Origin of the sequence: Tardiphaga sp. P9-11 (assembly GCF_008329525.1) — a bacterium.
Taxonomy (GTDB): domain Bacteria; phylum Pseudomonadota; class Alphaproteobacteria; order Rhizobiales; family Xanthobacteraceae; genus Tardiphaga.
This window is the reverse complement of record NZ_NPKQ01000006.1, coordinates 114,329-226,375: the sequence shown is the minus strand read 5'-3', so window position 1 is coordinate 226,375 and position 112,047 is coordinate 114,329. Positions and strand designations below refer to the sequence as shown.

General features: G+C 61.9%; 110 protein-coding genes (2 of these 110 only partly in view). 72 read left to right on the top strand and 38 right to left on the bottom strand.

The window, feature by feature from the left end; genetic code table 11:
- On the bottom strand, positions 1 to 535 hold the 5' portion of the coding sequence (ppk2, locus tag CIW50_RS20575) for a polyphosphate kinase 2 (protein WP_149533048.1). Its footprint begins 392 nt before the window's first position; 535 of the gene's 927 nt are visible here — the first part of the coding sequence; the start codon lies at positions 533 to 535; the stop codon falls past the left edge of the window.
- 239 nt (positions 536 to 774) lie between these two features.
- Between ppk2 and CIW50_RS20570 the strand changes: the two genes are divergently transcribed.
- Complete coding sequence (locus tag CIW50_RS20570; RefSeq protein WP_149533047.1) at positions 775 to 1,041, top strand: hypothetical protein; 267 nt, start codon at positions 775 to 777, stop codon at positions 1,039 to 1,041.
- Between the two features lie 99 nt (positions 1,042 to 1,140).
- On the opposite strand, the gene CIW50_RS20565 is transcribed toward CIW50_RS20570, so the two are convergent.
- Positions 1,141 to 2,892, bottom strand: coding sequence for a methyl-accepting chemotaxis protein (locus CIW50_RS20565; RefSeq protein WP_149533046.1), 1,752 nt, complete (start codon positions 2,890 to 2,892; stop codon positions 1,141 to 1,143).
- Positions 2,893 to 3,078: 186 nt separating this feature from the next.
- Here CIW50_RS20565 and CIW50_RS20560 point away from each other — a divergent pair, with 186 nt between their 5' ends.
- The 7 genes from CIW50_RS20560 to CIW50_RS20530 all read left to right on the top strand — a co-directional run bounded on the left by CIW50_RS20560 (position 3,079) and on the right by CIW50_RS20530 (position 8,171).
- Positions 3,079 to 3,825: a YebC/PmpR family DNA-binding transcriptional regulator gene (locus CIW50_RS20560; RefSeq protein WP_149533045.1), complete on the top strand. Its 747-nt coding sequence runs from the start codon at positions 3,079 to 3,081 to the stop codon at positions 3,823 to 3,825.
- A gap of 85 nt (positions 3,826 to 3,910) precedes the next feature.
- Positions 3,911 to 4,438, top strand: a complete 528-nt coding sequence (gene ruvC / locus CIW50_RS20555) for a crossover junction endodeoxyribonuclease RuvC (protein ID WP_149533044.1) — start codon at positions 3,911 to 3,913, stop codon at positions 4,436 to 4,438.
- A complete protein-coding gene (gene ruvA / locus CIW50_RS20550) occupies positions 4,435 to 5,052 on the top strand; it encodes a Holliday junction branch migration protein RuvA (RefSeq protein WP_149533043.1) in 618 nt (205 codons plus the stop codon). Before ruvC ends, ruvA begins: the two co-directional genes overlap by 4 nt.
- Positions 5,049 to 5,549, top strand: coding sequence for a hypothetical protein (locus tag CIW50_RS20545; protein WP_246664375.1), 501 nt, complete (start codon positions 5,049 to 5,051; stop codon positions 5,547 to 5,549). The genes ruvA and CIW50_RS20545 overlap by 4 nt, the downstream gene beginning before the upstream one ends.
- The gene (ruvB, locus tag CIW50_RS20540; RefSeq protein WP_149533041.1) at positions 5,546 to 6,595 is read left to right on the top strand and encodes a Holliday junction branch migration DNA helicase RuvB; all 1,050 of its coding nucleotides are present in this window, start codon (positions 5,546 to 5,548) and stop codon (positions 6,593 to 6,595) included. Before CIW50_RS20545 ends, ruvB begins: the two co-directional genes overlap by 4 nt.
- 6 nt (positions 6,596 to 6,601) lie before the next feature.
- Positions 6,602 to 7,012, top strand: a complete 411-nt coding sequence (locus CIW50_RS20535) for an NUDIX hydrolase (RefSeq protein ID WP_149533040.1) — start codon at positions 6,602 to 6,604, stop codon at positions 7,010 to 7,012.
- Positions 7,013 to 7,370: 358 nt separating this feature from the next.
- Positions 7,371 to 8,171: an AMP nucleosidase gene (locus CIW50_RS20530; RefSeq protein ID WP_149533039.1), complete on the top strand. Its 801-nt coding sequence runs from the start codon at positions 7,371 to 7,373 to the stop codon at positions 8,169 to 8,171.
- Between the two features lie 101 nt (positions 8,172 to 8,272).
- Here the strand turns inward: CIW50_RS20530 and CIW50_RS20525 are convergent, their stop codons facing one another.
- Both CIW50_RS20525 and CIW50_RS20520 read right to left on the bottom strand, forming a co-directional pair.
- The gene (locus CIW50_RS20525; RefSeq protein ID WP_172980401.1) at positions 8,273 to 8,743 is read right to left on the bottom strand and encodes an aminoacyl-tRNA deacylase; all 471 of its coding nucleotides are present in this window, start codon (positions 8,741 to 8,743) and stop codon (positions 8,273 to 8,275) included.
- Positions 8,744 to 9,051: 308 nt separating this feature from the next.
- Positions 9,052 to 9,966 carry a DUF2189 domain-containing protein gene (locus CIW50_RS20520; protein ID WP_149533038.1) on the bottom strand — a complete coding sequence of 305 codons (915 nt, stop codon included), beginning with the start codon at positions 9,964 to 9,966 and terminating at the stop codon, positions 9,052 to 9,054.
- A 546-nt stretch (positions 9,967 to 10,512) separates the two neighbouring features.
- Between CIW50_RS20520 and coxB the strand changes: the two genes are divergently transcribed.
- The 8 genes from coxB to CIW50_RS20480 all read left to right on the top strand — a co-directional run bounded on the left by coxB (position 10,513) and on the right by CIW50_RS20480 (position 16,068).
- Positions 10,513 to 11,346, top strand: coding sequence for a cytochrome c oxidase subunit II (gene coxB, locus CIW50_RS20515; protein WP_149533037.1), 834 nt, complete (start codon positions 10,513 to 10,515; stop codon positions 11,344 to 11,346).
- 80 nt (positions 11,347 to 11,426) lie between these two features.
- Positions 11,427 to 13,202 (top strand): cbb3-type cytochrome c oxidase subunit I, encoded by a 1,776-nt coding sequence (locus CIW50_RS20510; protein WP_149533036.1) that lies wholly within the window; start codon positions 11,427 to 11,429, stop codon positions 13,200 to 13,202.
- Positions 13,199 to 13,903: a cytochrome c oxidase subunit 3 gene (locus CIW50_RS20505; protein ID WP_149533035.1), complete on the top strand. Its 705-nt coding sequence runs from the start codon at positions 13,199 to 13,201 to the stop codon at positions 13,901 to 13,903. Before CIW50_RS20510 ends, CIW50_RS20505 begins: the two co-directional genes overlap by 4 nt.
- Positions 13,904 to 13,919: 16 nt before the next feature.
- Entirely contained in the window at positions 13,920 to 14,642 is a 723-nt protein-coding gene (locus CIW50_RS20500; RefSeq protein WP_149533034.1) for a heme-copper oxidase subunit III family protein, read from the top strand.
- A gap of 8 nt (positions 14,643 to 14,650) precedes the next feature.
- Positions 14,651 to 15,016: a cytochrome C oxidase subunit IV family protein gene (locus CIW50_RS20495; RefSeq protein WP_149533033.1), complete on the top strand. Its 366-nt coding sequence runs from the start codon at positions 14,651 to 14,653 to the stop codon at positions 15,014 to 15,016.
- 36 nt (positions 15,017 to 15,052) lie between these two features.
- On the top strand, positions 15,053 to 15,346 hold the full coding sequence (locus tag CIW50_RS20490; RefSeq protein ID WP_149533032.1) for a GYD domain-containing protein: 294 nt from the start codon (positions 15,053 to 15,055) through the stop codon (positions 15,344 to 15,346).
- A 71-nt stretch (positions 15,347 to 15,417) separates the two neighbouring features.
- On the top strand, positions 15,418 to 15,825 hold the full coding sequence (locus CIW50_RS20485) for a c-type cytochrome (protein WP_149533031.1): 408 nt from the start codon (positions 15,418 to 15,420) through the stop codon (positions 15,823 to 15,825).
- 39 nt (positions 15,826 to 15,864) lie between these two features.
- Entirely contained in the window at positions 15,865 to 16,068 is a 204-nt protein-coding gene (locus tag CIW50_RS20480) for a hypothetical protein (protein ID WP_116662567.1), read from the top strand.
- 169 nt (positions 16,069 to 16,237) lie between these two features.
- Here CIW50_RS20480 and nadC read toward each other — a convergent pair whose 3' ends face one another.
- The 4 genes from nadC to CIW50_RS20460 are packed head-to-tail and all read right to left on the bottom strand — an operon-like array spanning position 16,238 to position 20,676.
- On the bottom strand, positions 16,238 to 17,104 hold the full coding sequence (gene nadC, locus CIW50_RS20475) for a carboxylating nicotinate-nucleotide diphosphorylase (protein ID WP_149533030.1): 867 nt from the start codon (positions 17,102 to 17,104) through the stop codon (positions 16,238 to 16,240).
- Positions 17,105 to 17,118: 14 nt separating this feature from the next.
- On the bottom strand, positions 17,119 to 18,648 hold the full coding sequence (locus CIW50_RS20470; RefSeq protein ID WP_149533109.1) for an L-aspartate oxidase: 1,530 nt from the start codon (positions 18,646 to 18,648) through the stop codon (positions 17,119 to 17,121).
- The gene (nadA, locus tag CIW50_RS20465) at positions 18,645 to 19,628 is read right to left on the bottom strand and encodes a quinolinate synthase NadA (protein ID WP_172980400.1); all 984 of its coding nucleotides are present in this window, start codon (positions 19,626 to 19,628) and stop codon (positions 18,645 to 18,647) included. The genes CIW50_RS20470 and nadA overlap by 4 nt, the downstream gene beginning before the upstream one ends.
- Before the next feature lie 52 nt (positions 19,629 to 19,680).
- Complete coding sequence (locus CIW50_RS20460; protein ID WP_149533028.1) at positions 19,681 to 20,676, bottom strand: NUDIX hydrolase; 996 nt, start codon at positions 20,674 to 20,676, stop codon at positions 19,681 to 19,683.
- Between the two features lie 527 nt (positions 20,677 to 21,203).
- On the opposite strand from CIW50_RS20460, the gene ybgC reads away from it, so the two are divergent.
- A complete protein-coding gene (gene ybgC, locus CIW50_RS20450; RefSeq protein WP_149533027.1) occupies positions 21,204 to 21,650 on the top strand; it encodes a tol-pal system-associated acyl-CoA thioesterase in 447 nt (148 codons plus the stop codon).
- Between the two features lie 81 nt (positions 21,651 to 21,731).
- The gene (locus CIW50_RS20445) at positions 21,732 to 22,199 is read left to right on the top strand and encodes a nuclear transport factor 2 family protein (RefSeq protein WP_149533026.1); all 468 of its coding nucleotides are present in this window, start codon (positions 21,732 to 21,734) and stop codon (positions 22,197 to 22,199) included.
- A gap of 45 nt (positions 22,200 to 22,244) precedes the next feature.
- Here CIW50_RS20445 and phnF read toward each other — a convergent pair whose 3' ends face one another.
- Positions 22,245 to 22,979 carry a phosphonate metabolism transcriptional regulator PhnF gene (gene phnF / locus CIW50_RS20440; protein ID WP_149533025.1) on the bottom strand — a complete coding sequence of 245 codons (735 nt, stop codon included), beginning with the start codon at positions 22,977 to 22,979 and terminating at the stop codon, positions 22,245 to 22,247.
- A 125-nt stretch (positions 22,980 to 23,104) separates the two neighbouring features.
- Here phnF and phnG point away from each other — a divergent pair, with 125 nt between their 5' ends.
- The 10 genes from phnG to CIW50_RS20390 all read left to right on the top strand — a co-directional run bounded on the left by phnG (position 23,105) and on the right by CIW50_RS20390 (position 30,639).
- Entirely contained in the window at positions 23,105 to 23,566 is a 462-nt protein-coding gene (gene phnG / locus CIW50_RS20435) for a phosphonate C-P lyase system protein PhnG (RefSeq protein ID WP_149533024.1), read from the top strand.
- A 2-nt stretch (positions 23,567 to 23,568) separates the two neighbouring features.
- Positions 23,569 to 24,177 carry a phosphonate C-P lyase system protein PhnH gene (phnH, locus tag CIW50_RS20430; protein ID WP_149533023.1) on the top strand — a complete coding sequence of 203 codons (609 nt, stop codon included), beginning with the start codon at positions 23,569 to 23,571 and terminating at the stop codon, positions 24,175 to 24,177.
- Between the two features lie 2 nt (positions 24,178 to 24,179).
- Positions 24,180 to 25,289 (top strand): carbon-phosphorus lyase complex subunit, encoded by a 1,110-nt coding sequence (locus CIW50_RS20425; RefSeq protein WP_149533022.1) that lies wholly within the window; start codon positions 24,180 to 24,182, stop codon positions 25,287 to 25,289.
- Entirely contained in the window at positions 25,286 to 26,170 is an 885-nt protein-coding gene (locus tag CIW50_RS20420; protein WP_149533021.1) for an alpha-D-ribose 1-methylphosphonate 5-phosphate C-P-lyase PhnJ, read from the top strand. The genes CIW50_RS20425 and CIW50_RS20420 overlap by 4 nt, the downstream gene beginning before the upstream one ends.
- On the top strand, positions 26,163 to 26,993 hold the full coding sequence (gene phnK, locus CIW50_RS20415) for a phosphonate C-P lyase system protein PhnK (RefSeq protein ID WP_149533020.1): 831 nt from the start codon (positions 26,163 to 26,165) through the stop codon (positions 26,991 to 26,993). Before CIW50_RS20420 ends, phnK begins: the two co-directional genes overlap by 8 nt.
- Positions 26,994 to 27,000: 7 nt before the next feature.
- Complete coding sequence (gene phnL, locus CIW50_RS20410) at positions 27,001 to 27,702, top strand: phosphonate C-P lyase system protein PhnL (protein ID WP_149533019.1); 702 nt, start codon at positions 27,001 to 27,003, stop codon at positions 27,700 to 27,702.
- A gap of 11 nt (positions 27,703 to 27,713) precedes the next feature.
- Entirely contained in the window at positions 27,714 to 28,868 is a 1,155-nt protein-coding gene (locus CIW50_RS20405) for an alpha-D-ribose 1-methylphosphonate 5-triphosphate diphosphatase (RefSeq protein ID WP_149533018.1), read from the top strand.
- Positions 28,865 to 29,443 carry a phosphonate metabolism protein/1,5-bisphosphokinase (PRPP-forming) PhnN gene (gene phnN / locus CIW50_RS20400; protein WP_149533017.1) on the top strand — a complete coding sequence of 193 codons (579 nt, stop codon included), beginning with the start codon at positions 28,865 to 28,867 and terminating at the stop codon, positions 29,441 to 29,443. The genes CIW50_RS20405 and phnN overlap by 4 nt, the downstream gene beginning before the upstream one ends.
- Before the next feature lie 23 nt (positions 29,444 to 29,466).
- Positions 29,467 to 30,087: a pyridoxamine 5'-phosphate oxidase family protein gene (locus CIW50_RS20395; protein ID WP_149533016.1), complete on the top strand. Its 621-nt coding sequence runs from the start codon at positions 29,467 to 29,469 to the stop codon at positions 30,085 to 30,087.
- Between the two features lie 252 nt (positions 30,088 to 30,339).
- Complete coding sequence (locus tag CIW50_RS20390; protein ID WP_068735221.1) at positions 30,340 to 30,639, top strand: HU family DNA-binding protein; 300 nt, start codon at positions 30,340 to 30,342, stop codon at positions 30,637 to 30,639.
- Positions 30,640 to 30,759: 120 nt separating this feature from the next.
- On the opposite strand, the gene CIW50_RS20385 is transcribed toward CIW50_RS20390, so the two are convergent.
- From CIW50_RS20385 to CIW50_RS20375, 3 genes are read right to left on the bottom strand one after another with little or no spacing between them, the layout of a single operon-like run.
- On the bottom strand, positions 30,760 to 31,107 hold the full coding sequence (locus CIW50_RS20385; RefSeq protein ID WP_149533015.1) for a 5-carboxymethyl-2-hydroxymuconate Delta-isomerase: 348 nt from the start codon (positions 31,105 to 31,107) through the stop codon (positions 30,760 to 30,762).
- A gap of 19 nt (positions 31,108 to 31,126) precedes the next feature.
- Complete coding sequence (locus CIW50_RS20380; protein WP_149533014.1) at positions 31,127 to 31,912, bottom strand: IclR family transcriptional regulator domain-containing protein; 786 nt, start codon at positions 31,910 to 31,912, stop codon at positions 31,127 to 31,129.
- Positions 31,913 to 31,928: 16 nt separating this feature from the next.
- Positions 31,929 to 33,149 carry an NAD(P)/FAD-dependent oxidoreductase gene (locus CIW50_RS20375; RefSeq protein WP_149533013.1) on the bottom strand — a complete coding sequence of 407 codons (1,221 nt, stop codon included), beginning with the start codon at positions 33,147 to 33,149 and terminating at the stop codon, positions 31,929 to 31,931.
- 243 nt (positions 33,150 to 33,392) lie between these two features.
- Between CIW50_RS20375 and CIW50_RS20370 the strand changes: the two genes are divergently transcribed.
- From CIW50_RS20370 to CIW50_RS20330, 9 genes are all read left to right on the top strand, one after another.
- Positions 33,393 to 35,093: an amidohydrolase gene (locus CIW50_RS20370; RefSeq protein ID WP_149533012.1), complete on the top strand. Its 1,701-nt coding sequence runs from the start codon at positions 33,393 to 33,395 to the stop codon at positions 35,091 to 35,093.
- Between the two features lie 36 nt (positions 35,094 to 35,129).
- Positions 35,130 to 36,497 carry an aromatic ring-hydroxylating dioxygenase subunit alpha gene (locus tag CIW50_RS20365; RefSeq protein ID WP_149533011.1) on the top strand — a complete coding sequence of 456 codons (1,368 nt, stop codon included), beginning with the start codon at positions 35,130 to 35,132 and terminating at the stop codon, positions 36,495 to 36,497.
- 31 nt (positions 36,498 to 36,528) lie between these two features.
- The gene (locus CIW50_RS20360) at positions 36,529 to 37,965 is read left to right on the top strand and encodes a glutamine synthetase family protein (protein ID WP_149533010.1); all 1,437 of its coding nucleotides are present in this window, start codon (positions 36,529 to 36,531) and stop codon (positions 37,963 to 37,965) included.
- A gap of 122 nt (positions 37,966 to 38,087) precedes the next feature.
- The gene (locus tag CIW50_RS20355; RefSeq protein ID WP_149533009.1) at positions 38,088 to 39,263 is read left to right on the top strand and encodes an ABC transporter substrate-binding protein; all 1,176 of its coding nucleotides are present in this window, start codon (positions 38,088 to 38,090) and stop codon (positions 39,261 to 39,263) included.
- A 79-nt stretch (positions 39,264 to 39,342) separates the two neighbouring features.
- Positions 39,343 to 40,977 carry an amidohydrolase gene (locus CIW50_RS20350; RefSeq protein ID WP_149533008.1) on the top strand — a complete coding sequence of 545 codons (1,635 nt, stop codon included), beginning with the start codon at positions 39,343 to 39,345 and terminating at the stop codon, positions 40,975 to 40,977.
- An 8-nt stretch (positions 40,978 to 40,985) separates the two neighbouring features.
- Positions 40,986 to 41,855 carry a branched-chain amino acid ABC transporter permease gene (locus CIW50_RS20345; RefSeq protein ID WP_149533007.1) on the top strand — a complete coding sequence of 290 codons (870 nt, stop codon included), beginning with the start codon at positions 40,986 to 40,988 and terminating at the stop codon, positions 41,853 to 41,855.
- Positions 41,852 to 42,853, top strand: a complete 1,002-nt coding sequence (locus CIW50_RS20340; RefSeq protein ID WP_149533006.1) for a branched-chain amino acid ABC transporter permease — start codon at positions 41,852 to 41,854, stop codon at positions 42,851 to 42,853. Before CIW50_RS20345 ends, CIW50_RS20340 begins: the two co-directional genes overlap by 4 nt.
- A complete protein-coding gene (locus tag CIW50_RS20335; protein WP_149533005.1) occupies positions 42,850 to 43,614 on the top strand; it encodes an ABC transporter ATP-binding protein in 765 nt (254 codons plus the stop codon). Before CIW50_RS20340 ends, CIW50_RS20335 begins: the two co-directional genes overlap by 4 nt.
- Positions 43,595 to 44,308 carry an ABC transporter ATP-binding protein gene (locus CIW50_RS20330; protein WP_149533004.1) on the top strand — a complete coding sequence of 238 codons (714 nt, stop codon included), beginning with the start codon at positions 43,595 to 43,597 and terminating at the stop codon, positions 44,306 to 44,308. The genes CIW50_RS20335 and CIW50_RS20330 overlap by 20 nt, the downstream gene beginning before the upstream one ends.
- A 27-nt stretch (positions 44,309 to 44,335) precedes the next feature.
- Here CIW50_RS20330 and CIW50_RS20325 read toward each other — a convergent pair whose 3' ends face one another.
- The gene (locus CIW50_RS20325) at positions 44,336 to 44,509 is read right to left on the bottom strand and encodes a DUF1328 domain-containing protein (protein ID WP_149533003.1); all 174 of its coding nucleotides are present in this window, start codon (positions 44,507 to 44,509) and stop codon (positions 44,336 to 44,338) included.
- Between the two features lie 324 nt (positions 44,510 to 44,833).
- Between CIW50_RS20325 and CIW50_RS20320 the strand changes: the two genes are divergently transcribed.
- From CIW50_RS20320 to CIW50_RS20300, 5 genes are all read left to right on the top strand, one after another.
- The gene (locus CIW50_RS20320; RefSeq protein ID WP_149533002.1) at positions 44,834 to 47,119 is read left to right on the top strand and encodes a GumC family protein; all 2,286 of its coding nucleotides are present in this window, start codon (positions 44,834 to 44,836) and stop codon (positions 47,117 to 47,119) included.
- On the top strand, positions 47,119 to 48,273 hold the full coding sequence (locus CIW50_RS20315; RefSeq protein WP_172980399.1) for a glycosyltransferase family 4 protein: 1,155 nt from the start codon (positions 47,119 to 47,121) through the stop codon (positions 48,271 to 48,273). Before CIW50_RS20320 ends, CIW50_RS20315 begins: the two co-directional genes overlap by 1 nt.
- Positions 48,274 to 48,343: 70 nt before the next feature.
- Complete coding sequence (locus CIW50_RS20310) at positions 48,344 to 49,843, top strand: lipid II flippase MurJ (RefSeq protein WP_149533000.1); 1,500 nt, start codon at positions 48,344 to 48,346, stop codon at positions 49,841 to 49,843.
- A 54-nt stretch (positions 49,844 to 49,897) separates the two neighbouring features.
- Complete coding sequence (locus CIW50_RS20305) at positions 49,898 to 50,920, top strand: polysaccharide deacetylase family protein (protein WP_149532999.1); 1,023 nt, start codon at positions 49,898 to 49,900, stop codon at positions 50,918 to 50,920.
- Positions 50,913 to 52,064, top strand: coding sequence for a glycosyltransferase family 4 protein (locus CIW50_RS20300; protein ID WP_149532998.1), 1,152 nt, complete (start codon positions 50,913 to 50,915; stop codon positions 52,062 to 52,064). The genes CIW50_RS20305 and CIW50_RS20300 overlap by 8 nt, the downstream gene beginning before the upstream one ends.
- A gap of 31 nt (positions 52,065 to 52,095) precedes the next feature.
- Here CIW50_RS20300 and CIW50_RS20295 read toward each other — a convergent pair whose 3' ends face one another.
- Together CIW50_RS20295 and CIW50_RS20290 are read right to left on the bottom strand one after the other, a co-directional pair.
- Positions 52,096 to 53,274, bottom strand: coding sequence for a glycosyltransferase family 4 protein (locus tag CIW50_RS20295; RefSeq protein WP_149532997.1), 1,179 nt, complete (start codon positions 53,272 to 53,274; stop codon positions 52,096 to 52,098).
- A 452-nt stretch (positions 53,275 to 53,726) separates the two neighbouring features.
- Entirely contained in the window at positions 53,727 to 54,650 is a 924-nt protein-coding gene (locus CIW50_RS20290) for a helix-turn-helix transcriptional regulator (RefSeq protein WP_149532996.1), read from the bottom strand.
- Between the two features lie 149 nt (positions 54,651 to 54,799).
- On the opposite strand from CIW50_RS20290, the gene CIW50_RS20285 reads away from it, so the two are divergent.
- Genes CIW50_RS20285 through CIW50_RS20260 form a run of 6 tightly spaced genes read left to right on the top strand, consistent with a single transcriptional unit; the run spans position 54,800 to position 60,810 of the window.
- Positions 54,800 to 56,026: an amino acid ABC transporter substrate-binding protein gene (locus CIW50_RS20285; RefSeq protein WP_149532995.1), complete on the top strand. Its 1,227-nt coding sequence runs from the start codon at positions 54,800 to 54,802 to the stop codon at positions 56,024 to 56,026.
- Between the two features lie 30 nt (positions 56,027 to 56,056).
- Positions 56,057 to 56,926 carry a branched-chain amino acid ABC transporter permease gene (locus CIW50_RS20280; RefSeq protein WP_149532994.1) on the top strand — a complete coding sequence of 290 codons (870 nt, stop codon included), beginning with the start codon at positions 56,057 to 56,059 and terminating at the stop codon, positions 56,924 to 56,926.
- Entirely contained in the window at positions 56,923 to 57,870 is a 948-nt protein-coding gene (locus CIW50_RS20275) for a branched-chain amino acid ABC transporter permease (protein ID WP_149532993.1), read from the top strand. Before CIW50_RS20280 ends, CIW50_RS20275 begins: the two co-directional genes overlap by 4 nt.
- Positions 57,867 to 58,610, top strand: a complete 744-nt coding sequence (locus tag CIW50_RS20270) for an ABC transporter ATP-binding protein (RefSeq protein WP_149532992.1) — start codon at positions 57,867 to 57,869, stop codon at positions 58,608 to 58,610. Before CIW50_RS20275 ends, CIW50_RS20270 begins: the two co-directional genes overlap by 4 nt.
- Positions 58,603 to 59,325: an ABC transporter ATP-binding protein gene (locus CIW50_RS20265; protein WP_149532991.1), complete on the top strand. Its 723-nt coding sequence runs from the start codon at positions 58,603 to 58,605 to the stop codon at positions 59,323 to 59,325. Before CIW50_RS20270 ends, CIW50_RS20265 begins: the two co-directional genes overlap by 8 nt.
- A 33-nt stretch (positions 59,326 to 59,358) precedes the next feature.
- Positions 59,359 to 60,810 carry an aldehyde dehydrogenase gene (locus tag CIW50_RS20260; protein WP_149532990.1) on the top strand — a complete coding sequence of 484 codons (1,452 nt, stop codon included), beginning with the start codon at positions 59,359 to 59,361 and terminating at the stop codon, positions 60,808 to 60,810.
- A 22-nt stretch (positions 60,811 to 60,832) separates the two neighbouring features.
- On the opposite strand, the gene CIW50_RS20255 is transcribed toward CIW50_RS20260, so the two are convergent.
- The gene (locus tag CIW50_RS20255) at positions 60,833 to 61,639 is read right to left on the bottom strand and encodes an IclR family transcriptional regulator (RefSeq protein ID WP_170849559.1); all 807 of its coding nucleotides are present in this window, start codon (positions 61,637 to 61,639) and stop codon (positions 60,833 to 60,835) included.
- Between the two features lie 141 nt (positions 61,640 to 61,780).
- Between CIW50_RS20255 and CIW50_RS20250 the strand changes: the two genes are divergently transcribed.
- From CIW50_RS20250 to CIW50_RS20220, 7 genes are read left to right on the top strand one after another with little or no spacing between them, the layout of a single operon-like run.
- A complete protein-coding gene (locus CIW50_RS20250; protein WP_149532989.1) occupies positions 61,781 to 62,659 on the top strand; it encodes an FAD binding domain-containing protein in 879 nt (292 codons plus the stop codon).
- Entirely contained in the window at positions 62,656 to 63,153 is a 498-nt protein-coding gene (locus tag CIW50_RS20245) for a (2Fe-2S)-binding protein (RefSeq protein ID WP_149532988.1), read from the top strand. Before CIW50_RS20250 ends, CIW50_RS20245 begins: the two co-directional genes overlap by 4 nt.
- On the top strand, positions 63,150 to 65,444 hold the full coding sequence (locus tag CIW50_RS20240) for a xanthine dehydrogenase family protein molybdopterin-binding subunit (RefSeq protein WP_149532987.1): 2,295 nt from the start codon (positions 63,150 to 63,152) through the stop codon (positions 65,442 to 65,444). Before CIW50_RS20245 ends, CIW50_RS20240 begins: the two co-directional genes overlap by 4 nt.
- Before the next feature lie 9 nt (positions 65,445 to 65,453).
- Complete coding sequence (locus tag CIW50_RS20235; protein ID WP_172980398.1) at positions 65,454 to 66,458, top strand: amidohydrolase family protein; 1,005 nt, start codon at positions 65,454 to 65,456, stop codon at positions 66,456 to 66,458.
- Between the two features lie 52 nt (positions 66,459 to 66,510).
- Positions 66,511 to 67,539, top strand: a complete 1,029-nt coding sequence (locus CIW50_RS20230; protein WP_149532985.1) for an ABC transporter substrate-binding protein — start codon at positions 66,511 to 66,513, stop codon at positions 67,537 to 67,539.
- A 34-nt stretch (positions 67,540 to 67,573) separates the two neighbouring features.
- Entirely contained in the window at positions 67,574 to 68,392 is an 819-nt protein-coding gene (locus tag CIW50_RS20225; protein ID WP_149532984.1) for an ABC transporter ATP-binding protein, read from the top strand.
- Positions 68,389 to 69,162 (top strand): ABC transporter permease, encoded by a 774-nt coding sequence (locus CIW50_RS20220; RefSeq protein WP_149532983.1) that lies wholly within the window; start codon positions 68,389 to 68,391, stop codon positions 69,160 to 69,162. The genes CIW50_RS20225 and CIW50_RS20220 overlap by 4 nt, the downstream gene beginning before the upstream one ends.
- Here the strand turns inward: CIW50_RS20220 and CIW50_RS20215 are convergent.
- The 7 genes from CIW50_RS20215 to hemP all read right to left on the bottom strand — a co-directional run bounded on the left by CIW50_RS20215 (position 69,159) and on the right by hemP (position 75,563).
- Positions 69,159 to 70,517, bottom strand: a complete 1,359-nt coding sequence (locus tag CIW50_RS20215; protein WP_149532982.1) for an FAD/NAD(P)-binding protein — start codon at positions 70,515 to 70,517, stop codon at positions 69,159 to 69,161. The genes CIW50_RS20220 and CIW50_RS20215 overlap by 4 nt on opposite strands.
- Positions 70,518 to 70,553: 36 nt before the next feature.
- Positions 70,554 to 71,843 carry an amidohydrolase family protein gene (locus CIW50_RS20210; RefSeq protein ID WP_149532981.1) on the bottom strand — a complete coding sequence of 430 codons (1,290 nt, stop codon included), beginning with the start codon at positions 71,841 to 71,843 and terminating at the stop codon, positions 70,554 to 70,556.
- Between the two features lie 113 nt (positions 71,844 to 71,956).
- Complete coding sequence (locus tag CIW50_RS20205) at positions 71,957 to 72,322, bottom strand: response regulator (RefSeq protein ID WP_149532980.1); 366 nt, start codon at positions 72,320 to 72,322, stop codon at positions 71,957 to 71,959.
- Positions 72,323 to 72,465: 143 nt separating this feature from the next.
- Positions 72,466 to 73,287: a heme ABC transporter ATP-binding protein gene (locus CIW50_RS20200; protein ID WP_149532979.1), complete on the bottom strand. Its 822-nt coding sequence runs from the start codon at positions 73,285 to 73,287 to the stop codon at positions 72,466 to 72,468.
- A gap of 5 nt (positions 73,288 to 73,292) precedes the next feature.
- On the bottom strand, positions 73,293 to 74,390 hold the full coding sequence (locus tag CIW50_RS20195; protein WP_149532978.1) for a FecCD family ABC transporter permease: 1,098 nt from the start codon (positions 74,388 to 74,390) through the stop codon (positions 73,293 to 73,295).
- Between the two features lies 1 nt (position 74,391).
- Complete coding sequence (locus CIW50_RS20190; RefSeq protein WP_149532977.1) at positions 74,392 to 75,372, bottom strand: heme/hemin ABC transporter substrate-binding protein; 981 nt, start codon at positions 75,370 to 75,372, stop codon at positions 74,392 to 74,394.
- Entirely contained in the window at positions 75,369 to 75,563 is a 195-nt protein-coding gene (hemP, locus tag CIW50_RS20185) for a hemin uptake protein HemP (protein ID WP_116662520.1), read from the bottom strand. The genes CIW50_RS20190 and hemP overlap by 4 nt, the downstream gene beginning before the upstream one ends.
- Positions 75,564 to 75,818: 255 nt before the next feature.
- Between hemP and CIW50_RS20180 the strand changes: the two genes are divergently transcribed.
- From CIW50_RS20180 to hutX, 3 genes are all read left to right on the top strand, one after another.
- A complete protein-coding gene (locus CIW50_RS20180; protein WP_149532976.1) occupies positions 75,819 to 78,200 on the top strand; it encodes a TonB-dependent hemoglobin/transferrin/lactoferrin family receptor in 2,382 nt (793 codons plus the stop codon).
- Positions 78,201 to 78,298: 98 nt separating this feature from the next.
- Positions 78,299 to 78,637 carry a heme-degrading protein HmuQ gene (hmuQ, locus tag CIW50_RS20175; protein ID WP_068735293.1) on the top strand — a complete coding sequence of 113 codons (339 nt, stop codon included), beginning with the start codon at positions 78,299 to 78,301 and terminating at the stop codon, positions 78,635 to 78,637.
- Positions 78,638 to 78,684: 47 nt separating this feature from the next.
- Positions 78,685 to 79,191, top strand: coding sequence for a heme utilization cystosolic carrier protein HutX (gene hutX, locus CIW50_RS20170; RefSeq protein WP_149532975.1), 507 nt, complete (start codon positions 78,685 to 78,687; stop codon positions 79,189 to 79,191).
- A 7-nt stretch (positions 79,192 to 79,198) separates the two neighbouring features.
- Here the strand turns inward: hutX and CIW50_RS20165 are convergent, their stop codons facing one another.
- Positions 79,199 to 80,104 (bottom strand): LysR family transcriptional regulator, encoded by a 906-nt coding sequence (locus CIW50_RS20165; protein ID WP_149532974.1) that lies wholly within the window; start codon positions 80,102 to 80,104, stop codon positions 79,199 to 79,201.
- A 157-nt stretch (positions 80,105 to 80,261) separates the two neighbouring features.
- On the opposite strand from CIW50_RS20165, the gene CIW50_RS20160 reads away from it, so the two are divergent.
- The 6 genes from CIW50_RS20160 to cnbZ are packed head-to-tail and all read left to right on the top strand — an operon-like array spanning position 80,262 to position 85,582.
- The gene (locus CIW50_RS20160) at positions 80,262 to 81,479 is read left to right on the top strand and encodes an amino acid ABC transporter substrate-binding protein (protein ID WP_149532973.1); all 1,218 of its coding nucleotides are present in this window, start codon (positions 80,262 to 80,264) and stop codon (positions 81,477 to 81,479) included.
- A gap of 29 nt (positions 81,480 to 81,508) precedes the next feature.
- Positions 81,509 to 82,375, top strand: a complete 867-nt coding sequence (locus CIW50_RS20155; RefSeq protein ID WP_149532972.1) for a branched-chain amino acid ABC transporter permease — start codon at positions 81,509 to 81,511, stop codon at positions 82,373 to 82,375.
- Positions 82,372 to 83,322 (top strand): branched-chain amino acid ABC transporter permease, encoded by a 951-nt coding sequence (locus CIW50_RS20150; RefSeq protein ID WP_149532971.1) that lies wholly within the window; start codon positions 82,372 to 82,374, stop codon positions 83,320 to 83,322. The genes CIW50_RS20155 and CIW50_RS20150 overlap by 4 nt, the downstream gene beginning before the upstream one ends.
- Complete coding sequence (locus CIW50_RS20145; protein WP_149532970.1) at positions 83,315 to 84,076, top strand: ABC transporter ATP-binding protein; 762 nt, start codon at positions 83,315 to 83,317, stop codon at positions 84,074 to 84,076. The genes CIW50_RS20150 and CIW50_RS20145 overlap by 8 nt, the downstream gene beginning before the upstream one ends.
- 7 nt (positions 84,077 to 84,083) lie before the next feature.
- Complete coding sequence (locus CIW50_RS20140) at positions 84,084 to 84,800, top strand: ABC transporter ATP-binding protein (RefSeq protein ID WP_172980405.1); 717 nt, start codon at positions 84,084 to 84,086, stop codon at positions 84,798 to 84,800.
- 26 nt (positions 84,801 to 84,826) lie between these two features.
- On the top strand, positions 84,827 to 85,582 hold the full coding sequence (gene cnbZ, locus CIW50_RS20135; RefSeq protein ID WP_149532968.1) for a 2-amino-5-chloromuconate deaminase CnbZ: 756 nt from the start codon (positions 84,827 to 84,829) through the stop codon (positions 85,580 to 85,582).
- A gap of 5 nt (positions 85,583 to 85,587) precedes the next feature.
- Here cnbZ and CIW50_RS20130 read toward each other — a convergent pair whose 3' ends face one another.
- From CIW50_RS20130 to CIW50_RS20105, 6 genes are all read right to left on the bottom strand, one after another.
- The gene (locus tag CIW50_RS20130; RefSeq protein WP_149532967.1) at positions 85,588 to 87,801 is read right to left on the bottom strand and encodes an SLC26A/SulP transporter family protein; all 2,214 of its coding nucleotides are present in this window, start codon (positions 87,799 to 87,801) and stop codon (positions 85,588 to 85,590) included.
- Positions 87,802 to 87,930: 129 nt separating this feature from the next.
- Positions 87,931 to 89,352 carry a glycogen synthase GlgA gene (gene glgA, locus CIW50_RS20125; RefSeq protein ID WP_149532966.1) on the bottom strand — a complete coding sequence of 474 codons (1,422 nt, stop codon included), beginning with the start codon at positions 89,350 to 89,352 and terminating at the stop codon, positions 87,931 to 87,933.
- A 198-nt stretch (positions 89,353 to 89,550) separates the two neighbouring features.
- Positions 89,551 to 90,942 (bottom strand): MFS transporter, encoded by a 1,392-nt coding sequence (locus CIW50_RS20120; protein WP_149532965.1) that lies wholly within the window; start codon positions 90,940 to 90,942, stop codon positions 89,551 to 89,553.
- Between the two features lie 198 nt (positions 90,943 to 91,140).
- The gene (locus CIW50_RS20115) at positions 91,141 to 92,547 is read right to left on the bottom strand and encodes an MATE family efflux transporter (RefSeq protein WP_149532964.1); all 1,407 of its coding nucleotides are present in this window, start codon (positions 92,545 to 92,547) and stop codon (positions 91,141 to 91,143) included.
- Complete coding sequence (locus CIW50_RS20110; protein WP_149532963.1) at positions 92,544 to 93,047, bottom strand: helix-turn-helix transcriptional regulator; 504 nt, start codon at positions 93,045 to 93,047, stop codon at positions 92,544 to 92,546. Before CIW50_RS20110 ends, CIW50_RS20115 begins: the two co-directional genes overlap by 4 nt.
- Positions 93,048 to 93,158: 111 nt before the next feature.
- A complete protein-coding gene (locus tag CIW50_RS20105; protein WP_149532962.1) occupies positions 93,159 to 94,721 on the bottom strand; it encodes an AMP-binding protein in 1,563 nt (520 codons plus the stop codon).
- Between the two features lie 188 nt (positions 94,722 to 94,909).
- On the opposite strand from CIW50_RS20105, the gene CIW50_RS20100 reads away from it, so the two are divergent.
- From CIW50_RS20100 to CIW50_RS20090, 3 genes are read left to right on the top strand one after another with little or no spacing between them, the layout of a single operon-like run.
- On the top strand, positions 94,910 to 95,518 hold the full coding sequence (locus CIW50_RS20100; RefSeq protein ID WP_089265314.1) for a LemA family protein: 609 nt from the start codon (positions 94,910 to 94,912) through the stop codon (positions 95,516 to 95,518).
- A 22-nt stretch (positions 95,519 to 95,540) separates the two neighbouring features.
- Complete coding sequence (locus CIW50_RS20095; RefSeq protein WP_149532961.1) at positions 95,541 to 96,422, top strand: TPM domain-containing protein; 882 nt, start codon at positions 95,541 to 95,543, stop codon at positions 96,420 to 96,422.
- On the top strand, positions 96,422 to 96,919 hold the full coding sequence (locus tag CIW50_RS20090) for a TPM domain-containing protein (RefSeq protein ID WP_149532960.1): 498 nt from the start codon (positions 96,422 to 96,424) through the stop codon (positions 96,917 to 96,919). Before CIW50_RS20095 ends, CIW50_RS20090 begins: the two co-directional genes overlap by 1 nt.
- Positions 96,920 to 96,922: 3 nt before the next feature.
- On the opposite strand, the gene CIW50_RS20085 is transcribed toward CIW50_RS20090, so the two are convergent.
- Positions 96,923 to 97,534, bottom strand: a complete 612-nt coding sequence (locus tag CIW50_RS20085) for a glutathione S-transferase family protein (protein ID WP_149532959.1) — start codon at positions 97,532 to 97,534, stop codon at positions 96,923 to 96,925.
- A gap of 173 nt (positions 97,535 to 97,707) precedes the next feature.
- Between CIW50_RS20085 and CIW50_RS20080 the strand changes: the two genes are divergently transcribed.
- From CIW50_RS20080 to CIW50_RS29135, 3 genes are all read left to right on the top strand, one after another.
- Positions 97,708 to 98,688 (top strand): hypothetical protein, encoded by a 981-nt coding sequence (locus CIW50_RS20080; RefSeq protein WP_149532958.1) that lies wholly within the window; start codon positions 97,708 to 97,710, stop codon positions 98,686 to 98,688.
- Between the two features lie 94 nt (positions 98,689 to 98,782).
- Positions 98,783 to 100,285 carry a hypothetical protein gene (locus tag CIW50_RS20075; RefSeq protein ID WP_149532957.1) on the top strand — a complete coding sequence of 501 codons (1,503 nt, stop codon included), beginning with the start codon at positions 98,783 to 98,785 and terminating at the stop codon, positions 100,283 to 100,285.
- Positions 100,286 to 100,297: 12 nt separating this feature from the next.
- Positions 100,298 to 100,456, top strand: coding sequence for a hypothetical protein (locus CIW50_RS29135; RefSeq protein WP_172980397.1), 159 nt, complete (start codon positions 100,298 to 100,300; stop codon positions 100,454 to 100,456).
- A gap of 69 nt (positions 100,457 to 100,525) precedes the next feature.
- On the opposite strand, the gene CIW50_RS20070 is transcribed toward CIW50_RS29135, so the two are convergent.
- The 3 genes from CIW50_RS20070 to putA form a co-directional block, all read right to left on the bottom strand.
- Complete coding sequence (locus CIW50_RS20070) at positions 100,526 to 101,092, bottom strand: fasciclin domain-containing protein (protein WP_149532956.1); 567 nt, start codon at positions 101,090 to 101,092, stop codon at positions 100,526 to 100,528.
- 218 nt (positions 101,093 to 101,310) lie between these two features.
- Positions 101,311 to 102,516: a CaiB/BaiF CoA transferase family protein gene (locus CIW50_RS20065; protein ID WP_149532955.1), complete on the bottom strand. Its 1,206-nt coding sequence runs from the start codon at positions 102,514 to 102,516 to the stop codon at positions 101,311 to 101,313.
- A 134-nt stretch (positions 102,517 to 102,650) separates the two neighbouring features.
- Positions 102,651 to 105,641, bottom strand: a complete 2,991-nt coding sequence (putA, locus tag CIW50_RS20060) for a bifunctional proline dehydrogenase/L-glutamate gamma-semialdehyde dehydrogenase PutA (protein ID WP_502707512.1) — start codon at positions 105,639 to 105,641, stop codon at positions 102,651 to 102,653.
- 139 nt (positions 105,642 to 105,780) lie between these two features.
- Between putA and CIW50_RS20055 the strand changes: the two genes are divergently transcribed.
- Entirely contained in the window at positions 105,781 to 106,392 is a 612-nt protein-coding gene (locus CIW50_RS20055) for a hypothetical protein (RefSeq protein ID WP_149533108.1), read from the top strand.
- A gap of 281 nt (positions 106,393 to 106,673) precedes the next feature.
- Here the strand turns inward: CIW50_RS20055 and CIW50_RS20050 are convergent, their stop codons facing one another.
- The 3 genes from CIW50_RS20050 to CIW50_RS20040 all read right to left on the bottom strand — a co-directional run bounded on the left by CIW50_RS20050 (position 106,674) and on the right by CIW50_RS20040 (position 109,369).
- On the bottom strand, positions 106,674 to 106,874 hold the full coding sequence (locus tag CIW50_RS20050; protein WP_068734210.1) for a cold-shock protein: 201 nt from the start codon (positions 106,872 to 106,874) through the stop codon (positions 106,674 to 106,676).
- Positions 106,875 to 107,196: 322 nt separating this feature from the next.
- Positions 107,197 to 107,442, bottom strand: a complete 246-nt coding sequence (locus tag CIW50_RS20045) for a hypothetical protein (RefSeq protein WP_149532953.1) — start codon at positions 107,440 to 107,442, stop codon at positions 107,197 to 107,199.
- 166 nt (positions 107,443 to 107,608) lie between these two features.
- Positions 107,609 to 109,369, bottom strand: a complete 1,761-nt coding sequence (locus CIW50_RS20040) for an adenylate/guanylate cyclase domain-containing protein (RefSeq protein ID WP_149532952.1) — start codon at positions 109,367 to 109,369, stop codon at positions 107,609 to 107,611.
- Between the two features lie 119 nt (positions 109,370 to 109,488).
- Here CIW50_RS20040 and CIW50_RS20035 point away from each other — a divergent pair, with 119 nt between their 5' ends.
- On the top strand, positions 109,489 to 111,081 hold the full coding sequence (locus tag CIW50_RS20035) for a glycosyltransferase family 39 protein (RefSeq protein ID WP_149532951.1): 1,593 nt from the start codon (positions 109,489 to 109,491) through the stop codon (positions 111,079 to 111,081).
- Between the two features lie 89 nt (positions 111,082 to 111,170).
- Here CIW50_RS20035 and CIW50_RS20030 read toward each other — a convergent pair whose 3' ends face one another.
- A protein-coding gene (locus tag CIW50_RS20030) for a YcjF family protein (RefSeq protein WP_149532950.1) crosses the window boundary here: on the bottom strand, positions 111,171 to 112,047 show its 3' portion. 152 nt of this gene lie beyond the right edge of the window; only the last 877 of its 1,029 coding nucleotides appear in the window; the start codon falls outside the window, past its right edge — the gene reads right to left on this strand; it ends in the stop codon at positions 111,171 to 111,173.

Below are 112,047 nucleotides of genomic sequence, written 5' to 3'. Positions count from 1 at the left end.
GTTCGAATTCCGGCACGGAGCGGAAGAATTCCTCCACATCATCCTCGGTGCAGAAACCCATCACGCGCTCGACGCCGGCGCGATTGTACCAGCTACGATCGAACAGTACGATCTCGCCGCCGGCGGGGAGATGCGAGACGTAACGCTGGAAGTACCACTGGGTGCGCTCGCGCTCGTTTGGTGCGGGGAGTGCGGCAACGCGGCAGATGCGCGGATTGAGCCGCTGGGTGATCCGCTTGATGACGCCGCCCTTGCCAGCGGAATCACGACCCTCGAAAATCACCACGACCTTGAGCTTGTTCTGCTGTACCCAGCTCTGCAGCTTCACCAATTCGCCCTGCAGGCGGAACAGCTCCTTGAAATAGTGCCGCCGCTCGATGGTTTCCGCCGGGCTGTGGCCGGACATTTCGTTGGTCAGCGCGTCGAGACGATCGTCGTCGATCTCGAGTTCGAGTTCTTCGTCGAACCCGTCCAACATTTCTGCGCGAATGCGGTCGTGGATCGCTTGCGCGTCTTCGAGGGAATGTTCGGTCATGGCAGCTCCGCTGGTATCGAATGGGTCCACGGTTATGGACCGATGCAAATGTCAGCGGTGTGACACTGCCTCCCAGGCCCCGGGGCGAATGGGGAAATGGCCCCGATGGGTCTCGCCGCCGCTGTCCATGCAGGACGGGGTACCGCAAGCCGAAATTCAACTACGCGTGATTGGCGCTACCTTGAGAGCCAAGCGTGCGCATCTGAGGTCGCGGGGCTCATTGACCAAGGAAAAATGTGATGAATAAATTCATTCTGTTGGGCGCCGCTTTACTGATCGCCGGCACTGCGAGCTGGACCGCGCAGGCCAAAGACGGGCATAGCGCTGCCAGCAAGCATCGACGGATCATGTCCTCCCACGCGCGGTATGAGGGAAGCGATCCCGGAATGGCCTATCGCGGATTTGGTGCCGGCCCTGGTTCATATGGATACAGCGCGCCTTATGGATATGGCGGCGGTTCATACGGCGGAGATGACAATGCGGAAGGCCGAACGAGCGGCGGCTAGGTGGGCTTGGCAGTTTTGGCTGCTAACCCACTCGCAGACGGAATATGCGGCGCTGCGCTAGGTCTCAGGTGGCAGCGTAGCGCCGTGTGCAAACCCAACTTATAATTTGTACGCCGTGCGGAACCCGCCCCAATGGCGTCCCTGAACGCGCACGGGCACGTCGATCTCCCGCATCATCACGGTTTGGCCGTTGCCCATATCGCGGGCATAGCTCTGGATCAGGTAGGAACGGGTGTTGCGACCGGCGGCCAATCCAGCCGGGTCGTTGAAGATGCGGCGGTTGCGGCAGTTGGCGGTATTCCAGGCGATGTCGCCCGGGCGCTGTGGCTTCGAATAGATGCTGTTGTGTACCGGAAGATAGCCGTTGCGGTCGATCATGACGCAGAACGCCATGCGCGTATCCTTGGCCAGGAACGTGTCCTGGAATTCGGGCAGAGCGCGGTCGGCCCAGCCAAGAATCTTCGTTCGGTACTGTACCGGATTGGAGCCGGGGATTTCGACATAGGTCTCGTCGAACATGTCGTCGATGCTGATAGCGCCGGATGCAATACCGTCGGCAAAGATCTTGTTGAGCACGGCGCCGGCATCGATGGCGCGGGTGACGAATTCGGTGTTCTCGTCATGAATCGCCCACAGCCGGTCTTCGATCCCGCTGATAAGATGGTTGTCGGGCGCGACGAACAATGCCTGTGCGCCGGCGGGCGAATGTTCGGCAATGCGCAGGCGGCAGGGGCCGACCTCGCTGAGTTCGGCAGCAACGATGTCGTGCAACGGAAGCCGGTTCGCGTCTGGTCCGCCGATCAGGATGCCGTCCATCGAGATTTCATAGACCGGCGCATTGATCCGGCCGCCGCGGGCCTGAAGATCGACATTGAGGTGACATGGCAGTTTTTCACGTCGTCGCTCGTCCTCGCGCTCGCTCTGTTTGAGCAACACCGCACAACGCGACTTTAGCCGCGAGGCAAACATCGTCACGGCTTGGCCGGCCTGCGCGACATGTTCGCCATGTGCAGCCGCTTCCTTCGCAGCGCTGTCGATTTCCGCGGCACTGTCGCCGACCGAGACGATGAATTGCGAGGCGGTGGTGGCGTTGTGCGACATCTCGCTGGTCGTCGCGTTCTGCTCGGCGACCGCGCCGTTGACATTGGCAAAGACCGGGCGGATCGCGTCGATGGCAGTGGAGATGCGATGCACCGCATCGACCGAACTCGCAGCATCGCGCTGCAGGGTGTCGATCTTCTTCCTGATCTCCTCCGTGGCATTCTGAGTCTGCACCGCTAGCGCCTTGACCTCGATGGCGACGACCGAGAAACCGCGGCCTGCGGCGCCGGCGCGCGCCGCCTCGATTGTGGCGTTGAGAGCCAGCATCGTCGTCTGCCGGGCGATTTGCGCGATCAATTCCAGCACATTGCTGATCGCGGCGGAGGAGTCGCGCAGCCGGTCCACATTGGCGCTGGCTTCATTGGCGGCGGCGCCGGCCTCGTCCGCTAGCCGGCTCGCATCGCGCACCTGGGCGCCGATGCCCTCGCCCGAATGGGTGAATTTGTCGGCGGCCTGCGCAAAGGTGGAGGCCGTGGATTGCGCGGCGCTGCTGCGGTCGGCCAGCACATCGGTGCGGGCGCGGATGGCGGAGAGGGTGGTGGCGGTCGATTCGGCGCCGCCGGCGACGGACGTTGCCGCCCGCTCCAACTGGCGGATCAGGGCGCCGAGCTCGAGTTCCAGCAACTCCAGGATGTCGCTCGCAGAATCGGTCTCGGGCGCCTTCGGAGGCCCGGCGGGCGCCATGTTTGCAGGCACAACGATCGCGGCAGCCGTTTCGGGCTGCCGTTTGCGAAACAGGCCAAACGCCATCACCAACTCCAGAGAATGCAATCTATGCGGGTATCCTTGCACCTGAGTGTGAAGTGAGCGTTAAAGATAAACAGGGTGGTGGTATTCGCCTGCCGGACTTGAGGCGTATTTTTGATTTTACCGATCTCGCGGCCTATAACCCCGCGCCGCAGCCCTTAAGACACCAGACGATTCAAGAGAGACCGCATGGCCGGACATTCCCAATTCAAGAACATCATGCACCGCAAGGGCCGGCAGGATGCCCAGAAGTCCAAGCTGTTCAGCAAGCTGGCGCGCGAAATCACGGTCGCTGCCAAAATGGGCACGCCGGATCCGTCGATGAACGCGCGGCTGCGCGCTGCCGTGATCGCCGCCCGCCAGGAGAATATGCCGCGCGACAACATTGAGCGCGCCATCAAAAAGGCGATCGGGACGGACGGCGAGAACTATGACGAAATCCGTTACGAGGGCTACGGTCCTGGCGGCGTCGCCGTGATCGTCGAGGCGCTGACCGACAACCGCAATCGTGCGGCCTCCGACATCCGTTCTTATTTCACCAAATCCGGCGGTAATCTCGGCGAAACCGGATCGGTGTCCTTCATGTTCGACCATGTCGGCGTGATTGAATATGACGCCGACAAGGCGTCGGCCGATGACATGCTCGAAGCCGCCATCGAAGCCGGCGCCGATGACGTCGTGTCAAACGAAGGCGGTCATGAGGTCTACGCGTCGCAGGAGACCTTCCGCGAGGTCGCCAAAGGGTTGGAGGCCAAATTCGGCGAAGCCCGCAAGGCTGCGGTGATCTGGAAGCCGCAGAATACACTGACGGTCGACGACGAGACCGGCGAGAAGCTGATCAAGCTGATGGACCTGTTGAACGAGCATGACGATGTCCAGCACGTCTATGCCAACTTTGAGGTGTCCGACGCGCTGATGGCCAAGATGGGCGCCTGAGCACGGGCTTGGCTTCCCCTCCTTTCCTTTGGGACGGCCCCGCGTTTCTATTTCGTTCCCCGCCGTCCGGCGTTATTCCTGTGGGATGACAAACCCTCCGATTCGCCTTCCTGTCCGCATCATCGGCATCGATCCGGGCCTGCGCCGCACCGGCTGGGGTGTGATCGAGATCGACGGCAACCGGCTGACCTATATCGGCTGCGGGTCGGTGGAACCGCCGGACAGTCTGCCGCTGGCGAGCCGGCTGCTCGGCATTCATGAGGGGCTCGCCAAGGTGCTCGGCGATTTCCAGCCGGCCGAAGCTGCGGTGGAACAGACTTTCGTCAATAAGGACGGCGTCGCGACGCTGAAGCTCGGCCAGGCACGTGGCATCGCCATGATGACGCCGGCGATGTTCGGGATCGCGGTCGCCGAATACGCGCCCAATCAGGTCAAGAAGACCGTGGTTGGCGCCGGGCACGCCGACAAGAACCAGATCCAGGTGATGCTGAAAATCCTGCTTCCGAAGGCCGAGCCTAAATCGGCCGACGCTGCCGACGCGTTGGCGATCGCCATTACGCATGCACATCATCGCCAGAGCACGATGCTGCGCCTCAAGGTCGTCGGCGCGTGATCGGCAAGCTCAAAGGCCTGATCGACAGCTATGGCGAGGACTACGTGATCCTCGACGTGCAGGGCGTCGGCTATCAGGTGCATTGTTCAGCGCGGACGCTGCAGGCATTGCCGCAGGCGGGCGAGGGTGCCGTGCTCTCGATCGAAACTTATGTGCGCGAAGACCAGATCAAATTGTTCGGTTTCCGCAGCGATATGGAGCGTGAGTGGTTTCGCTTGCTACAGACCGTGCAGGGCGTTGGCGCCAAGGTCGCGCTTGCCGTGCTCAGTACGCTGCCGCCGGCCGACCTCGCCAATGCCATCGCGCTGCGTGACAAGACGGCCGTGGCGCGCACGCCGGGCGTCGGTCCGAAAGTGGCAGAGCGCATCGTCAGCGAATTGAAGGACAAGGCGCCGGCCTTTGCGTCGATCGATCCGGTGGTGGCATCACTCGCTGGTTTGATCGATGACAGGAATGCGCCGCGTCCCGTCACCGATGCGATTTCGGCGCTGGTCAATCTAGGCTATGGCCAGCCACAGGCTGCGGCTGCCGTCGCAGCAGCGTCGCGCAGCGCAGGCGAGAGTGCGGAAACGGCGCAACTCATCAAGCTCGGGCTGAAGGAATTGGCGAAGTGAGCCTTGCCAGGATCGCCCGTGTGATTGGCATTATCGCGATCTTCGGTGTTGTCGGCTCGCTATCGGTAGCCGCACTCGTGTCTTTGCTCGTGGTTGGTCTGGGTGCATCGATCCTTCAACTGATTTTCTCCGTCGCTGATCTCGATGGCTTCAGGTCGCTACTCTCCATTGCACTGTGGCTGTTGGCATTCGTGGCTGCAATGGCCGCGCTGCTGCCGTCGCTCGGTGCCGGTCTCGTCTTCGCGCTGTGTGCCGTCTATGCCGGCTTGAATACGATCTGGATGGCATGGCTCGCTGCGGCAGTCGGCATTGCCGGCTTCATCTCCCTTGGAACGTTCATTCAACCGTCGGAGTCTTCGGCAGTGTTTCTGCCCGACGTTCGATCGCTCACGCAGGCGCTGTCGATGTCCGCATTGCTCGCGGGCATTGCCGTAATTCCGGCCAGCCTGTGCTGGTGGTTCGCGCGACCGTTGCACCGTGGTAACGTCGCATCATGAATACGCCACCCGATCGCATTATTACGCCCGAGCGCCGATCCGATGATGTCGGTGACACCACGCTGCGTCCGCAGTCGCTGTCCGATTTCGTCGGCCAGGCCCAGGCGCGCGCCAATCTGCAGATATTCATCGATGCTGCCCGCAAGCGCGGCGAGGCGCTGGATCACACGCTGTTCGTCGGGCCGCCTGGCCTCGGCAAGACCACGCTGGCGCAAATCGTCGCGCGCGAACTCGGCGTCGGGTTTCGCGCGACGTCGGGGCCGGTCATCGCCAAGGCCGGCGATCTCGCTGCATTGCTGACCAATCTCGAAGAGCGCGATGTTCTGTTCATCGATGAAATTCATCGTCTCAGCCCGGCGGTGGAGGAAGTGCTCTATCCCGCGATGGAGGATTTCCAGCTCGACCTCATCATCGGCGAAGGACCCGCTGCACGTTCGGTGAAGATCGAGCTGTCGAAATTCACGCTGGTCGGCGCCACCACACGCGCAGGCCTGCTCACCAATCCGCTGCGCGACCGCTTCGGCATTCCGCTGCGGCTGAATTTCTACACGATTGATGAACTCGAAAAGATCGTCACCCGCGGCGCCCGCGTGCTGGAGATCGGCATGACCGCCGAAGGCGCCAACGAGATCGCGCGCCGCGCCCGCGGCACGCCGCGCATCGCCGGGCGTCTGTTGCGCCGCGTGCGTGATTTCGCGTCTGCTGCGGATGCATCTGCGATCGACCGCAAGATCGCCGACCACGCGCTGTCCGCGTTGGAAGTTGACAGCGCCGGTCTCGACGCGATGGATCGCCGTTATCTCACCACCATCGCCATGAACTACGCCGGTGGTCCCGTTGGTGTGGAGACCATGGCAGCTGCGCTGTCCGAACCGCGTGATGCCATCGAAGATATTATCGAGCCCTATCTGATCCAATGCGGTTATCTGCAACGTACGCCGCGCGGGCGATTGCTGACCTCACATGCGTTCAAGCATCTGGGTCTGCAAGAGCCAAAGCGCGATGCGAGCCAGATCGGTTTTTTTGGATCGAACGACGAGGAATAATCCGCGATGAGCGACAAGATCATTGGGGTGGTTGCTGCGCTGATCCGCGATGACGCAGGGCGCATGCTGGTGGTGCGCAAGCGTGGCACCGAGGCCTTCATGCAGCCGGGAGGTAAGCGCGACGCCGGCGAGGACGATTTGACCGCGCTGGAGCGCGAGATCAGCGAAGAGTTGGGATGTCGAATGGTGCCCGGTTCTGCGCAAGCGCTCGGACAGTTCGATAGCGTCGCCGCGAATGAGCCGGGATGGCGGGTGCAGGCCTGTGTTTACGCGGTCAAGGTGGATGGCGCGATCGCGCCCCAGGCCGAGATCGCCGAAGCGATTTGGATCAATCCAACTGCACCTGAGGCTATCGTCTTGGCTCCATTGACACGTGATCATGTGCTGCCCCTCGCAGCTCACGGCTTTTCGTTGTGACGGGTTCTAGACCTCCCATCCGCCAGCGGGATTGCGCACTGGTGCTTTGCGGCCGATGCTGCAGCCACTTAATCTGATCTGAACTATTTACGGCCCGTCCTTACGCTGGCTCTGTCAGCTGGTTGGTTGGCAAGGAGATTCTGGCTGAGCGTTTCAAAAATGAGTAAGCGCCTTTCGCGGTTGGGCACCGCGGACATAGAAATCAAACTCTGTGCGGCCAAAGTTTGAACCGGCACTGGGTTGCAAACGGATTCGCGGAATCCGGCTAATCTGGCAGTGTGGCATTGGCCAGGGAACGGTCCTATCTGACAGGTTGATTGGCTGTGTGGTCATGCGCCTCCGGACGAGATCAAAGGGAATGAAAGAGAAGAAAGACATCGTAGAAAACTGGCTGCCGCGTTACACTGGCACGCCGCTTGCTGAATTCGGAGAATATGTTCTCCTGACCAACTTCGACAACTACGTCGAATGGTTCGCTACGGCGTATGGCGGATTGGTAAAGGGCGTAGATCGACCGATGCCCAACGCGACTGTCGATGGAATCACCCTGATCAACTTCGGCATGGGAAGCCCGAATGCCGCGACCGTGATGGATCTGTTAAGCGCCATCGCGCCGAAAGCCGCTTTGTTTCTCGGAAAATGCGGCGGGTTGAAACGTAAAAATCAGATCGGTGACTTGATTCTACCGATTGCGGCCATTCGGGGCGAAGGTACCTCGAACGACTACCTGCCACCTGAGGTTCCTGCGTTGCCAGCGTTCCAGTTGCAGCGCGCGGTGTCGACGATGATCCGCGATCTCGGTCACGACTATTGGACCGGCACTGTGTACACGACCAATCGTCGCGTCTGGGAACACGACGATCGCTTCAGAGATCAGTTGCGTGGTACACGAAGTATGGCGATCGACATGGAGACTGCAACAATCTTTGCTGCAGGATTTGCCAACCACATTTCGACTGGCGCGCTGCTCCTTGTGTCTGATCAGCCAATGATCCCTGAGGGGGTTAAGACCGAAGCGTCGGATCAGATGGTAACCGCGAACTATGTCGAAAAGCACATCAGGATCGGTGTAGAGGCCTTGAAGCTCGTGCGGCGCCGTGGCCGCAGTGTCAAGCATTTGCGTTTCGAGGATGACTTCGATTCAGGGCATGAAGCATAGGGAGGCATCGCACCGCCGCATAGGCCGTTAAGTAGCGGTGCAATCTTCCCATGCGCAACCGCGACGGTCGCCACAGATCGTCGGATGCAATCGATAAACCCTCAGTCGTGCGCGCTAAAACGACCGTGCGGTACGTTGGCCGTCAGGCGCGCAAACTGCGCGTGACCCATATGAAGCAGCGTCTCATGATCGCCAGCTTCCATATAAATATCCGGCTGTGCCTGGATGCTGTCGTCGACGATGATATCCAGCCCGTAGCATTTGCCGAGGGCAGGAACCGCACCGTATGCACAGTCGCGGAACAGCAGATTGATCTCGGTTTCATCGGCCATGTGGACACTGTTACCGAGTTTTGTTTTCAGCTCCGGCAGGAGCAGGTGATGCGATGCGGGCAAGACGGCCAGCACATATTCGCCGTCGCGCCGCAACACGATGCCCTTGGCGAGGCGATCGCTGGAGATATGGCATGCCTCGGCCGTGCGAGCGGACGTCATGCTGCGTTCGTGTGGAATCACCTCGTATTGGATGTTTTCAGCGGCGAGGTATTTCTGGAGTGTGGGAGCAATGGACATGATGTGACCTCCGGTGCAAATGCACACCATCCACCGTGAGGTCTTCCCTGCAGACCCTCGCTGTACGATGGGCGGCTGCTTAGTTATAAGCCCAAGATAGTCCTCCCGTCCGCAAGCTGCAATTTGTTGGCGTTGATCAGCTCCATCGCGAAGTAGTCCGAAAAGCAGAAAAAGCAGCGGGTGAACCTTCGCGGCAGCACGCTGTCCCGGTTGTTGGGACCGCCAATGCGTACCCAAATCTTCCGATTGTCATCCCGATTATCTTCGGCAAAAAATCAGCGGCGCGATCCCGGCTTTCCGTTCCGCTGCTATGGCAAGCGCTCGCGACTCCACGGGAAGAGAGAGGCCGGGAAGTCTGCCGCATAGCGGCGTCCTTTTGGCGGGCGGGGTTGTTCTTGCGGTGGATTCGGATCCGGCTCCACCACTTTCCGATAAAGATGCCAGGTGGCATGACCGAGCACCGGCAGAACGACAGCGAGACCGACGAAGAATGGTAGCGAACCGATCACCAGCAGCATCGCGACAATCAGCCCCCATACGGCCATGGGTATTGGATTTTCCTTCACGGACCGCAGCGACGTCCGGATTGCATCTATCGCGGTCGTATGCCGGTCGAGCATCAACGGAAACGCCACAACACTGACGCACAGGGTCACAACGGCAAACAGGAAGCCGACGCCGCAGCCGATGATGATGAGCGACCATCCTTCAGGCGTCGTCAACACGCGTGTTGCGAAATCAGGAATGCTTGCAGCCGGGGCGTGGCCGAAGGTTGCAATGTAGATCGCGTTCGCGGCGGCGATCCAGGTCACAAACAGAATGAGCAGGAGTGCGCCGAGTTCGAGCATGGCGCCTAAAGATGGCGTGTGCAGTACGTTGATCGCATGCCATGCAGCGGCTTCCTCGCCGCGCTCGCGGCGGCGACTAAGTTCGTAGAGACCGAGAGCGGCAAAAGGACCAATCAACGTAAATCCGGCGGCCAGCGGAAACAGCAGCGGTAGCACCGAATAGCCAAGGACCATCCTGAACAGAACAAGGCCGAGAACGGGATAAATGACGCACAGGATAATGGCGTGACTTGGTACGGCCTTGAAATCTTCAAAGCCGAGACGCAGCGCGTCGCTCAAGTCGGAAAGGACGATTTTGCGAACGACAAATCGGGCGGCGATTCCGAACGGGTGGGGTGCAGGTTTTGCGATGTTGTCGGAATACTGTATGGCCATGGCCCAGTCTCCCTTGCTCGTGGTCGCTACGGTGAAAACGACGCCGTCCTCAAGCCGTGCGTATCCGTCCTCATATGCGAAGGTCGCGATCGGGTCGGGTACGGCAACCACGTGTAACGAAAGAGAGCTTTGCCGGACGAGCCTGTTGCGACCGGTCGAGCAAGCTTAGCGCGATCGAAGTAAAATAGCACTCACTGTTGGGTGACTGTGCAACTGCACAAATTGTTTGTTGCGTTGTGTCACCGAATGGCAGTTGCTCGCCGGTTTGCAGCGCTGGGGATCGCGCGCCATATCAGCGCCGGGCATATGCCTCTACTGAGCTATTGACGCCGGAGCCAACGGGTACCATCTTAAAATCAAGATGTCCCGGCACCAATATGATTGGCGCTCGTGACGTGCAGTCGGTGTGATGTGTTACCGCGACCGTTTGAATGGGCGAGGCACAAGAGACACGGCGATGGCGATGTGAAGCCAACCATCGGAACAGACGCAAGCTCCGCCCTTTAAATTATATCCGTAGCCGTTAACGGCAAGGGTGAATGAGGGATGGCTGTAGCACTCATACTGCTTTTGATCGCGGTCGGCTCGGTGCTGTTTCACCTCTTGAGCCCATGGTGGTGGACGCCGATCGCCTCGAACTGGCGCTACATCGACGACACGATCACCATGACGTTCTGGATTACCGGAGCGGTTTTCTTCGCTGTCGTCGCGTTCATGGCCTATTGCGTTCTTCGCTTTCATCACAAGGAAGGCAGGCAGGCGGCCTACGAGCCTGAGAACAAGCGGCTCGAATGGTGGCTCACCATAGGAACGGCGGTTGGTGTCGGAGCGATGTTGGCGCCCGGTTTGGTTGTCTGGCATCAGTTCGTTACGGTGCCGGAGGACGCGACCGAGATCGAGGTCATGGGTCAGCAGTGGCGCTGGAGCTACCGGCTGCCCGGAAAAGACGGCCGGCTTGGTAGGACAGATGCCCGCAACGTCAGTGCCGAGAATCCATTGGGCTTGAATCCGAACGATCCTGCCGGCCAGGACGACGTCGTGATTGAGAACGACGATTTGCATCTCCCAATCGGGAAGCCGGTCAAGGTGTTGCTCCGTTCAATCGACGTTCTACACGACTTCTATGTGCCTGAGTTCCGGGCGAAGATGGATATGGTGCCGGGCTCAGTCACCTATTTCTGGTTCACTCCCACGCGCACAGGAACATTCGAGGTTCTCTGCGCGGAATTGTGCGGTGTCGCGCATGCGCAAATGCGGAGCAACGTCATCGTTCAGGAAGAGAGTGAATATCATGCATGGCTGGAGAAGCAGCAGACATTCGCAACGTTATCTGGTCAGCGCAATCTGATGAAGGCGACTTACAAGATAGGTGACAAATAGCAAGACCGACGCGGAGGCGTTGTATGTCGTGACGCTCACGCTTCGCGATGATCAGAGGCCAAATCCGGGAGGACATTCTAATGGTTGATGTCCCGTCTGACGTATTCGCAGGGATCCCGCCGGCTGAAGTGGGTGAGGTCGATCTCTACCACCCGAGAAGCTGGTGGACCCGATACGTCTTCTCGCAAGATGCCAAGGTCATCGCGGTCCAGTATGCAATTACAGCGATGGCCATCGGCATGGTGGCGCTGGTATTGTCATGGCTGATGCGGCTGCAACTCGGCTTCCCCGGAACGTTTTCGTTTATCGATCCGAGTCAGTATCTCCAGTTCATCACCATGCATGGCATGATCATGGTGGTCTACCTTCTCACAGCGCTGTTTCTCGGAGGCTTCGGGAATTACCTCATCCCGCTGATGGTCGGCGCTCGCGATATGGTTTTCCCCTACGCGAACATGCTGAGCTACTGGATTTACCTGCTTGCCGTGCTGGTGCTGGCTTCGACCTTCTTTGTGCCGGGCGGTCCAACAGGTGCGGGATGGACGCTCTATCCGCCGCAGGCCATTCTCTCTGGAAGCCCCGGGCAGGAAGCAGGCATCGTCATGATGCTGGTGTCGCTGATCCTGTTCATTATCGGTTTCACCATGGGCGGATTGAATTACGTCGTGACGGTGCTCCAGGGGCGCACGCGCGGAATGACGCTAATGCGGTTGCCTCTGACGGTATGGGGCATTTTCACAGCGACCGTGATGGCATTGCTCGCATTTCCAGCCTTGTTCGTCGCCTCGGTGATGATGCTGTTCGATCGGCTCCTCGGGACCAGCTTCTTCATGCCAATGCTCGTGGAGATGGGGCAGCAGACGAAGTACGGCGGTGGCAGTCCATTGCTGTTCCAGCACCTGTTCTGGTTTTTCGGCCATCCCGAAGTCTACATCGTCGCGTTGCCTGCTTTCGGCATTGTCTCTGATCTCATCAGCACTCATGCGCGAAAGAACATTTTCGGCTATCGCATGATGGTGTGGGCCATTGTCGGGATCGGAGCGATGAGCTTCGTGGTGTGGGCGCACCATATGTATGTCAGCGGTATGAATCCGCAGTTCGGCTTTTTCTTCGCGACAACGACTCTCATCATCGCGATCCCCACGGCGATCAAGGTTTACAACTGGATCCTCACCCTGTGGCGCGGCAACATTCACCTCACCATTCCGATGCTGTTCGCGCTCGCGTTCATCATCACGTTCGTCAACGGCGGCCTGACCGGCCTGTTCCTCGGCAACGTTGTCGTGGACGTTCCGTTGTCCGACACCATGTTCGTGGTCGCACATTTTCATATGGTAATGGGTGTCGCGCCGATCATGGTCGTCTTTGGTGCGATCTATCACTGGTATCCGAAAGTGACGGGACGGATGCTGAACGAGACGCTGGGGCGATTCCATTTCTGGGTCACGTTCCTTGGAGCTTACGCGATTTTCTTCCCCATGCACTATCTCGGCCTGCTGGGGGTGCCGCGCCGCTATCACGACATCGGTCAGACGGCGTTCGTTCCGGCGTCGGCCCACGACCTGAATGCATTCATGAGTATAGCCGCGCTTGTCGTTGGCTTTGCCCAGCTCGTATTCGTGTTCAACATGATCTGGAGCTTATTCAAGGGCAAGGAGGCTGGCGGCAATCCGTGGAACGCAACCACGCTTGAATGGCAGACGCCGCAGACCCCGCCGGCGCATGGCAACTGGGGCAGGGAGCTCCCGGTCGTCTATCGCTGGGCTTACGACTATAGCGTGCCCGGCGCTGCACGGGATTTCATCCCGCAGAATGAACCGCCAGCCAGATCCGCGCCGCAAGGAATTCATCCATGAGCGCCATTGTCCTGTTTATGGCTGGAATAGCGGCCATCGCGGGATGGTGGCTCTCGCAGCAACGGCTTGCAGCAAAGCCTTGGCTAGAGGAGGGAGCGGCTGGCGATTTCCCCGGCGGAAGCTCGATGTCATTGCCGGCAGCAAAAATTGGCTTAGGTGTGTTTCTCGCGGTCGTCGGGTCGTTGTTTGCGCTCTTCATCAGCGCTTACTCCATGCGCATGCAACTGATCGACTGGCGGTCGCTGCCTGTGCCCGCGTTGCTGTGGTTCAATACCGGTGTTCTGATCGTCAGTAGCGGCGCGCTGCAATGGGCGCAGTTTGCCGCACATCGCGACGACAGCGAGGATGTGCTGACCGGTCTGCTTGCAGGTGGCGTTTCCGCTGTTGTTTTTCTGATAGGTCAGTTGCTGGTGTGGCAGCAGCTCAACACCGCGGGCTATTTCTTGGCGGCTAATCCGGCCAACGCCTTCTTCTATCTAATCACCGCGGTCCATGGACTGCACTTGCTCGGCGGTCTCGTTGCTCTGGGCAGAACCATCGTCAAGGCATGGCGGGGTGCTGAAATCTTGCGACTGCGTTTGAGTGTGGAATTGTGCACGATGTATTGGCACTTCCTGCTCCTGGTCTGGTTGATCCTGCTTGCTCTGCTGACAGGTTGGGCAGACGATTTCGCCATCTTCTGTCGCCAGTTGCTGACATAGGGAAGGCATCGACGCGATGGCAGAGATTGTGCTGACAAACATCGACAAGCGCCGAACGCCAGCCGGAGGCTGGCGAGGCATTGCCGCCGACTGGTCCTCGGATCAACGAGCATTCAAGAATGTCTCGTGGGGAAAGGCCATGATGTGGATCTTTCTCCTCAGCGATACCTTCATCTTCGGTTGCTTCCTGTTGTCGTACATGACAGCGCGCATGTCCACGACGGTGCCCTGGCCCAACCCGAGTGAAGTCTTCGCTCTCACGATTGCAGGACAGCACATCCCGCTCATTCTGATCGCCATCATGACCTTTGTGCTGATCAGCAGCAGCGGGACCATGGCCATGGCCGTCAACTTTGGCTACCGCCGCGATTGGCGTAAAACGGCAGTGCTGATGCTGGTAACCGCTGCGTTCGGCGCGACATTTGTAGGAATGCAGGCTTTCGAGTGGACCAAGCTGATCATGGAGGGGGTCCGGCCTTGGGGAAATCCGTGGGGTGCGGAGCAGTTCGGCTCGTGTTTTTTTATGATCACAGGCTTCCACGGCACGCACGTCACGATTGGCGTGATCTTCCTGATCATCATTGCGCGAAAGGTTTGGCGCGGAGATTTCGAGACTGAACGCCGGGGATTTTTCACTAGCAGGAAGGGGAACTACGAGATCGTCGAAATCACCGGCCTATACTGGCACTTCGTCGATCTCGTGTGGGTGTTTATCTTTGCCTTTTTCTATCTTTGGTGAGGGAAAACATGGCTGAAGTCACGCTAAATGCAACACTCCCTACAGCCGCCACGGCACATGCCGAGGGGCATCAGCACCCGATCAAACTTTATCTTGTGGTCTGGGGATGGCTATTCGTCCTGAGTACATGCTCTTACCTCGTCGACTATTTCAACCTGCAGGGACATTTGAGATGGTCACTCATCGTGCTCTTCATGATGTTGAAGGCGGGCTTGATTGTTGCGGTCTTCATGCACATGGCGTGGGAACGTCTGGCTTTGGCCTATGCCATTTTGCTCCCGCCGCTGCTGTTGCTGGTCTTTGTCGGGATCATGGCGTTTGAGTCGGACTACACGCTGTTGAGCCGGATCGTGTTCTTCAAGGCGGGGGTGTAAAGATCAGCGGGGGCCTCGTGTGCAAGGAGGACTTTCATGACGACATATATCATGCTTGCAACCTGGACCGATCAGGGAGTGCAACACGTCAAGGACTCGCCGCGTCGTCTCGATCTGGCGAAGAAAGCTCTCAAAGATATGGATGGAGAGTTCAAATCGTTTTTCCTGACCATGGGCGATTATGACATCGTCGCGGTTTACGAAGCGCCGGACGATGCCGTCGCTGCACGGTTCAACTTACAGCTGGGTATGCTGGGAAGCATTCGAACGCACACGTTGAAGGCGTTTCCCGAAGCAGCTTACCGGGAGATCATCGCGTCGCTGGACTGACCAGCGAATCGCGCGCTCGTTTCTGTTTCGATTTTTCAAGCCGTCCTGTTTGTTAGCCAAGGAGCGGTCGCATGCGCATTTTTACTCTTGTGATCGGGGCGGGAATCCTTTCGCCCATTTCAGCCTACGCCCAGGATGTTGCCGCAGGAGAAAAGGTTTTCGTCCAATGCCGAGCGTGTCATCAGATCGGAGCGAGCGCAAAGAACGCGGTCGGCCCAATTCTTAACGGGCTTTTTGGACGCAAGTCAGGAACGATCGAGGGTTACAGCTACTCTTCCGCGAACAAGAATTCAGGCATCACCTGGGATGAGACGGCCTTCCGGGAATACATCAAGGATCCGAAGGCGAAGATACCCGGCACCAAAATGACATTTCCGGGTCTCAAGGATCCGAAGCAGATTGACGATGTCGTCGCTTATCTCAAACAGTTCGACGCGACGGGAAAGAAGGCCGAGATGGCGCCCGCTGGAGGAAAGTAGGCGGGGGGCACAATTGCAGTGAAGACGAGGTATGCGCAGATGCAATTTACCGTTGGATTCAAGTTAAAGGGTAAGGCGGGCCATGTCGTCGTGGATGCCGAGGACGCCCTTGTCGCTGCTCTGAAGGTCAAGACGGAGCTCCCGGATGCGATGACGATGTACGTGCGCCCACAAAACCGGAGGGGCGACGCACGTCATCCGTCACATGTGCCTGCCGACAAGGGTGCCGAGGATACTCATTGATGGTAAATTGGGGTGATGAGCAAGCCGGTGCAAGTCATGGCTCTTTGCCTGAGCAGCTCAACCGGATCGCGTGCGATGAAATCAATGACATTCGCTTGCAACAGAATTTTGTAACCTTAAGCTGAATACCGTGTGCCACCAACATTAGGTGGCTGCTCAAGCCGCTGCTTCACATCTTCGAATCATCTCGCTTGAAATCGAGTCCGATGTCGAGAACGCCGACGCTATGGGTGAGCCAGCCGATTGAAATCAGATCGACGCCGGTCGCAGCGATTTGTGGCGCCGTAGTGGGCGTAATGCGGCCGGAGGCTTCGGTTACTGCCCGGCCTGCGACCATCGCGACCGCTTCCGTGAGCATAGCTGGATCCATATTGTCGAGAAGCACGGCATCGACACCGTGATCGAGCGCCTCGCGCAGCTGATCGAGCGTATCGACCTCGAGTTCGATCTTGACCAGATGGCCGACACTATTTTTCGCCCGTTTCAACGCCTCGGTTACGCTGCCCGCGATGGTAACATGATTGTCCTTGATGAGTACGGCATCGTCGAGGCCGAACCGGTGATTGCTGCCACCGCCAACACGAATTGCATATTTTTCTATGGCGCGCAGCCCTGGCGTTGTCTTGCGCGTGCAGACGATTTTCGTCTTGTAGTCCTGGATCGCTGTAACCACGGACGACGTTGCCGTGGCAATTCCGCTCAGGCGACACAGGAAATTCAACGCAACCCGTTCCGCAGTCAAAATACCTCGCGCAGGGCCGGTGATCGTGGCGATCACGTCGCCGGGCGTGAGGACTGCGCCGTCGTTACGCTCGATATGCATCTCGATCGTTGGATCGATCAATTGAAAGGCGAGTCGAGCGAGCTCGAGCCCGGCGACCACGCCGGGCTGCCGCGCAACAAGAAGTGTTGTGGTGCGTCGGCCGGCTGGCACGATCGCGTCGGTCGTGAGATCTCCCGCTCGTCCGAGATCTTCAAGCAACGCCATGCGAACCAATGGCTCGATCATGACATGGGGTAGTGGCGAGGGTGTCATAGCGATCCTTTGAGTTAGACAACGAGTTCCGGGATGTCGTCTCGCGCGGTTTGAAGCGCGTCATCGAGGCGCAGCGTCGAACGCTTCGCCAGGCTCGTGTGTTTCGGGAAGTCGATGCGTGCATGCGCGCCACGGCTTTCCTGGCGGCGCAAGGCAGCGATTACGATCATAAGGCCGACAATTGCGGGATCGCTTGCAGCTTGCTGCGAGGTCGCGAGGGGATAGAGGGCGCGGGCGGCGGCACGCAGGCCTTCGCCATCGCGCAATACGCCTGCGGCACGCGACAGAATAGGGCGCACCAAACCTGGGTCGCTGTCTGTTACGCCAGCGGGCAACATTGTCTGACGCCGCCGGGTGGAGGCCGCTCCGGCAATATCCTGGGCAACCCAGCCGCCACACACGGCCGCCTCGAGGAGTGAATTACTTGCAAGCCGGTTTGCACCATGCAGGCCTGTGCAGGCGGCTTCGCCGGAGGCCCACAGACCGTCGATGGAAGTCCGCCCGGTCCGGTCAACCAGTATCCCGCCCATGTGGTAGTGCGCAGCGGGACGGACGGGGATCGGCTGCGTAAGAGGATCGATTCCTGCGTCGCGACACAGCGCCGTGATGGCCGGGAAACGCCGCGTAAAGTCGATTCCTTTCATATCTCTCGCGTCAAGAAAAACCCGATGTCCCGCCGCCATGTGCCGCCAGACCGCACGTGCGACGATATCGCGGGGGGCAAGCTCGGCGCCGGAGGTATCAGCCATGAAGCGATCGCCATTCCCATCGACGAGGATCGCGCCTTCTCCACGCACGGCCTCACTGATGAGTTTCAGTGGAGAGGACTTGCTGTCGAGCGCCGTCGGATGGAATTGGATAAATTCAAGATCGGTCATGGTTGCGCCGGCGCGTGCCGCGAGTGCGAGGCCCTGGCCCCAGGACCTGGCCGGATTCGTCCCATGCACAAACAGGCCGCCGATGCCGCCGGTTGCGATCACGATACGGTCGGTGGCAAAAAGCACGGGTCCTCGGTCGGCATGGCCGAGAAGACCCGCCACCGCGTTGTCTTCAACCACCAGGCGCTGTGCTGTGGTTGCCTCGATCACCGTGATTGAAGGCGTCTCGCGGACCTTGCGGACCAAGGCTCGAATGACGTCCCGGCCTGTGGCGTCACCCCCGGCATGGACGATCCGGCGGCGCGAATGTGCGGCCTCAAGGCCGAGAACGATCTTGTCGTTGGCATCCCGATCGAAAACGACGCCGAGCCGCGCTAGCTGCTCGATCGCGGCGGGCGCTGCAGCGAGGATTGAGGCTGCGATGGCTTCATCGCACAAGCCGTCACCGGCGGCGAGTGTGTCCGCCAGATGCAGCGAAACGTCATCATCTGCTCCGATACTGGCCGCGATGCCGCCTTGTGCAAGCACGCTCGACGATTCCAAGCCCAGCGGCGCGCCGGTCAGGAGCAGCACCGGTTGCGGCGCGAGCGCCAGGGCGGTCATCAGGCCGGCGAGGCCGCCGCCGATGATGACGGGAGCGCCGTCCGTATCGTACAACGCTGTCATGTGACGGCGAGCATTCGCTCGACAGCGAGACGCGCGCGCGCCGCGACGGGCTCGCCGATCGTGACCTGGTGCTGCATTGTCTCCAACGCATGACGGATATTGCCGAGCGTGATCGTCTTCATGTGTGGACAGAGATTGCACGGACGAATGAATTCGAGGTCCGGGTACTGGATGGCGACATTGTCGCTCATCGAGCATTCCGTTAGAAGCACCACCCGCGGCGGTCGTTTGGTTGCGACATAGGATGACATGGCCGCCGTCGAACCGGCGAAATCGGCCTCCGCCAGGACGTCCGGCGGGCATTCCGGATGCGCCAGCACGACGACACCGGGGTGGTTCTCGCGCAATTGCCGCACTTCTTCGGCGCTGAAGCGCTCGTGCACCTCGCAATGACCAGTCCAGGTAATCACCTTCACCTTGGTCTCGGCAGCGATGTTCCTGGCTAGATATTCGTCCGGCAGCATGATCACGCGATCAACGCCGAGCGACTCGATGACCGCCTTGGCATTGCCTGAGGTGCAGCAGATATCCGACTCTGCCTTCACCGCTGCCGAGGTGTTCACATAAGTCACGATCGGGACGCCGGGATAAGTTTGCCGCAGCAGCCTCACGTCCTCGGGCGTGATGGAATCGGCGAGCGAGCAGCCGGCGCCGCGATCGGGAATCAGTACGGTCTTTGACGGATTGAGTAACTTGGCCGTCTCGGCCATGAAGTGAACGCCGGCGAGAACGATGACATCGGCCTCCACGTGCATCGCTTCGCGGGCCAGAGCAAGGCTGTCGCCGACAATGTCCGCGACGCAATGGAAGATTTCCGGTGTCTGATAATTGTGGGCAAGGATGACCGCGTTGCGGCTCTTCTTCAACGCGATGATCGCGTCGATATCTTTTGACAGCATCGACCATTCGATCGCGGGGATCGCGTGGCGCACTTTCGCATAGAGATGTTCCGAGGGACGCAGTTCGGGTATCGACAGCATGACATATACTCTCGTTGAGCACATGTTATACTGTAATCGAGTATAAGTCTTGTCAAGCCCCCGAGATAGGAAGTTTGGTTCCGGCGATGGCGCGTTCCGCAAATACGGTACGGCGGAAACGGAACAGTTTTGCGGGACGTCCGCCGGTGTCCTGACTGGTTTCGCCAGTTTCCTCAACGAGTTCCTGCTGCTCGATCAGGCGGCGGAAATTCGGCTTGTGCACTTGCCGTCCCGCCAACGCCTCAACACAGCGTTGCAATTGCAGCAGCGTGAATGTGTCCGGCATCAGTTCAAATACCACCGGATGGTATTTGATCTTGGCCCTGAGCCTTGCAATTCCGGTGGCCAGAATCCGGCGATGATCGAGGATCATGGGGTGACCGAGCGTGTCCAATAAAACCGCATTGGCCGATATGGGTGTAGGGGCGTTTCCGCGTGTCGCCTCCGGGATCAGTCTCGCCTCATATAATAGTTCGTACCGCTGCAGAACCAGTTCTTCGTTCCAGCTGTGCTCGTCGAGGCCGAACAGTATCTCGGCGCGCTGCCGACGAGCGCGCTGCGCCGCCCGATCGGGCGCTACGGAAATCCAGGCCTTGAGCCCCGGCCGCAAAGTTTGCTCCATCAGCGGCGGTGGGCCGACGCGATGATCTTCCCAGGGGAAATAATCGTACCAGCCGCGCCATCTGGCTTCATGTTCGCCGAATGCCGGTTGTTCTCGTGTCAGGCCAAGATAGCTGATCGAGATGGCATGCTGCGCGGCGGTACCAGCGCGGTCGCGGTCGGCGAAGGTGTAGAGCTGTTCGACATAACCGAGCGGCAACCGCGTCTGCCGTTCGACCCAGGCACGTAGCCCCGATTGCAGCGAACGATGGGCGAGCTCGAAGGGCCCGGAGGGCAGGGCGCGCTGATCCTGGATCGTGAGAACACGAGGCTCCCCCGAGGTAACGGCTACCAGCACTGCAACAAGATCAGCCGCAATTCCTTGCGGTGATGCACGCGTTGTCAGACGCGCATTTGGCCTGGAACTGGGGCTATCAAGCGGGTCCATGAGCTAGTCTGCTTAAGTGTTCATAGGGGCAGGGTGAAAGGCTGCATCGCGAATCCACGCCGATATCCTTAACATGAAGCTGCAACGCGACGCGCACGGCAATAGCGGTCATCCAGACTTGAATGGGGCGCTTCCACGCACTTTTCCGACGTGACATCCCGGTCATCCTTCGTGCCCTTGAGGCTCAAGAGAAGGGATGTCTCGTAAGTCCGTACACCCCAGGTAGGATTGAAATGTTCATCGGGCACAGCGGTACCCGGCAGATATAAAACGGCAATATGCCCTCGGCCGGCGACGCCATTGACGAATTCCGCGCTATTCTACGACGGACCGAAGGGGACCCGGAAGGGACCCTTGCCAAATGGGATATCCACGACCCGCACGATTTGCTTTGCCACTTCCGCCGGATTGGCGTCGGCGGGTGTGCATTTCAAGCAAGGTTCAGCCTAGAGCGATTGGCGCTTGCTGAGGAAGGTACCTCTGTGCAAGACGATTACTCCCCGAAGTGTGATAAGAGGAATCCCCCTGTGACAGCCTCTCTCGATGGCGAAATTCGCGACGGTCGTCATCATATGCGGGTCCGCGTTTATTTCGAAGATACTGACGCCGGCCAGATTGTTTATCACGCGAATTTTTTGCGCTTCATGGAACGCGGCAGAACGAATTACTTGCGTTTACTCGGAACGAGTCAACAAGAGCTGCTGAACGAAGCGCGGAAGGATGCGCCGGGCTTTGCCTTCGTTGTTCGGTCGATGAAAATTGATTTTCTAAAACCGGCAGTCCTGGACGACCTGCTTGACGTCGTCACGATTCCACAAGAGGTGAGGGGTGCCTCGATCATGCTGGATCAGGAAGTACGCCGCGGCGATGAGTTGCTGCTTGAGGCCAAGGTCAAGGTGGCCTTTGTCTCCGGCGGCCGGGCCAAGCCGATCCCGAAAGCGCTGCGGATTGCCATGAAGGCCGATCAGATTTAGCAATCGTGCGATAGGCGGAACGGCATCGACTCCGCGTGCGGCAACGCTACAATCCCGGCACATAGCAAAGCCGAGGACCCCATGTCGCGTCCACCGTTTCCGCCCTTCACCCGAGAAACCGCCGCCCAGAAGGCCCGCATGGCCGAAGACGGCTGGAATTCACGCGATCCGGTGAAAGTGTCACTCGCCTATACCGAGGATTCGACTTGGCGCAATCGCGGCGAGTTCTTTCAGGGGCGCTCGGCGATTGTCGAATTTCTCACCCGCAAATGGGAGAAGGAACACGAATATCGGCTGATCAAGGATCTGTGGGCGTTCGACGGCAATCACATTGCCGTGCGCTTTCAATATGAATGGCACGACGACGGCGGCAACTGGCATCGCTCCTATGGCAACGAGCAGTGGGAGTTCGATGACGCCGGCCTGATGCGCCGCCGCGAGGCCAGCATCAATGACGTTGCGATTGCCGAGAAGGACCGCCGTTTCCTGTGGCCGGCGCCCGGACCCCGTCCGGCGGATGTACCGGGTCTCGGCGCCGATCCGTTCTGATCCCATCCGTTGGGATCGGGTCCGACAGGATCTCATCCGGCAGGATCAAAGAGAACCGCTGTCGACCACGAATTCGACGCGCTCGGCGACGAAACGTGAATGCGTGACGCTCAGCGGCGTGCCGTCGGCATCCACATCGATGGAATCGACAATCAAGATCGGACGCCCGAGCGCAACACCAAGCCGTGTTGCATCGGTGGCGTCGATGATTCCGGCGGTGACCTTGGTCGAGGCGCGGCGATAATCCTTGATGCCGTAATGCGCCAGCGCCTTGGTCATCGAGCGCACGCGCTCGTAGACCTTGCCGAAATCGGGAAAGTGTTCAGCCGACAGCCAGTTGGTGCCGACGCAGATCGGCGTCTTGTCAGCGAGGCGCAGCGCCTCGATGCGGATCAGCGGAGCGCCGGCTTTGAGGCCAAGTTGCCTGGCGAGATCGCGTGTTGCCACATCGTCCCAGGCCCCGATCAACTGCGCCTGCGGCTCGCGTCCGCCGGCACCGGCAATTTCCGAGAAGCGCGTGCGTGACCGCAGGGGATATGCCAGCTTTGGCGATTCCACATAGGTGCCGCTGCCGCGCTCGGCGCGAACCAGGCCGCGTTCGGCCAGGGTCGCGAGCGCGCGGCGCACGGTGTGGCGATTGACGCGATAGATGTCAGCCAGTTCGGTCTCGCCGGGCAGCTTTTCGCCAGCGCCATAGCGGCCATCGGCGATGCCGCGCTCAATGCCGTCGGCGACGTGCCGCCACAATGCAACGCCTGTTGGCTTGTCCTGAATGGTCACAAAACCGGTCCCGAAATGATGTCGACCACGCATTAGCGAAAAATCGTGCCGCTGTCACGAAACGGTCATTGCCTCCGCCTATAAAGTTGTCTAGTAAATCATACAACTTGTTGAGCGACGGTGACATGACTTCATCCTCTCTGAACCACCAGCAAGCCCGGCGCCGTGAGGCAATGGGGGTGCTCGGACACTCCGTCACGGCGGATATCGCCGGATATCTCGATGCTCTGGCCGTTCCCTCCCATGAACAGTTGCGTCAGCCGGAGAATGGCCTGGTAATGCTGCGCGGCCGGATCGGTGGCGATGGCGCGCCGTTCAATCTCGGCGAAGCGACCGTGTCGCGCGCTGCTATACGGCTTGCCAGCGGTGAGGTCGGCTTCGGCTACACGCTGGGGCGTGACGGCGTGAAGGCGCACCTGATCGCGCTCTGCGACGCACTCATCCAGACCGTTGAATTTTCAGATGCTGTCGAGACCAAGGTGCTCACGCCGCTGCGTGCGCGCGTCGTCGCCGATAGCAAGCGCAAGGCTGCGGAGACCGCGGCGACCAAAGTCGATTTCTACACGCTCGTGCGCGGGGAGGGCTGATCATGACAACAGTTGCGGAAATGCCGGCCGGTTTCGCGGACAAGGTGCTTGCAGCGCAATCGACCTTCCGTTCGGTAATGGATGCGATGGCGCGTCCCGGCACCGTGCAGCGGATTCAGGCTGTTTCGGGCGTACCAGCGCCAATGATGCGTGGCGCAGCAGCGATCGCGCTGACGCTGTTCGATCAGGACACGCCGGTTTGGCTCGATACCAGGCTTGCAGCGACGATGGATGTTGCCAAGTGGATCAAGTTTCACACCAGTGCGCCTGTGATCGCCGACCCTGCGGTGTGTGCTTTTGCAGTGGTCGCCGATCCCGCCGCGTTACCGTCCTTCGAGCACTTCGCATTCGGCTCGGGCGAATATCCGGATCGCTCCACCACCATCATTCTGCAGGTGGCCGGCCTGACCGAAGGCCCGGCCTATGAGTTGCGCGGTCCGGGTATTGACGGCGCCACGATCCTGCGTGCGGCGATCGGCGTGCCGGATCTGCTGGATCGCCTCGCACTGAATGCCTCGCTGTTTCCCCGCGGCATCGATCTCGTGTTGGTCTCCGGCGAATCCATCGTCGCGCTGCCGCGTACTACGCGTCTCGTCGCGAAGGAGGGCTGAGCATGTATGTCGCCGTCAAGGGTGGCGAACGCGCCATCGAGAATGCGCATCGTCTGCTGGCTCATGAACGCCGCGGCGATCGCGACGTGCCGGAAGTGTCGCTGGCCCAAATCTCCAACCAGCTCGGCCTCGCCGTCGACCGTGTCATGACCGAAGGCTCGCTCTATGATCGCGAGCTCGCTGCGCTGGCCATCAAACAGGCGCGGGGCGACATGATCGAGGCGATCTTCCTGCTGCGTGCCTTCCGCGCGACGCTGCCGCGGTTCGGTTCGAGTGAGCCCGTCGATACGTCGCAGATGCAGGTGCGCCGCCGCGTGTCCTCGACCTTCAAGGACATGCCGGGTGGCCAGGTGCTTGGTCCGACCTTCGACTACACGCATCGTCTGCTCGATCCCGTACTCACCGGCGAATCCTCGCCGGAGCAGCCAGCCGTGGTTACTGGCGCCGAGCCCGGCATCATGCCGCGTGTGACCGATATTCTCGGCCGCGATGGTCTGATCGAGGCTTCGCCTGCTGAAGATCCCGAGAAGCCGGTTGGCGATCTCACCCGCGACGCGCTGAGCTTCCCGGCCGATCGCGATCTGCGTCTGCAGAATCTCGCGCGCGCAGACGAAGGCTTCCTTCTCTCGCTCGGCTATTCGTCGCAGCGCGGCTATGGCCGTAACCATCCCTTCGCCGGCGAAATCCGCCTGGGCGAAGTCGAGGTTGAATTCATGGCTGAGGATGTTGGCTTTGCCGTGCCGCTGGGATCGATCACCCTGACGGAGTGTCAGATGGTCAACCAGTTCAAGGGCTCGGATACCGAGGCACCATGCTTCACCCGCGGTTATGGGCTCGCTTTCGGCCAGTCTGAACGCAAGGTGATGTCGATGGCGCTGGTCGACCGCACGCTGCGCGCGCGCGAACTCGGCGAAGATATCAAGGCCCCGGCTCAGGACGAGGAATTCGTCATGTCGCATTCGGACAATGTGCAGGCGACCGGCTTTGTCGAACATCTGAAGCTGCCGCATTATGTCGACTTCCAGTCCGAGCTCGGCTTGCTCCGCAAGCTGCGCAAGGAGTTCGCCGACGCCAACGAGACGCCAGTTGCTCTTCAGGAGGCCGCGGAATGAACGCGCCGACATATAACTTCGCCTATCTCGACGAGCAGACCAAGCGGATGATCCGCCGCGCCATTCTCAAGGCGATCGCGATCCCCGGCTATCAGGTGCCGTTCGCGAGCCGCGAAATGCCGATGCCCTATGGCTGGGGCACCGGCGGCGTGCAGGTCACGGCGGCGATCCTCGGTCCCGTCGACAAGCTCAAGGTCATCGACCAGGGCTCCGACGACACCACGAACGCGATCTCGATCCGCAAATTCTTCGAGAAGACCGCAGGCGTGGCCGTGACCACAAGCACCGGCGAGGCGACTGTGATCCAGACCCGGCATCGCATTCCCGAAGCGACGCTGCAGGCGCATCAGGTGCTGGTCTATCAGGTGCCGATCCCGGAGCCGCTGCGTTTCCTGGAGCCGCGCGAGACCGAAACGCGTCGCATGCATGCGCTCGGCGAATACGGGCTGATCCATGTGAAGCTCTATGAAGACATCGCGCGCTTCGGCCATATCGCGACGGCCTATGCCTATCCGGTCAAGGTCAATGCGCGTTACGTGATGGATCCATCGCCGACGCCGAAGTTCGATAATCCAAAGATGAACAACAGTGCGGCGTTGCAACTGTTCGGCGCCGGCCGCGAGAAGCGCATCTATGCGATCCCGCCTTACACGTCGGTGGTGTCGCTGGATTTCGAAGACCATCCGTTCGAGCCCTACAAGCACAAGGCCTGCTGCGCGCTGTGCAACGCCGAGGATAGCTATCTCGACGAGATCGTCACAGACAACAAGGGCAGCCGGATGTTCGTCTGCTCCGACACCGATTATTGCGAAACGCGGCAATCAGACGGACATCGCGGTAGCGAGAATGCTGCGCCCTATGCGGAGAGCGCAAATGCTTGATGTGACAGCGAATTCAACTGCACCGGGCGCGGGCGCGGGCGCGGCTGCGAGTGACGAGCCGTTGCTTGTTGCGGCAAACTTGGGAAAATCTTATGGCCGTCTTGCGGCATGCCGCGACGTGTCGTTCGAACTCTATTCCGGCGAAGTGCTGGCCATTGTCGGTGAGTCCGGCTCGGGCAAATCGACGCTGCTGCAGATTCTCTCCGGACAGTTGACGCCGAACACCGGTAGCGTGTCCTACCGGATGCGCGATGGCGTCACGCGCGACCTCGCCACCATGGACGAGGCTGAGCGGCGTTTTCTGTTTCGCACAGATTGGGGCTTCGTGCATCAGGACCCCGCCATGGGATTGCGCATGGCGGTGTCGGCCGGCGCCAATGTCGGCGAGCGACTGATGGCCGTCGGTCACAATCATTACGGCAAGATTCGCGACACCGCGACGTCCTGGCTGGAGCGGGTCGAAATTTCGCCGGAGCGCATCGATGATGCGCCGCGGACCTATTCCGGCGGCATGCGTCAGCGGTTGCAGATCGCGCGCAACCTCGTCACCGAGCCGCGTCTCGTCTTCATGGACGAACCGACTGGTGGTCTAGATGTCTCCGTGCAGGCGCGTTTGTTGGACATGATGCGCACGCTGGTCAGCGAGCTTGGCCTCTCGGCCATCGTCGTGACCCATGATCTCGCGGTGGCGCGGTTGCTGTCGCATCGGGTGATGGTGATGCAGGGTGGGCGTGTGATCGAAACGGGCCTGACCGATCAGGTGCTTGACGACCCCCGCGAACCCTATACGCAACTGCTTGTTTCCTCAATTTTGCCGGCGTGAGGTCAACATGATTCCGATGATCGATATCCGCAACGCCGAGAAGACCTTTGTGATGCATCTGCAGGATGGCATCCGCCTGCCTGTCGTGCGCAATGTCTCGTTCCATGTCGCGCCCGGCGAATGCGTCGTGCTGTCCGGTCCTTCGGGGGCGGGCAAGTCGTCGATCCTGAAGATGATCTTCGGCAACTATCGCTGCGACGGCGGCACCATCGGTGTGCGCCACAACGGCGACGTCGTAGATATCGCGACCGCCGAGCCGCGCGAGATCCTGGGTGTGCGCCGTGACACCATCGGTTATGTCAGCCAGTTCCTGCGCGCCGTGCCGCGCGTCGCTGCGATCGATGTGGTTGCCGAGCCACTGCTCGCTGCTGGCGTAACGCGCGAGGAGGCCCGTGCGCGTGCTGGTGCATTGCTCAAGCGACTCAACATTCCCGAGCGGCTGTGGAAGCTGCCGCCTTCGACCTTCTCCGGCGGCGAGCAGCAGCGCGTCAATATCGCGCGTGGCTTCATCTCCGATCTGCCGATCCTGTTGCTGGACGAACCGACCGCGTCGCTCGATGCTGCCAATCGCGCGGTGGTCGTCGAACTGGTTGCCGAGAAAAAACGTGCGGGTGTTGCCATGGTCGCCATTGTACATGACGACGAAGTGCGGCACCTGATTGCCGACCGGCTGGTGGACGTTGCCTCGTTCGCCGCCGCTGCTGCCTGAGAAAGAGAACCATGACCGCATCATCGACCGAAACCGTCATTGGCAATGCGAGGATCGTTCTGGCCGATCGCGTGATCGACAAAGGCTGGATCGCTTTCGCGAATGGACGCATCGCTGAATTCGGCGAGGGCGATGCGCCACGCGGTAGCGACGACGCGTGCGGCGACCTGATCATGCCTGGGCTGATCGAATTGCACACCGATCATCTCGAAGCGCATTTCATGCCGCGGCCGAAGGTGTTCTGGGATCCCATCGCTGCCGTCGTCTCCTATGACGGTCAACTTGCCACTTCCGGCATTACCACGGTGCTGGACTCGGTACGGGTCGGCTGCGAGGACTCAAGCCAGGGGATCGACAGCTACGCCGCTCTGCTGGTGGATTCCATTGCCTCTGCTGGCGAAGCCAGTCTCCTGCGGGTCGATCACTTCCTGCATCTGCGCTGCGAGATTCCGATGCCGACCGTGGTCGAGGAAGCGAAGGCGCTCTTGGAAAAGCCGAACGTCCGGCTGATGTCGCTGATGGATCACACGCCAGGCCAGCGTCAGTTTCGCGACGAGGAGAAGCTGCGCACCTATTATCGCGGCAAGGGCGGCAAGTCCGATGCCGAGCTCGATGTAATGTTCGCCCAACGCCTGGCCTGTCAGCAGCAATATGCGGCCGGCAATATGCGCGCGATCGTGGCGCTGGCGCACGGGCGAAACATTCCGCTGGCGAGCCATGACGACACCACGGAAGACAACGTGACCGAAGCCGTGGGAGACAAGGTCTCGGTGGCCGAATTCCCGACCACGCTGGAAGCGGCCCAAGGACTGCACAAGGCCGGCATCGGCATTCTGATGGGCGCGCCGAATGTCGTCCGCAACGGTTCGCATTCCGGCAATATCGCGGCGATCGATCTCGCACGTGAAGGCATGCTGGACATCCTGTCGTCGGACTATGTGCCGTCGAGCCTTCTGATGGGAGCCCTGCAGCTCTCGAGCAAGGTACCTTCGATCGATCTGGCTAGGGCGATTCGCACTGTGACCAAACGGCCTGCGGAAGCCGTCGGGCTCGTGGACCGCGGTGAGATCGCGGTTGGTAAGCGCGCCGACGTGATCCGCGTGCATGTGGCGCATGAGGTACCGGTGGTGCGCAATGTCTGGCGCGAAGGGCATCGGGTGGCATGACCGACACCGCGGCGATATCCGAAGCGCAAGCAGGCCGGATCGGCCCCGGCCGATTGGTGCTGGTGGTCGGCCCGTCGGGTGCCGGCAAGGATACGCTGATCGGTCTGGCGCAGGCGGCCTGCGCAGATGACGACAATGTGGTGTTCACGCGCCGCGTGGTGACGCGCGAGGCGTCGGAATTCGAGAATAATGCGCAGGTCACGCCGCAGGCGTTCCGTCAGGCACAGGCCAGCGGCGCCTTCGCCGTCCACTGGGAAGCGCATGGTCTTTGTTATGCACTTCCGCGCTCGATCGATGATGCGCTTCGCGCCGGCCGCAATGTCGTGGCCAATATCTCACGGACGGTTATCCCGGCATTACGTGCCGCCTATGAAGATGTCGTCGTCGTGTCGATCACGGCGCCGCCGGACGTGCTTGCGGCGCGACTTGCGGCGCGGGGACGCTCAAGCGATGGCCCGATCGGCGATCGGCTCAAGCGCAGCGTCGAGACATCAGGCGCCGACGTCACGATCAACAATATCGGTGTCGCGGAAGATCATGCCGATGTCCTGATACGGGTCATCAGGGGTCAATAAATACGGCGGAGAGGAGTACAGCGATGTCGGTGATCGAAACCATCGAGCAGCTCGAAGCGATCTACGGCCGGTTCGATGATATCGGCGAAGCCTCCACTGCCAAGGTTGCGGATCGCGTGACGGCGCAATATCGCCGGCTGATCGAGGTGTCGCCCTTCGCGGCGCTGGCGACATCGGGACCCGAGGGGCTGGATTGCTCGCCACGCGGCGACCTGCCGGGCTTCGTCCGTATCTATGACGAGAAGACCCTGATGATGCCGGATCGCCGCGGAAACAACCGTATCGATAGCCTGCGCAACATCGTGCGAGACCCGCGGATCGCGCTGCTGTTCCTGATCCCGGGCTCCGGAACGACGCTGCGCATCAACGGTGAGGCCCATCTGTCGGCCGATCCTGCACTGCTGGAGTCCTTCGCGGTCACGGAGAAGGCGCCGCGCACAGTCGTCGTGATGACGGTCGGCGAGATCTATTTCCAGTGCGCCCGCGCTATTGTCCGTTCGGACCTGTGGAACCCCGACAAGCGGATCGATCCCAAGACCTTGCCAACGCCCGGCGAGATCCTGGCCGAGATGAGCGAGCGCCGGGTCGGGGGTCTCGACTATGATCGCGCCTGGCCGGAAAGGGCGCGGCAGACCATGTGGTGAGGGGGCGAATCTGGGGGTGATTTTTGCAGTGCGTTTCTGTCGCCTGCCGCGACTCCGTAGGCCCCTTGTTTCAAGTATTTTGCGCTTGCGAGGGTCCCGAAACCCTGCCGTACAAGTCGAATCGGGGTTTGGTGGTCAAAAAACACCATTTTTCCCGGCAAAATCTGTGAAAATTTCATTGAACACGGGTTTTTTCCCGTGATTCCTCATAGTGTCTGTCTCACCGAATCACGGCAAACCAAAAGGTGCAAAATGGCAGACCAAATGACGAAGTCGCAGCTCATCGAGAAAATCGCTGAGACCACTGAGCTCTCGAAGAAGGACGTCAAGGGCGTCATCGAGACGATGGCGACCCTCGGCTACAAAGAGCTGAAGAAGAGCGGCGTGTTCCTCGTCCCCGGCTTCGCCAAGTTCGTCGTCATCAAGAAGCCCGCCACCAAGGCACGCAAGGGCACCAACCCCTTCACCGGCGAAGCAATGACCTTCAAGGCCAAGCCGGCCCGCAAGATCGTGCGCGCTCGCCCGGTCAAGGCTGCGAAGGACGCGGTCTAAGCGGACCCCCGGCGCGGTCGCCCACGCGGTGACCGCAGCCGACCTGAATTGAGAACGGCGCGGCATTCCCAGGGGATGCCGTGCCGTTTTCGTTTTGGGGGTGGAAGCAAGCGATGGCTCCTAGTCCAGCACTCGCTTCTTGTAGGCGACCGCGTCCATATCCCTGATATCGACGCTAAGGCTTTTGGTGTGCGGCAGCAGCAAAACCATTGCCGCGCGCAAAGCCTCGCTCACGGCGACTTTTTGCTCGGGTGTGCGGCCCTCCAGCATGGAGACCGACAGGTGGCAGAAGCCTTCGGCCCGGCCGGCCATCAGGTGATGCGCATACGGGATCGCGCGCACCTTGATGTCGGCGGCCTTCATTACCCCGGTGGCGGCGCCGGCATTGTGCAACGCCTGCATCAGGCTGGCGATGTCGAGCGCGTCGCCATGGCCGTCGGTGGAATGTTCGATGACGATATGGGGCATGAAAGCATTTCCAGTTGGATCAAAGGAGGAGCGGCTTCACCGAGTCGGCAGCGTCGCGCAGCAACGGCAGGAAACGGTCGATCATTTCGCCGGTGGACACGCGGTCGACATGGGCGCCCATATTGATGGCGGCGACGATCGCGCCATCGTAGCGGCGCACCGGTACGGAGATCGAGCGGAAGCCCGGCTCGGCTTCGCGGTCGACCAGCGAATAGCCTTTCTCGCGATCGGTGATGATGGTGGCCTTCAGCAGTTCCTTGTCGACAACCGTGAAAGGGGTCATTGCCACGAGATCCATCGCATCCAGCGTCGCGGTGAGGTCGTCGTTGGAAAATTTCCCGAGCATGGCGCGGCCCACCGACGAACAGAACGCTGGCAGCCGGTAGCCGAGATCGATGCCGGCGGAGAACACGCGCGCCGGGCTGGCGCGGGCGACGAAGATCACCTCATGGCCCTCGAGCACGGCGAGCGACGAAATTTCCTGTGCGTCACTGGAGATGCTGTCGAGCACCGGCTGCAGGATGGTGACGACCTGATTGGAGGTCATATACGAGCCGGCCAGCGCCAGGACGCGCGGCGAGAGCGCGAACAGCTTACCATCACTGGTCACATAACCCTTGCGCTCCAGCGTGAACAGGATGCGCCGCGCAGTGGCGCGCGGCAGATCGGCTGCCTTGGCGACGTCGCTCAGCGTCATCGGGCGCGAATGTGCGCCGAACAGTTCGAATACCCGCAAGCCCCGATCGAGGCTCTCGATGAAGTCGGTATTGCCGCGTTCGTCGTCGGGGCGCTTGATCTTGGGCATGAGCCGCGGGTCCGCCCTATTTGCCTGCTTCGAATTTTTTCAGATCGAATGAGAGATCGGCGGCCTGTTCCGGCGTCGGCGATAATGACGCAGTGATCAGGCGGCGCGCAATCATCTGGTCGCCCGGGCGATTGATGCTGTCGACGGCAGTGAGCTTGCCGTCGCGGTAGTAGAAGACCGAGAACTTACCGTCGTCCATCGAACCGCGGATCACTGCGCTGTCGGTCGGCGCCGAGAGGCCGACGATCTGCAGCTTGGCGTCATATTGATCCGACCAGAAGCGCGGCACCGCGTCATAGGCTTCCGGTCTGCTGGCGATCATCGCGCCCGCGGCCTTGCCCTGATCGGTGGCGTTCTGTACGGCTTCCAGCCGCACGCGGCGGCCGGCGAATGAGTTGTGGTGGTTGCTGACATCACCGGCCGCATAGATGTTGGGCGCGCTGGTGAGACCGTGGGCATCGACATCGATGCCATTGGCGCAGGCGATGCCGGCCTCCGCGGCCAGTTCGTCATTGGCGATGCCTCCGATGCCGGCGACGATCAGGTCGGCGCGTACGCGCAGCCCACTGGAGCAGACCACCTCATGCACCGCGCTGTTGCCCTCGATGGCGACGACGGATTCGTTGAAGCGGATGTCGAGGCCGTGGGAGCGATGTGCGTCGAGCAGGAATTGCGAGATCAGCGGCGACACGGCGCGCTCCAGCAGGCGCGACTGCGCTTCGATCAGCGTCACTTTCTTGCCGGCCTTGGCAGCGGTCGATGCCACTTCGAGACCGATGAAGCCACCGCCGACGATGACGACATCGTTTGCGGCTTCTAGTCGGGGCTTGAGATGCTGCGCGTCATCGAGGGTGCGCAGATAGACGATGCCGTCGCGCTCATGGCCCGGCACGCTGAGGCGCCGCGCGCGCGAGCCGGTGGCGATGACAAGCTGATCGAAGGGCAGGCTGTCGCCGCCGTCCAGCGCGATCCGGCCGGCTGCACGATCGAGCCCGATGGCGCGATGACCCAACACCAGTTCGATGCCCTGGGTCTTGAAATAGTCCTCGCCGCGGAGGAAAAGGCTGTTGTGCGCCACATCGCCGGACAGGAATGCCTTTGACAACGGCGGGCGCTGATACGGCAGATGGATTTCATCGGCAACGATGCGGATCGGCGCCTGATAGCCCTTCTCGCGCGCGCTGATGCCGGCCTGGACGCCGGCGTAAGAGGCGCCGATGATCACGAGGCCGCTCACGAGCGCGCTCCCTGGGTCCGATCCGTACGCGAATTCAAAGTCTTCGACATCATCAGCTCCTGAATTGCGTCCGTATATTGAACAAGTGTTCGTTCTGCGCAAGGTGATGCTTTGGGCGCGAATTGCTGCATTTGCTCAGTGACGCGGCAAATCCTGCTGCAAAATTCTGCTTGCCTGGAATTAGTCTAACGATAATATTCGCACATTCGTTCGTCTATTGAACATTGTTGATGGAGCGGCGAGATGCATCTGGGTGCGAAATGTCTGATTGCAGGAGCCATTGCAATTGGCGCCTCCGTCTTGCCGGCGGTGGCGCAGCAATCTGACCCGAACGCGCCCCAGGTCGTCCTGACGGGCGGCAAGATCCTCACCCTCGACGGCCAATCGACGATCGCGCAAGCGCTGGCCATCCGCGACGGCAAGATCCTCGCGGTCGGCAGTGACGCCGCGATCAAGCCGCTGGCCGGTCCGCAGACCCGGGTCATCGATCTCGCCGGCAAGTCGGTTGTCCCCGGCCTGATCGACACCCACGCGCATTTCAAGGCGGCCGGGCTCGGCGACTATGTGGTCAATCTCGGCGGCGCCAAGGACGTGGCCGGCGCGCTCGATCTCATTCGGGCGTTCGTTGCGAAGAAGCAGCCCGGCGCGTGGATCACGACCGGCGGCTGGCATCCGCCGTCGCAGCTGGCGGAAAAGCGCTACCTGACCCGCCAGGAACTCGACAGCGTGTCCCCCAACAATCCGGTCTATCTGCGGACCGTCGGTCATTTTTCGATGGCCAATTCGCTGGCGTTGCAGAAGGCGGGCATCAGCAAGAGCACGCCGGATCCAGCCGGCGGCGCGTTCGAGCGGGACGCGAGCGGCGACATCAATGGCGTGCTCGTCGAGACGGCGATCCCGCTGGTCGAGAACATCGTGCCGCCCTACACCGAAGACGAGGAGTTGCGGCAATATCGTCTCGCCGAGGCCGCGCTCAACCGCCTCGGTATCACCAGCGTCGTCGAGGGGGCGACAAGCGCGCGCGACACGCAGATTCTGCAGAAGCTCGCTCTGGCCGGCGATGCGACGGTGCGGATCGGAACCATGTTTCGACCGGAGCCGCCCGCAGATTCGGTCGGGTGGGACGCCATCATGAGCGGCAACGGCGCCACTTCGGGTTTCGGCGACGATTGGTTGAAGCTCGGCGGCATCAAGATCTTCTACGACGGCGGCATGACCCTGAAGACGGCCATGATGCGCGACGCCTATCCAGACTCGCATGACGATTATCATGGAATCGCGCAGGTTACGCCCGAACGGCTGAAGCAGCTGGTATCGATCGCCAACCTTCGCGGCTGGCGGGTCGGCGTTCACGTCGTTGGCGACCTCGGCGTCGATCAGGTGCTGGATGCGTTCGAAGCCGCCGACAAGGAAAAGTCGATCAAGGATCGCCGCTTCGTTTTGATCCATGCCAGCCTGATCCGCCCCGAACAGATGGAGCGGGCACGCCGCGTCGGGGCGCGGATCGATTTCCAGAACGCCTTCATGTGGGACAAGGCGGCGACGGTCGCGCGTTTCCTCGGCAGGCCGACCGCGGATCGTGCGGTCCCGACGCGCACTTTGATCGAGAAAATGGGACTGGAGAATCTCGGCGCCGGCACCGATTTCCCGGTCAATCCGCTGAACCCGTTCCTCACGATGTATATCATGGTGACGCGGAAGGACCCGGCCGGCCAGGTCTACGGCGCATCCGAAGCGATCGGGCGCGAACAGGCGCTTCGCCTCTATACTAGCGCGGCATCGCGCTACATGTTTGAGGAAACGCGGAAGGGGACGCTGGAGGCCGGCAAGCTGGCCGACCTCGTGGTGCTCTCCGCCGACTTCATGACGGTGCCGGACGACCAGATCAAGGACATCACCGCCGATATGACGATGGTCGGCGGCAAGATTGTATTTCAGAGATAAGCGACGCATCGCCAGAGTTATAAAGGACATTTTGCCATGATGAGCCAAGAGCAGAACGATCTGATCACTCGCATCGGGCCCAAGGCGCCGGCGGGCAAGCTGATGCGCCAGTACTGGCAGCCGGCTGCGCTGGTCGATGAGCTTGAAGGGGATCGTCCGATCCGTCCGGTCAAATTGCTCGGCGAGAACTTCGTGCTGTTCCGCGATGAGCAGGGTCGCTACGGCCTGCTGGATCGTGATTGTCCGCATCGCGGTGCCGACCTGGCTTTCGGCCGGCTCGAAGGCGGCGGCGTGCGCTGCGCGTTTCATGGCTGGCTGTTCGACGTCGAGGGCAAGTGCCTGGAAACGCCGGCCGAACCGAAGACCTCGAAGCTTTGCGCCGGCATCAAGCAGCGCGCATATCCCGTGGTCGAGAAGGGCGGCATCCTCTGGGCCTATCTGGGCGAAGGCGAGCCGCCGGCATTCCCGGAAATCGACTGCTTCGCCGCACCCGGCCAGTACACCTTCGCCTTCAAGGGCCTGTTCGAATGCAACTGGCTGCAGGCGCTGGAAGTCGGCATCGACCCCGCGCATGCGTCGTTCCTGCATCGCTTCTTTGAGGACGAGGACGTCAAAGCCTCCTACGGCAAGCAGTTCCGCGGCGCATCCGCGGGCACCGAACTGCCGATGACCAAGATCCTGCGCGAATATGATCGCCCGATCATCAATGTCGAAAGCACCGAATACGGCCTGCGCCTGATCGCGCTGCGCGAGCTCGACGACGAGCGCACCCATGTGCGCGTTACCAACCAGCTGTTCCCGCATGGCTTCGTCATCCCCATGAGCACGGAGATGACGATCACCCAGTGGCACGTGCCGGTCGATGACGAGAACTGCTATTGGTATGCGATCTTCACCAGCTACACCCAGCCGGTCGACAAGAAGAAGATGACCGACCAGCGGCTCGAACTTTACGAGCTGCCGAACTACACCTCGCGCAAGAACAAAACCAACGACTACGGCTTCAATCCGCACGAGCAGAAGCACGAGACCTATACGGGCATGGGCGCCGACATCAATGTCCATGATCAGTGGGCAGTGGAGTCGATGGGCAAGATCCAGGATCGCACCCGCGAGCATCTTGGCTCCAGCGACAAGGCGATCATCGCCTATCGCAAGTTGTTGCGTGCGGAGATCGAGAAGGTCGCCGGCGGCCAGAAGCCAATGATGTCCCTCGATGCGGATACCGCGCGCAGCATTCAGGGCCCGGGCACCATGGACGGCATCGGGCCGACCAAAGGCTGGGAAACCTACTGGATGGAAGTCGACGTCGCCCGTCGCCGCGGTGCGCCATGGATGGCAGCCGCTCCGGCTGATCAGACCGAGCCGGGGTCCAATGTCATCCACCTGCCGGCGGCAGAGTGAAGATCGATCAGAACAGCCGCGGGAGAGTGCGTTGAGTTTCGTTGAACGTCACGGTTTGTGGTCCGCGGAGCAAAAGGAAGCAGCCGTCCGGCTGCGCAGCATGGTCGAAGAGCACAAGCTCGAAGTGATCCGGCTGTCGTTTCCGGATCAGCACGGCATCCTGCGCGGCAAGACGCTGATCGCCGGCGAGGCGTTGCGCTGTCTCGAAAGCGGCTGCTCGATCACCACGACGATGTTTGCCAAGGACACGTCGCACAAGACGGTGTTTCCGGTGTTCACCGCCGGCGGCGGCTTCGGCATTCCGGAAATGCAGGGCGCGGCCGACGTGTTGATGATCCCGGATCCGACGACGTTCCGTGTGTTGCCCTGGGCGCCCGAGACCGGATGGGTTCTCTGCGACGTGCATTTCGCCGACGGCCGTCCGGTGCCGTTCGCGACGCGCAATCTCTACAAGAAGGTGCTCGGCGATCTCGGCGCGCGTGGCTACGATTTCGTCGCAGGTCTTGAAGTTGAATTCCATATCTTCAACGTCGAGAACAACCGCATGAAGCCGGAGGATGCCGGCCAGCCCGGCAATCCGCCGGAGGTCAGCCTGCTATCGCACGGCTACAACTATCTCACCGAGCAGCGCTACGACCAGATGGAGCCGGTGCTCGAAATCATCCGGCGCGATGTGATGGCGCTGGGTCTTCCATTGCGTTCGGTGGAAGTCGAATACGGCCCGAGCCAGTGCGAATTCACGTTCGCACCGACGGTCGGCCTGACGCCCGCCGACAGCATGGTGCTGTTCCGCAGCGCTGTGAAGCAGATCGCGCATCGCCACGGTTACCACGCCACCTTCATGTGCCGGCCGAAGATTCCGAATGTCGTGTCGTCCGGCTGGCATCTGCATCAGTCGATCGTCTCGCGTGCCACTGGCGCAAACGCGTTCATGCCGACCGAAGGCACGCAGCCGCTGTCGTCGTTCGGGCAAGGTTATCTCGCGGGACTTCTGGCGCATGCGCGCGCTGCGACGGTGTTCACGACACCGACCATCAATGGCTACAAGCGCTATCGCTCCTATTCTCTGGCGCCGGATCGTGCGATCTGGGGCCGCGACAATCGTGGCGCAATGCTGCGCGTGCTCGGCGGTTTGGGCGACAGCGCGACGCGCATCGAGAACCGCGTCGGCGAGCCCGCAGCGAACCCATATCTCTACATGTCCTCGCAGATCCTCTCGGGTCTCGACGGCGTCGACCGCAGGCTCGATCCCGGGCCATCAGCCGATACGCCTTACGAGACCAATGCCGATCTGCTACCGAAGTCGCTGCGCGAGGCGACCTTCGCGCTCAAGGAAGATCCGTTCTTCCGCGAGAAGATGGGCGCGACCATGGTTGACTATTACACCCACATCAAGAATGCCGAGATCGATCGCTTCCAGGCGGAAGTCTCTGACTGGGAGCAGCGCGAATATTTCGAGATGTTCTGACGCTGCAATCTGTCGCGTCTTGTTGAAAACGAACGCACCAGTTCGGCACGTTTATTGAATACGAATCTGCTGAACAAGGTTTGCCGAATAGCTTTCCAACTTTTGTAACGGGGACTACTGCAATGAATAAAGGCGCTCAATCGATCCTGGCTCTGGCCATTCTCGGCTTGATGACCGGTACTGCATCCGCCGACGTCATCAAGGTTGGTGTCATCGGCACGTTTTCCGGCCCGTATGCGCTGTTCGGCAAGAACTTCAAGATGGGCATCGACGCTTGGGTTGCGCAGAACGGCAACAAAATAGGCAATAATACAGTCGAGTTTGTTTATAAGGACGAGGAAGGCCCGAACCCCGCCAAGTCGAAGGCGCTAGCGCAGGAGCTGCTGGTCAGGGACAAGGTGCAGTATCTCGCCGGCATCTATTTCACGCCGAACGCCCTGGCGGTTGCGCCGCTGCTCGAAGAATCCAAGACGCCGCTGATCGTGATGAATGCGGCGACCTCGGCCATCGTTGAGAAGAGCCCCTATATCGTCCGCACCTCCTTCACCATGTGGCAGAACACGGTGCCGGCGGCAAAGGTCGCGTTCAAGAACGGCGCCAAGAAAGTCGCAATCGCGGTCAGCGATTACGGTCCGGGCATCGATGCCGAAGCGGCGTTCAAGAAGACCTTTGAAGGTGAGGGCGGCGCCGTCGTTGAGGCAGTTCGCATTCCGCTCGCTACCACCGACTTCAGCCCGATCATGCAGCGTATCAAGGACTCCGGCGCTGACACGATTTTCACCTTCCTGCCGTCGGGGCCGCCGACCCTTGGTTTCGTGAAGGCCTATCTCGACAACGGTCTCAAGGCTGGCGGCGTCAAGCTGATGTCGACGGGCGACGTGGTGACCGAGCCGGATCTGCCGAATATCGGCGATCCCGGCATCGGCATCCTGTCGACGTATCACTATTCGGTGTCGCATGACTCGAAGGAAAACGCGGCGTTCCTTGCGGAGCTCAAGAAGGGCGGCGCCAGCCTGGACGAGGTTACCATGACCTCGGTCGCGGCTTATGATGGTGCACGTCTGATCTACAAGATGATCGAGGCCACCGACGGCAAGCGCGATCCGGCCAAGGCGGTAGACGCGGTCAAGGACATGAAGTGGGTGAGCCCGCGCGGTCCGGTGTCGATCGATCCAACCACGCGTCACATTCGCCAGAACGTCTATTTGCGCAGCGTGGAGAAGGTGGACGGCAAGCTGATCAACAAGGAAAGCCAGATCTTCGCCGATCAGCCGGACTGGGCGTTGAGCACGAAGTAGCCAATGCCGGGGATTCCGCATCGTTGCGGAATCCCCCTCTTTCTGCGACATCGTCGCGCGACATGAGATTTCCTTCGACATGACCAGCTGCGCGCGCTCGCTTCGACTGACCAACGCCCGCATCTACCGTTCTGCCTGGGATGAAGCCCCCGCGGACAGCATTGTCGTCAGCGATGGCAAGGTGACCTGGATTGGTGCGGCGGATGTGGCGCCATCCGCCGACGAGACGATCGATCTCGCGGGCGCCACCGTCATTCCCGGCCTCACCGACGCGCATATCCATCTGTTCGCCATCGCCCATGCGCGGCTGCAGGTGCCGGTGACGCCGCGCGATGCGCTGGCGATATCCAGTGTGCTTGATTTGCTGGTTGCGCGTGCGCGCGCCATTCCTCGTGATAAATGGGTTTACGGCGCGGGTCTCGATGAGAACGGGCTGGCGGAGCATCGGCTGCCGACACGGGCGGAGATCGACGTCGTCATTCCCGATCATCCGGTGCTGATCCGACGCTTTTGCGGTCATGTCGCCGTCGTCAACAGTGCCGCGTTGCGACTGCTGGGCATCGACGATGCTGCCGCTGATCCGGAAGGCGGCACGTTCGGGCGCTCCGAGGATGGCCGACTGGATGGCAGCGCGAAAGAAAGCGCGGCCGAACTGATTTTCCGTGCTGCACCGCCAATGGATCGCAATGAGCTCGTCGCGGCTCTGCGCGCGACAATTGCCGACAGCGCCAGGTTCGGTCTTGTTGCTGCCGTAGAAGCCGCGGTCGGATTCACCGTCGGTTTCGATGATGAATTCGCGATCTGGAACGAGATCCGCGCGAATGGTGATGTGCTGCCAATGCGGCTCGGCTTCATGAACCAGCTCGACCCCGCCGAAGCGGCGACGCGTGGGTTGGCGCCGAAGCGAGACGCCGACTGGCAGTCCATGACGCTGAAATATTTCGCCGATGGCATCGTCGGCGCGCGAACTTCGGCGGTGAGCGAGGATTTCTTCGATACGCCATCCCGCGGGATGTTCATGCGCGATAAAGCCGAACTCCAGCGCGTGATCGCCGAAGCCCATGCGGACGACTGGCAGGTTGCCGTTCACTGTACCGGCGATCGCGGTATCGACTGCATCATCGAAGCCTATGAGAAGGCGCAGGCCGGGCACCACCGTGCGGATGCCCGGCATCGCATCGAACATTATTTCGTGCCGCCCGCCGGTGGACTGGCGCGGATGAAGGCATTGGGCGCGCTCGTCGTCACCCAGCCGAGTTTCCTCACCCGGATGCGCCGCTCGATTGCCGGCGCCTTCGGCCCGCGCGCCGATCGTTGCTATCCCGGCCGCTCGGTGATCGACGCTGGTGTCACTTACATCGCCAGCTCTGATGCGCCGACCGGGGCGTGGTCTCCGTGGGATGGCATCGCCGATGCGGTGAGCCGCGCCTCGGACAGCGGTGCGCCGATCGGGAGGAGTGAAGCCATCAGCGTCCGTGAAGCCATTCACAGCTATACGGTCGGTGGCGCCATCGCGATGAAGCAGGAAGACTGGCGCGGCACGTTGATGCCGGGCATGGCGGCCGATCTGATTGCCCTTGATCGCGATCCGTTCGCCGCCGAGTGCCTCCCTCTGAAAGAGACGAAGGTGTTGCTCACCATGGTGCGCGGCGCTGTCGTCCATGACGCCATGCCGCAGTTTCCGGAATGGCGCTCGGGCGCTGCTTCGGCATAGGATCAATCATGCGCACCATCTTCAGCATCATGACCGACGCCGTTGCCTACGGGATGGTGCTGTTCATCATTTCCATCGGCCTGTCCATCATGATGGGGCTGATGCGCGTCGTGAATCTCGCCCATGGCGCTTTCGCCATGATTGGCGGCTATCTGGCCTCCTATGCGATCCGTGACCTCCATGTGCATTACAGCGTCGCGATCCTGATGGCAGTGATCGGTACCATCATCGTTTCGATCCCGTTCGAGATTCTGCTGTACCGTCGAATCTACCGGAAGTCCGATCCGCTGATTCAGGTGCTGATGACCATCGGCATCACGTTCTTCATCATCGGGATCGTCAATTTCATCTTCGGCCCGTCGCTGAAATCGATTCCGCTGCCACAGACCCTCAGTGGTCCGCTCGATATCGGCTTCCGGATGCTGCCGACCCATCGCATCTTTGTCATCGCCTGCGGCGTGGTTACGGCGCTGGCGTTGTGGCTGCTGATCGAGAAGACGGAGTTCGGAATCAAGCTGCGTGCCTCGGTCGATCACAGTGGTATGGCGGACGCCTTGGGCATCCGCACCGAAATCATCTATGCGGTGACCTTCGCGCTAGCGATCGGGCTCGGCGCATTCGGTGGCGTGGTCGGCGCGGAGATCCTGCCGATCGAACCGTTCTATGCGCTGCGCTATATGGTGACGTTCCTCGTCGTCGTCTCTGTCGGCGGCGCAGGCTCGATTCTTGGCGCTTTGTCGGCGTCGCTCCTGCTCGGCCTCGCCGACACCACGGGCAAATATCTCGCGCCGGAGTTCGGCGACTTTTTCTTCTATCTGTCGGTGATCTTCATCGTGTTCCTGTTTCCGCATGGCCTGTTCGGCAGGTCGCACGCATGAGCGAGATCGTCGTGACTCGGGTTCCGCACAAGCGCAGCATTCCCTTCGGTCAGGAGGCGGCAGGCGCGCTGAGTATCATCGCGCTCGGTGCCATCGGCTACTTTCTGTATCCGGACGATCTGGCGTTCCTGACGCGGCTGATCGGCATCGCATTCCTGGTGCTGTCGCTCGATCTGGTCACCGGCTATTGCGGCGTCGCCACCCTCGGCCATGCCGCGCAATTCGGCGTCGGCGCCTATGCCGCCGGCATTGCTTGCGTGCGCGGCATTGCAGATCCCGTCGCGTTGCTGGCGGTCGGCGTGTTTGCGGGCACGATCATGGGGCTGATCTCCGGCGCGCTGATCACACGGTTTCGCGGGCTGCCGCAGCTAGTGCTGTCGATTGCCGTGGGGCAATTGGTCGCCGCACTTGCCAACAAGCTGTCGTGGCTGACCGGCGGCAGCGACGGCCTGTCCGGTATCACACCGGGCAAGGTGTTTGGCATCTTCAATTTCGACATGTACAGCCGCACGGCATTCTTGTTCTCGCTGGGCGTGCTGGTCATTGTCTTCGTGCTGCTGCAGCGTTTCGTGCGTTCGCCATTCGGTCTGATGTGCCGTGGCATCAAGGACGACGACCTGCGCGCCAGGATGATCGGCGTCTCGATCTATCCGCGTCTCGTGCTGATGTATGGCGTGGCTGGCGCTGTGGCTGGCGTCGGTGGAGCGCTGACGGCGATCAGCACCGGAGTGGTGGGCCTCGATAGTGTGAGCTTCGAGCGCTCGGCCGAAGTGCTGGTAATGCTGGTGCTCGGTGGCGCCGGTCATTTGTGGGGCGCGCTGGCGGGGACGATCATCTTCATGATCTTCGAGCACATCGTTGCGGCTGCCAATCCGTTCCACTGGATGACGCTGGTCGGGTTGCTGCTGATCCTGATCGTGATATTCGCACCGCGCGGTCTGATCGAGCCGGTACTGGCACTCTTCGCGAGGCTCAAGCGGAAGGGGAGCGCGGCATGAGCGATCTCCTCGAAGCCCGTGCTGTCTCGCGCTCGTTTGGCGGGTTGCAGGTCACCTGCGACGTAAATTTCAAGCTCGCTGCGGGTGACCGCGTCGCACTGATCGGGCCCAACGGTGCCGGTAAAACCACGCTGGTCAACCTGATCACAGGTGACATTGCGCCGAGTGAAGGCCAGTTCTTCATGGGCGGTGATGAGATCACCGACATCAGCATTCCCGATCGCGTACGTCGCGGATTGGTTCGGACATTCCAGACTACGCGGCTGTTTGCCAATCTCACCGTCGCCGACAATGTCGCGCTGGCGATCATGCAGCGCAAGCGGATCACGCGCAGGTTTTTCTCGAGCGCGACGGAGCTGCCGGAAGTGCGTGCCGAGTGGAGCGAGATCCTTAGCCACCTCGGCCTCGACCGGCTTGCTTATCGCAAGGTGATCGAACTCGCCTACGGCCAGCAGCGTCTGATCGAACTCGCCATCGGCCTCGCGCTTCGTCCGAAGGTGCTGCTGCTCGACGAGCCCGCCGCCGGCGTGCCGCATGATGAGGCGCCGAAGATCCTGGAAGCGATCAATCGTCTGCCGGCGGATATCGCCGTGCTGATGATAGAGCATGACATGGATCTGGTGTTCAAATTTGCCAGGCGCGTGCTGGTGCTGGCAGCCGGGCGGCTGATCTTCGAGGGATCGCCTGACGACGTTACTGCCGACCACGAAGTGCGCCGCGCGTATTTGGGGAGCTATGCCGATGCCCGCCGCGCCACTTGATATCCGGAACCTGAGCGCCGGCTACGGCCCGACGCGGATCATCGAGGGCATTTCGTTCTCGGTGAAGGCCGGTGATCGTCTCGCCGTGCTCGGCCGCAACGGGATGGGCAAGACCACGCTGCTGGCGACGCTGATGGGCCTGACGACGCGCCATGGTGGCGAGATCAGGATCGGCGACCAGGACGTCACGGCCAAGCGGACCTCGGCGCGCGCCGATCTCGGTATCGGCTATGTGCCGCAGACCCGTGATATCTTTGCCTCGCTGACGGTGGAGGAGAATCTGCGTACCGGGCTGAAGGGCCGGCCGGCTTCGGCGCTCGACGAGGCCTATGCGATGTTTCCGCGGCTGCGCGAGCGCCGCGGCAACTACGGCAAGCAGCTGTCAGGTGGCGAGCAGCAGATGCTGTCGATGGCTCGGACACTGCTGGGCAAGCCCTCGATCCTGTTGCTGGATGAACCGTTGGAAGGTCTGGCGCCGGTGATCTGCGACGAGCTGATGGCCTTGCTGGCGAAGCTGGCGGCCACCAACGAAGTCACCATCATTCTGGTCGAGCAGCAAATCGAGCGTGCGCTGGATTTCGCCAGCAGTGTCATGGTGATGGAGCGTGGCCGCACCAGTTGGAGCGGAGCGCCGGATGTGTTGACCGCCGATCGCGCGCTGGTCGATCGGCTGGTCGGCGTCGGTATTCACTAGACTCGGACTGGCGCACCTCCTGGCGCGTCAGGCCCGAAAGATCGTGATACCCAGTATGAGCAGCACGATGCAGATCACCAGGACGATGTAGAACAGCACGCGCGCCACATCCGCCGTTGCAGCGGAGATGCCGGTGAAGCCGAACAGGCCGGCGGCGACGGAAATCAGAAAGAAGATCAGGGCCCATTTCAGGAGGCTCATGATGGAACTCCAGTTGCAGCAACTCGGGAACGCCGCGCTGCGACATTTGGTTCCGGCTGGTGATGCGGTCTCCGCCGCGAGGGCGCGCGTAACAGCCTACTAATTAGGCAGCGCACAAGTATTGGTTGGTATTTTAAACCCGTCCTTAACCAAAACATCCCTAATGAATGGATAGTAGACCTGCTCCCCGCAGTGGATTCGTGGTTCGGGGGACAAAGGGTTCAGTATGTGTGTCGTGGTCGTTCGTGGGTGGTTGCGCAGGGTGAGCATCGTTGCGGCGCAGGGATGTGCGGTGCCAGCGCCCCATAGTAAAGTCTGACACCCATGTTCACCCGACGCGCCATCGTTACGAATACGGAAGCTGCCGATGGAGCAGCGGGCGAGAGCCCGCTGCTCAAGGTTTGGCGCAGTCGTAGCCTGTTCGGCGCTGTCTTTCTCGGCGTGATGATTCTGACAGTCATCGCGCTGGTCGTGCTGCCGGTGCGCTATCTCGCCACTGGTTCGGTGATCGTCGCCGAGCAGGAGCCCAGCAACAGTAACGCCTCCGCCGCCTGGGCGCAGAAAATCGGCGATCCCGCCGACGTCGAGAGCCAGCTCTTGATTGCACGCTCGCCGCGGGTCATGCGGCTCGCCATGCAGCAGCCGGGGATTACAGAAGCCGCCATTGAAGAATGTCAGAGCAAGGGTAACGCCGCGACCTGCGAAAAGATGAAGACCGACACGGCGGCGCTGATCGACTACGTGTCGGGCAATTTCTCGATCGGTGCTGTCGGACGTTCGCGCGTCATCAATATCTCCTACACGTCGTCGATGCCCGAAGTCGCGCAGAAGATGGCGAACGCGCTGACCAATGCGTTTCTCGATGAGCAGCGGACGTCTGGCGCGAACAGCCGCGAGATTGCTGCGTCCTATCTCTGGAAGGAAGCCAAGCAGCTGGATATCGAGTTGCGCGATGCCGATGCCAAGATCCAGGCATTTCGCCGCAATAAGGGCCTGATGCGCGGATCGCTGGCACCGATCAGTTCGGAGCGGCTCACTAGCATCAGCCAGCAATTGTCCACTGCGGAAACCGCGCGCGCCGATGCGCTCGCTCGCTTGCAGGAAATCAAGGCCAATCAGGCTCGCGCTGTTGATTCCCCTTCGGTGCTGTCGAACCGCTCGATCGCCGATCTCAAGCAGCAGCTCACAGTCGTCACCGCGCAGTTCGCCAGCCAGGCCAATGTCCTTGGGCCGCGGCACCCGTCGCTGCGTGCGCTGGAGCAGGAGCAGTCCGCGATCAAGGAGCGCATGGCCACGGAAGTGGCCAGCATCGCGGCCAGCGCGCAGAAGGCCTATGATGCCAATGATGCGCTGGTGAATTCGCTGAAGAAGCAGATGGATGCCGTGAAGGCTGAAGTCGGCTCGGCGACATCGGACGAAGCCTCGATCGAGAGCATGGTGCGCAGCACTGAGATCAAACGCCAGCAATATGCCGATCTCTACAAGCGCGCCAGCGAACTCGAAACCGAGCGCCGCGTGCTGATCGGCAATACACGACTGGTCAGCCTTGCTGAACTGCCGGCCAAGCCGTTCTTCCCGAAGAAAATTCCGTTCCTGGCCGCCGGCGGCACGTTAGGCCTGCTGCTCGCACTCGTTGCAGCCTTCTTCGGCGATCGCGTCAATCTTGCTGGTCTATCCCGGCTGCGGACTGTGTCTGGGCGCCCGGCGCGCGCAGCGGCGCCCGAGCCTGCCGCTGTCGTTACGCCCTTCCCTCCGGCCCCTGTCCAGGCGACCACCCCGGTGGAACCACGTCCTGGGCCGCCGCCGGTGGCATTGTCATCGGAGTTGGCCGTTGTCACCGGCGCCCCCATTCTGGCACGATTGCCGACCGTCAAGCGCGATCCATCGGAATCGCCGATCGGTGCGATCCTCACGGCGCAGTCCGGCGCCTCACTGGCGCGTTCGCTGCCACTCGCGTTGCAGGATCGGCACTATCAGGATGCGCTCCGCGATCTGGCGACGGGGCTGCTGGCGTCGAACGATGCCAGGACACGCCGCAAGATTCTGGTTGCGTCGCCGACGACCGCCGAGGGCAAGACATTTCTGACCCTGACTCTGGCGCAGCATCTCGCAACGGCTGGCCGCAGTGTTCTGGTGATCGAATGTGATCTCGGTGCGCCGAAATTCGAGGCCGCCCTGGGCTTGCGCAGCAGCATGGGATTGCAGGGAATTCTGCGCGGCGACGTTACGCCGCGTGAAGCGGTGGTTCGCACTGCGACTCCCAATCTCGACGCCATCTCGGCAGGACCGTTCTCGGCGTCCGCCGAACTGTTGATGCGCAAGCCGCTCGCCGACCTTCTGCTGTGGAGCCAGATCTACGACGTGGTCCTGATCGACGCGCCATCGCCGGGCATCCAGACCGATCTGGGCGTGCTGGCCAGGCAGGTCGATGGCGTGCTGCTCTGCATGCGTTCCGGCCGCTCGTCGATCGGGCAGGCGGTGGCGACATCCAGCGCGATCCGTGTCGCCGGCGGCAACGTCTTCGGCATTGCTGTCACCATGATGCCGGACGCCAGTACGCCGCGCAGCACAGACCGGCTTTCGAATGATGCCTATGCCGGGGCGACGTGATGCCTGCTCCGCGCGTTCTGTTCGCCTGCCATACAGGCTCGATTTCCGGCGCTGAGCTCGTTCTGATCGATCTCGTTCAGCCATGGGTGGGCGAGACCGCCTTCCTGTTCGAGGATGGCCCGCTGCATCAGGCGCTCGCAGCCAAGGGCCTGAAGGTGCGCGTGTCGCGCTGGGGTGAGGGGCTCTCAGACGTCAGGCGCGACAGTTCGATTCTGAAAGCCTTTCCGCTGATTGGCCGGCTCGGGGCCATCATTGCCGAATTGACGCGCGAAGCGCGCCGTCACGACGTCATCTATGCGAACTCGCAGAAGGCTTTTGTGTTATCGGCCGTCGCCGCCACGCTGGCACGGCGTCCGTTGATCTGGCACCTTCACGATATCATCAGCAGCGCGCATTTCGGCGCCACGCAGCGCCGCGTGCAGGTAGCGCTGGCGAATTACTGCACGGCAAAGGTGGTCGTGCCTTCGCAAGCCGCTGCAGATGCCTTCATTGCTGAAGGCGGCCGCAAGGAGCTGGTCGCGATCGTACCCAATGGTCTTGATGTGCCGCCGGACGCAAGCACGCCGCTCGAGATCAGGCGTGAGTTGAAATTGCCCGAAGGACCGCTCGTCGGTGTCTTCAGCCGCCTCGCAGCGTGGAAGGGGCAGCATATTGTGTTGCAGGCCCTGGCAAAGACGCCGGACGTCAGCTGCATCATTGCGGGATCTGCCCTGTTCGGTGAAGAGCCTTACGCCGAGAAGCTCAACCGGATGGTGGCGGATCTCGGTCTTGTCGATCGCGTGCATTTCCTCGGCCAGCGCGGCGATGTGCCGAGGCTGATGCGTGCCGTCGACGCGATGATCCATCCCTCGATCGATCCCGAACCGTTCGGTCGCACGCTCGTTGAAGCCATGCTTGCCGACGTGCCTGTGATTGCGACGGATGCCGGTGCGGCGTCCGATATTCTCGAAGCCGGCAAGGCGGGGACGCTGGTGCCGCCCGGTGATGCCGACGCGCTGGCCACGGCTATCGCAAAAGTCATGTCGCACCCGCCTGAACTGGCGGGCCAGTTGCAATACGCCGAGGCACGGGCGCGCTCCCAGTACAGCGTCGATCAGATGTTGCAAACGGTCTCGGGCTTGATCGGGCGAGCGGCTGCGGGAGCGCCCGTGTGAACGCGTATGGCCGATCAGCTCGCAATTTGAATTCCTGGACGGCTCTCGATCGAGCCGCAGCGGCGCGCTTATGAGCGGACCCCGGCACTCGACGCGCAAGTTTACGGCGATTCTCATCAGCGGTGCGCTGACCAGCAAGCTGCTGGGCTTCGGCCGCGAGATCTTGATGGCGCAGGTCCTCGGCGCTTCGCTGGTTGCCGACGGCTTTCGTGGTGCGATCACGGCGGTAATGCTGCCGCTGGCCTTCCTGCAGAACGAAACTGTACCCGCCGTGATGATCCCGATGCACCGGGATGCGCTGAAGGACGGCAACGGACCTCAGCGCCTCGGCGCGATGACTGTAGCGATTACCGGCATTGCCGTGATCCTGATGGTCGCGCTGCAAATGCTTGGCGAGAGGGCCGTGGACGCGCTGGTCGGCGGCTTCTCAGCCGAGGGGCGTAGCCTCACCCTCGATTTCATTCGCATCATGGCGCTGGGCATGCCGGCATCGGCGATGATCAATGTGCTGGCCGCGGGGGAAATCGCGCTCGGTCGGACCCGCCTGACGAATATCCGCGCCAGCATCCTGAACGTTGCGGTGCTCATGGGCATTGCTCTCGTTTCTGTGTCCGGCAACTTCCATACACTGGCCTGGTCGTTCTCGGTTGCCTTCAATGCGCTCGGCGCCTGGGGCCTTTACACGATGCGGCGCGAAGGGGTGCTCAGCTTCGAGGGCCTGTCGCTGTCATCAGTGCTAGCATCAGGTCGCGAATTCTTCCGTCGGCTGCGACCGCTTCTCGCGCTACCGCTCGCCGAACAGGCCAATGTCTGGATCGAACGCCTGCTTGCATCGCGGATCGGGACCGGTGCGGTGGCCTCGATGGATTATGCGCGAACGTTGACAGAAAGCGCGTTGCTGCTGATCAGCCAGCCGGTCGGGCTGGCGGTGTTGTCCAGCCACCCACCAAAGGATGTCGGTGTGCAGATCGAAGGGATCGCGCGGCCCATTCTCGCACTCGCGGTGCCGGCGTCGGTCTTTCTCGCGATGTTCGCGCCGGAGATCGTGCGGCTGGTTTTTCTGCGTGGCGCCTTTAACGAGCATGCACTGCTTCTGACCAGTCAGGCCTTGCGCGGCATTGCACTTGGCCTATGGGCTGCGACGCTTGGCTGGATCCTGATCCGCATCCTCAATGGCGCAGGCCGGAATCTTGCCGCCGCGGCCATCATTATCTGTGCCTATCTGGCTAATATCGTAGTTAACCTTCTCACCTCATACCTGTCCACGGCGCACGAATGGGGCACCTTGTTGCTTGGACTGGGTGAAGCCACCCGTGGTATCGTTCTTCTGGCTGGCGTCATGATAGTCTTGAGATCCCGGCGCAAGCTGCTCTACCTGATGTTTCTCGCGTGTTTCCCGGCGGCGCTGATGGCAGCCTTCAGCTGGCAAATTCATGAGGTTTTGACGGGCTCGTGGCAGAGGCTCCTTGCCGGTGGTTTTGCCTATCTGGTCTGTCTCGCGCTGTCTGTCGCGATCCTGATGCCGGGCGCTTACATTGCGGCATTTGCGCGCGTCCGGGGTCGCCTGTGATTTTGATATGCGTTTTTGTATTAGAGAGTGCCTTGATCGTCTGAGGACTTTTCGATGAAGCACCTGTTATCCCGCGCCGCCCGACGCATGGCATCTTCCGACGCGCTGGTCCGCCCGATCAGCATGGCCGCCGATATGTTGATGGGCACGCGTGGCTGCCTGATGACCTTTCATCGCGGTGCCTCCGCTCGGGCCTGGGAAAAGCTGCCGAACCGGGATTTCTATCTCGACACGAATTTTCTCGATCAGTTTCTGTCGCACCTGAAGGAACGCGGCTGGGACGTCGTGACAATGGAAGAGGCAATCCTTCGTTCGAAGGCCGGAAAGTCCAATGATCGTTTTGCCAATTTCTCCGTCGATGATTGCTATCGCGATACCTATGAGGAAATTGTCCCGCTGTTTCGCCGCCACAACGTGCCGGTGACACTGTTTGTCACGACGGGCATTCCCGACGGTACGCTTCCGCTGTGGGCCGCAGGTCTGGAAGATACTTTGCTCAATAACGACCGGGTCATTCTCGAGGATGGTGCGATTGACGTGCCGACGTCTGACGACAAGCGTGCGGCGTTCTATCGTATTGCGGACCGCTGGGATGGCCCGCAGGCGTCAGCCTCTTACAAGAAGTTTTGCGAGCTCAATGGTATCGACATCGACGCGATGCACTGGAAGCACGCGATCACCTGGGAGATGCTCGAAGAGTTGCGCGACGATCCGCTGGTGGAGATCGGCGGCCACACCGTGACCCATGCCCGCATTTCGTCGTTGTCGCCCGATGGCGCTCGCTTCGAACTCAAGGGCGGCCGCGACAGGTTGGTCGAGCGCCTTGGCATTCCTGCCAGGCATTTCGCATTTCCCTATGGACGTTCGGGCGATTGCGGGCCGCGCGATTTCGCGATCGCGCGTGATGCCGGTTATGCGAGTGCGGCGACGACGCGCAAGGGCCTCGTGCGCAACGGCCAGGATGCCTACAACCTGCCACGCTGCACGATCAACGGATCGGATCGCAGCCTTGCAACGATGGAGCTCCATCTATCTGGTCTGACGGGCATGGCCGCGAGGATGATGGGCCGTGTCTAACGGTCGTCGTCTCAGGGTTCTCTCGATTGCACATTCCGCTGTCAGCCGCGATGCAGGGCGTCTGCGATATTATCCACTCGTCGGGCGCGACGACGTCGATATGCATCTCGTCGTGCCCGCCAGCTGGTATCAGTTCGGTCGTACGATTGTTGCAGATCCGTCCGACGATCCCGGCATGACTGTGCATGTGATGCCGGTCCGCCTGCCGCGCGCGGGCCCGATGAGCTGGTATTTACATTTCTATCCGGGCCTGCGCCGTATTATTCACGAGGTCGACCCGGACGTAATCCACCTCTGGGAAGAGCCGTGGAGCGTCGTCGCGATGCAGGCGCGCATCCTCAAGGGTCGCGCCGCGATGGTCCTGGAAGTCGATCAGAACATCCTGAAGCGCTTGCCACCGCCGTTCGAGTTCATTCGCAAGGGCGTGCTGCGGAACACCGACCATATTCTCTCGCGCAGTCCGGAGGCGACAGCAGTCGTCCGCGCGTGCGGCTATACCGGCCCAGCGTCGCCGATCGGCTATGGTGTCGATCTCGCAACATTCGATCAGACTGGTAAGCGCCATGCGCCAAGCGCGCCGGAGCAGGGACTGCGTATCGGCTATGTCGGGCGTCTCGTCGAGGAAAAGGGTCTCGACGATGCGCTCGACGCGATGAAACGCGCCCAGGTACGTGTGACATTGGCGATCATGGGCGAAGGTCCGCATGAGTCGGCGCTGAAGCAGCGTATTGCCGAACTGGGCCTGGCTGATCGCGTTGCGTTTCAGGGCTGGGGCAAACCAGCCGATGTCGCGTCGTTCCTGAGCGGTCTCGACGCAATGATCTTGCTGACACGCACCACCAGCGCCGTGCGTGAGCAGTTCGGCCGGGTGATCGTCGAGGCGCAGGCTTGCGGCGTGCCGGTGATCGGATCGACGGGCGGCGCCATTCCCGACGTTGTCGGCAAGGGCGGCTGGATTATTCCCGAGCGCGATCCCGATGCGCTAGCCGTACTGCTCGATCGGCTGGCTGCCGATCCGCAGCAATTGCTCGATCGGGGCGTGGCCGCACGCGACAACGTGCTGACGCGTTTCACTTACGAGGTGGTGGCGAATGCGCTGGTGTCGGCCTGCCAGCAGGCTGCCGATGCGAAGCGGGCGCGCTGACCGAGTGCTCCCTCGAAGCAGGCTTCTGTGATCAGGCGCCGACCGCCATGGCGCCGGGCGCAAACTCGTTCTTCGAGGCCTGCACCTGCTCCAGCAGCTCGATGTAGCGCGAACCGACATAGTCCCAGCCGTAGTTCAACGCTGTAGCGTGCGCGCCTTCGCAGAGCCGCGCCAGCGCGAGCGGATCGGAGAAAGCCGTCGCGATCTTCTCTGCGATATCTGCGCCATCCATCCTGATCTGATAGCCGTTCACGCCGTCGACAAGGTAATCCTCGATACCGCCGACCGGCGTTGCGAAAACCGGCGTCGCGCAGGCCATGGCTTCCATACAGACCAGCGAGAAAGTCTCATAGGCGGTCGGCAGCACGAAGGCATCGGCTGCCGCGTAGAGCGCGGGCATATCGGTGCGAGATCCCGCGAACACCAGCCGATCGGCCGACGTTGTCGCCAGTTTGCGGTAGGGCGCGGGATTATCCGAGCCCGCCACAAGCATCCAGACATCCGGGCCGAGGCGTTCGAGCGCACCGATGGCATGCGCCAGACCTTTGCGACGAAATTCATGACCGGCGAACAGCAGAAGCCTGGCGTTCGCGGGGATGCCGAATTCCTGACGAACTCTGAGACCGGCGGCGGTGTCGCGGGCGAAGCGATTAAGGTCGATGCCGTTGGGGATCACGCGGATGCGCGATGCGGGCACCTTGTAGATCTGCTGCAGTTCGGTTGCGACGCGCGGCGAAACCGCGACATATATGCGATAGCGCAGGCCGCCGATCATCCAGCGATCACGCAGGGCCACCCACAAATGCATGGGATTCAACATCCATGACCAGGAGCCGGCGTTGCGCTTCTCGGCGAGGCTCTGCGCATTGACCGCGTGCACGACCAGTACGTCGCCGGTCAGGCTGTCACCGTGACTGACGATGACGGCCTTGGGATGATGATAGGCGGCGCGCGTCGCCAGCAATGTGAAGGCGGGAACGACAAAGGCGCGACCGAGATAGCGCAGGATGCCGCGCGTCTTGATGTGCGAAAGCCAGGCGCCGACGCGCTCGATGCGCGTGCCTGGCGTTGCCTTTTCACCGACGGCGCTGGCGAGAACGGTGTTGGCGATCTTGGCGCGGCTGAACGCGCATGCGAGTTCGCTGGCCACGTTTTCAACGCCGCCGACTGAACTCAACTCCTGGACGATCTGGACAATCTCGATGGTCATGGGCCGACACTATGAAAACTGGTGAACGCCAATACCGTAGGTGCGCTGATAAGTCGCAATTTCATCAATGTCCTGCTTTCGCAGGCTTTTGTCGCCAATACAACGTCTAAGATTTGACCTTCGTGATAAGGCATATCGGCGGAAACACTCGGACACAGTCGAGTGAATGCAGCCTCGTTGCACCAAGTAGTATTCCGCTCCACCTGGAGTCGGTAATCGGCGCGATCGCATGCGTCTTATTGGTGCAATCCTACGTTCACGACGTCTCGTCGGGCACCTTTTACCAGCGCTTTGGGCCGAATGGTGAACGGCGTCTTGAAGTGACATCTGAAACTGAGCGCAGAAATAGATGTTGTGAGCCCGATTCAATATCGAGTCATGCTTAACGCGCGATGTTCCAAATTGATTACGCAGGTTTCAAAGAGATACAGCACTGATCGAGCGTGGGACAGTTACGGCCAGGCCGCATAGGACGGCCCGTGCTGACTTAGATCAAGCCGCGCGCGACGCCGATAGGCGCCTGGCGACGCATTCTGATACTTGCGGAAGAAGCGATTGAAATAGCCGGGATCGCGGAAGCCGAGGCCATAGCCGATCTGCTCGACTGGCAGATCGAGCTGTCGCAACCGCATGCAGGCTTCGTGGATCAGGCGCTGATGCACGATGGCGCGCGGGCTGTAACCTTTCTCGCGCTTGCAATGTGCGTGCAGCTTGTCGTCAGTGACGCCGAGTGCGGCCGCATAGCGTGCGATGGGCCAGCCGTCGCGATAATGCAGTTCGACCATCTGTAGGAAATTGCCGACGAGGCGCGGGCCGTCGCCGCGCTGTGCAGCATCGTCGGGGGCTTCCTCCGAAATCACCGATCGCCAGATGTGGAGGCACAGCAACAACACATGCGTCGATGTCATCGTCGCGCTGCCGCGGCCCGGCGTATTCAACTCACGCACCAGCGTGCTGCAGGATTCCGTGATGGCCGCAAAAGTCGTCGCGAGTTGCGCGCCTTCGCGCAGGACCAGCCGGTCGATGGTTCGCCGCAGATGTAGCGCCTCGGCACTGCCGGCGACGGTGCGGGTGAGGACATCGTCCGACACTGAAATCAGATAGCCTTGGGCGCCGGCTTCGACCTCCAACGTACCTTCGTGATCGCCGGGTAGCCACAATAGGCCGGGGGACTGAGTGGCAACCGTGGTGCCGCGCATCGTGGCGGTGCCGCGCCGGGTTTCGATCACCAGCAGGTGTGAGCGCCTGGCAACCGACTGCCGGATGATCCAGCTGCGCGGCGCCAGTCCGGGTGCGAATCTTTCCGCATGCAGCGCCGGAAGCGGCTTCTCCGCAAAGCCGGTGGGACCCGAAACGATGTGCGCGGTCTCAAGCACTGGGACAATCCGTCGCGTGAAATAGCTCGCCTACACGGATCAATACAATCTTTCCCCGGATGCGTCCAATTCCCAGCCCCAAACGCTGGACTAGTCTCCGGCCATCGAACGCCACAAGGCGTCGGTGAAAAGAATTCGGGGAGGATAACATGGTGTCAGCAGTCAAGCGCCTTGCGGCGGGACTACTCGCAGTGGCCGGTGCGGCGTCCGTCGGGTGGGACGGTGCAGCGGAGGCCCAGACGTCGGTCAAGATCGGTTATGCCATCTCGCGCACGGGCCCAGCCGCCGGCGGCGCCGCGGTGACGACGATTCCCAACTACGAGCTGTGGGTCAAAGAGGTGAACGCCGCCGGCGGGCTCAAGCTCGGCGACAAGCGCGTCTTAATCGAGGTCGTCCAGTATGACGACCGGTCGAGCGCAGAAGAAGCCGCCAAGGCGCTGGAGCGGCTGATCACCCAGGACAAGGTCGATTTCATCCTGCCGCCCTGGGGCACCGGCCTGAATCTCGCGGTCGGCCCGATCCTGAACAAGGCCGGCTACCCGCATATTGCATCGACGGCGGTCACCGACCGTGCGCCCGAACTGGCGAAGCGCTGGCCCAACAGTTTCTGGCTGCTCGGCACCAGCGCCGATGCTGCCAAGACGCTGGTTGAGCTGCTGACGAAACTGCGCACTGAAGGCAAGATCGGCGATACCGTGGCGATGGCCAGCATCGCCGACGGCTTCGGCATCGATCTCTCAGGTGCCGCTAGGCCAGCTCTTACAGCCGCCAAGTTCAAGCTCGCCTATGACAAGACCTATCCGGTCGGCACGCAGGATCTCAGCCCGATCATCAATGAGGTGAAGGCGCTGAACCCCGACGTGTTCATCGCCTTCAGCTATCCGCCGGACACGATCGCCATCACCGAACAGTCGCGCATCTCAGGATTCAATCCGAAGATCTTCTACACTGGCGTCGGTACGGCATTTCCGCTGTTCAAGCAGAAATTCGGTGCCAATGCGGAAGGCGTGATGGGCATCGGCGGCTGGAATGGCGACAGCCCGGCCATCAAGGACTATCTGGCGCGGCACAAGGCGTCGGCGGCGAATGGCGCGGAGCCGGATCGCTGGGCCAGTGCGGTCACCTATGCCGGCCTGCAGATGCTGCAGCAGGCGATCGAACGGGTTGGCAAGGTCGATCGCGCTGCGGTCATCAAGGACCTGCAGAGCGGCACGTTCGAGACAGTGATCGGCAAGGTGAAGCTCGAGAACAACATGCCGACCAAATACTGGTGGGTCGGGCAGTGGCAGGACGGCGAGTTCTATGGCGTCGGCCCGTCGGGTAACGAGGGCGAGCGTGCGCCGGTCGTGCCGAAGCCAGCATGGAAGGCGCAGTGATCGCGTCCCTCCTGTATCTGATCTGACAGAATGACAAACGCGGTTCTCACCGGCCTCGTGCTGGGTGGCATGTACGCGCTGATCGCCATGGGGCTCACCCTGCAATATGGCGTGGCGCGGATCATGAACCTGTCCTATGGCGAGTTCCTGATCGGCGCGGCCTTTGCGTCCTACTGGCTGTTCACCGGCTGGGCGCTCAATCCGCTCGCAGGACTGGCGTTTGTCATTCCGGTCAGTTTCGGCATCAGCTATCTCTTGTACCGCGTGTTGCTCACGCCGCTGGTGCGCCGCGCGCGCACCCGCGACGCCCTTGAGGTCGACAGCATTCTCGCCACCTTCGGCATGATGTTCATCGTGCAAGGCATCATGCTGACCATGTTTGGCGGCGCTTACTTTAGTTACTCGTTCCTCGCTGTGCCGGTGACAGTCGTCGGCGAGGTGCTGGCACTCAATCGCCTGATTGCCTTCGGGCTTGCGGTCGTCGTTGGTCTGGCGCTGTATCTCACGCTGACCCGCACGCGGATCGGGACGTCCATCCGCGCCGTGGCAGTCGATCCCATCGCGGCGCAGCTTGTTGCCATCGATGTCACCAGGACATCGGCACTGGCCTTTGCGCTCGGCGGCGCGCTGGTGGCATCTGCCGGCGTGCTGATCAGCATGTTCCTCACCTTCAGCGCTACCTCCGGCGTGGTGTTCACCATGAAGGCGCTGATCGTGGTCGTGATGGGCGGCGTCGGCAATTTGCTGGGCTGTCTCGTCGCCGGACTGGCGCTAGGATTGAGCGAAGCGCTGGTGGCGACCTTCATCGATCCCGGCCTGACGCTTGCGGTGAATTTCGCGCTGTTCCTCGGTGTGCTGCTGGTGAAGCCGGCCGGCATTTTCGGGAGGGCGCAGCGATGAGCCGTACCCAAATGACGACTGGCGCGATCTGCCTCGCAGCCGTGGTTGCGCTCGCATTCGTCCCGATGATTGTCGATGCCTATCACCTCGCGCTCGCGATCAGTCTCCTGCAATTCACGGTGCTGGCGACGGCATGGGGCATGTTTTCAGGTCCGACGCGCTATGTGTCGCTGGCGACCACAGCCTTCTTCGGTGTCGGCGCATACACCGTCGCTGTTCTGGGCGAACAATTGCCGTGGTCGCTGGTGCTGCTGATCGCGGCTGTGATCGGCGCTGTCATGGCCGTCATTGTCGGCCTGTCGACGCTGCGGCTGAGCGGCGTGCATTTCGTTATCTTCACCTTCGGCCTCGCCGAACTCGTGCGCCAGATCGTGGTCTGGTACGAGGTCAACAAGACCCGCGTGCTCGGCCGTTACGTCTTTGTCGATATCACCCAGAACGACATTTACTGGCAGCTGCTGGCGTTGGCGGTCATCGTGTTCGGTGCCGGCTGGCTGATTGCTCGCTCGCGTTTCGGCTTCGCACTGCGCATCATCGGTGAAGACGAGACTGTGGCACGGCATTGCGGCATCAATGTCACCATCGCCAAGGTGGCGCTGTTCACCATCACCGCCACCTTCATGACGCTGGTCGGCGCGGTCATGGCGCCGCGCTTCACCTATATCGAGCCGTCAATTGCCTTCAACGCCACGATCTCCTTCGAAGTGGTGATCATGGCACTGCTCGGCGGCGCGCATCGCCTATGGGGCCCGGCGCTCGGCGCCATTCCGCTGACGCTGTTGTTCGACTTTCTGTCCGCACGCTTCCCCAGCACATCGACCTTGATCATGGGCGTGGTGTTCCTCCTGATCGTCTATGCGCTGCCATCAGGCGTGGTCGGCCTCTGGGAGAGGTTGAAAACCTGGCGACCCACGGCCTCAAAGATGCGGGGAGCGCAGGCATGACCCCCAGTGCAACGCCAGTCCTGCGCATCGAAGGCCTGACCCGCGCCTTCGGCGGTCTCGTCGCCGTCAACGGAATCGACCTGACGGTGCATGCCGGTGAGATCGTCGGGCTGCTCGGTCCCAACGGCTCCGGCAAGACCACGGCGCTCAACCTGATCTCTGGCGTGCTGTCGCCTAATGCGGGCGTGATTGCCTTCGCCGGCCACGATATCGCGGGTTGGCCGACCCATCGCATCGCGCGTCTCGGTCTGGCGCGCACGTTCCAACTGGTGCGCGTGCTCGACGGCATGACCTGCGGCGAGAATGTTGAGGCCGGGCTGGCCTTTCATCATGTGCCGCATGCACGCGACGCGATGGCGGCAGCTGCGGCCGGCCTGCTCGCGCGGGTCGGTCTCGCCGGATTTGGCGGACGGCCCGCATCGGAGCTCACTTATATCGACCGCAAGCGGCTCGAACTGGCACGCGCGCTGGCGCTGCAGCCGCGCCTGCTGCTGCTCGACGAATGGCTCGCCGGTTTGAACCCGTCCGAATTGCTGATCGGGATCGAGCTGATCAGATCGCTCAAACAGGAGGGGCTGTCGATCCTGCTGGTCGAGCACGTGATGGATGCGATCCGTTCGCTCTGCGATCGTTGCGTGGTGATGAGCAGCGGCCGCAAGATTGCAGAAGGGCCTGTAACTGCTGTGCTGAATGACCCCGCGGTGATCGAAGCCTATCTGGGAGTGCCGGCGGATGCTTGAGGTCTCCAATATCAGCGTCACCTATGGCCAGCATCACGCGCTGAGTGATGCGGCCCTCCACGTCGAGCGCGGCGAGATCATTGTCATTCTCGGCGCCAATGGCGCCGGCAAGTCATCGTTGCTCAAGGCCATTGCCGGTTTGCTGCCGTCACCAGCCAAGATCGTCAAACTCGCTGGTCGTGATCTGTCCCGTCTACCGCCTCATGAGATCGTGGAATCCGGGCTCGCGCTGGTACCGGAAGGGCGCGGTGTATTCGGCGAGTTGACCGTGGCCGAAAACCTGTTGCTCGGCGCCAATCCGAAGCGTGCGCGGGCGGTCGAGGCAGCGCAGCGTGCCAAGGTGATGACGCTGTTTCCGCGGCTCGGCGAACGCCTGGCGCAGACCGTGCGGACCATGAGCGGCGGCGAACAGCAGATGGTTGCTATCGGCCGCGCGCTGATGTCAAACCCCGATATTCTCCTGCTCGATGAACCATCGCTCGGTCTGTCGCCACTGCTGGTGCGCGAATTGTTCGCCGCCTTGCGCAAGGTGCGTGAGACCGGCGTCGGCCTGCTGCTGGTCGAGCAGAACGCGCGCGAGAGTCTCGCCATCGCGGATCGCGGCTATCTGATCGAGAACGGTAAGATCACCGGCAGCGGCATCGCGGCAGCCCTGCAATCCGACGACGCCGTGCGCCGCGCCTATCTCGGCGGCCTCGCCAGCGAAGCCATCTGATCCATCATAAGAAATCCAACGGAGGACATCGCCATGAACCAGATTAATCTGCTGCTCGAGAACCAGGATGTGCAGGCCATCGACGGCGCGACCTTCGATCGGCTCAACCCGATGACCGGTGATGTCGCGTCGCGCGCCGCTGCCGCGCAGGTCGCCGATGCCAAGCGCGCCGCTGATGCCGCAGCCGCCGCCTTCCCAGCGTGGTCGGCAACAGGCCCCGGTGCACGCCGCGCCATCCTGCTGAAGGCCGCGGACATTCTTGCCGGCAACGCGCCGGACTTTATCAAGCTGATGGCGTCGGAAACCGGCGCGACTGCCGGCTGGGCCGGCTTCAATGTTCATCTCGCCTCCAACATGCTGCGCGAAGCGGCTTCGATGACGACGCAGATTTCTGGCGAGGTGATCCCTTCCGATAAGCCTGGCTGCATCTCGATGGCGATCCGCCAGCCCGCAGGCGTCGTGCTCAGCATCGCGCCGTGGAATGCGCCGGTCATTCTCGGCGTGCGGGCTGTGGCGCTGCCGCTGGCCTGCGGCAACACTGTCATTCTCAAGGCATCGGAAATCTGTCCGGGCACACATCGGTTGATCGGCGAGTGCCTGCGCGAGGCCGGTCTGCCGCCGGGCGTACTTAATGTGATCACCAACGCTCCGGAAGATGCGCCCGCGCTGATCGATGCACTGATCTCGCATCCCGCCGTGCGCCGGATCAACTTTACTGGTTCGACCCGCGTCGGCCGCATCATCGCAGAGACCGCGGCCAAATATCTCAAGCCAGTGCTGCTTGAACTCGGCGGCAAGGCGCCGCTGGTGGTGCTCGACGATGCTGATCTCGATGCAGCAGTGGCGGCCGCGGCCTTTGGAGCATTCATGAACCAGGGGCAGATCTGCATGTCCACCGAGCGGCTTGTTGTCGATCAGAAGATCGCCGACACCTTCGTGGCTAAGCTCGCGGCCAAGGCGGGTAGCCTAGTCGCCGGCGATCCGCGCAAGGGCGATACACCGCTCGGTTCACTGATCGGCAAGGATGTTGCGGATCGCATGCAGGCGCTGATCAAGGACGCCGTGGGCAAGGGCGCCCGTGTCGTGGCGGGTGGCAGCGTCGATGGCACGCTGATGTCGGCTACAGTACTCGATCACGTTACCTCGACTATGCGGATCTACAATGAGGAGTCATTCGGGCCGATCGTGAGTGTCGTGCGCGTCGATGGAGTCGAGGAAGCCGTGCGTGTGGCCAACGATACCGAATACGGACTATCGGCAGCGGTGTTCGGCCGCGATATCGCCCGCGCGCTGGATGTCTCCAAGCGGATCGAGTCTGGAATCTGCCACATTAACGGCGCGACCGTGCATGACGAAGCGCAGATGCCGTTCGGTGGGGTGAAGGCGTCGGGCTACGGTCGGTTCGGCGGCAAAGCCGGTATTGCCGAATTCACGGAACTGCGATGGATCACCATCGAGACCGGCCCGCAGCACTATCCGATCTGATCGTGTCCGTTACACGCGGCCGTCAGAAGCTGACGGCAGCGTAGGCCTTGCTGATATCTGCGGCTGCGTGCTGCAGATGCTCGCGCAACCTGATCTGGCTGGCTTTCGGCGTGCGGAATGCCGGCGTCACGAAAGAGATTGCGGCGATCACGCCACCGGAATCGCGGACAGGAACGGAGACGGCATAAACATGCGGTGTGATTTCCGCGCGCGACTCCGACCATCCCTGCTCGCGGATCACGGCGAGCTCGCGCACCAGCAGCCTGCGATGCGGTGCGAATCCGGGATCGCGCCGAACGGCGTCGTCGAGGATTGTCTCGCATTCAGCTTCGGGCATATGCGCGAGCAGCATTTTCGGTCCGGCGCCGCGGTGCAACGGCAGGGCCGTTCCAACCTCGAAGGTCAGGCGAATGCGTGACGACGATTCGGCGCGCTCGATACATACGGCGCGATCGGCTGAGCGGCGCAGCAGGATGATGGTTTCTCCGACCTCCTGAGAGACGCGCTTCATGAAGGGGCGCGCAATGGAGGCGAGATCGGTACCGGCTCGGGCCGCCTGAGCCAGGCCGATGACGCGTGGCGCGAGCACGAACGAGCCGCGGCCGTCTTCGTCGATGAGGTCGGCTTCGCGAAGGATGCCGATATAGCGATACGTCGATGATAGCGGAACACCGATCTGCTCGGACAGGCTTTCTGCGGAATGCCGCGGACGATCGGTGGAGAAGGCCAGCAGGGCGCGAAGTATCTTTCGTGAACTGCCATCCGCAGCAGCGGGACGATCCGTCTGGTCGACGCGTTTCGACGCAGTTGCGGCTCTCTTGATGGCCAACGGAACCTCCATTCGGTAATGCTTGCCAATGGAAACGGCAGCATGTGGATATCATTTGCGCACCAACAAACATTGCCGTGCGCGTCCCTTCTTATAAGATAAGATAGTGTTCTCAGCAATTGAGAAGTAGCAAATCAGCCGATGAAGCTTCCGCCGCTGGACTATATTTGCCCTGCCACGCTGACCGAGGCGATTGCCGCGCTCGCGGCTCATGGCGGCAACGCCAAGGTCATCGCGGGCGGACAGAGCCTGATCCCGATGCTGGCTTTCCGGCTGGCGGCACCAAGTGTGCTGGTCGATATCGGGCGGCTGCCGGATCTCAAAAGTATCAGTATTTCCGCTGAGGGCATCGACATTGGCGCCCTCGTGACCTGGCGCGATATCGAGCGCGATGCGCGGCTCGCACAGGCGCATCCGCTACTGGCGGCGGCCGTGGCCCATGTCGCGCATTACCAGGTCCGTAACCGCGGCACCGTCGGTGGCAGCTTGGCTCATGCCGATCCGGCCGCCGAAATGCCGGGCATTGCGGTGACCTGCGACGCGATGCTGACGATCGTGGGATCGAACGGGACCCGCATCGTGCGCGCGGACGAATTCATCACGGGCGGTCTCAGCACGGTTCTGGAGGCCGACGAAATCTTGATCAGCATACGTTTGCCGCTCTGGAAGAAGGCGCGGCGTTGGGCCTTCGAGGAATTCGCACGCCGCCGCGGCGATTTCGCGCTGGCGGGTGTTGCAGCATTTTACGACACCGACGCGCAGGGCCTGGCGTATAATGCGCATATCGGAGTGATCGGCGTTGCCGATCGTCCGATGCGACTGCCCGGCGTCGAGGCCATCCTCGATGGTCGTCGGATCGATGCCGCTGTGATTTTACAGGCCGCGGCAGTTGCGCGGGATGCGATCGATCCCGCCGACGATATCCACGCGGAAGCCGCCTATCGGTGCGATCTTCTCGGCGTGTTGCTGGAGCGGGCGCTGGCGCGTGCGGCCGATATCAGTTTGTCGGAGGCCGCATGACACCGGTGCGCTCCGTCCGTTTAACCGTCAACGGCACGCAAACGACCGTCACGGTCGAACCGCGCACCACGCTGGCGGATGCGCTGCGTAACGAATTGCGTCTGACCGGAACACATCTGGGCTGCGAGCACGGTGTCTGCGGCGCCTGCACGGTCATCGTCGATGGTGCCGCGGTGCGCGGCTGCCTGATGCTGGCGGTGCAGGCAGAAGGGCGCGAGATAACCACCGTCGAGGGTCTTGGCAGCGCCGCGCATCTCGGTGCGTTGCAGCTTGCGTTCCGCAAGCATCATGCTTTGCAGTGCGGCTTCTGCACCGCCGGCATCCTCACGACTGCTCATGCATTGCTGACCGATGAGCCACATGCGGACGAGGACCGCATTCGTGAGGTGATTTCCGGAAACCTATGTCGCTGCACCGGGTATCTGCCGATCATCGCGGCGATCATGGAAGCCCGCATCGCCTATAGCGACTTGCAATGCGAGGCGGCGCAATGAGCGATGTCGCCAAATTCCTGGTCGGCTGCGCGGTCGAGCGCATGGAGGATGCGCGCTTCCTGTCGGGATCCGGCAATTTCGCTGACGATCTCGCCGTCGACGGGATGCTGCATGCGGCAATCCTGCGCAGCCCGATTGCGCATGCGCGGATCATGTCCATCGATGCATCGGCTGCGCTGGCGATGCCGGGCATTCACGCCGTGATCACGGCTCGCGACATCGGCGACGCCATCCCCATCATCCCGCTTCGCCTGGCGCCGCTGCCCGAATTCGAGCCATTCCGCCAGCCTGTCATCGCAAGCGACAAGGTGCGCTATGTCGGTGAGCCCATCGCTGTCGTGGTTGCCGACAGCCGCGCACTGGCCGAGGACGCGCTGGAGACGATCGGCATCGAATTTGAAGCACTGTCCGCAGTCACTGAGCGCGGCGCAAGTGAAAATGCGCTGTTCGACTTCGCCGAAGATAACGTTGCGCTGCGCTACGATGCCGGGTTTGGCGATGCCGATGCGGCCTTCGCGTCGGCGGACTATGTGCGCACCGAGCGCTTCAGCGTGCAGCGTCATACGGCGCTGCCCATGGAGACGCGGGGCCTCCTCGCAGAATGGAATTCATCGGCCGGTCGGCTCGTCGTCACAGGCGCGACAAAGGTCACATTCTATAACCGCCGCGCGCTGGCGCAGATGCTGGGCGTTCGCGAGGATGACATCGATCTGATCGAGATCGATGTCGGTGGTGGCTTCGGCGTGCGCGGCGAATTCTATCCCGAGGATTTCCTGATCCCCTTCGCTGCCCGCAAACTGGCACGCCCGGTCAAATGGATCGAGGATCGCCGCGAGCATCTGATGGCGATCAATCACTCACGCGATATCGCCTGCGAATTGTCGCTCGCCTGCCGCAGCGACGGAATGATGCTCGGTTTGCGCGGCCGGATATTCGCCGATATGGGCGCCTATATCCGCACCAATGGCGGCGTGGTGCCGGCCAAGGCGGCGCAGTTTCTTCCCGGCCCTTATCGCATCCCCAATGTCAGCGTCTCCGTCGAAGCCTTCATGACCAACAAGACGCCGGTCGGTACCTATCGCGGGCCGGGCCGCTTTGAGGCGAATTTCTTTCGCGAGCGGCTGATCGACATGGCCGCGACCGATCTCGGCATCGACATCGCCGAATTCCGGCGCAAGAACCTGATCACCGAACAGGAATTGCCTTATCCGATCGATGGGCTCGTACCCTATGAGGGGCCGACATCCTATGACACGGGCGACTATGTCGAGGTGTTCGAGCGTGCCTTGAAGGAGATCGGCTGGCACGAGAAACGTCATCTGCAGGGCAAGTTGATCGATGGCGTGCGCCATGGCATCGGGCTCGGCTGTTTCGTCGAAAGCGGCGGTGCCGGCCCGAAGGAAAACGCGGCGGTTACCCTTGAAAAGGACGGCTCACTGACGGTGGCCGTCGGCTCATCCGTGCTGGGGCAGGGTCTGGAGACGGTGCTCGGCCAGATCGCGTCGGATACGCTATCGATCCCGTTCGATCGCATCCGTGTACTGCACGGCTCGACCACGCTGCTCGATGAGGGCTTTGGCACCTATCATTCGCGTGCGGTGGTGATGGGCGGTTCGGCCGTGCTCGACGCGGCGACCCGGCTGCGCGAGAAGATCCTGCAGCAGGCATCCAATCACCTGGGCAGGCCGAACAGCGAATTGAAGCTCGTGAACGCGAAAGTCGTCGCTGACAATGGCGCATCCGTGTCGTTCGCGGCGCTCGCAGCCGGGCGCGAATTGCAGGCAGACGGCACATTCTCCAACGATGTGCGCACCTATAGCTACGGCACACATGCGGCGCATGTCACCGTCGATCCACGCACGGGCGCGGTGAAAGTTCTCGATTACATCGCAGTCGAAGATGTCGGTCGCGCCATCAATCCGGCCATCGTGCACGGACAGGCGATCGGCGCCATTGTGCAGGGACTGGGTGGCGTTTTCCTCGATCATCTGATCTATGACGATCAGGGACAGCTCTTGAACGCCTCTCTGGCCGATTATCTGGTGCCGACCGCGAGCGACTTTCCGGTGCTGCGCGCGGTGACGCTGGAGCTGCGGCCGTCACCGAGCAATCCGCTGGGCGCCAAGGGAGCGGGCGAGGGCGGTATCGTTGCTGTGGCCGCAGCGACGGCCAATGCGGTGGCGGCAGCGCTGGCGCCGCTCAATGTCGAGATTCATCACCTGCCGCTGACGCCGCCGCGTCTGTGGCGCCTCATCAAGAATGCGCATGCGCGCGCAATCACCGCTGCATAGGGACTGATCGTGCCGATCGATATCCATGCCCATTATGTGCCGCCGCAGCTGCTGTCCGCCATCGATGGCCGCGGCGCCTATTGCGGCGTGAGGCTGCTGCCAGCCGGGAATGGCAAGCCGCCGGCCCTCGGCTTCGATTATGGTTTCAGGGTTCGGCCGTTCTTCCCGCAACTGGTCGAGCCGGTTGAACAACGCCGTGCCAGCCTCGACCGGCAGGGTCTCGACCGGCAACTGGTCGCCACATGGCCGGATATTTACGGCTACGGCCTTCAAAAAGATGCCTGCGCGCATTGGCACCGCATGCTCAACGATACGCTGGGCGAGTGGTGCCATACGAATAACGACCGCTTTTCATTCGTGGGGTCCGTCCCGCTGGTCGATGCTGCCGACGCTGCGGCTGAACTCGATCGCGCCGTGGGCCTTGACGCTGTTGCGGTTATGGTTCCGGCCAATATCGAGGGCGTCAATATCGGCGAGAAGCCGCTCGATCCGTTCTGGGCCAAGGCGGAAGCGTTGGGACTACCAGTCATCCTGCATCCCGTGCTGGTGGATGCTGCGCCGCGTGCCGCGAAATTCGCGCTGACGCAGATCGCCCAATACACGTTCGACACCACGCTCGGTATCGGCTCGATCATCTTCTCAGGTGTGCTCGATCGCTTCCCGGCGCTCTCGATCGTCCTCAGCCATGGCGGCGGCACATTTCCTTATCTGCTGGGCCGCTTCGATTTGATGCATGCGCGGATGGATCGCGCGGGACAGGGTGATGTCGCGCAATGCGATCCGTCGGTCTACGCCTCGCGCATCGGCTATGACAGCATCGTTCATGCGCCGAAAGCGTTGCGTTTCCTCGCCGATACCGTGGGCATCGAACGTGTGGCGCTCGGTACTGACGAGTCGTTCCCGCCGGCGGATCGCGATCCCCTCGCCAGCGTCAAGGCTGCGGGCTTTTCCGCTGCCGATATCGAACTGATTACCGAGACCAATCCGAGGCGTCTATTTCCACGTTTGCCCTGAGCTGCGGCGCGTTCTGCTGTATCACTTTCATGCGAAGTAAAGAGGACCGATCATGCTGAAACGTCTGCTTGTTGCCGCCGGTGTTGCGATGTCGATGCTGGGTCTTGCGAACGCCCAGGAGATGAAGACGGTCAAGGTCGGGACGACCAATCTGTCATCGGATATCGGTCTGTTCCTCGCCGAGAAGCGCGGCTACTTCAAGGAAGAGGGTGTCAAGGTTGAACTGATCCCTTTTGATTCCGGTGCCAAGATGGTGGCCCCGCTCGGCGCGGGGGATCTCGACGCATCGGCAGGCGCGGCCTCCGCCGGGCTCTATAACGCCGTCAATCGCGGTCTCAAGCTGAAGATGGTGGCGGACAAGGGCACCAATATCGCGGGCTATAGCTACAAGGCGCTGATGGTGCGCAAGGATCTGATCGAGTCAGGCGCGTTCAAGTCGCTTGCGGATCTCAAAGGCAAGAAGGTGGCGATCATTGCCAATGGAGCCGCCGATGAATCCGTCATCAATCAGGCGCTGAAGAAGGCCGGACTCAAGGACGAGGATATCGAAAAGGTCTTCCTCCCGTTCCCGCAGCATCTCACCGCTTTCGCCAATAAGGCGATCGATGCGGCCATCTCCGCGGAGCCGGGCGTGACGGCGATGGTGCGCAATGGCGTCGCTGTGCGCTTCGTCGGCCTCGACGATTTCTATCCGGTGCAGCAAACGGCCATGCTGTTGATCAATGGCAAGTTCGCCGAGGACCGCAAGACGGTGACGGCGTTTCTCAAGGCCTATCTGCGCGGCGTACGCGCCTATGCTGCGACGCTGAAGGACGGCAAGATCGCCGGGCCCGGCGCCGAGGACATGATCAAGGACATCGCGGAGATGACGGGCATCAAGGACACGGCGCTGCTGCATCAAATCGTGCCGGTGTTCATCGATCCCGACGGTCAGATCAATTTGCCCAGCGTCGAGACCGATCTGGCTTATTTCAAATCACGTGGCCTGGTCACCAGCGACATCGAGGCCGCCAAGGTTGTCGACATGTCCTATGTCGATGCGCTGAAGCCGGTCCTGGGGCCGTTCGCACGGCCCAAGTAAAACGGCGTAGAGAAACGTGACGATGGCAGCGCAGATGTCGACAGCAGAAATCGGGGATGGCCGGCCAGTGCCTGCGCCGAAGATCAGCCTGCGCGGCGTCACCAAGCGTCACGATACGCAGCTTGCGCTGGACCGCATCACGCTCGATATCCCCGTCAGCACATTCTTCGTCGTGGTCGGCCCCAGCGGCTGCGGCAAGACGACTCTCTTGCGCATGCTCGCGGGGCTCGATGCGCCATCGGAAGGGCAGATCGACATCGCTAATCCGCAGTCCGGCCATCCGCAGAACTCCATGGTGTTCCAGGGAGACTCCTTGTTTCCCTGGATGACCGTATGGGACAACGCCGCCTATGGCCTCAAGATGCGCAATGTCCCGAGAGCGCGCATCGATGACGTGGTCGGGCACTATCTGAACAAGACCGGCATGTATGGTGCGCGCACGCTCTATCCGCACCAGCTGTCCGGCGGTATGCGCCAGCGCGTCTCCATCGCGCGTGCCTTCGCCAACGATCCCGATATCCTGCTGATGGATGAGCCGTTCTCGGCGCTCGACGAGCAGAACAAAACATTGCTGCACGAAGAGCTGCTACGGATCTGGGAAGAGACCCGCAAGACCGTGGTCTTCATCACCCATAGCGTCGATGAAGCCGTGACGCTCGGTGACCGCATCATGGTCATGACAGCGGGGCCGGGCCGCATCAAGACCATCGTGCCGGTCGATCTGCCGCGGCCGCGCAACGTCGTCGAACTCCGGCATACGCCGGCTTACGGCGAACTGGTTTATGATATCTGGGCGCAGCTCCGCGAAGAGGTCGATCGCGCGCGCAGCCGCGAACCGGGGAGCAAGTCATGAGTTCGGCTCGCACCCGCTCGCTCTGTCGCGAGCGCGCCATCAGTATCCTGTCGCCGCTGGTGCTGCTCGGCCTGTGGGAAATCTGCGCCCGCACCGGCATCGTGGATGTCAGGTTTTTCCCGGCGCCCTCGAACATCATTGGGCATCTGTTCGAGCTCGCTTCCTCCGGCGCGCTGTGGCGTCATGTGGGAGCCAGCCTGTATCGCCTTGCTGCCGGTTTTATCGTTGGCTGCGTGCCGGCCATTGTGATCGGGCTTGCCATCGGGCTCTATCGCCCCGTGCGGGCCGCCTTCGATCCGCTGATCTCGGCGACCTATCCCATTCCGAAAAGCTCGCTGTTGCCGCTGATCCTGCTGATTTTCGGTCTCGGTGAAAGCTCGAAGATCGCCATGGTCGCGATTGGCGTGTTCTATCCGGTGGTCATCAATACCGCTGCCGGCGTGCGCCAGATTGCGCCGATCTTCCTCGACGTTGGCCGCAACTTCGGCGCCAGCCGCTTCAACATGTTTCGCACCGTGGCGCTGCCCGGCGCATTGCCACTGATCATGACCGGCATCAAGCTCGGCGCCGGCATGGGGCTGGTGTTGATCGCCATCGCCGAGATGGTCGGCGCCAAGCAGGGGCTCGGTTACATGATCTGGAATGCGTGGGAGCTGTTCGACGTCCAGACGATGTATGTCGGCCTGTTCGTCATCGCGATCATCGGCTTCGTGATGAATACCGGCTTTGACGCTCTGGAGCGCGCTATCGTGCCGTGGCGGAAGGGCTAGAGCGTCTTCAACTGCTCGCTCACGGCCAGCAACTGTCGCCGAATGTTGGACGCCGCAGTTACTTCCCAGAACGCGCCGCGTGTCGCCGGGCCGATGGCATAGAAGCCGGGCTGAACATGACCGGTGCTGTCACGCAGCTCACAGGTTGGGGCGACATCGAGGCCGAGGCCGTTGAAGCCGGTCCGCGCTCGCCCGGTCGCAAGCAGCGACTTGATGAGCGGATCGCCAAGGCGATCATAACGCTCTTCCGGGCCGCTACAGTTCAGAATCCAGTTGGTGGCGAGGTTGATCGTCTCGCCGTGTCCGCGCTTGCGGATGGTGACGTCATGTCCCGACGATGTCGCGACCGCGCTGGCGATGCGTCCTGCGATCAGGTCGATTCGTTTATCGCGTTGCAACTGTTCCAGTAGCTCGGCGACGTCGGGTGCCAGCCGATGCCGATGCACCATCCAGATTGCGCGCAGATGCCGCGCGAAGCGGGCACGTTCGGCCTCGGAGGCGTTCCTGTAGAGTTCACCAATCGACAGTCGAAACGTGTCGACCATCGTCTGCCATGGAATGCCCGCCGCAACCTTGCGGCGGGTGTCCCTGAGCAATGCCGCCAGAAGCCCACGCGCGGTGGGCACCGGGAATGAGTTCATCGGGTCGGGATCGGTCTGCGCCGGCACGTCGATCAGCGGCAGCAAGCCGCGCCGCGAGACCATCGTGATGGGCGCGCGCATGCCGCGATGGACGAGATCGATCACGACATCGACCGCAGTGGCACCGGTGCCGATGACCAGCACGCGATCATCGGTGCCAATCGAAGCGAGGGCATTCGGTGCCCAGACATTGATAATCGAGCGCGGCGTGGCATCGATGCCGGGAAACGGTGACGGCGGCTGATTACCGAGGCAGAGGAACACCAGATCGGCATCGATGCTCGCACCCGATGCCGTCGCAACGCGATAGTTATGGTCTTGCCGCGTGACGCTTAGCGCCACATCCTGCCGTGGCGTCACACGCCCGGAGCCGGTCAGTTCGTTGAACTTCGTGGAGATATAGTCGCCATAGACCCGGCGTGGCACGAAGGATGTCGAGTAGTCCGGCCAGTCCGCTTGGTGGGTCTCCTTTAGCCATTCGACGAACCCATCATCGTCGGAGCCGAGGCCGCCCATTTTGTAAGCGGGGACGTTGATGCGATGCCACTTGGCTCTTGCGGAATAGGCGAGCCCGCGTCCGAACGCGCCATCACGATCCAGCACGGTGATCGGCCCGATCTGCGGCAGCTTGGACATGATGATCGCGGCGAAGGCGCCGGCCACGCCGCCGCCGATGACGGCAACGCGCAGGGATTTGGGGGAAGATGATGTCATGCTGCCGGGCGATGTGAGGGAAGGAGGTCGACGATATCAGGTCGGTGGCGCGTAGGCGGCCGGATCGACCGAAGCCGGGCGGCCATCGAGCGCAAGCCGGCCGATCCGCGCGGGCGTCTCGGCGATCACCTTGCCGCGGCGCACGACCGCGAGCCGTGTCGCCTTCAGCCGGATCGCCTCGATGGGGTCGCGCGCCTGCAGCAGCACGAGGTCGCCGTTGCAGCCGACATTGAGGCCGTAGCCGTCGAGGCCCATGATCTTTGCCGGATTGCTAGTGACCGTATCGAAGCAAAAGCGCATCGCATCGCGGCTGGTCATCTGCCCGACATGCAGGCCCATATGCGCGACTTCGAGCATGTCCGCCGAGCCCAGCGAATACCACGGGTCCATGCAGCAATCCTGGCCGAAGGCGACGGTGATGCCATGGGGGCGCATCTCCGGCACGCGGGTCTGGCCGCGGCGCTTCGGATAGCTGTCGTGGCGGCCCTGCAGCACGATGTTGATCAGCGGGTTGGCGATCGCAGCGACGCCGGCCTCCGCGATCAGCGGCAGCAGCTTCGAGACATAGTAGTTGTCCATCGAATGCATGGAGGTTAGATGCGAGCCGGCGACTCGGCCGTGCAATCCCAGCCGCTGGGTCTCATAGGCGAGGGTCTCGATGTGGCGCGACAGCGGATCGTCGCTTTCATCGCAATGCATGTCGACACGCAATCCGCGTTGCGCAGCGATCTCGCACAGCGCTTTCACTGATGCGGCGCCGTCGGCCATGGTTCGTTCGAAATGCGGGATGCCTCCGACAATGCTGACGCCTTTGTCGAGAGCACGCTTCAGGTTTTCGGCTGCAGTTGGTGAGCGGAAATAGCCGTCCTGCGGGAACGCCACCAGTTCGAGATCGAGATAGGGCGCGACCTGCTTCTTGACGTCCAGCAGCGCATCGACAGCGAGCAGCCGGTCGTCGCAGATATCCACATGAGTACGCACCGCGAGCAGGCCCTGTGCCACCGCGAGATCGCAATAGCGCAGAGCCCGTTCGACCAGAGCCTCATAGGTCAGCAACGGCTTCAACTCGCCCCACAGGGCGATGCCCTCGAGCAGGGTGCCGGACACATTCAGGCGCGGCAGGCCGAGCGATAGCGTCGCATCCATATGGAAGTGGATATCGACGAAGGGTGGCGAGACCAGATGCCCGGCGGCATCGATCACACGTCCGGCCTCTCCCGCCAGATTGGGCTGCACCGCAACGATACGGCCCCCTTCAATGGCGATATCCTGGCCCGTGCGGCCGTCGGGAAGCGTGACGTTGCGAATGAGGAGGTCGAACGGCATGAAACCCTTGCTGTTGCAGGTGTGATCGCCGAATTATCGGCGTTGCGCTGCAGCAATGCAAGACGGTCCACGCGGCGGCATTCTCCGGTCCGCGCGGACCGATTTGACCTGTATCAGTGAAATGATTGTTGTGCGGCGCGGAGCAGATCGATCGGGCTCCATGGCTTGGCCATGAACAGCGTGCCGTCGGGCAGCCGACGTACGCGAGGCGCACCCGAGGTCACGATCACATGCATATCGGGGAATCGTTGCTTGGCGAGATAAGCGAGCTCAATGCCGTCCATCATGCCCGCGAGTTCCACGTCGGTGAAGACTATCGCAACATTGTCGCCGGATTCCTCAAGCACCAGTACGGCCGCCTCCGCGCTTTCGCATTCGATGACATTCATCTCGCTCTCTTCGAGCAGCAGGCTGACCAGTGTGCGTTGTGCTTCGTCGTTCTCGACCACCAGCGCTGTCGACCTGTGTGCATAACCCATGGGGGAGCCTCCGTGGTTTGGTTGCGACAGGAGGGCAATGCGTGAGTTCATCAGGGGTTCAGATAAAAGTGAGTTCCCGTGAGCAACAATGTTACTCATGCATAGGCATGCCTGCGCAGGTTGATGCCCCGGCAGAAATGCAGCTAATCCGCTACGACACTAGAAATCGCGATCTGCTGCATCATCTGCGGCAGCAGATAGGGCGCGCCGTCCTCGGTGCGCGCGACGACGGCATCGATATCGAACACCCGACGGATCACATCGCTGGTGATCGTCTCCGCAGGCGTTCCTTCCGCGGCAATGACGCCATTGCGCATGACGACGATGCGATCCGCAAAGCGAACGGCGAGGTTGAGATCGTGCAGTACCGCGATGACGGCCGTGCCGCTGCGCGCACGCTGCCGTGAAATCTCCACCAGTTCGATCTGGTGGCGCAGATCCAGAGATGATGTCGGCTCGTCGAGCAGCAGGATGCCAGGACCATGCGCAGCTTCGCCGCAGGCGAGCTGCACGAGGATGCGCGCGAAATGCGCGCGCTGTTGCTCACCGCCGGAGAGCGTTGGCAATTCGCGATAACGGAAGTCGCCAAGTCCCACTTCATCGATGGCTGCGTCGACTAGTACTTGAGCGGAGGCTAGCGGCATGTTGCCCCGCCCCATCTGCACGACTTCCTCGACCGTGAATGGAAAGCTCACACTGACATGTTGCGACAGCATCGCGCGCCGCATCGCCAGTTCGGCGGGCGACCAGGCGTGGAGGTCGCAGCCTTTCAGGGTGATGGCGCCGCGCGACGCGCGTAGATCGGCCGATAGCAGTCGCAGCAGCGTCGACTTGCCGGCGCCGTTGGGACCGACGATAGCGACCATCTCGCCGCTGGTGATGGTGAGATCGACATGATCGAGCAGCGTGGCCTGGCCGATCGTTAGCGAGATGCCGGATGCCGTCAGGACCGACGATTTGGCCATTTTTGTCACAGTCCCACCAGCCCGCGCTGACGTAGCAGGATCAGCAGGAAAATCGGTGCGCCCACGGCGGCAGTCAGGATACCGATGGGCATTTCGGCCGGCGCCACGATGGTGCGGGCCAGTGTATCAGCGCCGACCAGCAAACAGGCGCCAAGACCGACGGATGCCGGCAGCAGCAGCCGATGGCCCGGCCCTATCATCAGCCTAAGCAGATGCGGCACCACAATGCCGACAAAGCCGATCACGCCGCACACCGAAACCGCTGCGCCGGTCATGACGGAGACCAGCACGATGCAGATCCGCTTGAGGCGCTCCACATCGACGCCGGAATGAAACGCCTCGGACTCACCGAGGATCAGCACGTCGAGGCCACGGCTGGTGAAGAGCATGCCGATCAGTCCCAACGCCAGCATCGGTGCAATCGTCGCCGCCTTGCTCCATGTGGCGCCGCTCAGCGAGCCGAGCAGCCAGAAGGTGATGTCGCGCAATTGGCGGTCGTCGGCGATGAACACAAGAAGGCCGATACCCGCATTGGCGATCGCGGCGATGGCAATGCCGGCGAGCAGGAACAGCGCAATGGAGGTGCGTCCGCTGCGGCTGGAAATTCGATAAAGAATGATGGTGGTGAGTAGCGAGCCGATGAAGGCGGCCAACGGCAATAGAAATGGCTGCAGAAACGCAACGTAATGCGCAAAGCGGCTGTCGCTGATGACGATGGCGCCCGCTGCAGCAAGTGCCCCGCCGCTGGAGACGCCGACCAGCGCCGGATCGGCGAGCGGATTGCGAAACAGGCCCTGCATGATCGCGCCGGCGGCGCCCAGCATGCCGCCGATCATGGCGGCGATGGCAATACGTGGAATCCGGATCGACCACAGGACCAGTTGATCGCGCGCGGCAAATGGATTGGCGGGATCGGTGGCCGTGAGGCCGAGTGCTGCGGGCAGGCGGGACAGTGGGATGCCGGCGGCACCGACGGTGGTGGCCAGCAGCACTGTCAGCAGCAGCGCTGCGAGCAGGCCGCACAGGACGACGACGGTTGCAGGGCGGCGCACCCGGCCCTTCGTTCTGACAAACGCAGTCAGCTTGGCGTCGGCAGCGCTCATTTTATTGACGACAGTTGACGGCGAGCGAGGCGGGCTTGAACGAGGCCGCGTCAGCGGTCAGTGCCGGATCGAGCTTCACGGCAAGGTCGCGCGCGGCGGCGGCCGTGCGGGGGCCGAAACCGAGCAGATAGAGGCCGTCCATGGTGACCAGATTCCTGGTCTTCGCAGCCGGCATCAGGGCGAAGGCGGGGTTGGCGAACACGGTGTCGGCCTGCAACGTGTCCTTGCCGCGCTCCATCGACAGCACGGTATCCGGCTTGGCTGCGGCGATCGCTTCATCGGTCATGATCTTGTAGCCGTCGAAGCTGTCCGCGACATTGACGCCGCCGGCCAGCTTGATGATCTCGTTGGCTGCCGTCTTCTGGCCAGCGACCATGGCGCGGCCATCGAGGAAGGACATCACGAACATCACCCGCGGCGGGGTCTTCACCTTGGCGCGCAACTCACGCAGCGCGGCAAGATCGCCGGCCACGGCGTTGGCGAGACATTCGCCGCGTGGCTCGACACCTGCGACCTTGGCGACCAGCCGGATCTTCTCGACCATTCCGGCTTCGGTGAACGTGTCCGGTACGACAATGAGTGGGATCTTGGCAGCGTCTATGACGTCGATGGTTTCCTTCGGGCCGGAGCCTGCAATCGCCAGCACCAGTTGCGGATTGAGCCCTAGCACGCCTTCCGCAGAGAGTTGGCGCATGTAACCGACATTGGGTTTGTCGGTCATCGCCTTCGGTGGATACAGGCTGGTCGTATCGACGGCGACGATGCGGTCGTCGGCGCCGAGGGCATAAAGGATTTCGGTCACCGCGCCGCCGATTGAGACGATGCGGGTCGGATGGCCGATTGTGACGTCGCGCCCGCGTGCGTCACGCACAACGGCGTCTTCCGCTGAGGCCGCGGCGGACAATGCCAGCGTGCTGGCAAGCGCTACACATTGCAGTGCATGCGCGACGCGATGACGTCGAACGGGGAGGCCGGCGGTCATTTGGTGAGGATCAGCTTGTTCTGGAACGTCAGGCGTAGGCGATAAGTCTCGTCGCCATGCGTAATCAGCAACTCACGCTGATCAGCGAACAGCTCCTTGCTGTCCATCCGGTCGCCATTTACGACCACATTGCGTCCGGCTGAGGATTTGGCGTGGGCGGCAGCGCTGCCGTCGTGAGAACCCGTATCCATAGCGCCGATCTATCCCATCCGTGAAAGTCTCTGTCATCGTTATAGGTTTTGTCTGACGTCATCGCCAAGCACTGCAGTCTACAATCAATATAAACAGGAGCGGGATTGCTTGACCCTCCTGTTAATGAACCGTAATCGAAAATGGCAACTTGGTGGCAGGGGTCCCCGAGTCGTATTCGAAAGCCAGCAAGCTCACTGCCTCATGCAGCGACAGCCAGCCACGATCCGTTGAAAAATTGTGTTGGGGATTAGGCTATGGCTCTTGGGGGCATGACTACGCGCGCCTTGTTGTTGGGTGTGTCGATCGTATCGTTGGGGGCGTTGGTCTCCGAGACAGCCTTGGCACAGGCCGTCGCGCAGGCAGGCGGCGTGCAGCCGCAAAAGCCGAAGCCGGCCAAGAAGAAGCGCGCGGCTGCCAAGCCGGCGGCCGTGCCGGCACAGGTGGCTAACGCGAATGCGCAGGCCAGCCGCAGCGGTCAGTCCCTCGATGAAATCACGGTGACGGCTTCGAAGACCCAGGAGCGCGCCATCGATGCGCTGGCTCCGGTCAGCGTCGTGACGCAGGAGCAGATCCAGCTGCAGCAGCCGAACCGTCTGAGCCAGCTGTTCTACAATGTTCCTGGTGTCTGGATGCAGGATCGCGGCGATGATCCGTCCACCGCCATCAATATCCGCGGCCTGCAGGACTTCGGCCGTGTTGCCGTTGTCGTGGACGGCGCCCGGCAGAACTACCAGCGCTCCGGTCACAATGCGAATGGCTCGTTCTTTCTGGATCCCGAACTGATCGGAGGTATCGATATCACGCGCGGCCCGACCGCGAACATCTACGGTTCTGGCGCCATCGGCGGCGTGGCCTCGTTCCGCACCAAGGATATCAATGACGTCCTGCGACCCGGCGAGCGCTGGGGCGTGGATATGAGCGGCTCCTACGGCTCCAACAATGCCCGTGGCATGGGTTCGGTGTTCGGCGGAGTGCGTGTTGATCCGACGGTCGATGTGTTTGGCGGTGCGGTCTATCGGACCCAAGGCAATTACAAGGATGGTGCTGGTACCGAGATCGGCAACACAGGCAACGACATTGCTGCCGGCTTGATGAAGCTGACGGTTCGTCCTGCTGATGGCCACGAGATCAAGTTCGGCGGTATCTTCCAGGACTACCAGTACAGCATCGGTCAGATGAATCGTGGCGGGACCACCACGTCGGCGCCGGCTGCGGCCATCGCCGGTTCGTCAGTCTATGGCTCCACGGCGAAGACCTATACCGGTACGGTGACCTGGAAGTACTCCAAGCCGGATGACATGTTGTTCGACTGGAGCGCCACGCTGTACGGCAATCGCACCGACAACGATCAGGTCAAAACCTACAACAACCGTATCACCGCGGGCTCGGGCACCTGTACGCTTGCTAGTCCTGGCAACAATATTTCGGGCTGCGTCGGCGATCGCCGTGGTTATCTGCTCGATACGATCGGCGTGGACGTCAACAACACGTCTCGCTTCGATCTCGGCGGATGGCGCAATGCGGTCACCTACGGTTTCGACGTTTTCAACGACAAGGTCTCGACCTTCGATTCCCGCGGTAACTCCAACATCACCACGCCGAGCGGCGACCGGACGGTGGGCGGCGGCTTCATTCAGCTGAAGAACAACTACTCGACCTGGCTCGAAGTCATCAGCGCGCTGCGTTACGATCACTACGAACTGAATTCGTCGGGCACAGGGGGCGCCGGAACGACTTCGTCGAGCGGTGATCGCCTCTCGCCGAAGATCACTGTCGGCGTTACACCGGTTGCTGGGTTCACGCCTTATGTGAGTTACGCCGAGGGCTATCGCGCGCCGTCGATCACAGAGACGCTGATCGCGGGTGGCCATGCCACCGGTGGCGGTCCGACGCTGTTCAACTGTCCCGATGGCACCTCAGGTCTGTTCTGCTTCCGGCCGAACCCGAACCTGCGTGCTGAAGTCGGTAAGAACACGGAAGTCGGCGTCAATCTGAAGTACAACGGTGTCTTTACAGCCGGCGATAGCTTCCGTGCCAAGTTCAACTTCTTCCGCAACGATGTCGACGACTATATCGATCTGGTTGCGTCGACCCCGGTGGCTTCGCCGCTGACCTTTATGGGTTTCCCGATTTCGGGCCTGTTCAGCCAGTTCTACCAGTACCAGAATATCGCGTCGGCGAAGATCGAAGGCTTCGAAGCCGAGACATCGTATGATGCTGGCGACTGGTTCCTGGGTGTCGGCGCTACGCTTCAGCGCGGCAAGAACACTCAGACCAATGTTGGTCTGGCAACGATCCAGCCGCGCAAGGTCACGACCACCGGTGGTGTCCGCTTGCTGGATCGCAAACTGGTCATCTCGGCTCAGTGGGCCTCAGTCGGCGCCAACACTGATATCCCGGTCGGCTATGTCCCATCGACCGCCTACGATCTGGTCAATCTGTACGTGGCCTATCAGCCCACGCCCGATATCACCCTTAACTTCGGCGTCGACAACATCCTGAACAAGTACTATCGCCCCTACGCCATTCCGGGCGCCGGTGCAGACGGCACCAACCAAAACGACGTTCTCTGGACCAGCCCAGGCCCTGGTATCGTCTACAGGGGAGGTCTGAAGGTCCATTTCGGCGGCGCATAACCGCCTGCGACCTAAGCACCTTCAAGGGAAATCGCGCTCATGTCTGGGCGTGATTTCGTTTATGATCGGCTACGAGCACAAAAGAAAAGGAATGCCTCATGTTCATCGCCATGAACCGCTTTCAGGTCAAAACCGGATCCGAAGCCGCTTTCGAAAACATCTGGGCGACCCGCGAATCCTATCTCTCGGAATTGCCGGGCTTCATCGAGTTCAGCCTGCTGAAAGGTCCGGTGGCCGAGGATCACACGCTGTATTCGTCGCATACGGTCTGGGCCAGCAAGGCGGACTTCGAGGGCTGGACCAAGTCCGAGCAGTTCCGCAAGGCGCATGCCCGCGCGGACAACAAGTCGGAAGGCGCCAGCCTCTATCTCGGTCACCCCAAGTTCGAGGGATTCGAAGTGATCCAGTCCGAGCGTCGCAAGAGCGCCGCGGCCTGATTGCTGCCTCCTAACTCAACACCCATGATCGATCACGGAGCCATCTCATGCTGAATACGGATCTCGCCGCTCTGAAGACCTATATGGCGGAGAATCCCGGCGCCGTGATCGAGACTGTCGCGCGCGAGCGCAACGTCACGCCGCGGGCCGTGTTGGAAGCGCTGCCCGAGGGGATGGTGAGTATCGGTGGTGGCGCCGATGCCTTCGTCACTGCGATGACGGATATCGCCGAATGGGGCGAGGTCACGCTGATCGTGCATACCGAGGATGGCATCTTCGAAACGACCGCACCGCTTTCGCCGGGTGCCATCGGCCACGGCTACTATAATCTGACGCAGCCCAAGGGCCTGCACGGCCATCTGCGTCACGAGCGCTGCGGCGGCGTGGCCTTCGTCGAGCGGCCTTTCATGGGCAAGTCGTCGGCCTTCGTCGCTTTCCTCAATGTCGATGGCGGCGTGATGTTCAAGGTCTTCGTCGGCCGCGACGAGACCCGCGCGCTGAAGCAGGACCAGCTCGAGCGTTTTCGTGTGCTTGCCGGAAAGCTCGCCGCTTAGGACGCGTCTACCCTTCCTCGTTGTCCTTCATCTGCGCCACCAGCATCTCGGCGACCAGTCGCGTTGATGGCGATGCCATGCGCGCGGCCGACTGCACCAGCGTCACCTGCGTTGACTCCAGCCTGCGGTCACGCGGCGGGATCGCGACCAGCGTCCCTGCATTGATCGACGCCATCGCCGAGACCATCGGCAGGAAGGTCGCCAGATCGGTGCGGGCAGCCACGGTCTGGGTGAAGGCCAGCGAGTTAGTCTCGCTGCATATTTCCAGCCGCACATTGGCCTGCGCGCATGACTTGTCGAGCTCTTGACGGATGCCGAACGATGCGTCCGGCAGGATCGCGCGGAGGCCGGCGAGATCCTTCATCGCGTAGGATTTCTGGCTGGCCAGGGGATGAGTGGGCGCGACGATCAGGCAGACCGGTTGCCGCATGCGCCCGAGTTCGATCAGGTCGCGTCGTGGTGCGCGGCCGAAGATCAGGCCGAGATCGACCTCGTTCTGGCTGACCATCTCGACCACATCGCGAGCGCCCACGGCGGTGACAGATAGTGCGATCCCCGGATATTGCTGCGACAGATCGACGAAAGAGTTGGGCAGGAAGCTCGACAGCATGCCTTCGACGGTGGCGATCTTCACCTGGCCGCGGCGCAGCGATGCGAATTCCTCGACCTGACTGCGCAACCCGTCGAGCTGGTTGCGGTTCTCGACTGCGTAGCGATAGAGCACGTGGCCGGCATCGGTCAGGTTCATGCCGCGCGCGCCACGCTCGAACAGTTTGACCGCGAGCTCTTCCTCCAGTCCCTGGACCTGCCGGCTGATGGCGGAGGGAGCGATCCGGAGCGCCGCGGCCGCCTGTTTGATCGATCCGGCCTCGGTGACCACCCGAAAGTACCGGATGGCGGTGGATTCGATCATGGTGATTCCCTCGCGGCTGACTGCCCAGCACGGTGGCAGGGTCTGATTAGCGTTCTGATTTTTAGATCGCTAACTTCTAAATTCAATGCTTTTATTCGAAATCTAAATTTGACAAGCTTTTGACAGGTCACGGTCCCGTCATCGATGGAGAATTTGGATGTTTCATCCCCGGCTTGCGCTCAAGGCTTTTTCCGCTTCGCTCTTGCTGGCCGCGGCCAGCCTCGGGGCGGCTATGTCGGGGGCGTCCGCCCAGGACGTCATTCGCTTCGGCGCACCGCTGCCGATCACCGGGCCGCTGGCGCCGGAAGCCGTGAAGCAGCAGCAGGGCTATGACCTCTGGGCCGAACAGGCCAACAAGGCCGGCGGCATCAATGTCGGCGGCAAGAAGTACAAGGTCGAGATCGTCTATTCGGATTACCAGTCCAACACGCCGCGCTCGGTGCAGACCACCGAACAGATGATCACCCAGGACAAGGTGAACTTTATGTTCGGCCCGTTCGGCTCGGGAGCCGCCAAGGCCGCCAGCACGATCGCCGAGAAGTACAAGGTGCCGATGCTCGCCGCGACAGCGTCTTCGTCCCAGGTCTATGACCAGAACTACAAGTATCTGTTCGGCACCTTCACCCCGAACGACACGCTGACCACGCCGCTGACGCAGCTCGTCAAGGCCAAGGCCGCCGACGTCAAGAAGGTCGCGATCCTGGCGCGAAACGATCTGTTCCCGCTGGCCATTGCACAGGAAATGGAAAAGTCCGCCAAGGCCAACGGCCTTGAAGTCGTCTATTTCGAGAAATACGCGATCAACACGCTCGATCACTCAGCAACCCTGTCGCAGATCAAGTCGCTGAATCCGCAGTGGGTGTTCGTCACCGGCTACACCAACGATCTCCTGCTGATTCGCAAGCAGATGGTCGATCAGCAGATGAAGGCAGGCGTCGTCACCATGATCGCCGGTCCGGCCTATCAGGAATTCATCGAATCCGCCGGCCAGAGCGCCGAGAACATCTCCAGCGCTTCGTGGTGGCATCCGGCCGAACAGTACAACGGCAAGGACATCTTCGGCTCGACGGCCAACTTCGTGAAGCTGTTCAAGGACAAGTACAAGCTTGAGCCCGACTATGCCCACGCTTCGGCTGCCGTCTGTGGCGCGCTGTTCCAGATGGCGATCGAGAAGGCTGGCTCGCTGGACCGTGATAAGGTGCGTGACGAACTCGCCAAGATGGACGTCGTGACCTTCTGGGGCCCGGTCAAGTTCGGGGCCAATGGCCAGATCAACTCGCTCGAACCGCCGGTCTTCCAGATCCAGGCCGGCAAGCCTGTGGTGCTGTTCCCCGATGCGATCAAGCAGGGCGAATTCAAGCTCGGCGTGAACTGAGCGACAGCCGAGATCGGCGGGGGATCGATATGCTGGCCATCCAGGTCCTGATCAATGCACTCGTGCTTGGGTGTCTCTATGCCTGTATCGCGATCGGTTTCTCGCTGGTCTGGGGCGTGCTCAACGTCATCAATCTGATCCACGGCTCGTTTATCGTGCTTGGCGCTTATCTGGCATGGGGTGCGTATAATTCGCTCGGGCTGTCACCCTGGTATGCGCTGCTGATCGCCGCGCCCGCCTTTTTCGTGTTCGGCTATCTGCTGCAGCGGTTGCTGCTCAACCGTGTCATCACCGCCCCGGTTCTGGTGACGCTGACGCTGACCTTCGGGCTCGATCTGATCCTGAACAATGCGATGATCTATTACTTCAAGGCCGATTACCGGAAGCTGATCCTCAATCCGCCCACGGGATCGATTTCGATCTTCGACGTCGTCGTCCCTGTCGATCGCCTGATCGCCACCGCGTCGGCGCTGGCGCTGACCTTCCTGCTTTATCTGCTGCTACGCCGCTCGAAAGTTGGACGCGCCATCGTGGCGGTTCGTCTCGATCGCGATGCGGCGGTGCTGATGGGCGTCAACGTCAAGTCGATCTATGCCGTTGCTTTCGGTCTCGGTGCGGCGCTCGCCGGCTGCGCCGGTGTGCTGATGGCGCTGATCTTCCCGATCTCGCCGCTCACCTCATCAGCCTATCTCGGCAAGGCCTTCGTGGTTTGCGTGCTCGGCGGTCTCGGCAGCGTGTCCGGGGCGCTGGCCGGCGGCATCCTGCTGGCTTTGGTCGAGGGCGTCGGTTCGGTCTATCTCGGCCCGGCCCATGCGGTGACGCTGTCTTTCGTCCTGCTCATCATCTTCCTTGTCGTCAGGCCTCAGGGCTTGCTCGGCCGAAAGGGTTTTGAATGACCCGGACCAATGTCGCGCTTCTCGTTCTCATAGCCTGCGTGGCCGCGCTGCCGCTGTTCGGTGATGCCTATGCGCTGCGTTTGGGCACCATGGCCTGCATGTATGCGATCTTCGCGCTGTCGTGGAATATCGTCGGCGGTTTCGCCGGTTACCCGTCTTTTGCGACGGCGGCATTCTTCGGGCTCGGTGCCTACACCACCGGCATTCTCATGAACAAGGGCGTGCCGCTAACGCTGTCGCTGCTGGGTTCGTTGATATTGTGCCTGCTGCTGGCCGCAGCGCTCGGCGCGGTGCTGCTCCGCCTGCGTGGGCACTACTTCGCGATTGCCAGCCTGTCGTTGGTCGAGGTGTTCCGCGAACTCGTCAACAATGCCACCGATCTGACCGGTGGCGGCATGGGGTTGAACATTCCGCTGGTGTCCGGGTCGAGCGTGCTCTCCGACGCAACGTTCTTCTTCTATGCGATGTGGGGGCTATTGCTGCTCACCGCACTCGTCGTCATTGCGGTCTCGGTCTCGAAGCTCGGTTTCGGTCTCAATTGTATCCGGCAAAACGAGACGGCCTCGAATATGGTCGGTCTCAATTCCACGCTCTACAAGGCCATAGCCTTCGGCCTGTCCGCCTGTTTCGTCGGTGCGGCCGGCGGGCTCTACGCAGCCTGGGTTCATTATATCGATCCGTCCGATGTGTTCGACATTCTGTATTCGGTGAAGCCGATCGTGATGGCGCTGATGGGCGGACTCGGATCGCCGCTCGGCGTGGTCTGCGGCGCTTTCGTTTATCTCGGCCTCGAGGAAGTGGTCTGGCGCAATTATATCCAGATCCACTCGGGCGTGCTGGGTGTGCTCATCATCCTGCTGCTGCTGTTCCTGCCGCACGGGCTGATATCGCTGCATGTCGGCAAGATCTGGCGTGGATTGACCGGACGGAAGGCAAAGCATGTCTAAGCCTGGTCACGAAATCCTGCATCTCAGCAACGTCTCGCGTCATTTCAGCGGTCTAAAGGCGCTGAGCGATGTTTCGCTGTCGGTGAACAAGGGCGAGGTGGTTGGCCTGATCGGTCCGAACGGCGCGGGCAAGACCACGCTGGTCAACACCATCTGCGGCGTCACGCCGGCAAGCTCGGGCGTGGTGACCTTTGATGGCCGTGACATTACCCGCATCAAGACCTATCAGTCCGCCCGGCTTGGTCTGTCGCGGACGTTCCAGATCGTGCAGCCTTTCGCTGAGTACAGTGCGCTCGACAATGTCGCTGCTGCCGCCTTGTTCTCGCAGCGGGGCGAGAGCCTGAAATCGGCGCGCGAGGCCGCCCGCGCGCATCTCGCATTCGTTGGCCTCGACGCGCAGGCCGATCAATCCGCGGCGACGTTGACGCTGGCCATGCGCAAGCGGCTGGAACTGGCCAAGGCGCTGGCGATGAAGCCGAAGCTGCTGTTCCTCGACGAGGTCAATGCCGGCCTCAATAGCGCCGAGGTCGAACGCGCCACCAAGCTGATCCATCAGCTCGCAGCCGACGGGATCACTATCGTCATGATCGAACACTTGATGAAGGTCGTGCTCAATGTCTGCACCCGCATCGCGGTCCTGCATAACGGCAGATTGATCGCCGATGGTGCGCCGCGCGACATTATCAAGGATCCCGCTGTCGTCGATGCCTATCTCGGCCAGCAATATGCACAACGGAACGCCGCCCGTGGCTGATCATCCGATGCTCGAGCTCAATCAGGTCTGCGCCGGCTATGGCGAAATCCAGGTGCTGTGGGGCATCGACATGGCGGTGCGCTCCGGCGAGATCACCGCGCTGATCGGCTCCAACGGCGCCGGCAAGACCACGCTGATGCGTGCGCTGTCCGGGCTGATCCCGCTGACATCAGGCAAATATGTCTCTGAAGGCGTGGATCTCTCGAAAGCCACGGCTGCTCAGATGCTGGCGCATGGTATTGTGCACGTGCCGGAAGGCCGCCGTCTGTTCGGCGCCATGAGCATCGAGGACAATCTGCTGATGGGCGCCTATTCGCGCAGCGTCAGCCGCACCGAACTCAACCGCGATCTGGACCGCGTGTACACGACATTCCCGAAGCTGCGCGAGCGCCGCAATCAAGCGGCGGCAACGCTGTCCGGCGGCGAACAACAGATGTGCGCCATCGGCCGCGGGCTGATGAGCGCACCGCGCCTCCTGATGATCGACGAACTCTCGCTCGGCCTGTCGCCACTGCTGGTCGAGCAGCTCGTCGCAGCGTTGCGGCAGTTGAACAGTGAAGGCATGTCGATCCTGCTGGTGGAGCAGGACGTCACAACGGCGCTCGACCTTTGTCATCACGCCTACATCATGGATATGGGCCGCATCGTGCGCACCGGGCAGGGCGCCGAACTACTGGCCGATCCGATCATTCGCGACGCCTATCTCGGCGTCCTCGAAGACTGACTTTGATTTCATCCGAAGAGGCAAACATGATCGAGACCGTCGAAGCCCCCAATAGCGGCTACCGTTATATGCCCGGCGTTAGCCAGTATTCCTGCGGTGTCGGCGCGATGCCCGGCTTTGCGCTGGAACGCGTGAGATTCTCCAAAGTGGTGCCGCTAAAGGAAGGCTTCGCCCGGATATCGGAGATCATCAAGGCCGCCGGCCGGCCGCTGACCGCCTTCGCCGCTTGCGAGTTGCGCTCGCCGGCGCCGTTCACCGAACAGGGCTTCATCGCCTTCAACGAGATCTACATCAAAACCCTCGAAGAGTGGGGCATCATGAAGGATCGCGTGAATCCGATCGCGCGCAGCAATGTGTGTCCGAAGATCGATCCGCCGTCTGAGCCGGGCTTTCACGCCTTCTCGTTCACGACAGTTGCTCCCAACGCGCCGGCATCCTTCGTCGTTGCCGGCAGCGGCGAGGCCGCCGAGGGCAAGGGTGACTATCGCGACAACACCGTGCGTCTCGGCGATATCAGTCCGTCCGGCATGCTGGAAAAAGCCAAGTTCGTGCTCGATGAAATGGAGCGTCGCATGAGTGCCTTCTCCGGCACCTGGGAGCAGACTACCGGCGTGCAGCTTTACACCGTGCGGGACGTCTATGCGCTGCTGGAAAGTGAGCTTGGCCGTCGCGGTGTGTTCCGCAACGGCCTGACCTGGCACTTCAACCGTCCACCGGTCGTCGATCTCGAATACGAGATGGATTGCCGCCGCGTGCATGTGGAGCGCGTGGTCGAGGTTTAACCGCCTCAGTGATGGCTGACGCGCAGATCCTGTGAGGTCTGCCGCAGTCGCCGGGTGAGCTCGCGCGCCAGGTTGCCTAGCAGCCTGGTGGCGAGCACTGGATTTTTCTTCAGGATCACGTCGAAGCCGTCGCGCGGGAATTCGTAACAGACCACCTCGTCGTCGGCGACGATGGTCGCCGAGCGTGGCACCGATTCCACTAGCGCCATCTCGCCGACCGTGGTGCCGCGGCCAAGTCCGGCGATGCGGCGTCGCTCGTGATGTCCGTCCGTGCGTAGCAGTACGCTGACGCTGCCTTTCAGGATCAGCCACATCCGGTCGCCGGCATCACCCTCGCGGCAGATCGTATCGCCGCATGCGAATTCCCGCCTGGTCATCACTGCGGTCAGTTCGGTCATCTCGTTGGCGGAAACGCCATCGAGAAAGTCGATCTGCTCGAGAGCCAGCTCATCCGCTTGCCCCTGCCTCGCAGCGGAGCGGTCGAGCATGGTCTGCTCCATCCATTCCAGCGCGGAATCGAGATCCTGCGTCATAGGCGGCGATGTCGCATCGTGCCCGATCCCGTTGCCGATGATGGCGGCATGGACCGGCCGGACATTGCAGTAGATCAGTCGTCGTTTTTTCTCAGTTGCCTTCTGGCGCAGCGTTCGCAACGCGTTGATGCCGGAGATGTCGAGATCGGAGATCGCGCCCATGTCGAGCAGCACCATGTCCGTGCTGTTGAAGAGGTCCTTGACCCGTAACGAAAGGTCGTCGGCATTGCCGAAGAATAGCGCGCCTTCGAGCTGCAGGATGGCGCGCTGCCGCCCGGTCTGCTGCAGGATCGCGAGATCGTCGGCCGAGCGAATACGCTTGGAGAACAGCGTGTCGCCGAGATGGGCGCGGCGCACCAGCGGCCGGCTCATATTGATGACGAAGATGATGCAGGAGAGGATGATGCCGACAATGACGCCGGAAACGACGGAGCTGAACACAGTCACGGCCATCACCGCGAGCACGACGATCAGGTTATAGACCGCGTGACGGCGCACCTGCGGTTCGCTGCTCGATCGAACGTCGGTCAGCAGTTGCAGATTCCAGCGATCGAACAGCACGATGCCGATCACGAGCAGCAGGCCGGCGAACACCGCGCGCGGCACCTGTGCGAGCACCGACGACAGCGCGAATGTGATGGCCAACAGGCTGAGCGCCACGAAAATGCTGGTCCAGCGCGTGCGGCCGCCCATGCGGTAGCCGAGCAGGATGACGGAAGGGATCGCCGATCCGCCGATGCCGCCGCCCAGCGCTGCCGCCGCATTGGCGATGCCTTGTGCGGCGAGGTCGCGTACCGGGTGGATATGCGTATCGTCGAGCTGCTGCGCCACGCGGAAAGCCAGCATCGTCTCCACCGTGCCGATGATCGCCAGCACCAGCGACACCAGCACGACATGCGGAAGCACGGCGGTCAGTTCCGGCGTGATCGATCCGTCGAACACCGGGCCGAGCGGCATTGCCGGCGGGAAACTGACATGGATCTCGCCGATGGTTGGCCCGAGATCGAGACCGGTCGGGATGCTGATCAGATAGTAGAGTACGGTGCCGGCGATGAAGCCTGCAAGCGATCCCGGTATCTTCCGCAGCCAGTCCGGTAGCCGCAGCCAGCCTGCTATTGCCGGATAGTTCAGAACAAAGAGCGCCAAGGCCACGACGTAAACCAGCATCGCCGGTTTGGTCGGCCACAGCGTATGCGCGGCAAAGAACGGCTTGAACTGGGAAATCACGATCAGCATGCCGACGCCATTGAGCAGGCCGGTGAGCACCGGGTGCGGCGCGAATTTGATGGCGCGTGTCAGGCCGAGCAGTCCGAACAGGACCTGCCACAGCCCGGCCAGAAACAAACACAGCATGATCGCGGTCACGATCATCGCGGGCTGGCTCGCAAGCGCGGAGTCATTGACCAGCGTCGTGGTCAGGCCGGCCTGCACCAGAGCCATGCTGACGCGGCTCGTCGTCACGATATAGGACGAGGTGGCGACCACGGCCGCGACGAAGCCGACGATGGCGCCGCCATACAGGCCGGCTGCAGCGCCGGCCGCGACATAGTCGGGGCCGAGCGGCGCAAACACCAGCAGTCCGCAAGCAAGACAGAGCGGCAGACAGACGAGGCTGGAGATCAGACCGGCGCTGATTTCCGATCGCCAGGCGACGAGCGGCTCGGCGGGAGGAGAAGCTTTGAGCACGGGCTGGCCTTAATCACGGAGGGACCGGCCACGTCTTCATGGACAATGGTTGTTGCCAGCTTTCGCCATTATTGTGAAGCGGAACTGATCCGCAAGCCAAGATCGGGGTTCGCTCGCCGATTTCCCGCTCTACACCCCGGCGACAATCGTCTTGCGATACAGCGCGCTGTAGCTGGCAGCAGAAATATTCCAGCTGAACGATTTCGACATGGCGCTGCGACGCATCGAGTTCAGGCGTTCCTTGGATCCATAGGTCGCGAAGGCCCGCAGGATGCCGCCTAAAAATGACTCGGTGGAGGGCTGCGTGAACAGGAAGCCGGTCTCGCCATCGACGATGGTTTCGGCAAGGCCGCCGGTCTGGTGGCCGATCGGCAGCGAGCCGAAGCGCTGCGCATACATCTGGCTCAGTCCGCACGGCTCGAAACGCGACGGCATCAGCGTGAAATCGCTGCCGGCGAAGATACGCCGTGCCTCGCGGTCATTAAAGCCGATGGCGACGCCGATCGCATCCGGACGGCGGCGATGCGCTTCCATCAGCGCGTTCTCGATCGCGGTCTCGCCGCGTCCGGTGACGACGATCTGTCCGCCGGCGGACACGATGGCGTCGGCGGCCGACAGCACGAGGTCGACGCCCTTCTGATGCACGAGGCGGGCGACCAAACCAAAAATGGGCCCGCGGGAGAGCGCGAGCCCAAATTGTTGACGTACCCCGTCGGCATTGGCGCGTTTGGCTTCCCAGTCGCCCGCGCCGAACGGTCTCATGAGCTCCGCGCAGACGCGTGGGTCCCAACTCTCATCGATCCCGTTGAGGATACCGGTGAGGCGCGACTCGTTGGAGCGCTTGGTCAGCAGGCCTTCCAGCCCGCAGCCGAGTTCCGGCGTGGTGATCTCGCGTGCATAGGTCTCACTCACGGTGGTGAGGTGCGACGAGTAGATCAGCCCGCCCTTGAGGAAGGACAGCTTGTCGTAGAATTCCAGCCCGTCGATATGGAACGACTCCGCCGGTGCACCGATCCGGCGCAGCGAAGACTTCGGAAACAGGCCTTGATAAGCGAGATTGTGGATCGTCAGGATGGTCGGGATCTTCACCCCGCTCCAGGCGAGATAGGCCGGCACCAAGGCCGCCTGCCAGTCATTGGCGTGGACCAGATCGGCCGACCAGTTCTTGTCGAGCTTGCCGGACGCGAGCAGCGCAGCAGCGGATGCAAAGCGCGCGAAGCGGATGTCGTTGTCCGGCCAGTCCCGGCCGCAGGCGTCGCCATAGGGATTGCCTGGACGATCGTAGAGCTGCGGGCAAAGCAGGATATAGATTGGCAGGCCGTCCTTGGTCGCGGCCAAGCCGACCGAGCAGGCGGGCATTTCAGCCAATGCGGGGCATTCGCCGACAATCTCGATGTCAGGAAACTGCGTGACGACGTCGCGATACCCGGGAAGGATGATGCGAACGTCGGTCCAGATACGCAAGGCTCGAGGCAGGGCGGCGGAAACAGCCGCAAGGCCACCCACCCGGATGAAATCGTCAATCTCTGGAGTGACGAACAGTACCCTCAAGAAATGTCCTCGTGCCCGCCGCGACTACAAGAATACGAAACTGGTCCAGCGTCTTTGGGTACTTACGGAACCGAAGGGCAATGGAACTCAGTTTTGTTACTTGCGCTGCAAAATATCTGTCTCTGCACTGCAGTATATCACATCACTTAATACGGCATTGCAAAAGAGAAATGTGAGTTCGCAAAATTATCTCTGAAATCAGTGACCGGGTGACGACGGGACGATCAGCCGCAGGAAGCTCATGACGCAGCCGAGCGCGGCAAAGCCGGCGCCGAGCGCCAGCGCCCAGGTCGCGCCGCCATGGCCGAACAGGCCGAAGCAGAAGGCGGCGAGCGCTGCGCCCATGCTCTGGCCGGTGAGCCGGGCGGTGGCAACGATACCGCTGGCGCCGCCGCTGCGGCCGGCGGGCGCGCTGGACATGATCGCCTTCATGTTCGGGGCCTGGAAGAAGCCGAAGCCGGCGCCGCAGATCACCATCCGCCAGACGATATTGGCGACGCTTGGATCGGGCGGCAGGGTCGCCAGTAGCACCATGCCGGTACCCAGCAGGGCCATGCCGATACCGCCAAGAAGCCCGGCCGGATAGTGGTCCGACAACCGGCCCGCGATCGGCGCCATGATGCCGACGACCAGCGGCCAGGGCGTCAGGAAGAAGCCGGTCTCGACCGCCGAACGATGCAGAACTTCCTCGAAATAGAACGGCAGCGACACGAAGGCGAGGCCCTGGACGGAGAAGGAGCAAACCGCAGTGGCGGCCGACAGCGCGAATAGCGGCCGGCGGAACAGGTCGATCGGCAGCATTGGGGCAGGGTGATCGGCTTGCCGGCGGAGCAGCAGCCAGCCGAACAACAGGCCAGCCACCAGTTCTGCGACGACGATGGATGGCGCCGTGTGATGGGCCGCGCTGTCGATGCCAAGGATCAGCAGGCCGAGGCAGAGCGAGGTCAGCAGGGCACCGAGAAAATCGAAACGATGGGTGGCGCGCGTGGTCTTTGGCAGTGTCCTGAGGCTGATGATAATGGCGGCGAGGCCGAAGGGCAGGTTGATCGCGAACAGCCAGGGCCAGGTGGCAACCGACAGGATGCCCGAGGCGATGGTGGGGCCGAGGGTGAAGGCCGTCGCGACGACGAGGGCGTTATGACCGAGTCCGCGGCCGAAATGGCTTGGGGGATAAACCACGCGGACCAGCGCGGCATTGACGCTCATGGCGCCCGCGGCGCCGAGGCCCTGCAGCACCCGCGCGAACAGTAAAGTGTCCAGCGACCACGCGAATGCGCAGGCGACCGACGCGATCGTGAACAGGATCAGTCCGCCGAGATAGATGCGCTGATGGCCGACGATCTCGCCCAGCGCGCCGAACGGCAGCAGCGTGGCGACCATGGCGATCTGGTAGACATTGACCACCCAGATCACATCCGCTGGCGTGGCATGCAGGTCGGCGGCGATGGAGGGCAACGCGATATTGGCGATGGCGGTATCGAGCGAGGCCATGGCAAGGGCGGTAAAGATGGCAAGTCGCGCCCAGCGCTGCTGGCTCGGCGTCAGCCCTTCCGTCGGCTGGGGAGCCTGTGCCGCGATACCGTCTGCCATAGCTGGGGATTCCTGGGTGCGGCCGAACTGGCCGCCGATCCGCGCTATCTAGGATAGTTCGCTTTGCCCCTACAGGCGTGTAACTGCATGAGGCATATGCACATCTTTGTTCCCAGCGGAAAATCCGCTTTCGACTGATAACATCGCTGTCAGGCGATCACATCGCTAGCGATCACATCGCTGGCGATTAAATCGCGGTCAGACCGGCTTGGCCTTGAACCAGGTCCCGGACGCTACGGCGGTGGCGATGATAGTGCCGTAGACCACCAAAGCGAATGTCAGGCAGGCGAACAGCCAGGTCAGCGATCCCGTCAGCCGCAGCGCGAGCCAGCCGCCGCCGATCGAGATCAGGAGGCGCAGCACGCCGGCGAGCAGGGGATAGAGCATCTTTCCGGCGCCCTGCGAGGCGAAATAGAGCGACAGGCCGAGGCCGAAGAAGCCATAGGCGGGGCCGACAATCCGTAGATAGGCGCTGCCGGTCTCGATCATTTGCGGGTCCGACCCGAACAGGCCAAGCCAGGCGGCCGGCCAGATCGCGGCTGCCAGGCCGACGGTTTCGGTGATCACGAACACCATGCCGCCTCCGATCAGCGCAGCGCGTAGCGCACGCTGTTCCTGCCCGGCGCCGATATTGGTGCCGACCAAGGCCACCAGAGGTCCGCCAAATCCAAACGCCAATGGCACCATCAGATATTCCAGCCGGACGCCGGTGCCGAAGCCGGCCACCGCGTCGCCACCCGCGAAGCCGCCGACCAGTGCGGTGGTCAGCAGCACCGTGAAGCTCGTCTGCAGCGAAATGACCGCCGCGATGGCGCCGACACGCAGGATATCGGCCGACAGATCCCAGCGCAGCCGCGCCAGCTTGAAATGGACGATGCAGCGGCCCGAGAGAATGTATCCGGCGAGCACGGCGCCCACGGTGAAGGTCGACAGCACGACGGCCCAGCCGCCCCCCGCAATGCCGAGCGCCGGGATCGGACCCCAGCCGAAGATCAGTAGCGGTGACAGCGGGATCAGCAGGACGACGCCGATGCAAATCGATAGCGACGGCACCAGCATATTGCCGGTGCCGCGGATGATGCTGGCGAAGCCATTCATCAGCCAGACCAGCACGCTGCCGCCGAACACCACGTTGGAATATTGCATCGCCGCGTCCAGCGCGCCGCCGCTGACGCCCATCGCCGTGTAAATCGCACGGCCCCAGATCAGAAAGATCGCCGAGCCGATGAGGCCGAGCAGGATATTGATGAGCGTGGCATGCATCACCAGCGCTTCGGCATCGTCGGTGCGCCTTGCGCCGAGCGCACGCGCGATCGCCGACGAAATGCCGCCGCCCATGGCGCCAGCCGACAGCATCTGCATCATCATGAAGCCGGGGAACACCACGGCCATGCCGGTCAGCGCGTCGGAGCCGAGATGCGACACCCACCAGGTCTCGATCAAGCCTGTTGAGGCCTGCGCCAGCATCACCAGCAGATTGGGCCAGGCGAGCTTGACCAGCGTGGAGGCAATCGGGGCCTGCAGCAGCATCCGCGTGCGCGGGTTCATCGCCGGAATCGGCGTGGCTGCGGCGGCCACGATGGCCTGCGGCGTTTCGAGTTTCATGGTGATCCGTCCTTCTGCGGGCGCGGTTTGCTGAGCCGCCGTTGCACGCGTGCGCTGGCGGCAGGGCCGGGCGCATTGGCGTGGGTGGCTTCGGTGATTGGTTTGCCGGTACGGCGGTCGACCAGGATGGGATCGGCGGTCTCGCCGGTTTCCTTGTCGATCAGGACGACGCTCTCGCCTTCAGGTGCGAAATGCCGGTTGCCCCAGCTTTGCAGCGACCACAGCACGGAGCGGAAATCCCGGCCGCGCGGGGTCACGATATATTCGTAGCGTGGTGGCTTTTCGCAATATAGCCGCTTCTCCAGCAGCCCGGCCTCGACCAGCACCCCGAGGCGCCGGGTCAGCATGTTCGGCGCGATATTGAGGTTCTTCTGGAACTGGTCGAACCGCGTCATGCCATAGATGGCATCACGCATGATCAGAATGCTCCACCATTCGCCGACGCGCTCAAGGCTGCGCGCAACCGGGCATTCCAGTTTCTCGAAACTCTTGCGCTCCATGGCGGGAACATAAGCGAGTCACTATCATCATGCAAGTAACTTGGTGGTGACCCTCCACTGTCATTCCCCGGAACACCAATTGGTGTGCCGGGGAATGATGAGCGGAACCCCTTACCCCACCATCCGCTCGCGTCCGACCCAGAAGCTCGCGCGCAGCGCCTTCTTGTCGATCTTGCCGACGCCGGTCATCGGCAGCTCGGTCACGAACTTGATGTGTTTCGGCGCATGGGCCGAACCCTTGCGTGTCTTCACCAGATTGATCAGCTCATCCGCATTCGGTTTGGCTCCGCCGCGTGCGACCACGATGGCGGTGACGGCCTCACCCCATTTGTCGTCGGGCACCCCGACCACGGCACACATCGCGACATCGGCATGCGTGGTGAGTACATCCTCGATCTCGCGGGGGAAGATGTTGAAGCCGCCGGAGACGATCATGTCCTTCTTGCGGTCGAGGATGAACATGTAGCCGCGCTCGTCGGCGCGGGCGATGTCACCGGTGTGCAGCCAGCCGTTCTTGAGCGTTTCGGCCGTCTGCTCCGGCCGCTTCCAGTATTCCTTCATCACATGCGGCGCACGCACGCAGATTTCGCCGGCCTCACCTGGCGAGACCTCCTGATCGTCATCGTCGAGAATGCGGACATCGCAGACCGCGATCGGAAAACCGCAGGACAAAAACAGTTCGGGCTTCTTCGGATCATGATCCGTCTTGCGCAGTACCGAGACCGGATAGCATTCGGTCTGTCCATAAAGTTGCGAGAACACCGGACCGATCCGCTCGATGCCTTCCACCAGTCGGCTCGGCGACATCGGCGATGCGCCGTAAAGCACCAGATCGAGCGACGATAGATCGGTCTTTGACAGCGTCGGGTTGTCGAGCAACACATAGATCATGGTCGGCACGAACAGCGTGAAATTGATCCGCTCGCGTTCGATGGTGTTGAGCACTGCCTCGGGATCGAAGCCCTTCAGCATGTGCACCGTGCCGCCGCGCATCAGCGTCGGCAGCACCTTGGTGCCGGCGACATGACTAATCGGCGCCACCGTGAGATAGCTCGGCGTGTCCGGAATTTCGAAGTCGGACAGGATGGCGCTGGCAAAACCCGACACTTCACGATGCCGGCGCAGCGCGCCCTTGGATTTTCCGGTGGTGCCGCCGGTGTAGTTCAGCACGGCGATGTCATCGACCTGTGCAAAGTCCCGCGCGGTGGCGCTGCCGCCTGAGCCGACGACTTTCAGCAGATCGATGCCGTAATCTGCACGGCCCAGCGTGAATACGTGTTGCAGGCCTTGCGCGCGCGATGCCAGTTCGCCGCCGCGTTGCTGGAAATTGTCGGGATCGATGATCAGGATCGTTGCTTCGGCGTCCTCGATCTGGTCGATCTGATCCTGCATCGAGCCCAGCGGGTGCAGCCAGGAGATTGCGAAACGCGACAGTTGCGCGGCGACGCCGGTGCACCAGGTGTCGGCGCGGTTGGCCGTGAGCAGCGCCACTTTCGTGCCGGGCGATGCGCCGAGGTTCATGAACACATTCTGCAGCCGCCCGATCAGGTCCGTGGTGCCGCGATAAGTGATCGAGCCGCCGGGCCAGCTGAAAGCGATGCGATCCGGATAGCGCGCCAGGGCCCGCAGGGTCTGCGCGCCAACGGTCGGAAACGCGTTCAGCACGTCCGTCATGGAAACCTCCCCAAATGTCCTCGGCTTCTGCGGGCCGATGGTTGCGGCAAGGCTAACAATGAATGCCGGGCATGCAAACATAAACCCGTATGGGCATTGCAGCATTCGCGATGAACTTGTGGCGGCTTTCGTCGTTTGCCTGTGCTAGAAGCGGTCGAGCCATTTGAGCCGCGTCACAGGAGAATTTCATGCGCAAGTTTTTGACCGTGCTGGCAGCACTGGCGACCCTCAGCCTGACCAATTGCGGTTACAACGCGATCCAGACCAATGATGAGCAGGTCAAGTCGGCCTGGTCGGAGGTGGTCAATCAGTATCAGCGTCGCGCGGACCTCGTGCCGAATCTCGTGAATTCCGTGAAGGGCTTTGCGCAACAGGAGAAAGACGTTCTTCTGGGCGTCACAAATGCACGCGCCAAGGTCGGCTCGGTGCAGGCGACGCCGGACGTGGTCAATGATCCCGCCGCGCTGCAGAAATTCCAGGCTGCGCAGGGTGAATTGTCCAGCGCATTGTCGCGCCTGCTGGTGGTCACCGAAAACTATCCGCAGTTGAAGTCCGATGCGCTGTTCAAGGATCTGATGTCGCAACTGGAAGGCACCGAGAACCGCATCACCGTGGCGCGCAACCGCTACATCAAGTCGGTGCAGGATTATAACGTCGGCGTGCGCACCTTCCCGAACAATCTCACCGCGATGATGTTCGGCTACAAGGAGAAGGCCAATTTCTCCGTCGCCAACGAGAGCGAGATTTCTACCGCACCGAAGGTCGACTTCAACCCGACGCCGGCGCCTGCGAAGTAGGCCGGCCTCGTCGGTGAGCGCGATGAGGGCTGTTAAAGCCTGTTTGCTGGCATTGCTGCTGTGCTGGAGCGTCGCCGCTCTGGCGGATGTCGCCGTGCCCACGATCAGCGGGCGCGTAGTCGATCAGACCATGACGTTGAGCGAGTCCGACCGGGCATCGCTCGACAGCACGTTGCGCGACTTCGAGGCCCGCAAGGGCAGCCAGATCGCGGTGCTGATCGTGCCGACCACGGCGCCGGAAGCCATCGAGCAATACTCCATCCGGGTTGCCGAAGCATGGAAGATCGGCCGCAAGAAAGTCGATGACGGCGCGATCCTGCTGGTCGCCAAGGACGATCGCAAGCTGCGCATCGAGGTCGGTTACGGCCTCGAAGGCGCGCTGACGGATGTCACGACCAAGCGCATCATCGACGAGATCATCACGCCGCGCTTCAAGGCCGGCGATTTCGCCGGTGGCATCGCGGCCGGCGTCAACCAGATCATCAAGGTGATCGACGGAGAACCGCTGCCGGCGCCCACCGAGTGGAAAGGCAATACGAATGCCCTCGATCAGATCATGGAATATGCGCCGTTCCTGCTGTTCGGTGTGCTGATCTTCGGTGGCATCCTGCGCAGCATTTTCGGCCGCCTGTTGGGCTCGCTGGCGACCGGCGGACTCGTCACCGCGGTGGTCTGGCTTGTCGCCGGCAGCCTGCTGTTCGGCGGCATTCTCGGCGCGGTCGCGTTTTTCTTTACGCTGATCAGCGAGGCCCTCATGTCGGGCGGCGGAGGGGGTGGACGCCGCGGTGGTGGCTATATCGGAGGTGGCGGCGGTTCCTGGTCATCAGGGAGTTCATCGAGCAACGGCGGCTTCAGTGGAGGCGGCGGTGGTTTCGGTGGCGGCGGCGCTTCGGGGAGTTGGTGATGAGCCTCAAACGCATCGGCAAACATCTGCTCGGCAATCGCTCACGCGTCCGCAAGGCGTTCCCGCCGCAATCGCTTGCGGCGATCGAACAGGCCATCAAGGCCTCCGAAGCCAGCCATGCTGGCCAGATCCGTTTCGTGGTCGAGGGGGCGCTCGACGGCGCGCCATTGTTCCGCAATCAATCCGCCCGCGCGCGCGCCATCGACGTGTTCGCGCAACTGCGCGTCTGGGACACTGCGCATAACAATGGTGTGCTGATCTATCTCCTGCTCGCCGATCGCGATGTCGAGATCGTGGTCGATCGCGGCATCGATGCCCGCGTCGGCAAACCCGGCTGGGAAGCGATCTGCCAGATGATGGAAGCCGACTTCCGCGCCGGGCATTTCGAACGCGGTGTGATCAAGGGCATCGACGCGGTGACGCAGCATCTGGCGGCTAACTTCCCGCGCGATGCTACGTCGGTGAATGAACTGCCGGATGCGCCGGTGGTGCTGTAGCGGTTACGCTTTCGCCGACTCCCGCGCACCTACCCGCTCGAACCATGCTGCGATACTCGCGTTCCCCCGGTCCCACGGCTGCTTCACCTTGTCGGCGAAATCGAGCCAGCAGAACAGCACGATATCCGCCATCGTGAACCGCTCGCCGCAGATGAACGTCTTGCCGGCCATCTGTCCGTCGAGCCAGCGCAGCCGGTCGATGGCGATCTTCTTCAGGCCCGGCGCCCCTTCGGGCACGCAGACGATGCGCGTCTCGAAGCGCTTCAATCCTTCCGAAAAGCGATAGCCGTTGGCGATGTGCTGGCAGATATTGAGATCGACGCGCTGCCGCCACATCCGCGCTTCGGCGCGCTGCTCGGGCGTGATGCCGATCAGCGGCGGCGTCGGATGTGTTTCCTCGACATATTCGCAGATCGCCACGGTTTCGGACACATAGGCGCCATCGTCCAGTTCGAGCGTCGGCATCTGGCCGTGCGGATTACGCGCCAGATGCGCGGACTCGCGGTTCTCGCCCACAGCAAGATCGACGCTCTGCACGGGAGTGCTGATGCCCTTCTCGGCCAAGAACATGCGCACCACGCGCGGATTCGGTCCGATGGAATCGTAGAGCTTCATGGCATTTCCCCGATTGTCTTGTTCGCGGCCGTTGTGCGGGCCGGGCGGGTGCGCGTCAAGCAACGGTTCCCCCGCCGGACAAGAGGTGAAATTTTCGTAAGCACGGCACCCGGTAAGGATTTGGCAAGCAATGAAAGTTACCAAAGTGTTCATACATTCCGGAGAATTTGATCGTGAGCGAGCACAAGGCCGATTCCACCCCAGACGTCAGCGGCGATCACGTCGACACCGGCGCGGCGGCGGTGGCCGGTTCCCACGATGCTGACATTCACGTGGATTCGCCGAAGCTCGCACCGGAGCAGGGCGACGATCGCAGCGGTGCTGACCGCCCCGCCCAGATGCCGAAGAGGCAAGCGCCGAAGCTCGGCGCGCCCGGCCGGATCACCATCATGGCGCCCTCCCGCGATAGCGGCCCGCGTGACGGCGCCTCCCGCGAGAGTGCATCGCGCGAGCACTCCTGGGAGGACTTCGTCAATTCAGAGCCGAAGATTGAGTCGGCAGAGAAGGCTGGCCGCAGCCGGATGATGGCCATTGCCGCGATGATCGCGCTGGGTATCACCGTCGGCGCAGTCGGTGGTTCGGTCGCCATGTCGGGCCTCGGCAGGCTGTTTGCCGCCGAAGACGCCAAGTCGACCAACCAGGCACTGGAAGACCATATCGCCCGTCTCGACGGCGAACTCTCCGCGCTGAAGGCCGAGGTTGATCGCAACGCCAAGCAGTCCGCTGCAGCGCGTGCGAAGTCTGCCGATCGTCTCGACAAGCTTGAGAAGGGCCAGGCCGAACCGGCCGCGAAACTCGCCAAGCTCAGTGAGACCGTCGAGAGGCTGCGCACCACGCCACCCCCGGCGCCTGCTGCGGCTCCCGCGCCGGCCCCTGCACCAGTTGCCTCGGCGCCGGCCAAGGAAGTGACCGGTTCGATCAACGCCCCGGTGCCGACCCCGGCACCGAAGCCCGAAGTTGCGCGCCTGCCCATGGTCGACGGCTGGCGCATTCTCGATGTCGCCGGCGGCGGCGCCACCATTGAGGGCCGTGCCGGGATCTTCGAAGTCTATGCCGGCGATCCGGTTCCCGGTCTCGGTCGTATCGATGCGATCCGCAAGCAAGATGGCCGTTGGACGGTGGTCACCTCCAAGGGCCTGATCGTCGCCCGCTGATCCTCTTTTCCAGTGATGAATCCGTTCAGGCCGCTGCTGGTGCAGCGGCCTTTCTTTTGAGCTAGCCTTCCGGTGTGACGTCTGGGATTGCGCCGTGCGACTTCGCCTAAGCTTCATTGCCGTGCTGCTCTGCCTCGTGGCTCCCGTCGCGCGGGGGGATGAGGGCAATGGTCTCGCCGTCACCGATCCAGGAGCGCTCCGGGCACTTGAGACACGCGGCTTCGGCCTTGCGCAGTTGCTCGATCGTGCGCGGACAACGCCGATCCCCAACGATGCCCTGTTTGCTCTGCCTGCGATGACGCCTGTGCGCGCCGCGCTGGATGACGTCTTCGTGCGCTATCTCGCCGATCATCAAAAGCATCAACCGCGTGTGGCCATTGGCGTCGGCCCGGGTCACGACGTGCAATTGTTCGGCCAGGCGATGCTGACATCGCCGGACGCGCGGTTCGTTCTCGCCGGAATCGTCAACCGCATGGACCGGGCCTATGTCGCGCCGGATACCTGCGGTGAAATCAGGCTGATCTACCGCCTCACGCGCACGGCCGCCGGCACGACGCCGCCGCGTCTGCCGATGACGCTCAATCTTGTGCTTCATGCCAAGGACCCGAACGATACGTCGGTGACATGCGCGGATCTCGCCGGGCGCTGGCTTAACTCAGCGTCGTTCACCGAGACTGGCGCATCACATGCGGATCGCTTGCTGAAATCGGACGGCCCGCTTGTGACGATCACAGCCGCGCATATTGATCGCATCGAGACCAACTTGCAGATCGCGCATCGGCCGAAATCCGATACACAGGAATTCCGCACCGACTATTTGCAGAAGGTGTTTCGCTTCGATGCCACCACGAAGCAGTTTCGCGAGTCACCCATGGAGAACCAGATCGACCGTGACCGGTTGCTGGCTGACGCGGCGCTCGGTCACGCGTTTCGAGAGTGGCTGCTCGCGCCGAACAATCTGCGGGCCTTCGATCGCGGCATGGTGTTGATCCCCGAGAAATTCCTCGCGAGTTCGTCGCTGTCGTCGACACCGGTCGGCTTTGTACGGTCGGCCCTGCAGCCGGAATTTGGATTGACGGGTCGCGCGGAAAAAAGCGTGTTCAGCGACCGTGACGTTATCGCTGCGTTGGAACGGGCCGCATCGCAGGGCGGCGCCTTGGAGAATATCCGTTCGCCGGCTGGTTTTGCGCGGCGGCTGAACGACATCACTTGCGGCGGCTGTCACCAGATTCGCGGCATCGGCGGCTTCCATTTTCCGGGCGCCGACACGCTGGCAGATCAAGCCACGCAGGGAACTGTTCCTGCATCACCGCATTTCATCGGTGATCAGCCTCGCCGTCGCGATATCGTCATGGCGATGCGCAATGGAAAGGCGCCGGACTTTTCACGCGGTTTCTCCGACCGGCCGCAAGCGCGTGGTAACAACGAACTCGCGGGATCGCCTCTCCTCGATGGTTGGGGCGCGACATGTTATCGACCGAACCAGAAGGGCGCCGCGGACAAGAGCTTCGCGTCCTGGACCTGTGCCGAAGGTCTCGCCTGCCAGCAGGTTGGCGGGGATGCGTCGTCTGCGATCGGCATGTGTTTCGTGAAATGAAATGAGGGCGCGATGAACGAGACCGACAAAGAGATCAAGGAACGCGACATCGCGATCGCCGGGAATGAAAGCAAGCAGCAGACGACAAGCAGCATCCGCGTCAGCGTCTGGGCGATCGGCGTGGCGGTTATGCTCGGGCTCGGCTTCTTCGGATGGCTGCTGGCGCGTTGATAAAAGGCGCATCCCCAACAGCCGAGGCTTTGGGAATGCGCCGTCTCGTCGCTCGGAGGAGAGAGGTGATCAGCCCGGCATCAGCACGGTGTTGACCACGTGGATCACGCCGTTCGACTGGTTGACGTTCGGAATGGTAACGGTCGAGGTGCCACCCTTGGCGTCGACGATCATGACCTTGCGGCCCGAACGCTTCACGGTGAGCTGTTCGCCCTCGACGGTGGTCAGCTTCTTGCCATCGGTGAGATCGGCGGCTTCGAGTTTACCGGGAACCACATGATAGGTCAGGATCTTGGTGAGGGTCATCTTGTTCTCGGGCTGCACCAGCGTATTGACCGTGCCCTTCGGCAATTTGCCGAATGCGGCATTGGTCGGCGCGAACACGGTAAAAGGGCCGGGGCTGGCCAGTGTATCGACGAGGCCGGCAGCTTTCACGGCAGCGACCAGTGTGGTGTGATCCTTCGAATTCACCGCGTTCTCGACGATGTTCTTCGACGGATACATCGCGGCGCCGCCAACCATGACGGTGTTCTCGCCCTTCATCATCTTGGCGGTAGCGGGTTCGAGGAAGCTCGCCGAAATCATCAGCGTGCTGAAGGCGGCAAATGACAGCAGTGCAATGCGCTTCTTGGACATGGTCGTCTCCCGGTTGATAGTGGCGTCGCCGGCGGGGAATCCGCAGGCGTGGTGATCTCGTTGCCGCGCGACATGGCGAGTGCCTGTTGCGCTAACGAGACCAGCTACGCGTTTTGGGGGAGGAGGTTTCAGGTCGGCCCGTGACCACTTCGTGATCACAGGCCGCGTCGTAATTTGAAACTCTTTCGCGCGGGCTGCGTAGTCCGCGGCTTGCGCGACTATGCTACCGCGCCGGAAGCTCGCAGCCGCGCAATCTCGGCATCGTCGAAACCGGCGGCGCGCAGGATTTCGTCGCTGTGCTGGCCGATCGATGGCGGCAGATGCGGCTTGCGCTTGGTCTCTCCGCCGATCCAGATCGGGCTGTTGATGGTGAGGATGTCGGTTCCCTCGAACGGGATCAGGACGTCGTTGTCCTTCATCTGCTGATCGTTCGGAATGTCGTCGAGAATGCCGACGAAGCCGAACACGAGGCCGTTTCCGTCAAGCCGCTCGCGCCAGTCGGCGAGGTCGCGGGTCGCGAACACCTCGTCGAGGATCCTGATCAGCTCGACCGAGCGCGCATGGCGATCCGGCTTGGTGGCGAAGCGCGGATCGTCGCGCAGGTCCTCGCGGCCGAGGCATTTGGTGAAAGCCGGCCATTGCCGCTCTTCGGCAAGCAGCGACAGCATGATCCAGCGACCGTCGCGGCACCTGTAGTGATTGGTGACGGCATTGAGCGCTTCCTCGCGCCCGCGACGTTTCTCGAATTTGGCGCCGACAAGTTTGGCTTGGGCCAGCACGCTCGACGACCACACGCCATTGGCCATCAGATTCGATTTCACCTGGCAGCCCTTACCGGTCTTCTCGCGCTTGTAGAGCGCGGTGACGATGGCGCCATACAGCGCCATGGCGCAGGGATGGTCGCCCATGCCGGCAATCGATCGCGCGGGCGTGGTATCGTCATCGGCGCGCACCAGATCCATCATGCCGGAGCGTGCCCACCAAGCGGTGGAGTCGAAACCTGGCTTGTCGGCTTCCGCGCCCTTGTCACCGTAACCGGTGAAGCAGGCGTAGATCAGCCTTTCGTTCAGCGGAGCGATATCCTCATAGGCAATCTTGAGGCGTTTGCGCACCGGCGGCGGGAAATTTGTGATGAACACATCTGCCTCGGCGATCAATTTGTAGAGCACCGCCTGGCCTTCCGGCTTGGCCAGATCAAGCGCGAGACTCTTCTTATTCCGGCTCTCCATCATCCACGCATAGTTATGCTCGCTCTTGGGATAGCCGGGCAGGTTGGGCAGATTGCGATAGGGGTCGCCGGCACCGGGCGGTTCGATCTTGATGACGTCGGCGCCGAAGTCGGACAGCACTGTGGCTGCGGCGGGCGCGGCGATGAAACTCGCGCAGTCCAGCACTTTCAGCCCCTTGAACAGACCGTCTTCCATACGTCACTCCCGTCGCTTTTGTTCTGCGTGTTGTTCTTGCCGTCTGCCGGAATTTAATTCCGTCTGGAATCCCGTGGCGCATTTGACCCATCTTCGATGGGTGATGCAACGGCCTGAAACGGGAAGCAGCGCTGCTAGTCGCCGCCCGTCATCAATGCTGCATTGCCACCCGCGGCAGCCGTGTTGATCGTCACCGTCTGTTCAGTGGCGAAGCGGGCGAGGTAATGCGGGCCGCCGGCTTTCGGCCCGGTGCCCGAGAGTCCGAAGCCGCCGAAGGGCTGCACGCCCACCACGGCGCCGATCATGTTGCGGTTCACATAGACATTGCCGACCGGCAGGCGCGCGATCACGCGCTCAACCATATCGTCGATCCGCGAATGCACGCCGAGCGTGAGCCCGTAGCCGCTGTCGGCAATATCGTGCAGCACCTTGTCGAAGTCGGCAGCGCGGTAGCGCACCACATGGAGGATCGGGCCGAACACCTCCTCGGTGAGTTGCCGTGCGCTCGCGAGTTCGAAGATATGCGGCGCGACGAAATTGCCCGCAGGTGCCATGCCCGCCAGATGCACGCGTGCCTCGATTGTCATGCGTGCAATATGCGCATCGAGCTTTTGCTTTGCCTCGGCGTCGATCACCGGCCCGACATGGGTGGCGGCATCACGGGGATCGCCCAGCTTGAGTTCCCGGGCGGCGCCCATGATCATTTCGATCATGCGGTCGGCGACATCGTCCTGCACGAGCAGCAGCCGCAGCGCCGAGCAGCGTTGCCCGGCCGACCGGAACGCCGACATCACCACATCGTCGGCGACCTGCTCCGGAAGGGCGGTAGCATCGACGATCATTGCATTGATGCCGCCGGTCTCGGCAATCAGCGGCACGATCGGTCCATCCTTGGCGGCGAGGGCGCGGTTGATGGATCGCGCCACCTCTGTCGAGCCGGTGAACACCACGCCGGCGATGGCGGGATGCGCCACCAGCGCGGCACCGGTGCGGCCGTCACCCTGGATCAGATGCAATGCTGACGTCGGCACACCGGCTTCATGAAGCAGGCGCACGGCCCGTGCTGCGATGCGTGGCGTTTGTTCGGCCGGCTTGGCGACGACCGTATTGCCGGCCATCAGCGCGGCGCTCACCTGGCCGAGAAAGATCGCCAGCGGAAAATTCCACGGCGAGATGGCGACGAAGACGCCACGGCCGCGCAGGCTCAGCACGTTGCTCTCGCCGGTCGGTCCAAGCATGGCTTCACCGTCGCCGAATTGCTTGCGGCCTTGCGCTGCGTAATAGCGGCAGAAGTCGGTGGCCTCGCGGACTTCCGACAACGCGTCGTCGAGCGTCTTGCCGCCCTCCTGTTGCAGCAATGCGATGAAGGAGGCGCGGCGCTGTTCCAGCAGGTCGGCAGTGTTGTCGAGGATCGCCGCGCGGTCTTCGGCCGGCGTGCGGCTCCATGATGCAAAGCCGGCGCGCGCTGCTGTCAACGCGGCGTTTGCCTGCTCGGCAGTGGCATCGATCGCCTTGTCCATGTCTGGCTTGCTGGCCGCGATCTCGGCCAGCAATTTGCTCAACGCAGCGCGCTCGCCGAATTCGACGCCGTGTGAACTGGTTCGCTCTGGTCGATAGAGATCGACTGGCAGCGGAATATTCGCGTGTCGCGCGCGATCGGGAGAGTCGATGATCGCGGCCGGTCGCCGTAGCAAGCTTGCGATAGGCACAGCGTCATCCGCAGCGATCGCCACGAAAGATGAGTTCGCGCCATTCTCCAGCAGGCGTCGCACCAAATAGGCCAGCAGATCGCGGTGGCTGCCGACCGGCGCATAGGTCCGCCAGCGAGCAGCAAGATGATCCTTGCCGAGTTGCTCATAGAGCGCGTCGCCCATGCCATGCAGGCGCTGGAATTCAAAGCCGTCGCTGGTACCGGCCAGTTCGAGGATGGTCGCAACGGTCAGCGCATTATGCGTAGCGAATTGCGGGAAGATGCGCGGGCGCAGAGCCAGCAGCTTCTGCGCGCAGGCGATGTAGTTGAGGTCGGTCATCGCCTTGCGCGTGAACACCGGATAGCCATCGAGGCCGCGTTCCTGCGCACGCTTGATCTCGGTGTCCCAATAGGCGCCCTTGACGAGCCGAACCATCATCTTGCGATCGTGACGGCGCGCCAGCGCGTCGATATGATGGATCACCGCTTCGGCGCGCTTCTGGTAGGCCTGGATCGCAAGGCCGAAACCGTCCCATCCCGCCAGCGACGGATCGGCAAAGGCTGCGTCGATCACGTCGAGTGATAATTCGAGCCGGTCGGCTTCTTCGGCATCGACGGTGAAATTGAGGTCATGGCTCTTCGCCTGCTGCGCCAGTGCGATCAGGCGCGGCACCAGTTCGCGCATCACGCGCTGATGGCTCACCGCCTCATAGCGCGGATACAATGCCGAGAGTTTGACGGAGATGCCGGGTCGGTCGGGCAGCGGCCTGTTGCCCGCGGCGTGACCGATGGCTGATATGGCCGAGGCGTAGGAATCGAAATAGCGCTGCGCGTCGTCCCTAGTGCGCGCACCTTCGCCAAGCATGTCGAAGGAATAGCGCGCCGGGCGCTCGGACGGCGTGCGGGCGCGGGCCAGCGCCGCATCGATGGTTTCCCCGAGCACGAAATGGTTGCCCATCAGCCGCATCGCCTGTCGTGTCGCGGTGCGCACCGCAGGCAGGCCGATCCGTTTCGCCAGCCGGCCCAGCGTTCCCGTCGGCGTCTCGCCGGGCTGGATCGCGCGCTGGGAGATGCCGAGCGCCCAGGCCGAGGCGTTGACGAGGAAGGCGCTCGACCTAGTCTCGTGATGGATGAAGTCGCCCTGGCCGAGCTTGTCCTCGATGAAGGCATCGACGGTGCGCGCATCCGGCACCCGCAGCAGCGCCTCCGCCAGCACCATCAGCGCAAGGCCCTCCTTGGTGGAGAGCGCATATTCCCGCAGCATGTCTTCGACACCGCCGAAGCGGTCGTCTTTAGCCCGAATGGCTTTGATCAGCCGTGTGGCGGTGACGTCGATCCGGGCGTCCTGCTCGGGGCCGAGCCGGGCATCTGCGAGAAGCCGGGCGGCCATGGTCGTGTCGTCGGGAGCGTAAGGCGCGGAGAATGCAGCGGGCATTGCGGACAGCCTGCAATAGGTGGCGACTCAGGCCCTTGCCCGAGACCTTGGCATCATAGAAGCGCTACGCTAGTTTCGGCAAAAGTCCTGAATGAGGTCTGGCGGGTTGATGCAATTGGGGAATTTCAGAATGCGCGGCATGCTGGCAGCGGCCAGTCTGTTGCTCGGCACCTGTTTTGCGGTGCCTTCGGTCCAGGCGATCGAGATGTCCCGCGAGGTCGGCGATCTCTACACATCAGTTTCGATCTATCCGCCATCGGCCGGTTCCATGACGATCTGCTACGGTTTCGTGTGCCGGCGTCGCCACGCCTTCGATTTCACACCTGCCGACAGGGCCGCGCTCACCAAGCTTCTCGCCGCGGGCAAGGCGTCGGCTGCGGCGGAACGCGCTGCCGTGCAGAAGGCGGTCGTGTGGTGGGATCGCCGCGTTGGCCCGGTGCTCGGCACCGACAAGCGCATCGCCAATGCGGACTTTCGCTATTTCGACGACAAGCACAATTTCGATTGCTGGGACACGACGCGCAACGTCACCAGCCTACTGCTGATCATCCAGGACTGGGGCTTGCTCAAGCATCACACGGTGGGCAATCCGCGCTACCGCGGCAACGCGCTGGTGCTGCAGACGCCGCACAATACCGCCGTGCTGGTGGACCGCGCGACGGGTACCGAATGGGTGGTCGACATGTGGACGCGCGGCTATGCACAGCTGCCGGACGTCAAGCCGGCCGATCAGTGGGTCAAGGAAAACTGAAGCGGGGAATGGAGCGCCGTCGCGTCGCTGAGGCGTGCGTTACGTCAACTGGCGACTCTGAGGAGCGGACCTTCGAAAGATCCCAGCTCGGACTTTTGGAGTTAGGCTAGAGCGCACACCGCGGATCGAATTAGCGCAATCCTGCGTGAAACTGATTGCGTTGCAGGAGAGGTGCCCCTTTGGAGGAAACCGCTCGTGCCGAATGCGCTCTACATTGTTGAGGCGTGATCTCGAAGACTTCGGTGAAGCAGCCAGATCACACTGGTATCAAACCAGATGTATCAAACCTTGAGGTTCTCAGCCGAGGTCTTGCCGCGGTTGGCAACTTCCTCGAATTCAACGGTCTGTCCTTCGTTCAGTGTCGAAAGGCCAGCCTTCTCAACTGCCGAAATATGAACGAACACGTCCTTGCCGCCATTCGCCGGCTGGATGAATCCATAACCCTTCGTCGGGTTGAACCACTTCACAGTGCCTTTAGTCATCACGTCGTCTCCGCGGGATCAAAATCGATAACGAACTGCCGGTCCCCGCAAACCGGCATATCCGACATGCGCACGTTACCCGCGGATTGCCAAGCTTGATAGCTCAAACGGCGTGCAGAAATCGTCGAAACCGACCGTTATCTGTCCAATTTGCCGGGATTCGTCGCTATTCAGGATGTTTTCGACGCGGCGGAAGGTCGCAAAAGCAGAGTGCCGGGCTCGGTCGCGATACGACCATGCGTTGTCGCGTGTACGCAGGTGATATCGCTGCAATGCAAAACCCCGGCCGACGCGGCCAGGGTTCGCAGCCCTCATGCGAGGATTAGTAGCAGACGTTAACCGTACGCCAGCGTAGGCCGTAGGGCGTCATCATGCGGCGGCTCACATAGCATCCGCCGCCGCCGCCGACATAGCCGATGCCGAAAGTGGGGCCGTAGAAGCCGCCGCCATGGAAGTGGTGGTGGTGACCGCCCCAGCCCCAGCCATGGGCCGATGCGGTGGACGGCGTCAGCGCCATCGCGCCGAGGGAAGCTGCAGCAACGAATGCGAGTGCGAGTTTGCGAAACATGGTCGTTCTCCTTCAGTGATGCGCGAAGCGCTGGTTGCGGGATCTGTCTGTTCGATCCATCGCAAATTCGTCGCATCGATTTCGGAGCGGGTTCGAAGAAATTCTGTAGGAATTTTCTGAATGCTTGTTCAGGCAGGAAAAGCATGCACGCCCTGCAGGAACAGCGTTAAAGCGCGGGAGCCACGTCGCTGGTAACGAGAGATGGAAGTACCCTGGCATCTGCGATCGTGCGTACATTCATCGGCGCGGCGCGACCGCGGATCGCGACGTCCTGTTGTGGCAGCGCGTCACCCGCGAGGCCTGCAGTGGTGCTTACTTCCTCGGAGATGATGACTTCGCAAGCGAGGCTCTTGGTCATGTCCTGCAGGCGCGCAGCGACATTGACCGCATCGCCGAGTGCGGTGAACACCATGTGGTCGCGATAGCCGATATCGCCGACGATGACTTCGCCGCCGTGAATGCCGATGCCGAAACGTAGTGGCTGCGGCAGGTCATGGGCGAGGGCGCGATTGAGTTCGTCGATATTCTCGGCAATGAGCCGTGCAGCCTGCAGGGCCTGACGACATGCGGTCTGCGGATCGCAGGCGAGGCCGAACAGCGCCAGCTCGCCGTCGCCGATGAACTGGTTGGGCTGGCCGCCGCTTGCGATCACAGCTTGCGAGACGGCGTCAAGAAAGCGGTTGACGATGAACACGGTGTCGTAAGGCAGCCGCTTCTCGGCGAGCATGGTCGAGCCGCGCATGTCGACGAACATGCAGACGAGATAACGCTCCTGGCCGATCCGCGCCGGCTGCGATGCATGCGCATTTGCGCTGGTCACCTGCGGTGCGAATAATTGCACGAAGGCCACATCGGTTGTCGGCCGCAACTGGCAGGCAAGGCGAACCGCGGGATCGGCACCAGTGCCAATGCGGTTCAGAATAAAGGCTTCGCGTGCTGACGGCGCCGGCAGGTTGCCGATGTCGCTGGTGATACGAATGCGGCAGGTCGAACAGCGCGCGCGTCCGCCGCAGACGCTGGCATGCGGAACGCGATGGCGGAGACTGGCTTCGAGGACACTGAGTCCCGTGGGGACGCGAATTTTGCGGCCATCGCCATAAGCGAGATTGATCATACCTGCGCGCTGCTCCGCCAGCTGCCGGATGCCGCGCGCCGCCAGCACAATGGCGAGCAGCGCGGCATAGCCGATCAGGAGCCGATCTGTGAGATCGCCCAGGGTCTGTTGTTGCGGCTCGGTGCCGAGCCGTGTCTCGTTGAGATTTGCCGCCTGCCATTGCGGCGATGTCAGCTTCGCCTCGACCTCGCGCTTGCCCTGAAAGATGCCGAGCAGCGCCAGTGTCGGAATTAGAACTGCCGCTGCGAGCAGGTAGGGCGCGACAGCTTTGAAGTAGGATTTCAGCCGTAGCCAGAAGTACAATCCGATGCAGCCGTGCAGCCAGGAGACGAGTACCACGAGATACATCGACCAGGTTTTCCACGGCGATGTGATCCAGCTGTAGAACACCTGCGGATAGCTGCGGTCGATATCGAACAGGTTCTGGCCGAGCCTGATCGCGACCACATGGGCGACGATGAGTGCCGGGATGCTGAGTCCGAGTACGAGTTGTAGTGGCTCGATGGCCCGCCAGCGAAATTGACGGCGCTCGTACAGCGCCCAGATGCCGAGCACGCCATGGATCGTGACAGCCGAATAAAAGATCTCGGCGACCGGGAAGGACTGCCAGAAGCCGGCATGGATGATGACGCCGGCCTGCAACGCGTCGAGCGAGATGTTGCCAAGTGCGTGGTTGAGGAAATGGCTGAGCAGATAGGCAAACAGGACCAGCCCGCAGACGAGGCGGATCTGGCGCAGGCCGACACTGCGCCACCACGCGGTGGCGCGGGTGGGCCCGGGCGGCTTGCCGGCTGTCTTGAACGTCGCGTCCATGGCGAAACCCTACGGCGAGACGCGCTCCGATGCCATCCGGAGCGGCCTCCGGACAGACCTTATCCAGCAGTAAAGTCAACAAGTTGACAGCATGGCGAAGTCCGCCGAAAAGCTCGGCGATGACGTCTTTTCCCGACCCTTACCTCGATCGGAATGTCTCCCGCCGCGCCTTTTGGGTGATCGGTGCATTGCTGGTCGCGCTGACAGCGATGCGGCTGGTCTATGCCGGGCTGTTCGATCTGCGCACCGACGAGGCCTATTACTGGACCTGGTCGAAGGAAAACGTGCTGTCGTTCCTCGATCATCCGCCGATGATCTCATGGTTCATCCGTGCGGGCACGCTGATCTTCGGCGACACCAATTTCGGCGCGCGTTTCGCCGGTATCGTGGCGATGGCGGTGACGCAGTTGCTGCTCGCCGACATCGTTCGCCGCGTCACGCAGGATCTGCGCGCGGTGCTGCTGGCGGTGCTGATGTCGGAAGCGGCGCTGTATTACGGATTGCTGATGGCCAAGGTCGCGCCGGACGTGGCGCTGATCCCGTTCGCCATGGCGATGCTGTGGTCGCTGGTGCGGCTTGCCGAAAGCCATGACGGGCGCTGGTGGCTCGCGGCCGGCGTCTTCGGTGGTCTCGCGCTGTTGTCGAAGCTGACCGTGGTGATGTTCGTACCGGGCATTCTCGCTTTCATGCTGGTGCCGGAATGGCGCGGGCGCTGGCTGCGCAGCCCGTATCCATGGCTGGCCGTGCTGATCGCACTGGCGATCTCGTCGCCGGTCCTGATCTGGAATGCCGGCCACGACTGGGCATCGTTCAGGTTCCAGTTCATCCGCGCCACCACGAACAACGAGGTGTCGCTGCGCACGCTCGGCGATTTTCTCGGCCTGCAGTTCGGCCAGGTCGGCTTCATCCTGATGCCGGTCATTCTCTCCGCGGTTGTCGTCACGGCATGGCGTGGCTATCGCCGCCGCGAACCGGTCGCGATCCTGCTCGCCACCTGCGTGCTGGTGCCGTTCTTTTACTTTGCATGGAAGTCGCTGACCCTGCGTGTCGGCGATACCTGGCCGATGTTCCTGTGGCCTGCCGGGATCGCTGCGGCGGCGATCAACCTGACGAAGCTCGCGGGCGACGGCTGGTCGCCGCGCGTGGTGCGTGCCTCCTATGGCTGGAGCATCGCCGCCGTCGCCACCGGCATTCCGCTGGTGGTGCTGGTGTTCCTCTATGGCGTGGCCGCGCCGTGGAACCTGATTGGCAAGAACGATCCGCTCGGCGGCGAGGGCGGCTATCAGGGGCTGGCCGACCGCGCATTGGCGGAGATGAAGACCACCGGCGCCACGTGGATCGCGACGACCGACTACCGCACCTATGCGATGCTGCGCTGGCATCTGAAAGACAAGGTGCCGGTGGTGCAGGTCAACGAGCGCGCCAGATTTATCGGCTTCCGCGATCCCGGCATGGACAGAATTAAGGAGCAGACCGGACTCTACATAGCGCAGACCGCGGACAACCAGCGCGCGCTGCTGGCGACGACGAGTGCGGTGCTCACGTCAGTTGCCGAAGTCGATACCATCTGGCGCGGCACGGCGATGAAGCACTATGCGATCGACAAGCTCACGGGCTGGACGCCTGACCTGACGCCGAAGCCTGATACACCGTTCTATCGCTGGCCTGCGCTGGCGGAGATGACTTCCGCTATTCGGATCGCCTCGCGCTAGTCGTGTTGATTCGCAAGCCTCTCAATTGTCGTCCCCGCCCCGCGCGTGCTTTTGGCGCGCTAGGCGGTAATGACAGCGGTGCTTAGGTCTCAGTTCTCCCCGTCCCGCTTGCGCAGCAGATCCTTTGCGAGATCGCCTAGCTGCGGGCGTGGCAGCGCCGTGAATGGTAATGGCCGCGTCACGTCAATGGCGGCGAGGCCAAGCCTTGCAGTGAGCAGGCCATTGAGCATGCCTTCGCCAAGCCGCTGCGAGAGTTTCGCGGCGATGCCGTGGCCGAGGACCTGCTGGATCATGCTGTCGCTGGCGGCCATGCCGCCAGTGATGGCGAGATGGCTGATGGCATGGCGCATCAGCGTGATCATGCCCAGCGTTCCCGGCCGGCCGCCATAGAGTTTTGCGAGTTGGCGCACCAGCCGGATCGCGGCCGCAGCGACGAACAGGACATCGACCACCGTGCGCGGGCTGACGGCGGTCACCACCGAGACGCGCTGCGCGGCGACCGAGACGAGGCGACGCGCTTCGATGTCGAGCGGGCTCATCAATTCACGCTCGGCCACGCGAATGAGATCTGCGCCGTCGATGATATCGTCGGCATGGCCCTTCAGGGCGGCGCGCGCGCGGGCGAGGCGCGGATTGGTATGTGCGAGCTTCAGTAGATCGGCGAGCACGGCGCGGCTCTCGGCGTGATCGTCGCTGGCGATCACGGCTAGCGCGCGGGCATGAAGCTTCTCGATGGTGGCGAGGCGCATCAGGCTGAGCGCTTCGCGTGTGATGATGACGATCAGCGCGACGCTGACCAGCGCGGCGAAGCCGAGGCCGAGAAAGCCGAGGCCGTCATTGATCGCGAACAGGTCGCGGACCAGTTGCGTGACGCCGAGACCCGTTCCGAGCAGCACGAGGCCGCCGAGCCCGGTCCAGAACAGCGTGCCCCAGCGGAAGCCTGATCGTGCCGGCCGTAGCGGCTCG

What these genes read in the sequence shown, in the direction of transcription:
- CIW50_RS20570 (WP_149533047.1), top strand. Translation starts at nt 775, where the DNA reads ATGAATAAATTCATTCTGTTGGGCGCCGCTTTACTGATCGCCGGCACT.
- CIW50_RS20565 (WP_149533046.1), bottom strand. Translation starts at nt 2,892, where the DNA reads ATGGCGTTTGGCCTGTTTCGCAAACGGCAGCCCGAAACGGCTGCCGCG.
- CIW50_RS20560 (WP_149533045.1), top strand. Translation starts at nt 3,079, where the DNA reads ATGGCCGGACATTCCCAATTCAAGAACATCATGCACCGCAAGGGCCGG.
- ruvC (WP_149533044.1), top strand. Translation starts at nt 3,911, where the DNA reads ATGACAAACCCTCCGATTCGCCTTCCTGTCCGCATCATCGGCATCGAT.
- ruvB (WP_149533041.1), top strand. Translation starts at nt 5,546, where the DNA reads ATGAATACGCCACCCGATCGCATTATTACGCCCGAGCGCCGATCCGAT.
- CIW50_RS20535 (WP_149533040.1), top strand. Translation starts at nt 6,602, where the DNA reads ATGAGCGACAAGATCATTGGGGTGGTTGCTGCGCTGATCCGCGATGAC.
- CIW50_RS20530 (WP_149533039.1), top strand. Translation starts at nt 7,371, where the DNA reads ATGAAAGAGAAGAAAGACATCGTAGAAAACTGGCTGCCGCGTTACACT.
- CIW50_RS20525 (WP_172980401.1), bottom strand. Translation starts at nt 8,743, where the DNA reads ATGTCCATTGCTCCCACACTCCAGAAATACCTCGCCGCTGAAAACATC.
- CIW50_RS20520 (WP_149533038.1), bottom strand. Translation starts at nt 9,966, where the DNA reads ATGGCCATACAGTATTCCGACAACATCGCAAAACCTGCACCCCACCCG.
- coxB (WP_149533037.1), top strand. Translation starts at nt 10,513, where the DNA reads ATGGCTGTAGCACTCATACTGCTTTTGATCGCGGTCGGCTCGGTGCTG.
- CIW50_RS20510 (WP_149533036.1), top strand. Translation starts at nt 11,427, where the DNA reads ATGGTTGATGTCCCGTCTGACGTATTCGCAGGGATCCCGCCGGCTGAA.
- CIW50_RS20505 (WP_149533035.1), top strand. Translation starts at nt 13,199, where the DNA reads ATGAGCGCCATTGTCCTGTTTATGGCTGGAATAGCGGCCATCGCGGGA.
- CIW50_RS20500 (WP_149533034.1), top strand. Translation starts at nt 13,920, where the DNA reads ATGGCAGAGATTGTGCTGACAAACATCGACAAGCGCCGAACGCCAGCC.
- CIW50_RS20495 (WP_149533033.1), top strand. Translation starts at nt 14,651, where the DNA reads ATGGCTGAAGTCACGCTAAATGCAACACTCCCTACAGCCGCCACGGCA.
- CIW50_RS20490 (WP_149533032.1), top strand. Translation starts at nt 15,053, where the DNA reads ATGACGACATATATCATGCTTGCAACCTGGACCGATCAGGGAGTGCAA.
- CIW50_RS20485 (WP_149533031.1), top strand. Translation starts at nt 15,418, where the DNA reads ATGCGCATTTTTACTCTTGTGATCGGGGCGGGAATCCTTTCGCCCATT.
- CIW50_RS20480 (WP_116662567.1), top strand. Translation starts at nt 15,865, where the DNA reads ATGCAATTTACCGTTGGATTCAAGTTAAAGGGTAAGGCGGGCCATGTC.
- nadC (WP_149533030.1), bottom strand. Translation starts at nt 17,104, where the DNA reads ATGACACCCTCGCCACTACCCCATGTCATGATCGAGCCATTGGTTCGC.
- CIW50_RS20470 (WP_149533109.1), bottom strand. Translation starts at nt 18,648, where the DNA reads ATGACAGCGTTGTACGATACGGACGGCGCTCCCGTCATCATCGGCGGC.
- nadA (WP_172980400.1), bottom strand. Translation starts at nt 19,628, where the DNA reads ATGCTGTCGATACCCGAACTGCGTCCCTCGGAACATCTCTATGCGAAA.
- CIW50_RS20460 (WP_149533028.1), bottom strand. Translation starts at nt 20,676, where the DNA reads ATGGACCCGCTTGATAGCCCCAGTTCCAGGCCAAATGCGCGTCTGACA.
- CIW50_RS20445 (WP_149533026.1), top strand. Translation starts at nt 21,732, where the DNA reads ATGTCGCGTCCACCGTTTCCGCCCTTCACCCGAGAAACCGCCGCCCAG.
- phnG (WP_149533024.1), top strand. Translation starts at nt 23,105, where the DNA reads ATGACTTCATCCTCTCTGAACCACCAGCAAGCCCGGCGCCGTGAGGCA.
- phnH (WP_149533023.1), top strand. Translation starts at nt 23,569, where the DNA reads ATGACAACAGTTGCGGAAATGCCGGCCGGTTTCGCGGACAAGGTGCTT.
- CIW50_RS20425 (WP_149533022.1), top strand. Translation starts at nt 24,180, where the DNA reads ATGTATGTCGCCGTCAAGGGTGGCGAACGCGCCATCGAGAATGCGCAT.
- CIW50_RS20420 (WP_149533021.1), top strand. Translation starts at nt 25,286, where the DNA reads ATGAACGCGCCGACATATAACTTCGCCTATCTCGACGAGCAGACCAAG.
- phnK (WP_149533020.1), top strand. Translation starts at nt 26,163, where the DNA reads ATGCTTGATGTGACAGCGAATTCAACTGCACCGGGCGCGGGCGCGGGC.
- phnL (WP_149533019.1), top strand. Translation starts at nt 27,001, where the DNA reads ATGATTCCGATGATCGATATCCGCAACGCCGAGAAGACCTTTGTGATG.
- CIW50_RS20405 (WP_149533018.1), top strand. Translation starts at nt 27,714, where the DNA reads ATGACCGCATCATCGACCGAAACCGTCATTGGCAATGCGAGGATCGTT.
- phnN (WP_149533017.1), top strand. Translation starts at nt 28,865, where the DNA reads ATGACCGACACCGCGGCGATATCCGAAGCGCAAGCAGGCCGGATCGGC.
- CIW50_RS20395 (WP_149533016.1), top strand. Translation starts at nt 29,467, where the DNA reads ATGTCGGTGATCGAAACCATCGAGCAGCTCGAAGCGATCTACGGCCGG.
- CIW50_RS20390 (WP_068735221.1), top strand. Translation starts at nt 30,340, where the DNA reads ATGGCAGACCAAATGACGAAGTCGCAGCTCATCGAGAAAATCGCTGAG.
- CIW50_RS20385 (WP_149533015.1), bottom strand. Translation starts at nt 31,107, where the DNA reads ATGCCCCATATCGTCATCGAACATTCCACCGACGGCCATGGCGACGCG.
- CIW50_RS20380 (WP_149533014.1), bottom strand. Translation starts at nt 31,912, where the DNA reads ATGCCCAAGATCAAGCGCCCCGACGACGAACGCGGCAATACCGACTTC.
- CIW50_RS20370 (WP_149533012.1), top strand. Translation starts at nt 33,393, where the DNA reads ATGCATCTGGGTGCGAAATGTCTGATTGCAGGAGCCATTGCAATTGGC.
- CIW50_RS20365 (WP_149533011.1), top strand. Translation starts at nt 35,130, where the DNA reads ATGATGAGCCAAGAGCAGAACGATCTGATCACTCGCATCGGGCCCAAG.
- CIW50_RS20355 (WP_149533009.1), top strand. Translation starts at nt 38,088, where the DNA reads ATGAATAAAGGCGCTCAATCGATCCTGGCTCTGGCCATTCTCGGCTTG.
- CIW50_RS20350 (WP_149533008.1), top strand. Translation starts at nt 39,343, where the DNA reads ATGACCAGCTGCGCGCGCTCGCTTCGACTGACCAACGCCCGCATCTAC.
- CIW50_RS20345 (WP_149533007.1), top strand. Translation starts at nt 40,986, where the DNA reads ATGCGCACCATCTTCAGCATCATGACCGACGCCGTTGCCTACGGGATG.
- CIW50_RS20340 (WP_149533006.1), top strand. Translation starts at nt 41,852, where the DNA reads ATGAGCGAGATCGTCGTGACTCGGGTTCCGCACAAGCGCAGCATTCCC.
- CIW50_RS20335 (WP_149533005.1), top strand. Translation starts at nt 42,850, where the DNA reads ATGAGCGATCTCCTCGAAGCCCGTGCTGTCTCGCGCTCGTTTGGCGGG.
- CIW50_RS20330 (WP_149533004.1), top strand. Translation starts at nt 43,595, where the DNA reads ATGCCCGCCGCGCCACTTGATATCCGGAACCTGAGCGCCGGCTACGGC.
- CIW50_RS20325 (WP_149533003.1), bottom strand. Translation starts at nt 44,509, where the DNA reads ATGAGCCTCCTGAAATGGGCCCTGATCTTCTTTCTGATTTCCGTCGCC.
- CIW50_RS20320 (WP_149533002.1), top strand. Translation starts at nt 44,834, where the DNA reads ATGTTCACCCGACGCGCCATCGTTACGAATACGGAAGCTGCCGATGGA.
- CIW50_RS20315 (WP_172980399.1), top strand. Translation starts at nt 47,119, where the DNA reads ATGCCTGCTCCGCGCGTTCTGTTCGCCTGCCATACAGGCTCGATTTCC.
- CIW50_RS20310 (WP_149533000.1), top strand. Translation starts at nt 48,344, where the DNA reads ATGAGCGGACCCCGGCACTCGACGCGCAAGTTTACGGCGATTCTCATC.
- CIW50_RS20305 (WP_149532999.1), top strand. Translation starts at nt 49,898, where the DNA reads ATGAAGCACCTGTTATCCCGCGCCGCCCGACGCATGGCATCTTCCGAC.
- CIW50_RS20295 (WP_149532997.1), bottom strand. Translation starts at nt 53,274, where the DNA reads ATGACCATCGAGATTGTCCAGATCGTCCAGGAGTTGAGTTCAGTCGGC.
- CIW50_RS20285 (WP_149532995.1), top strand. Translation starts at nt 54,800, where the DNA reads ATGGTGTCAGCAGTCAAGCGCCTTGCGGCGGGACTACTCGCAGTGGCC.
- CIW50_RS20280 (WP_149532994.1), top strand. Translation starts at nt 56,057, where the DNA reads ATGACAAACGCGGTTCTCACCGGCCTCGTGCTGGGTGGCATGTACGCG.
- CIW50_RS20275 (WP_149532993.1), top strand. Translation starts at nt 56,923, where the DNA reads ATGAGCCGTACCCAAATGACGACTGGCGCGATCTGCCTCGCAGCCGTG.
- CIW50_RS20270 (WP_149532992.1), top strand. Translation starts at nt 57,867, where the DNA reads ATGACCCCCAGTGCAACGCCAGTCCTGCGCATCGAAGGCCTGACCCGC.
- CIW50_RS20265 (WP_149532991.1), top strand. Translation starts at nt 58,603, where the DNA reads ATGCTTGAGGTCTCCAATATCAGCGTCACCTATGGCCAGCATCACGCG.
- CIW50_RS20260 (WP_149532990.1), top strand. Translation starts at nt 59,359, where the DNA reads ATGAACCAGATTAATCTGCTGCTCGAGAACCAGGATGTGCAGGCCATC.
- CIW50_RS20250 (WP_149532989.1), top strand. Translation starts at nt 61,781, where the DNA reads ATGAAGCTTCCGCCGCTGGACTATATTTGCCCTGCCACGCTGACCGAG.
- CIW50_RS20245 (WP_149532988.1), top strand. Translation starts at nt 62,656, where the DNA reads ATGACACCGGTGCGCTCCGTCCGTTTAACCGTCAACGGCACGCAAACG.
- CIW50_RS20240 (WP_149532987.1), top strand. Translation starts at nt 63,150, where the DNA reads ATGAGCGATGTCGCCAAATTCCTGGTCGGCTGCGCGGTCGAGCGCATG.
- CIW50_RS20230 (WP_149532985.1), top strand. Translation starts at nt 66,511, where the DNA reads ATGCTGAAACGTCTGCTTGTTGCCGCCGGTGTTGCGATGTCGATGCTG.
- CIW50_RS20225 (WP_149532984.1), top strand. Translation starts at nt 67,574, where the DNA reads ATGTCGACAGCAGAAATCGGGGATGGCCGGCCAGTGCCTGCGCCGAAG.
- CIW50_RS20220 (WP_149532983.1), top strand. Translation starts at nt 68,389, where the DNA reads ATGAGTTCGGCTCGCACCCGCTCGCTCTGTCGCGAGCGCGCCATCAGT.
- CIW50_RS20215 (WP_149532982.1), bottom strand. Translation starts at nt 70,517, where the DNA reads ATGACATCATCTTCCCCCAAATCCCTGCGCGTTGCCGTCATCGGCGGC.
- CIW50_RS20210 (WP_149532981.1), bottom strand. Translation starts at nt 71,843, where the DNA reads ATGCCGTTCGACCTCCTCATTCGCAACGTCACGCTTCCCGACGGCCGC.
- CIW50_RS20205 (WP_149532980.1), bottom strand. Translation starts at nt 72,322, where the DNA reads ATGGGTTATGCACACAGGTCGACAGCGCTGGTGGTCGAGAACGACGAA.
- CIW50_RS20200 (WP_149532979.1), bottom strand. Translation starts at nt 73,287, where the DNA reads ATGGCCAAATCGTCGGTCCTGACGGCATCCGGCATCTCGCTAACGATC.
- CIW50_RS20195 (WP_149532978.1), bottom strand. Translation starts at nt 74,390, where the DNA reads ATGAGCGCTGCCGACGCCAAGCTGACTGCGTTTGTCAGAACGAAGGGC.
- CIW50_RS20190 (WP_149532977.1), bottom strand. Translation starts at nt 75,372, where the DNA reads ATGACCGCCGGCCTCCCCGTTCGACGTCATCGCGTCGCGCATGCACTG.
- hemP (WP_116662520.1), bottom strand. Translation starts at nt 75,563, where the DNA reads ATGGATACGGGTTCTCACGACGGCAGCGCTGCCGCCCACGCCAAATCC.
- CIW50_RS20180 (WP_149532976.1), top strand. Translation starts at nt 75,819, where the DNA reads ATGGCTCTTGGGGGCATGACTACGCGCGCCTTGTTGTTGGGTGTGTCG.
- hmuQ (WP_068735293.1), top strand. Translation starts at nt 78,299, where the DNA reads ATGTTCATCGCCATGAACCGCTTTCAGGTCAAAACCGGATCCGAAGCC.
- hutX (WP_149532975.1), top strand. Translation starts at nt 78,685, where the DNA reads ATGCTGAATACGGATCTCGCCGCTCTGAAGACCTATATGGCGGAGAAT.
- CIW50_RS20165 (WP_149532974.1), bottom strand. Translation starts at nt 80,104, where the DNA reads ATGATCGAATCCACCGCCATCCGGTACTTTCGGGTGGTCACCGAGGCC.
- CIW50_RS20160 (WP_149532973.1), top strand. Translation starts at nt 80,262, where the DNA reads ATGTTTCATCCCCGGCTTGCGCTCAAGGCTTTTTCCGCTTCGCTCTTG.
- CIW50_RS20155 (WP_149532972.1), top strand. Translation starts at nt 81,509, where the DNA reads ATGCTGGCCATCCAGGTCCTGATCAATGCACTCGTGCTTGGGTGTCTC.
- CIW50_RS20150 (WP_149532971.1), top strand. Translation starts at nt 82,372, where the DNA reads ATGACCCGGACCAATGTCGCGCTTCTCGTTCTCATAGCCTGCGTGGCC.
- CIW50_RS20145 (WP_149532970.1), top strand. Translation starts at nt 83,315, where the DNA reads ATGTCTAAGCCTGGTCACGAAATCCTGCATCTCAGCAACGTCTCGCGT.
- CIW50_RS20140 (WP_172980405.1), top strand. Translation starts at nt 84,084, where the DNA reads ATGCTCGAGCTCAATCAGGTCTGCGCCGGCTATGGCGAAATCCAGGTG.
- cnbZ (WP_149532968.1), top strand. Translation starts at nt 84,827, where the DNA reads ATGATCGAGACCGTCGAAGCCCCCAATAGCGGCTACCGTTATATGCCC.
- CIW50_RS20120 (WP_149532965.1), bottom strand. Translation starts at nt 90,942, where the DNA reads ATGGCAGACGGTATCGCGGCACAGGCTCCCCAGCCGACGGAAGGGCTG.
- CIW50_RS20115 (WP_149532964.1), bottom strand. Translation starts at nt 92,547, where the DNA reads ATGAAACTCGAAACGCCGCAGGCCATCGTGGCCGCCGCAGCCACGCCG.
- CIW50_RS20110 (WP_149532963.1), bottom strand. Translation starts at nt 93,047, where the DNA reads ATGGAGCGCAAGAGTTTCGAGAAACTGGAATGCCCGGTTGCGCGCAGC.
- CIW50_RS20105 (WP_149532962.1), bottom strand. Translation starts at nt 94,721, where the DNA reads ATGACGGACGTGCTGAACGCGTTTCCGACCGTTGGCGCGCAGACCCTG.
- CIW50_RS20100 (WP_089265314.1), top strand. Translation starts at nt 94,910, where the DNA reads ATGCGCAAGTTTTTGACCGTGCTGGCAGCACTGGCGACCCTCAGCCTG.
- CIW50_RS20095 (WP_149532961.1), top strand. Translation starts at nt 95,541, where the DNA reads ATGAGGGCTGTTAAAGCCTGTTTGCTGGCATTGCTGCTGTGCTGGAGC.
- CIW50_RS20090 (WP_149532960.1), top strand. Translation starts at nt 96,422, where the DNA reads ATGAGCCTCAAACGCATCGGCAAACATCTGCTCGGCAATCGCTCACGC.
- CIW50_RS20085 (WP_149532959.1), bottom strand. Translation starts at nt 97,534, where the DNA reads ATGAAGCTCTACGATTCCATCGGACCGAATCCGCGCGTGGTGCGCATG.
- CIW50_RS29135 (WP_172980397.1), top strand. Translation starts at nt 100,298, where the DNA reads ATGAACGAGACCGACAAAGAGATCAAGGAACGCGACATCGCGATCGCC.
- CIW50_RS20070 (WP_149532956.1), bottom strand. Translation starts at nt 101,092, where the DNA reads ATGTCCAAGAAGCGCATTGCACTGCTGTCATTTGCCGCCTTCAGCACG.
- CIW50_RS20065 (WP_149532955.1), bottom strand. Translation starts at nt 102,516, where the DNA reads ATGGAAGACGGTCTGTTCAAGGGGCTGAAAGTGCTGGACTGCGCGAGT.
- putA (WP_502707512.1), bottom strand. Translation starts at nt 105,641, where the DNA reads ATGCCCGCTGCATTCTCCGCGCCTTACGCTCCCGACGACACGACCATG.
- CIW50_RS20055 (WP_149533108.1), top strand. Translation starts at nt 105,781, where the DNA reads ATGCTGGCAGCGGCCAGTCTGTTGCTCGGCACCTGTTTTGCGGTGCCT.
- CIW50_RS20050 (WP_068734210.1), bottom strand. Translation starts at nt 106,874, where the DNA reads ATGACTAAAGGCACTGTGAAGTGGTTCAACCCGACGAAGGGTTATGGA.
- CIW50_RS20045 (WP_149532953.1), bottom strand. Translation starts at nt 107,442, where the DNA reads ATGTTTCGCAAACTCGCACTCGCATTCGTTGCTGCAGCTTCCCTCGGC.
- CIW50_RS20040 (WP_149532952.1), bottom strand. Translation starts at nt 109,369, where the DNA reads ATGGACGCGACGTTCAAGACAGCCGGCAAGCCGCCCGGGCCCACCCGC.
- CIW50_RS20035 (WP_149532951.1), top strand. Translation starts at nt 109,489, where the DNA reads ATGACGTCTTTTCCCGACCCTTACCTCGATCGGAATGTCTCCCGCCGC.